Genomic DNA, 96,812 nt, shown 5'->3' with positions numbered 1-96,812 from the left:
GACGTTGATATGGCAAAAGAAATGATGAGCTTCTCAAAGAACAATATTCTTGCACAAGCAGCTCAAGCAATGCTTGCTCAAGCTAATCAACAACCACAAGGTGTTCTTCAATTATTAAGATAATTAAAGAATAAATAGTTAAGAAAAAAGGAGCAGAATTAATTTCTGTTCTTTTTTTTTGTTAAAGTATTTTTTATTTTTTACGATATATATATATATACATAAGTTTTTTGGAGGAGTTATATATGAATAAAAGTAATGGAGAAATATTAAATCATCTGAAGCAAATTACTTTAAAAGATGAAGAAAGATATAATATAGAAACTAGTAAGGACAATAAAAAAATAATAAGGATAAATATAGACGGCAAGTTTATTTATTTAGGAAGTAAATACACCGTGGATAAAGATATTGAGACTTTTAAATCTACACTTAAAAAAATAAATGCGAATAATATTATTATAATATGGGGATTTGGAACAGGAGAACATATTTTAGATTTATTAAAAGAAGCACCTAGTACTAGCAAAATTCTTATTGTTGAGCCAGATGAAAAAGTATTAATAGAAAATATATTATCTAATAACATAGAAAATATATTTAAAGACGACAGAGTATTTATATTAAATTATAAAAAAGAAAATTTGAAAGAGTTTTTAAATGAAAAAATAAAAGATGTAGAAATCAACAATACAAAGATTGTAACATATGCAAACTATGATAAAGTATATAGTGAAGAATATAAGAAGTTTAGTGGGGAATTTATTGAATTCGTAAGTGATTCTATTATAGGAATAAGTACATCATTATATTTTGCAAAGCAGTATTTTAAATGTTTTGCACGTAATATTAAGAAAATAGTAGACAGCACTAGGATAAACCAATTGAAAGATAAATTTAAGGGTAGGCCTGCCATAATAGTTTCGGCAGGACCTTCACTAGAAAAAAACGTCCATTTATTAAAGGATATTCAAGATGAGTTTATTATTATAACTGGTGGTAGAACGCTAAATACTCTTTTAGAAAAAGATATAAATCCAGATTTTGTATGTTCGGTAGATCCAGGGGATGGTTCTTATAAAGTAATTGAAAAAGCATTGCATAGTGAGGTTCCTTTAGTTTTCAGTGAAGTAAGTAACCACAAAATGGTGGAAGAATATAAGGGCAAAAAAATATTTTTCAAAGATATAGATTTTAGAGATACAACTGATAAACTATTAGGAGTAGAAGTAGATTACTTATGGCAAGGAGGTTCTGTAGCGCATATCTGCATAAGTTTAGCAGCATATTTAGGTTGTAATAATGTTATTTTTATAGGACAAGATTTAGCTTATACAAACAATATGTATCATGCAGAAAGTGCAAGCATTAGTAAAAATAACAACATTGAAAAAGATGATACTTATATATATGTAGATGATATATATGGTGGGAAAGTGCCTACTACAATAACATTAGATTTTTACAGGAAAAAAATAGAACAAATGATGCTAGCGTATAAGGATGTTGTTTTTATCAATAGCACAGAGGGTGGAGCAAACATTAAAGGAAGTTTAGTAAAAACCTTACAGCAGTCTATTAATGAATACGCTTATAACGAATGTATAGATAAAAATATAGAAGATATATTAAATAGTAAATCTTTAGTAGATAAGCAAGTAGTCTATAAAAATATAATGAAAATCTTAAAATCTATTAAAACCATAGAAGAAATATGTAAAAGTGCTCTTGTAAATACTTCTAGAATGTACAAGTATTACGAAAAAAATATTTTGTTAGATATAAATTATATTTTAGGAAAGTTAGATAAGTTAGATTGTAAGTTAAATAAAGAAGTTGAAAAAGTACAAAGTATTAAAAAATTATATGCACCACTAGTAGCGAAAATTATGATTTCAGATGAATTTAAAGAAGAACAAGGCGAAAGTGAAAAAGAAAAAGGCAAAAGGATTGCGTTAAAAAGTGAAGCAATATACAAAGGGCTTTTAGAAATAATGAAAGAAGCAAAAATTGAATTTGAAAAAGTTATAGAAGATTTAACATAAAAAGCTATAATATATTGGAGGAATTATATATGAATGAGAAATTTGATACATTAAAAACTGTAAGTGAATATATGGTGAAGTTGATAAATGCAATAGAAAAGGCAGTTGAATACTTTCAGGCAGGAGAAGATAGAAAAGGCTGTGACTTAATTTTTCCTATTACAGAAGGAATACAATGGATGAGTGATGCACTAATGATTACAAAAGATATACATAAACAAGATATGGGATTAAAGAATATGAATGAGAAGTTAACTGAAATAGTTGAGGCTCTAGAAAATGGAGATTTTATTTTAATTGGAGATTTATTTCAATATGAATTAACACCAATACTTGAGGATATTCAAAAGAATATTAATAAGACGATAGCAAGCTAGATAGGGGTGGTTAAATGGCTAAAGAATATTGCATTTCAGAATATGCACATAACAGCATATACACTTATAATAAAGTAAAAGATAATTATAAAGACAGAAAAATTAATATATATTTCTCAGAACCAGATGAGGGCATAAATTCAGATACAGGCATACTATTGTTTATTGCTGGATTTGGTGGAAATGCCGGCTCAAATGTTTATAAGAAAATGAGAAATGAGATTGCAGATAAATATAATTTAGTTACAATACAATGTGATTATTTTGGGTGGCAATTTATGCAACAAGCGGATAAAATTAAGGTGCCAAACTTGGATATAAATAAAATGAACCAAGTTTTCAATAAGGAAGACATGGAAAAGATATATAAGGCTGGCAAACTTGACTTTGATGAGTTTCTTAAACAGGGAATAAAATATGATTTAAATGTTACAGTTAATGCGGATTTATCTGGTGAAACATTAGAGGATTTTAATGATATGGGCATAATGCAAACAATAGATAATATTACTGCTGTATTAAAGGTAATGGCTATATTATATGATAATGGATATGAATTCAATGCTAAAAAGGTTATTGCATACGGTCATTCTCATGGAGCATATCTATCATATCTATGTAATGCTTTTGCGCCTACACTTTTCTCCTTAATTATTGATAATTCTGCTTGGATATACCCTGCGTATTTAAAAGGTAACAGATATTTTATTCATAATGTAGATAAATTTACATTAAATGTTGAGTTTGATTATTTAGCAAAAAAAATAGATATAGATAAGGAACTTTTAAGTCTACCGCATATATACTCTAATTTTAAAAATATGTGTAAGATAATATGTTATCACGGAACTACAGATAATTTAATAAGTGATTCTGAGAAAAGTAAGTTTTGTGAAACAGTAGAAAACTGTGAATATAATGAAATATCTTTAGATAAAGTTGATGGGCATATATTTAAATCAACTAATCATGGTTTAGGTGCAGACTTTTTTAAATTATTTGATTTTACATATAAGAAGGTTGAGAAGAACTTTGAAAAAGGCAAGTTTATAGAATTGCAAAATGATGTAATTATAGAAACTAATAAGGGAGAATATTTAATAAATTATGAGGATATTTTACCTGAGTTTATAGAATTAAAAGGATGATTATTTTATGAATAGAAAAATTGAAATAATAAATACAAGAGAATGTAATATAACTTTACTAGTAGGAAATATTTTTCTTCATAGTAAGTACTATCCAGTAAAAGAGGGCGAAAAATTCATAGAATTAAATGAAAAGTTTTATAGAAATAAAGACGTGGTAATGGTTTATGGGTTAGGCCTTGGATATCATGTTAAAGAATTGTTAAAGAGATGTAATGATGATTGTAAAATATATATATTTGATGCAGATAAAGAAATAATAAAAATAGCCGATGATTTAGGTAGCTTAGAGAATATAAGAAAAGATAAAAGGGTGAAAGTATTTGATAACTATTCACAAAAATTCTTACAGGATTTTGTAAGAATAGCACAGTTAGTAGATGATATATTGATATATAAACCTTCTGTTAAGTTACTTTCAGATGAATATATACCTTTGAAAAATATACTTGAAGATTATAATGTGGCTAAAATAGCTGTAGAAAGATTTAGTGAGGTCATGAGTGGAAATTATGAACATAACCTAAGACTAAAAACTCCTGCAATTAAAGAGTTTTTTAATAGGATAAATGTTAAAGGAGAAACAGTAATAGTAGTAGCAGCGGGACCGTCACTAGATTATAATATAAATACATTAAAAAAACTAAATGGAAAAGTTAAGGTGTTTTCCGTTGGAAGAGCTTTAGGAACACTTATGGAAAATGAAATTAATCCAGACATGATTACTATAATAGATTCACAGGAAGGTGTGTGTAATCAGCTAAAAGGATATGAAAATTCAGATATTCCATTGTGCTTTTTAAGTACGGCATCTAGATGGGCTGTTTCAAATTATAATGGACCTAAGTATATGTTTTATAATGAAGAAAATGAAGATGATATAATAATAAATACAGGAAAAACTGTAGCAGTAGCAACACTCAATATAGCAATAAAGGGTGGAGCTAAGGAAATAATATTTGTGGGACAAGACTTAGGATTTTTAGATAACAAAAGTCATGCAGGAACAATTAATGATGTTTCAGACGATGGTGTTTATAAAAAAGTGTTAAGTGTTAATGGTAGTATGATAAGCACAAATGATGGTTATATGTATTTTAAAAGACAAATAGAAAAAGAAATAGAAGAGAATCCAAATGTGAGATTTATAAATTGTAGCAAAGGGGCTAGGATAAAAGGGACAGTGGAAATGGAACTAGAAGAAGTAAATACTAAGGTAGGTGATATTTAAAATGAAAGTAGTATGTATAGTGCAAGCTAGAATGGGGTCTACAAGATTGCAAGGAAAGGTACTCATGAATATATGTGGAAAATCAGTTCTAGAACATGATATAGATAGATTAAAAAGAGTTGAAAATATAGATCAAATAGTTATTGCAACGACAACATTGGGAAAAGATAATGTAATAGTTGAAGAGGCTAAAAGATTAGGAGTTACATGTTTTAGAGGTTCGGAAGAGGATGTTTTATCTAGATATTATTATGCTGCTAAAGAAAATAATGCTGATGTAATTGTAAGAATTACTAGTGATTGTCCGCTAATAGATAGTAAGGTTACTGAAAAAACAATACAAATGTATTTGAATAATTTAGGACAATATGATTATGTAAATAATACTTTAGAAAAGACTTTTCCTAGGGGACTAGATACAGAGGTGTTTGGTTACAAAAGTTTAGAAAAAGCATTTAATGAAGCTATAATACAAAGGGATAGAGAACATGTTACTGCGTATATATGGGATAACCTACAAATATTTAGAGTGGGATGCTATAAAAACAATAGAGATTATTCTGAATTAAGGTGGACATTGGATACTATTGAGGACTTTAAATTTATTACAGAGGTTTATAATTACCTATATGAAAAAAATAAAAAGTTTTTAATGGATGATATTTTAGATTTAATGGAGAAATTCCCTCACTTAAAAGAAATAAATCAAGATATTAAGCAAAAAAAGGTTTAACATAGAGGGAATATTGATTTTTCTGAGAAATAAAAATTATGGAAATCAGGAGTGATAATGAGTGTTAATAACATTAGTAAAGATTGAAAAAGATGATTTGGCTACTATTGCAAATTGGAGGATGATGCCTGAAGTTACCAAATACATGTATACAGATCCGATTTTAACATTAGATACCCAATTAAAATGGTTTGAAAGCATACAAAATGATGAGACGGTAAAATATTGGATTATAAAAATTGATAATACTAAAATAGGTGTTATAAATTTATGTGATATTGATTGTAAAAACAAGAAATGTTCATGGGGGTACTATATAGCTGAGACTTCATTTAGAGGTAGAGGTATAGCAAGAAGTCTTGAATGTAACATATATGATTATGTTTTTGAAAATTTAAATTTAAACAAATTATGTGGTGAGGTATTTACTTTTAATGAGAAAGTGATAGAAATACATAAAAAATTCGGCTCAGAAATTGAAGGTATATTAAAAGAACATATATTTAAAAATGGCAAAAAATATGATGTTGTTACTATGGGAATTACAAAGGGAAAATGGAAAAGTATTAAAGGTAATTATGAGTATGAAAAAATAACTATAGAATAAATGGTATGAAAAGGAAAGCTTGTGATTGTAGCAATAAGAATTACTACAATATTAAAAATACTAGTGATTAAACTATATGGTTTTGTAGAAGTTATAGCTGAGGAAACATGCAAAACGCTTGATATGAGATTAGGAGAAGTAGATTTGCAAACTATTCGACCTATATTGGAGAAAGAAGGTTTAGTGTAGTAGATGAAAATAGCAATTAGAGCAGATGGTGGAAAGAATATAGGCATGGGACATATAATGAGAACTTTAGTTTTAGCACAGGAGCTTTGTAAAATCCATGATGTTTTTTATATATGTAAGGTAGATAACCCTTTAAGTGAGAAATATAGAATAGGTATTGAAAAGGTAAAATCACAAGGATTTCTTGTGAAAACAATAAGAGACAAATTTGTATTATCTGATCTAAAGCATATAGAAGCAGGGTTGTTAATTACAGATAGTTACGATATTGACGAAGTATATTTTGATGAAACTAAAAAAATATTCAATCAAACTGCATATATAGATGATATGAATTTATATTATTTTAATGTGGATTTTTTAATTAATCAGAATATAAATGGTGTGGATTTTGCATATAAGGTTAATATTGATACAAAGCTACTTGTAGGTTCGGATTATATAATGTTACGAGATGAAATTAGAGGCATTTCTCAAAAGTACATAATAGAAAATGCAAATGATATAATGATAACTGTTGGTGGTGGTGATCCATATCATATTACAGAACAAATTCTAAATTATGTAAATATATTAGATTATAATTTTCATGTTGTTGTGGGTCCATCTTTTGAAAAAGATAATTGGTTGAAAAGTTTTGAAAGTCGAAAAGTTAGGCTTTACTATAATGCTAATATGTATGAAATTATGCAAAAATGTGATATTGCTATATCTGCATGTGGTAGCACTTTATATGAATTAGCCTTTTGCGAAGTTCCAACACTAGGGTTAGTAATTGCACATAATCAACAAGAAATAGCTAAGAAAATGGATGAATTAGGTATGATGAAAAATATGGGTTGGTATGATAATTTGATTAAAGACAAGTTTATTGATGATTTAAATTACTTGTGTAATGATGTTGTAAAAAGAAGGGAAATGTCTTTAAAAGCTAGAAAAGCTGTTGACGGTAACGGAGCAAAAAGAATAGTGGAAGGATTAGGCTTGGAGTGTGGATAGGTATAGACATTAAAGTTGTTTGACAAATTTGATTATTATAGAATTTTTTAAATTAGATGCATAATGTAAAAAAAATGATGTTTAGTATATATAAAATTATAAAGAAAAGGTGAAGCGTATGAATAAATATAATTTAAGCTTAGAGAATTTAATAGAGAAATACTTTGAAAAAAATGAAAAAATTAATACTGTAAGTCCAATAAATTTAATAGGGAAAATAATAAAAGATAAATGTGAAAATAAAAAATTTGCTATATGGGGGGCTGGCGAACACACAACACATCTTCATAAACATCTGTCTGTGGAGATAAAAGAAGCACAATTTATTATAGATAATGATAAGGATTTAACAGGGACTGAAATTTTAGGATTTAAAGTAATTCATCCAAGTGATTTAAAAAATCATGATATAGATGTGATACTAATATCTTCTTATGCTGGCGCGAAAGGGATAAAGAAAGAGATATTAGATTTGAATTTAAGTTGTGAAGCTGTAAATTTTTACGAGATATTAGAAGGTATGGGAGTGAAATTAGAAGGTGCGTTTTTTGCCGATCCAGGTATTTATACAGCTTTATATAATTTAAAGGGCAAATATAATAGCTCTATTGATAAAAATGAAAAAGAAAAATATATTATAAAACTTATATATTTATACTTAAAGGTAAGGGATTTTGATAATGCTAAGATGTTTATAAATGAATACATACGGTATGAATTTAGTAATAAGGAAAAATTCGAATTACTATTACAAGATATATGCAATTTAATAAAAGCACTATCTGACAGTTTAAAAAAGAGAAATGGTAAAGATATAATGCTTATGTTTTTGGATTCGTTGAGAGCTAAAGATATTTATAGTGATGATCCACCAATGAAATTTTTAAATGGTATTTTAAAAGATAGTCTATATTTTGAAAAGGCGTGTTCACCATCTATTTTTACCTATGAAAGTGTACCGTCTATGCTTTCAGGTGATATGCCATTTTTAAATTCTTTATATAAGAAAAAAACTGTAAATGAAGATGAATGTAGTTTTATAAGGTGTGCTATTAATAAGGGGTTTAAAATTAAAATATATGCTTTAAGCCATTGGAATATAATAGAAGGGGAAAATATAGAGTATGGGGAAGAAAGTAATTATGCACCCGAAACTTTATGGAATGCAGTATGCGATTTAGCAGAAAGCAAAAATGAAGATACTTTATACTTATTATATTTTTGTCAAGAAACTCACCCCCCTCATATATGTGGAAATCACACAATATTACCAAAAGGTCATATTACTCCTTTTACTTGTAATGATGTAACAGATCAAACTCAAGAAGATTATAGCAAACAATATAATGAAAGTTTAATTTATATTGACAATCAGATTAGATTTTATTTTGATATTATAACAGATAATACTGTTAAAGTAATTTTTAGTGATCATGGTCAATTGATAGATAGAGCATTAAGCCCATTAAAAGATATAGGAACACTAGCAGGATGGAATAATATAAGGTATAATGTGCCTTTTATAATAAATGGCAAAAATATAATTCCTGAAAAAAACAATAAATTATATAGCATGAAAAATTTTGGTAAAGTTATAGAGGGAATTTTGGATAACAATGTGAATATAGTAAACAGTGATATTATAGAAGTTAATTTTTCGAAAATTAATAATAGTGTTATTATAGAGAAATATAAAAATGAAGGTTATGAAGATTATTTGTATGGATTTAAGGTCTTCGTAAGTGATAAATACAAGTTAGTCATAACAGGTAATGGGAAGAAAAAAATATATGAAACTTCGGATGAATTTAATGAAATAAAGGATAAATCTAAGGTAGAAAACATAATAGAGTATTTTAAACAAAAAGATTGTGATTTTAGTATACCACGGTGGTAAAATATATTTGAAATATTTCATGAGGACTAAATTAGAAGAAAAGTATGAATCCAATTATACCATAAGTGATTTACATGTATATTAAATTATTTAGCATAAATAGCATTTAAAATCAAATAAATTTTAGAGGAAGTAGATTTTTATGAAAAAAATATTTATATTTGGTACTGGAACAGGATATTTAAAAATGAAATGTTTATTGCCAGAAGATTCTTATGAATTAATAGGTTTTATAGATAATAATAAAAAGCAAAGGACAATTTTCGAAGGAAAGGAAATTTTTTCACCATCAGAAGCGATAAAAAAGAAGTTTGACCAGATATTAATCGCTAGTACATTTTTTGATGAGATTGAAAATCAATTATTGAATTTAGGGGTTGAAAAAGGTAAGATAATAAAGTACTATTCAGCAGAAGATACTTTGTTCGATGCAAGATTAATTTCCCTAAAATTAGTATGTATTGAAATAAAAGAAAAAAAAATAAAAGGTAATGTAGCAGAATTAGGAGTTTTTAGAGGAGATTTTTCAAAGAAAATAAATAGAATCTTTAGTGATAGAACATTATATTTATTTGATACTTTTCAGGGATTTGATGAAAAAGATGTTGAATTAGAAATAGATAATGGATACTCTAATGCGGTTAAAGGAACATTTTCAGATACAAGTGAAATGATAGTTTTAAATAAAATGTTATATAAAGACAAATGTATTATTAAGAAGGGGTATTTTCCAGACAGTTTAAATGGATTAGAAGATATGTTTGTGTTTGTTAGTATAGATGTAGATTTATATAAGCCCACATATGAAGGTTTGCAATATTTTTACAATAGACTTGTAAAAGGTGGATATATATTTATTCATGATTATAATAATTTAGGTTATAGTGGAGTAAAGGAAGCTGTTAAAATGTTTTGTAAAGAAAATGATGCAGTTTATTTTCCTTTAAGTGATTGTCATGGAAGTGTTGTTATAACTAAATAATTAATTGCGAGTGTATATGAGCTTATTTAGCTACATAAGAAAAAGAAAAGAAAGAACCTCTAGTTAATTTGTGGGTTAGAGGTTACGAAAGCAATGTGTTAAAAAAACAACTATTTAGGAGTGGCAAAATGGAAAGAAAAAAATATTTATTTTCTGTTGGACCTGTTGAAATGGATGACGAAATAAGAAATATTGGAGCAATGAGGCTTCCGTATTTTAGAACTGAAGAATTTTCACAGCTTATGATTAGAACAAGTGAATTAATGAAAAAGTTTGTAAAGACAAGTAAAAAATCTAAAACAGTTTTTTTAACTTCATCTGGAAGTGGTGCTATGGAAGCAGCAGTAATTAATGCATTTAATTCAAATGACAAATTATTAGTTATTGTAGGTGGAAGTTTTGGAAAAAGATTCGATGAAATATGCAACATACATAAAATACCTAATACTGTAATTTTACTTAAACAAGGTGAAACATTAAAGTGTGAAATGCTTCAGCGGTATAGAGGACAAGGATATACTGGTCTTCTAATAAATGCACATGAAACCTCAACAGGTGTTTATTATGATTTACCTATGGTAGGAGAATTTTGTAAAAAAGAAGAAATGATTTTTGTTGTAGATGCTATTAGTTCATTTTTAGCAGATGAATTTTATATGGATGAATGGAATATAGACATGACAATAGTTAGTTCGCAAAAGGCATTAGCGTTGCCACCAGGAATCTCAATAGTTGTTGTTAATGAAAAAACTTCAAATAGAATATTAAACAATGAGGTACAGTCGTTGTACTTTAATTTTAAGGACTATTTTAGGAACATGGAAAGAGGACAAACCCCTTTTACACCGGCAGTGGGTATATTATTTCAGTTAAGAGAACGGTTAGAGCATATTGAGAGAGTTGGACTTGAAAATGTTATTGAACGTACAGCATGTTTAGCTAAAGATTTTAGAGAAAAAGTTAAAGAGTTACCATTTGAAATACCTTCTGAAAGATTATCTAATGCAGTAACGCCTTTAAAGCCTAGGAATGGTGTAAGTGCTAATGATATATTTTTATATTTAAAGGATAACTATGATATATTTGTTTGTCCGAACGGTGGAAGTCTAAAGGATACATTATTTAGAATAGGTCATATTGGAAATTTAACAGTAGAAGATAATGATATGCTAATAAATGCATTACAGGATATGGAGAGAGAGGGATTGATATGAAAGCGCTTATAATGGCTGCTGGTAGGGGAACAAGAATAAGTAGATATTTATCAGACAGACCGAAGTGCACAGTAGACATTGGGAATATTTCATTAATAGTAAATACAATAAAGGAACTTAAAAAAAGTGGCATAAATGAAATTGCAATGGTTTTAGGGTATAGGGGAGAAGTTGTAGAAGAATTATTAAAGGATTTTGATGTAAAGTTCTACTATAATTACTTTTATGATGTAACAAACAGTATTGCATCAGCATGGGTTGCTAAGGACTTTCTTGATGATGATGTTATAATAATGAATGGTGATGTGTTCTTTGAGACTTCTGTACTTCAAATTATGTTAGAAGAAAAGTTAGACCCTGTTTTATTGTGTGACAGTACAAGAAAAGAAGAAGCAGATTATAAATTTTATTATGAAGATAGTAAATTAATGAAATATGGTAAAGAGTTAGCAGGAGATGATATATCAGGAGAATATGTTGGTATAGCTAAAATTAGTAAAAAGTTTTTGCCTGTTTTTAAAGCTCAGTTAGAAAACTTAATAAAAAATCAACATCATGGTATATGGTGGGAGGATGTTTTATATTCACTAATTAAAAAACATAATATTTATGTAAGAGATATAAGTGATAAATTTTGGGCAGAGGTTGATTATATAGAAGATTATGAAAGAATTTTGAAATTTAGAGATTATAAAATTAATTTTAATATAGAAGTAATTAAAGATGAAGTTGCACATTCTTTAAAATAGAAAGATCAGTTAGGTGAAAGTTATAGATAGGAACTACTAGCAAAATCAGTTTAGTAGTTTTTACTTATAGGACCTAAAATAATACACCTTATAAGGTGGCTAATACCTTTGAAAATAGTCGTTCATGCAAACGGAGAAACTACAATTGGCATGGGACATATAGGAGATGATAATATGAAAAATGAAATCAAAATCGGAAATAGAATTATAGGAGAAAATAACCCTGTTTTTATAATAGCAGAAATGTCAGCAAATCATCTCCAAAATTTTGATAATGCGGTAAAGCTTATTAAGGCTGCAAGAAAGTGTGGAGCAGATGCTATAAAACTTCAAACGTATACTTCAGATACTATAACTATAGATTGTGACAACGAGTATTTTCAAATAAAACAAGGAACAATATGGGATGGAACTACATTATATAAATTGTATGAACAAGCTTATACTCCATGGGATTGGCAGCCTAAACTTAAAAAAATAGCAGAAGAGGAAGGATTAATATGTTTTTCTTCTCCTTTTGATAACACGGCAGTAGATTTTTTAGAGAAGATGGATGTTCCAGCTTATAAAGTAGCTTCCTTTGAAATAACTGACATACCATTTATAGAATATATAGCGTCTAAAGGGAAACCAGTTATAATGTCAACGGGTATAGCTACTTTATGTGATATAGAAGAAGCGGTAAATGCTTGTAGGCGGATGGGGAACAATCAAATAATACTTTTAAAGTGTACAAGCGCTTATCCATCACCAATGGAAGAAGTAAATTTGAAAACTATGCCTAATTTAGCTGAAACCTTTGATGTAATCACTGGACTTTCAGATCATACTTTAGGGAGTGCAGTGTCCATAGCAGCAGTAGCATTCGGCGCTAAAGTTATAGAAAAACATTTTATTTTAAACAGAGATGAAAAGGGACCAGATGCAGCTTTTTCTATGGAACCTGAGGAATTTAAAAAGATGGTTGAAGATATAAGAAGTGTGGAAAAGGCTTTAGGAAAAGTTACTTATGAACTTACTGAAAAGCAAAAAAAGAGTAAAGAACACTCAAGGAGTTTATTTGTAGTTAATGATATAAAAGAGGGAGAGTTATTTACTAGAGAAAATGTAAGAAGTATAAGACCAGGATATGGTATGAAAACTAAGTACATAAAAGATATATTGGGTAAAACAGTGAAAATGGATTTGAAAAAGGGAACACCTATGGATTGGAAGTTCATAAAAGAATAAATATTCATTTATAAGGTTTAAGCATGTGAATGGAATCATTCAGAAGTAATAAATACTAATAACTTTTATGGGGATACTAAGCTTTTAGCAGAAAAATTAGTACAAGTGGCTGATTATAGTAAAGGTAGGACGAAATTAAATTTGTTGCAGTTAGATTGGGAAGTGTAATGGGATAAAGATGTTCTATAATTCCGCTTTTAAAAAAACAGATATAGGATGTTAGCAAGATAACTGTTATAGATTCTAATATGACGAGATTTATGATGACTTTAAGTCAATCAGTAAAACTTATTATGACGGTTGGTAGAAAATCTCTTGGTGGAGAGAGTTAACTAAAAACTATAGTTTAATTAATGGGGGCGGATTTTATGAAAACTATATTAATAGTTGGAAGTAATAAATTAACTATACCAATTTTAGATATTTGCAGACAAAAAAAACTAAAAATTATTATTACTGATAAAAATATTAATGATGTTAATAAAAAATATGCAGATGAATTTTTTCAAGTAAATGGGTTGGATAAAGAAAAAATATTGGAAATTTGTAAAAAAAATAATGTAGATGGTATTTTAACATTAGGAGAAGACAGATTAGAAACAATAGCATATGTATCTGAGAATATGAATATACCAGGCATAACTAGGATGACAGCTATTTATTCTCAAAACAAATTTCTTCTAAGGGAAAAAATGAAACAAAATGGGATACCTGTTCCATTTTATTGTACAGTTAAGAATAAGGAAGAGTTAAATAAATTAAATATACAGGAGATAGAGTTTCCTGTAGTTATGAAACCAATAGATGCAACAGGAAGTAGAGGAGTTATAAAGGTTAATGATAAGTTTAGGTTAGAAAGAGCATTGACGGAATCGTTAGAATCCTCTAAAAATGGTGTCGTTATGATAGAAGAATATTTATCTGGAAAAGAATATAGTGTAGAAACATTAACTCAAAATGGGAAAACATATGTAGTGAGCATTACAGAAAAAACCATATTAGGTGATCCTTATTTTGTAGAAACAAGACACATAGTTCCAGCAAAGTTAAATGATGTTGATAGAAAAAAATAGAAGAAGTAACATTAAGGACATTACAAGCTATAGGGGTAAGTAACAATGGTAGTCATACGGAAGTAAAACTTACAAAGAAAGGAGCAATTGTAGTTGAAACATCGGCAAGGTTAGGTGGGGACTTTATTACAAGTAAACTTGTTCCGTTATCAACTGGTGTTAATATGTATGAAAATATAGTTAATATAGTTAATATAGCTATAGGTGAAGAAATTAAAATAGATAAAACTAATAATTATTTTGCGGGAGTACAGTATATAATACCTAGTAATTATAAATTATTTTGTGAAAACTATACAAGTATAATTAATAATAAAGACTTGGTTAAGTTTGAAAAGTTATTTGATGTTAGTGAAAAACCTTTACTAAGGAGTAATGCAGATAGATTAGGTTATTATATATGTAGAAGTGATTCCAGAGAAGAACTTCTACATATATTAAACTTAGGTGAAGAATAAATGAAAATATGATTTTACACTAGTCATAATAATGATTTATAAATTTGACATAGGAGTTATAATATTAAGGTAAAAAGTATGAACATTGGCAGCCAAAACTTAAGGAAATTGCAGAAAAAGAAGGACTTATTTGTTTTTCATCACCTTTAGGGGAACAATCAAATAATCCTTTTAAAGTGTACAAGTCCCTATCAATCACCAATGGAAGAAGTGAATTTAAAAACTATGCCTAATATAGCTGAGACCTTTGATGTAATTACTGGACTTTCAGATTATACTTTAGGGAGTGCAGTGTCCATAGCAGCAGTAGCATTAGGTGCTATGGTTATAGAAAAACATTTTATTTTAAATAGAGACGAAAAGGGACCGGATGCAGCTTTTTCTATGGAACCTAAAGAATTTAAAAAGATGGTTGAAGATATAAGAAATGTGGAAAAGGCCTTAGGAAAAGTTACTTATGAGCTTACTGAAAAGCAAAAAAAAGAGTAAAGAACATTCAAGGAGTTTATTTGTAGTTAAGGATATAAAAGAGGGTGAGCTGCTTACTGAAGAAAATATAAGAAGTATAAGATCAGGATTTGGTATGAAGACTAAGTACATAAAAGATATATTAGGAAAAACAGTGAAAATGGATTTAAAGAAAGGCACACCTATGGATTGGAAGTTTATAAAAGAAGATAAGCTTATTTAACCACATTTTAGGTGATGAGTTCATTACTAGTGTAAATATTGCATTTATTAAGAAAATAGGAGGTAGCTGTTACTTAAGGATATTGCTTAAAGTGACGGATGCCTCTTTTATTATTGTCACAAACCACAAAACATTTAAGAATACTTTAAAAACTACGATAATATATGTAACAAGTAAATTATAGATTTAATTAATAATAATATGGTAATTTATATAAATTGTTGTTAATAAAAAAAATTACTAAAATCAAAGGAGAAATTATGAATAATAATATAATTCTTATGCCAGAATACATGAAAAATTTTCATTGTACAAGTTTAGATTGTAAGGATGATTGCTGTTATGGATGGAAAGTTACAATAGATAAAGATACATATAAAAAGTGTAAAAAAGTGCAGAAAACCGCTTTAAGAAATGAATTAAGTAGACATATATTAATAGATAAGGATAGAAAAACATTTAATGACTACGCATATATATCTATTGAAAAAGATAAAAGCTGTCCTTTTCAATGTGAGGAAAAGCTGTGTAAGATACATAGAGACTTAGGTGAAGAATATTTATCATTAACTTGTAAGAATTATCCAAGACTTTACGCTAAAGTGGATTCTAATTTTGAAGTTTCACTAGATATGTCATGTCCTGAAGTTGTAAAGCTTGTTTTATTTAACAAGGAGTTACTGGCATTTGAAGAAGTTGAGACAGATAAAGATTTAAATAATAGTATAGGTATTGTAATTGATACTAAATTAACACCTATATATAATTATTTTTGGGATATAAGGGTAGGGGCAATAACTATACTTCAAAACAGAAAATTATCTATTGAACAAAGATTGATATTAGTAGGACTTATGATAAATAAAATAGAAGAATCTAAAAAAAATGGTAGATTAGAAAGTATACCAGATCACATAGATTATTATGTAAATAAGATAGATATTGATGAATTAAAGGAACTTATAGATTCACTACCTAATAATTTAGAAATTCAAATGAAAATTTTAGAACAAATAATAGCTTTTTCTTCTAATGGTACTTTAAGAAAGAATTATGTGGAGCATATAGAAAAATTTAAAAAAGGTCTAGGTATTGAAGGTGAAATTCAAATTGATGAATGTATAAAAGCTTACAAAGAGGCAACAAAAGAGTATTATCAGCCATATATAAAGGATAGGGAATATATTTTTGAAAATTACTTAGTGAATGATGTATTTCAAAGAATGTTTCCATACAGAGATGATAATTTTTTTAATGAATATATGATTTTAGTGTTAAATTATAGTATCATTAGATTATTGTTAACAGGAATGGCTTCTTGTGATAAAGAATTAACGGATACAATGGTTATTGATTTAATTTATTCTTTTTCAAGGGCTGTGCTGCATAATAGTATGTTTATTAAATCCTTTATAGATGCACTCAATGAAAATAAATTTAATACACTTTCATATATGATAGTTTTAATTAAAAATTAAAAAATATAAATTATATTTAAGAGGAGATGATACATATGAATATATTAGTAACTGGAGGCGCTGGATTTATAGGCAGATGGGTGGTTAAAAGACTATTAGAAGATGGTCATAGAATAACTGCGTTAGATAATTTATCAAATGGTGGACTTGAAAATATACAAGAGTTTCAGGGAAATAATAGTTTTAGATTTATAAAAGGAGATATACAAAGAGAGAAGACTTTAGATGAAGTTTTTAAAGAAAAATATGATTTGATATATCATTTAGCAGCGTCTATAAATGTTCAAGACAGTATAGATGATCCAAGAACTACTTTTTTTAATGATACTGTTGGAACTTTTAATATTTTGGAAAAAGCTAAAGTTCAGATGTTTGGTAAAAATGGAAGAATGGATGGCGATGGATGGGTTTTAGATGCGAGGGAGGATACTTACCCATGCAAGGTAGTATTTATGAGTACCTGCATGGTTTATGATGTAGCAGATGATAGTGGAATAGATGAAAGTCATCCTACAAAACCTGTGTCACCTTATGGAGGAAGCAAAATAGCAGCTGAAAACATGGTGCTTTCATATTATAATGCGTATAAACTTCCAACTGTAGTTATAAGACCTTTTAATACCTATGGACCTTTTCAAAAGACTGGTGGGGAAGGCGGAGTTGTTGCTATATTTATAAACAATTCAATTCACGGAAGAGATATAAATATATATGGAAATGGGGAGCAGACAAGAGATTTACTTTATGTTAAGGATTGTGCTAGATTTGTTGTTATGACAGGTTATTCACAAAAGGTAAATGGTGAATTAGTAAATGCAGGCACTGGTAGGGATGTTACTGTTAATGAACTTGCAGAGATTATAACAAATAAAAGAGTTGAAATAAATCATGTAAAACATATTCATCCACAAAGTGAAATTATGAAACTTAAATGTAACTATAATAAGGCGAGAGAGCTTATGGATTGGAAGCCAGAGTTTACTCTAGAGCAGGGAATAGAAGAGACAGAGCAGTGGATAAAAGGTGCAAAGTTATTTAAATAATAATAATAATAATTGTAGTAGGAGAGGTAGTATGGGATATTATACAGGAAAAAAGATTCTTATAATTGGTGGGACAGGCACTATTGGACATGGACTTATAAAAGAACTTATAGTGCAAAAGCCAAAGGTAATAAGAATACTTAGCAGAGATGAATATAAGCAATTTATAATGGAAAATGAACTTAATGGTGGCAAAAATTTTAGATTTCTTATTGGGGATGTACGAGATTATGAAAGGGTAGAAAGGGCTATGAATGATATAGATATAGTATTTAATCTAGCAGCTATGAAACATGTGCCTGCATGTGAGTATAACCCTGGTGAAGCTATTAAAACAAATATTATAGGTATGGAAAATGTTATAAAAGCAGCTATGCATAATAATGTAGAATGCGTAGTATTTACAAGTTCAGATAAAGCTATTAACCCAGCTAATTCTTATGGAGCTACTAAGCTTTTAGCAGAAAAATTAGTACAAGCCGCAAATTTCAATAAAGGTAATTGCAGAACTAAGTTTGTTGCTGTAAGATTTGGAAATGTTATGGGATCTAGGGGGTCAGTAATACCACTATTTAAAAAGCAAATTGAAGAAAATAGAAAAATTACAGTTACTGATGCTGAAATGACTAGGTTTATGATGACTTTAAGTCAAGCAGTAAGTTTAATTATAGATGCAGGTGAAAAATCTATAGGCGGAGAAGCTTTTGTATTAAAGATGCCTGTAATTAAATTACATGATCTTGCAGAGGTAGTAGTTGAGGAAACTTGTAATAAGCTTAATATAAAAAGAGAAGAAGTAGATTTGCAAACTATCGGACTAAGAGCAGGAGAAAGAAAATTTGAAGAACTTATGACAATGGAAGAGTCCGAAGTTGCTTTTGATTTAGGAAACATGTATGCAGTATTACCACTAGCTCACTCAAATTCTTGCGGTGATGGTTACCAGAAGTATAAAAAAGCTGAGGTTGGTAGTTATAATTCAGCAGATGAAAACATTTTAAGCAAAGAGGAAGTTAGAATACTGCTTAAGCGAGAAGGTTTGGTTTAAAAGGTTTAATTATTGACAAGTAATAAAATAAACTTTAATGTAAAGTTTTGCTAATAGAAGTCGATAATAAATCAGCAGAACTTTTAAATGAATAGTTATAGGATGTGAAGTATATGATTATTAATGGGTATGGTGTAATGGATTCTCTTAATAGGGTTGCATCAAAAAATAAAAGAGAAGATAGTACTATGCAGAAACTATCCGCAGGAAAGAGAATTATAAAAGGTGCGGATGATGCTGGCGGACTTTGTATAGCTGAAAGTTTTAAGTCTCAAATAAGAGGCTTATCTCAAGGCGAAAGAAATTCTCAAGATGCAATTTCTATGCTACAGGTAGTTGATGGAGCACTAGATGAAGTAGTGAAATCTTTACATAGAATGAAGGAAATATCAGTTCAAGCTTCTAATGGTACTTTAACTGATGAAGATAGAAAAAGTGTAGATAAGGAATTTCAAGAGATAAAGAATGGAATAAGTGGAATAGCAGAACAAACAGAGTTTAATGGCATAAAGATGATGAATAGTGATAAAACACTCGTAATACAGATTGATTATAATCCATATACTACTTTTAAATTAGAAATGAAGGATATGACAGTGAGTAGCATAGGTATAGATGCTAGTTCAGTTGTAGATTCAGATAAATCCCAAAAATCTATGGGGGTTATTGATGCGGCACTCTCAAAAGTACTTTCATATAGAAGTGGTCTAGGTTCAAGTACTAATAGTTTACAGTCTAATATTACATCAGCATCTAATAATGGTGTAAATTTAACAAAATCTTTATCTGGCATAGAAGATATTGATATGGCAAGCGGAATGATGCAAATTATTAAAACTGACTTACTAGCTAATTGTAATTCTATATTGTATGCATCTTTAAAGCAAAGTGCTGAAAGTGTTCAAAAGATACTTCAATAGGGTGACAGGCACTTGTAAAACAATGTAAATACTCGTAAGCACACAAGGGTGTAAAACAAAATAAATATTGGAGGCATAACTATGGATATAGGAGCATTATCAATTGTAACCAGTCAATCAAGAGTACAAGAATTAGCAGGTATATCAGTGATGAAGATGGCAATGGATACTGGAAAAGAAACTGCGGCGCAGATGACAGAAATGCTGAAGAATGTTGCAGTAGATACTAATGTGGGACAGCACTTGGATGTTATGGCATAATTGTAGATTAAAGATAAGAATTACATGATAAGCTAAACAATATTGGAATGAGCATCGGTGGCTACAGAAATAGCTATTGGTGTTCATTTTGATATAGGCATTATTTGTTAATTTATCTTTAGATATTTTATAACTATAGCAAGCTCTTCGGCAAACTTCCTCCTCACTAGGGTGACAGGTACTTGTAAAATAATGCAAAAAGAAAAGCATTAAAATAGTAAAAGCTGTCAATAATATAGATAAGCAAGCTCGGGGATAAATCCCTCGCTATGTAACCTGCTATTTGGTGATTTATGTCGAAAGAATGTAAGAAAACAGGAGGTAATCATATGTATATAGCAGTACTATCAATGGTAATGAGTCAATCAAGAGTACAAGAATCAGCTGGAATAGCAGTAATGAAAATGGCAATAAATACTGGTAAAGAATCTGCTACACCGATAAGAGAAATGGTGAACAATGTTGTAGTAGACACTAATGTAGGACAGCATTTGGATATAAGGTCATAGTATGTATGAAAGAGAAGATCTAAAGAAAGAGTTGCAGCAGGAATTGAAATGGGTGCAGTACAGACAAAAGATGCTGACATTATTGAGGCAAAGCTATTGCAAATGAAACAGATAGCAGAACAAGCTAAACAGGTAAACATTACTTCAGAAGAACTGGAAGCTCTAAATGCTAAGCTAAACAACCTAGCGACAAAGGTTAAAGGACTAGATAGTGAAAGCAGAAGAATAGAAGATGGAAAAATACTAGAATGAGTATCAGTGCCTGAAACAACAGCTGCTGATGCTCATTTTGTTGTTGTGGATAGGTATACTCATTTTTGTAGGGCAAATAGGGCACAGTTTCTGCCCTGATAGCCATCTAAAGTAGAAGTAGGTGTGGTAGTGAACTGAAAAATGTAGTGCAAACACATATATAAGTCTAAAATCCCGACGCTATTGTCATTGTAAAAAATAGTATGACGGTAATGTCGATAGTGCCGATTTCTAGGGAAGAAAGAATGGTTCACTGCAAAATTATTTTGTAGTGGGTGAGATATGAAGAGCTATTGCAGCACAAGGGATAGCGAAAATATAGCTACAAATATTTCACGGCATAATCTAAATAATGCAGTGAAACATAATAAGCTTAAGATGGAGTAAAATCTGTCTTAGGCTATTTTTGTACCTATAACTACTGAAAAATCAAAGATATATTATTACCTTGAATAAGAGAAATAGAATTCAAGGAGGAATAATAAATAGTGTAGAATAAAATGTAATTATCTGATAAAATAAAGGTAAGGAAGAATATAACCATTAAAGATAGTCAAAGATAATTGGAGGAAGAGATATAATGGCTAAAGTAACAGGAAAAGCAACTAATAAAGGAAAAATTGAAGATGATAATTTCATAATGTCTCCTAAAATAGATTTTGCATTTAAGCTGCTATTTGGAGATCCAAAGAATATAGATTTATTAAAAGCACTACTATGTGCAATATTAAATGTACCAACAGATGAACTCAATGAACTTACAATAATAAATAATGAATTGTAAAGAAAATTCAAACAAGACAAAAAAGGAATCTTAGATGTTAGAGCAAAAACAAAAGAGGGTAAAGAAATAGACATTGAAATTCAAATATTGCCAACAGAATACATGGCGGAAAGAACAATCTTCTATTGGGCAAAAATGTATATAGAACAAATAAAATCAGGAGATCCTTATGATAAGCTTAAAAAATGCATAACTATAAATATACTAGATTTCGAATGTACACCACTAAATAAAATACACTCAAGCTATCATATTACAGATGATGAGACAGGATATAGATTAACAGAAGTCTTAGAGATAAGATATTTAGAACTTCCAAAACTTGAAAAAGAAGGTGTAGAAAAAGATGAAAATGCAGCAATAACTCAATGGATGGAATTCATAGGAGCAAAATCAAAGGAGGTGATGGAGGTGTTAGCATTAAAGAATGAAGAAATAGGAAAAGCTTACGATCAATTGCAGGTTATGAGTAAAAACGAAAAAGCAAGAATGGCATACGAATCAAGGCAAGCGGAAATCCATGACCAAATGACAAGAATGAAAACTGCTAAAGAGGAAGGGTCAAATGAAAGGGCGATAAAGGTAGCTGAAAAAATGTTAAAACGAGGAGATAGTATAGAAGATATTGTTGACATGACTGATCTACCAAAGGAAGCGGTAATGGAACTAAAAAGGAAAATGATGCACAAGTAGCACGGGAATAAATCCCTCACTATGTAACCTGGCATCTGGTGGTTTGTAGTGTTTGTTGTAGAAAAGGAATTATTAAGAAAAAAATTAGAATGAGTATCAGTGGATGAAGTAGTAGCTGCTGATGCTCATTTTGTTGTTGTTACGGATAGGTATACTCATTTTTATAGGGCAAACATGGCACGGGTTCTTACCTGCTAGCCATCTAAAGTAGAAGTAGCAAGTTCAGGCAAGCCTTCACAAACACCCCAGGGGTGTAAATTTTGGAAATTTGGCAATAATCAATAATATGGAAATAGAGTGGAGGTTTTGATTATGCCAACAACAAAAAGATAATGGTATCCTGGTGCAAGTTATCATGTCACTGCAAGAGGTAACCACAGGAATGACATATTTAAGGATAAAGAGAATTTTGTACATTATATAATTTTGATTAAAGAAACGATGGAGTAGTATATCTACGATAAATATGAAATAATATGCTATTGTTTAATGGATAATCATGTGCATATATTAATCAAAACAGAAGATAAACCGTTAGGGCAATTTATAGATAGAATAAGTAGTAAGTATGCGAAATACTATAATAAAAAATATAATTATACTGGACATCTATTTAAAGATAGATATTTTTCAGAGCTTATAGGATCAGATACTCAAATGCTTGAAACAAGTAGATATATACATTTAAAAAAATCTTGACCATTTAAATGATTAAGATTTTTGTGAATTTCATCTGAATTTATTATTTAAATATCAAATTTTTATCCGTTTTTTTTCATGTCGAGCCTCATGTAAAGGTAGCTTGCACCTTCATACCATAACTTAGTGTCTTCTTTCTCCAAAACAGTATAAGTTCTAGAGTTATAAAACTCAAGTAAATCTTCTTTCCAACTAATATTATTATTTTTTGCTAAGAGCTCTGTTATCTTAGCTACTTTTAAAGGAATGAATATATGCACATTTTCCTGTGTCACCTTTGCGAGTGTCATACTATATCACCTAGCATTTAATAAATTCGCTACATCTTTTCCCCTCATACTATGTGCTACCTTGAAATTCTCTATACAGAATGAAATAAATTCTATTAGTTGCTCTTCTTTATTTAATTTAACCATATGAACAGCCCCTTCTATATATATTATTTTACCTGATTTTCAGGTTTATTCTATAAAATAATGGCGCCACAATACCAATTATTAATTGTAATAACTTTATTTTTCATGCATGTTGCTTCAGTTTTATGTTTTCTATAAAATATTATAACATGTAGCAAGTTAGTCGGCAAGACTTCTTGCAAGTTTCGCATCCCTCAAACGCTTGTTAAATAAGAATTTGATGGTATTCAAATAAGCCGCCAGTAGTTTTATAGTCTCTTATTCTCTTTGAATAGATAAGCATATTGTATAAAATGTAGCATATGCTTATATCAGCTATCTGTGCAACAAAGCTTTCAGACTGTCATTTTCATGTTTCTAAATACCATTTACACCCTTTAAAAATAACCTCTATGCCCATCTGAATTATGATTAGTAAAAATTTCATCAATTTCGTTTAAACTTTGTCGCATGATAATACAACCTTTATTTAAACATGAATAAAATCAATGGGTAAGATAAGTTTCCATGTGCTGAAACATAGTGTTTTGGTAGTGCGAAACTTAAATATATTAATATTAATGATTTTTTAAAAATATAATTTATTATTTTAACCTTAGCTCCGATATGATATAATAACAGAAAAAGATTTAGGTGGTGAATTTATGGATAAGGAAATATTGGATATCCTAAAATCAATGCAAGGTGACATGAAATCAATTAAGATAACCCAAGAAGAACATACTCAAATATTGAGAGGTTTAGAGCATAAAACTGATGTTTTATCAGCACAGCAGGAAAATTTGAAGAATGAAGTTAAGGGTATGAGAAAAGAGATGAGTAGTGTGGAAATTATCAAAATGCCCTAATAATCAATTTGAATACCTTACTGCAGGGTATAGCTTATGAATTATTGGGGTGTTTTTAATCAAAACAAAAAGAAAATTTATATAAAGTTATTAACTATTTAAACGAAGTAGCAAGTAAGACAATAAACAATTCAGCATGGATTATTAATAAAACTATCTAATTTTGAAGTAAGTGAAGATGATAGCTTTGTTAATCATCTATTTTTATAAATCATTTAAATTAAGAGCGGCAATATATATTATTGTTATTTCAGTTATAGTATTAACCTATAAAGAAGTTAATGTTGAAAATAGGCATAGAGGAATCCATCGGAATTCCTAAAGAAAAGTTCAATGTATCCGATATGATAAAATAGACAGTAAATAAAAAATTTTAATGGAGTTGATTTTATGAGATTGAGTAAGAATATGGCATCTTTAAACATATATAAAGAATACAGTAAGAATCTTACTAAGCAAAGTGGAGCATTAGGCCGAATATCTTCTGGTGTTAAAATAAATAGTGCAAAAGAAAACCCTAATGCAATTGCTCAAAGTGAGAGACTTAGAATGCAGATAAGAGGCCTTCAAATGGCGGCGAAAAACACTCAAGATGGAGTTAGCATGATTCAAACTACAGAAGGTGGCCTTGAAGGTATTACAAGTAGCTTGCAAAGAGTTAGAGAGCTATTAGTACAAGCTGGAGGAGTTACAACCCCAGCGGATAAAGCTGTTATTCAAAAAGAAATAAATCAAATGTTAGATGGCGCAGATGACATGGCAAATAATACTGAGTTTAATGGAGTTAAGCTTTTAGTTAATAAGGATAATAAGGAGCCAAAGATTATAGAAACTTCTATAGGGGATAACGTAGGAGAAATAATTAAAATACCAAGGTATAATCTAACTGCAGAAGGCCTAGACCTTAAGACTAAAGATGCAACTGGAAAGTTAGTTACTAATGTAGATGTTGACAAAATAAATGAGTCACTGGAACTTGTAGACAAAGCACTTGATACAATCATCAGCGCTAGAAGTAAATATGGAGCCTTAGGTAGCAGATTCGAAAGTAGTTATAATTCCACAATTGCCATAGCAGATAAAATAGAATCTGCTGAAAGTGGTATAAGAGATGCGGATATGGCTGAGGAAATCATGGAATATTCTAAGTACAATATTCTTATACAAGCTGGAAATGCTATGATGGCTCAATCCAACAAGTTACCACAGGATGCATTAAGAGTACTCGAGAATGTTAGAAGTAGATAAAGAACTGAGTTATGATGAGTTCTTTGAGTTTTAGGATACTGTCAAATATGATAGCCGCAAAAGGAGACTTGATGAAAATAAAGTCTCCTTTTGTATAAAATAGATAATTCAATAGAGATACGATGAATTATCTATTTTTATAAATTATTTAAACTAAGAGAGGTGATATACATGAGTAGTAATAATCAAGTTTCAATTAGCGTTGAAACAATGCAGGAAATTATTGAAGAGTTAAAAGGAATTAGTAGCCTTTGCTCTACTCCGCACTTAAAAATGAAAGTTCTAGGACTACAAAAGGTTCTTTCTAGTTTGCTTGAAGCCAGGAGCAAAATATCTCCTCAAGATTTAATATATGAAAAAATGGTTGAAGTTAAACACCTTAATCCAGATCTTCATTTAAAGTTGTATATGCTATATAGAAATTTAACATGTAGTAGGATATCAGAAGTAGATGCTATGGCTTCTTATGAAAATTACTTAAATATGTTTCCACAGGATGAGATGATATATTAGAGGCATTTCAATGATGGAAAATTTTGAGTATAATGTTCTTATATAAGCTGGAAATGCTATGATGGTTCAATATAACAAGTTATCATAGTATGAATTAAGAATACTTGACAATATTAAAATTAGATAAAAAGCACAGTTATCACGAGTTATTTAGGCTTTGGGGTACTATTAAATATAAAATCGACAAAAAGAGATTTGATGAAAATCAAGTCTTTTTTTGTATAATATAGTTAAATTAATAGACAAATTACTACAATAATGTATAATATAAAAGAAGCTTGTAAACAAAGAATAGACTTCATAAAAATCATTAACAAGAAACATAACCTTCGAAACATACATTTTAACAGCAGAATAGGGCAGTTTGAATCTTAAAATTAATCTAATTTATAAAAAATAGAAAAGAAAACATTCACGAATATAAGAAAATAGTATATAATTATATATATATTAGATATGAAAACAAATTTAGCTATTTTTAGTAAAAAATAAGATTTTAAGAATGATTTTCATATTATATGTCTAATGGTAAATGAAGGGAGATGAGAATTATGGGTATAATTGGGAATTCAGTAAGCGAAAATACGTATAACTTGTTGAAAAAGAGTATGGATGCTTCGGCGCTTAGAAGTAAAGTTATTGCAAACAACATTGCAAATATCAATACAAAAGGTTATAAGAAGTTCTATGTTACATTTGAAGACACATTAAATGACAGCATGGGTGAAGATACATTAAAAACTGACAATAATAAACATATGCAAACCGGAAGCACTAGCTCCGATATTTCAGTAAAAAAGGACGAGTCCACCAGTATGAGACAAGACGGAAATAATGTGGATATAGACTCAGAAATGACTAATCAAGCGGCAAATACATTAATGTTTAACGCACTGGTTAAGCAAGTCAATAGTAAGAATTCACTTACAAGTTATATTATAGGAGGAGGGAAATAGTACAAATGAATAATGTTTTTAGGGGAATGAGAATAAGTTCTAGTGGACTCACAGCAGAAAGATTAAGGATGGACACTATAGCGTCTAATGTAACAAATGTAGCTACCACTAGGGGAGAAAATGGACAAACATACATAAGAAAAATAGCTGTGTTTCAAGAAAATCTGCAACAAGAATTAGATAAAACTACAGGCATGTATAAAGATAGTTTTAAAGGGGTAAAGGCTGTTGGTATTGAAAATGACAAGTCACCTTTAAGGCGCGTTTATAAGCCATCCCATCCAGATGCAGATAAAGACGGGTATGTGAAAATGCCAAACGTAAACATTTTAAATGAAATGGCAGATATGATTGCGTCTACAAGAGCATATGAGGCAAATGTAAATTCTATGAATGCTATAAAAAATATGTTTTCTAAAGCTTTAGAAATCGGTAAATAGGAGAGTGATTTATGAATATTAATGCTTATGTTAATAATACGAAAATATTTAATGAAATTCAAAAGAATACTGTAGAGGGTGAAAATAAAAGTACTGATTTTCTGGATACATTAAAAGAAAAATTAAATGAGGTTAACGATAAACAAATAGAATCAGATAACCTTACTCAAAAGTTTTTAAAGGGTGAAGAAGAGGATATACATAAGGTAATGTTATCTACAGAAGAATCGAAACTGTCACTGGAACTAGCAGTACAAATTAGAAATAAACTTGTGGATGCCTATCAGGAATTTAATAGAATGCAGATATAGTAAGGGGGGCAGCATATGAGTAAGCTATTTGAAATGAAGAATAAAATTTCGCAAGGCTTTGGTAAATTAAGTAAAAGCAAAAAAATAGCTTATAGTTTACTTGCAGGCGTGATTATAGTAGCCCTTGGATCTTTTATAGTAGTGGCATCGAAAACTAAGTATGATGTGTTATTTTCAAATATGACACCAGCGGATTCAGGTGCTATTGTAGCTAAGTTAAAAGAAAAAAAAGTTACATATCAGGTAACTGGTAATTCTATACTAGTGCCTAAGGCGGATATTGATAGCCTTAGAATGGAACTTATGTCAGAGGTTAAGATTACAGAGGGAAGTCAAGGATTTGAACTTTTTGATAATGGGAAAATGGCACCTACAGATACAGAAACTAAAATTATGTATCAACGGGCACTCGCTGGAGAGATTGAAAGAGCTATTAAGTCGTTTCCTGAAATTGAAGGAGCTAAGGTTAATTTGGTTTTACCAGAAAACACAGCTTTTGTTCGTGAAACAGAGCCAGCTAGTGCTTCTGTTGTATTAAAACTTAAGCCAGATACTAAACTTGCTAGTGAGCAGGTGAAGGCAATAGTTGCATTGTTAACCGGAGCTGTAGAAAATCTTCCAAAGGAAAATGTAAGTATAGTATCTGATAAATTTCTGCTTTTGACTGAGGGTTTATATGATAAAGAAAAAGATACTTTAACTGGTTCTACAGATAAGCAACAAGTATTAAAAGCGCAAATTGAAAAGGAATTAGAAACGAAAATAATGAAGGTCCTAGAGCCTATATATAAAAGCGGAGTAAGAGTTTCCGTTAATACAGAGCTTGATTTTGATGCAATTCAAAGAAAAAATATTACATATGATGAAAAAAAGGGAGCAGTAGTGAGTTCACATGACATTGAGACATGGAATGGGGGCACTAGCACTGGCTTATCCACTAGTCCTGTAGATGAGGCTTCAAAAAACACTTCACCTACAACTACTAAGGATGGAACCATTGTGAATAAAGAGTCAACAAAAAATTACGAGAACTCAAAAACAGAAGAAGATCTAGTGAAGGCACCTGGGGGAATTAAAAGAATTACTACTTCAGTTGTATTAGACGGTAATTTAGATCAAAATACTAAAACTTCTGTAAATAATTTAGTTGCGCAAGCTATAGGGTACTCTGAAGGAAGAAAGGACTCTATAAGTGTAGAAGGAATGTATTTTAATAGTGATAGTAAAAAGCAGGCTGAAAAGGCACTGCTAGATATAGCAAATGCTGATAAAGCAGCTGCAAAGAAAGTGACATACACTCGTATTGGATATGGAGTTTTAGCTATTTTATTATTTATTATATTGCTTCTTGTAATTCGTAGGTCTAGTAAGAAAAAGGAAATAGCATCTGAAGGCATTGATATGATAATTGGAGATAATATCTCTCCAAAGCAGGAAGAGCTTTTTGCTCCTATTGAATTTGAAGTTAACGATGAAAAATCTAATATGGAAAAACAAGTTAAGAAGTACGCGGCAGATAAACCAGAACAAGTTGCGGAAATAATTAAGTCTTGGCTGACGGAAGATGAGAGGTGATAAATAATGGCTAAAGGTGAAAAACTTACAGGGATTCAGAAGGCGGCTATATTATTTATAACCTTAGGCCCAGACGCTTCATCAGGTATAATAAAGAAATTACCAGAAAAGGATATCCAAAAGATAACCTATGAAATTGCTAATATAGTTTCAGTTAAAGCTGATCAAAGACAGGCAATTTTAGATGAATTTATGGAAATGAATAAGGCAAAGGATTTCCTTTTAGAAGGTGGAGTTGACTATGCAAGGAATTTGCTTTCAAAAGCACTTGGTAACCAAAGGGCAAAAGAGATATTGGACAAGGTTATGGAAGAAACTCAACAATATAGACCTTTTGCTATTGCAAGGAAAGCAGATGCACATCAACTTTTGAATGTTATGGCTAATGAGCATCCGCAGACCATAGCACTTATTATGTGTTACATGCAGCAAGATAAAGCAGCGCAGATAATGTCAGCTTTGCCACTGGATTTGCAAAGTGAAGTATCTTTTAGAATTGCAACTATGAGCAGTATTTCTCCTATGGTTGTTAAAGAAATTGAAAAAGTTTTAGATGCAAAATTATATTCTGTTATTAGAACTGATACTACTGTAGTTGGTGGAATCGAATCCTTAGTAGGTATTTTAAACCAAGTAGATAGAACTACTGAAAAGAATATTACCGAGGGTTTAGAGCGAGAAGATGCAGAACTTGCAGAAAAGATTAAAGAATCTATGTTTGTATTTGAGGATATTATCACCTTGGATGATGTTGCAATACAAAGAATCTTAAGAGAAGTAGATACTAAAGACTTATCTCTTGCATTAAAGGGCTGTTCAGAAGAAGTGGCAAATAGCATATTCAAAAATCAATCTAAGAGAGCCGCAGCATCTTTAAAAGAAGACATGGAGTTCCTAGGACCAGTTAGACTTATGGATGTTGAAAAAGCACAACAAAAAATTGTTGGTATTTTGCGAAGGTTAGATGAAGCTGGTGAAATTGTACTTTCAAGGGGTGGCGAAGATGCGCTCATCCTTTAATGTTATAAAAAATTCAAGAGTTATAAATCAGGGAAATAAGGAAATAAACACTCAGTTAAGTGGGTCTTCTGTTGGAGAAAAGTTGGGTGAAAATCATGAAACCAAAATAGAAAATATTACTAGCTATGAGAATATAGCTAGTAGTATAGTAGGGAATGCACAAATAGAAAGTGGGAAAATTATTTCCAAAGCTTTTGTAGATGCAGCAGAGGCAAAAGCACTAGCATTTAAAGAGGGGATAGAAGAAGGACACAAGGAAGGCTATGAAAATGGTTATAATGAAGCTATTGAAGCGGCAAGTCAGGAGGCTCAGAAAATTAGAGGGGATGCTGATTCTATATTAGTTGCAGCAAAAGCGGAGTATAATGATTATTTAATAGAAAAAGAACAACATATAAAAGCCTTAGTTGTAAGTATAGCTGAAAATATCTTAAAAAGAGAAGTCCTGGAGAAAAATGCCTTAGACGAAATGATTTTTAATTGTATAAAAGATGAAAGAAATATAAAATCTTATATTATAAAAAGTAATAGTTCGCATTTTGCTGCCATAAAGGATCAAATTGAAAGTTGGAAAGGAAGACTTGCTTTTCAAGGGGATATATTTGTAATAGAGGATGATTTTTTAGACGATGGAACTGCTGTTATTGAAAAAGATACAGGTAAAAGTGTTGTAAGTATATCTTACGGTATAGAAAAAATAATAGAAATTTTTCAGCAGGAGCAAATACAAATTTAGAAGGGCGAGAACTATTATGATAGATCTGAATTTTGAGTATTTAATGAATAAAATTCCTGATATTAACTACACTTACTGCGAAGGTGTGGTAGTTAATGTTATAGGACTTACTATTGAAGTTCAAGGAATAACGGCTTTTGTTGGTGAAGTGTGTAAAATTTATAATATATCAAATGAGGAAATAACCTGTGAAGTTGTTGGATTTAGAGATAAAAATGTAATTCTAATGCCACTTGGGGAACTAGTGGGCATATCGCCAGGATGCATAGTAGTGCCAACTGGTAGTCCATTGACCGTTAAATGCTCAGATGAATTGTTTGGAAAGGTCCTAGATGGCTTAGGTAATCCATTAAAAGGCCCTGAAATTAGCAAATACACAACTTATCCACTTAATGCATCCCCTCCAGATCCTCTAAAAAGACGTAGAATAACAGAGATTTTACCTACTGGAATTAGAGCCATTGATGGTTTTTTAACTTGTGGCGAGGGGCAAAGAATTGGTATCTTTGCAGGTAGTGGAGTAGGCAAGAGTACAACTCTTGGAATGATAGCAAGAGAAGCAAAAGCAGAGGTAAATGTTATAGCACTTATTGGAGAAAGAGGACGAGAAGTACTGGATTTTATAGAAAAAGACTTAGGCGAAAAAGGAATGAAAAAATCAATTATTGTATGTGCAACTTCTGATAAGTCAGCCCTAGTAAGGTTAAAGGGGGCATTTACAGCTACAGCTATTGCAGAATACTTTAGAGATCAAGGAAAAAAAGTCATTCTAATGATGGATTCAGTAACAAGATTTGCCATGGCACAACGAGAAATTGGACTAGCTATAGGAGAGCCCCCGGCTACTAAAGGCTATACTCCATCAGTGTTTGCAATGTTACCTAAATTAATGGAGCGTAGTGGAATGTCACTCAAGGGATCTATTACAGCTTTTTATACAGTACTTGTGGATGGTGATGATTTTAATGAACCAATAGCAGATGCTGTTCGAGGTATACTAGATGGACACATAGTTTTATCTCGATCACTAGCTTCAAAAAACCATTATCCAGCTATTGATGTTTTAAGTAGTGTAAGTAGGTTAATGTCTGAAATTGCAACATTAGACCATAAGCAAGCTGCCTCAGCAGCAAGGGAGCTTATGGCAACTTATAAAGATTCTGAAGATTTAATAAATATTGGAGCCTATGTAAAGGGAAGTAGCGAAAAAATTGACAAGGCAATTAAGTATAATGATAGCATAGAGTCTTATTTAAAGCAGGGCATAAATGATACTACAGACTTTAACCTTAGCTTAGAATTGCTGAAAAACATGTTTAATGATATTCCATAAACCTAGGTGATGATTTAATTAAAGATTCATATAGAGGTGCTTAAAAAGGTTCTTAGAGAGGAGTTTTAAATTGGGCGATGTATATAAGTTTAGATTGCAAAAGCTTCTTGATATTAGAAAAGATATTGAAGATAAAAGCAAACTCCAATTTAAAGAAGCACAAAGAGAAAAAGAATTGGTGGAGGACCAGCTAAATACATTGAAGGGAAAATATGAAATCTATAGAAATATAGATTCATATGAATCAGTTGTTGAGCAGAAAATGAAACAAAATTATTTAAATGCTCTAAATTTGGCTATTGACGAAACCGCAGTAGTTTTAGAGGGCAAAGAAGAAATTCTAGGTCAAAAAAGACAAGAATTGAAACAATGTCAAGTTGAAAAGAAGACTGTTGAGATTTTAAAAGAAAATCAACAGAGAGCTTTTTTAAAAGAGCAGAATTTAATAGAACAAAAAACTAATGATGAGTTTGCACTTTATGCTTTTATTAGAAATAATCACAAGGAGGGGAGGTGAAAAAAATGAACGTAAATAATGTCATGACATATGCTACTTCTAAAAAAGTTGATGCTCCAAAACAAACAAATAAAAGTGAAGAATTTAAAAAGGTTTTAGATAATCATGAATTGAATTCTAAGAATTTTTCAAATGAAAATATCCAGAAAAAAAACAATAAAGAGGAAAATTTAGGTAAAACCAATAAGGGAAGCTTGGATAAAGTAAATAACAAAAATCAGAGCAATGATGTTGAAAAAACCACAGTGAAGGCTAGTGCCCCAAAGGATTTAAGCAGCGCTTATGATAATAATGAAGTAAAAGCAAAGATAGTTAATATCATAGAAAAATCTATTGGTTTACTAAAGCAAAACACTGAGAAACTTTCAAAGGAAGCTGTGGGTGAAGAATCTGGGGACCAGATGGCTCAAATGCAGCAGTTACTACAACTTTTCAACAATCTACTTCAAAGTTTAGAGGAAACTCCAGCTAATCTTAAGGGTGGGGATGAACTTAATCCTATTACCTTAGAAAGTTTAGTGGGGGCAGAGCAATCAATTCCTGATGCAAAGAGTATTTTTAAAAACGCTCTTAGTGAAATAGCTGCGTTGCAAGAAAAATCAAAAGGATTAGTGGGCGCGAAGCAATTAATTCCTGATGCAAAGAATATTTTTAAAAGCGGTCTTAGTGAAATAGGCGCGTTGCAAGAAAAATCAAAAGGGAATGAAACTTTAGTAGCTATACCTCAGGAAATTGAACTTAATCCTATTAAACCAAAAGGATCAAATGACATAGAACAATTAATTGGGATAAAGCAATTAACTCCTGATGCAAAGATTATGTTAAAAAGTAATCTTAGTGAAATAGTAGGGCTGCTAGAAAAATCAGACAAGGTGGTGCCTTCTCAAATAATTGAAGTGCTACAAAAACTAACGACTGTAGTAGAAGAGTTAAAAGTTCCTACTGTCCCAACTCTTAGCGAAAATAGTGAGGACAAATCAATAAAAGATAATCTCCTAAAAAAGGTAATGGAACTAAGTAATAAGACTAGTTCTGAAATTCTTCCTAAAAGCCAAATGCAAAGCTCAAATGATTATAAAAATGGAAGCAAATTTTCAGGGAATAGTTCCTCAGAAGAAAGTTTTCTTAGTAATTTGATTAGCGAAGATAAGGATGAAATGAAAATATCAAAAGCAGTTAATTTTATGAATCAATTTGAAGCTATAAAAACTGTAGACACAGTTAAGGTACAAGCTGTTAATTTAGTCATTGATAAAAGTAATTTTACAGTAGATGTAATTAAAAATATAAAATTCATGGAAGTTAATAATATTAAGGATTTAACAGTAAAAATGAATCCTAAGGAACTTGGAGAAATAACTATAAAGCTTACTATGGAAAGTGGGATAATGAAGGCTAGTGTATCAGCTCAAAATAAAGACACTTATAATTTGTTAAATCAAAATATCCAGGATATTAGTGATAAATTAAAAAATATGGATATTAAAATTCAAAGCTTAGATATAAATATTTATGAGGACTCTACATTTTTTAATAACAACTCAAACGAGAAAAATAACAATGGGAATAAAAATAATAACACAAGTACAAATATGGGTTTAGAAGAGGAAGAAGATATTTCTATAAGCAATAACTATTCTATAGAAGAAAATCAAGTAAATAAATTTGTTTAAAAATAAATTAATATTTTGCACAAGAAAAATGTAAGGGAGTGACAAATGTGGCTATAGATGGACCAATAATAGCACCTCAAATTATACCAAGTAGCGCAATTACTACCAGTGGACAAGGGAAAACACAAAAAATAACGGAAAATGGTACTGCAATTGTTCAATCAGGGAAGACGGAAGCAGATAGTGCAGCAAGAGCAACTAACAGAGGGACTAGGATTGTTAAAAAGGGTGAAGAGATGGACAAAAACTCTTTTTTAAAAATTCTTTCAGCAGAACTTTCTAACCAAGATCCAACTAAGGGTAAGGATGGTACAGAATTTGTAGCTCAATTGGCTCAATTTGCCACACTGGAGCAGATGACAAATTTAAATAGCACTGTGGCTTTTTCAACATCTTCTTCACTAGTGGGTAAGATGGTAGCTCTTAGTAGTTATGATGCAAGGGGAGTGCAATATGGAGGCATTGTGAAGGCTGTTTATAAAGAAGCAGGTATAAATAAGCTTTCAGTACAACTTACAGATGGGAGCATGAAAAATTTTCCAGCTGACACTTTGTCAGATATTTTAGATGTACCAGATTATAGATTAGATTATATAAATGGAAACACAAGTTTTTCAAGTGCAGTAAGTTTAATGGACAAACAGGTGGAAGCTTTGGCGCCAAAAAATGCTGATGGAAAAGATGGTAAAAACTATACTGGTATAGTTAAAAGTGTTTTCAGGGGTACAAACGGTGTTAATTTAACTATTGCATGCCAGGAAAATGGACAAGAAATTTCCAAGGATATAAATTATGCTGATATAATAAAAGTACAACAGCAAGTATCTAATGGGAAATAGTAAGGTGATATTATGTCATATAGAGTGATAAATGGTAAGCTGTACGATGCAAAAGATTTTTCTGATTATTCTTATGCAAACCTGCAAGGAAATAAGGTTAAAGATAATAAAGAAATTACAGATTTTAAACAGGTTTTAGAAAAACAGATAAAAAAAGAAGAATGTTTCACCATATCCTCTCATGCAGCACAAAGGCTTAATAGTAGAAATATTGATTTTGATGCTACTGATATGGAGAAGATTAACCAAGGAATAAATATCGCAGAGGACAAAGGTGCGAAGCAATCCTTAATATTATATAAGGATATGGCACTTATAACCAGTATTAAAAATAGGACTGTAATTACTGCTTTAGACAAAAATCAAAGCGAAATAAATATAATAACCAATATAGATAGTGTAGTTATGATATAAGCTGGACCTTTAAGGAAGCTTAACTTTGTGGAAATACAGAAGCAAAGTCATCACTAAAAAATTATAATTACATTATAAATCTATTGGAATTTAGCTAAAAACAAAAAAATGGAGGTAATATTATGTTAAGATCATTATATGCAGGAATAAGTGGAATGAAAGCAAATCAAGTTAAACTAGATGTTATAGGAAATAATATAGCTAACTGTGGAACTACATCTTTTAAAGGTGCAAGAGTTAGATTTCAAGATATGGTAAGCCAAAATATGTCTCAAGCATTAGCTCCAGGAGCAAGTCAAGGAGGAATTAACCCAAAGCAAGTAGGGCTAGGAGTACAAGTTGCAGGAATAGATACGTTGGTAGGCCAAGGAGGGATGCAACCAACATCTAGAAACCTAGATGTTGCTATGGATGGAGAAGGGTACTTAATGGTAGCTAAAGGTCGAACACCTGTTACAAATGATCTGGGTGTGGGTATAAATACAACAGAACATACAGCAAGTCCTCCTAGCGGAACGGATTTGTTCTACACGAGAGACGGTGCTTTAACTTTAGATAAGAGCGGTAATTTATTAAATTCTGATGGGTTAAGAGTACTAGGTTATGCTATTAGTAGTGGTGATGGTACAAATGCAAGTGTAGACTATGACTTGTCTAAATCAACTACTGAGCCACCAACTTCGCCCACTCTAACTTATGTTAATGCAGATAGCACAACTTTAACTCCAAGCGCAACACTAGTTCCTCTTGTTATACCAGAAAAAATTAGTGTTCCTGCTGATGATACTACTACTCCTCCTACTCTTGGGGGTGATTTTAGAGTCAAAACCTTTTCTATAGAAAAAGATGGAGTAATAAAAGCTGTTTTAGAGGGTGGTAAAGTAGCAATATTAGGACAAATTGCTGTAGCTTCATTTAAAAATCCAGCAGGATTATCTAAAGTTGGGGGAAACATATATCAAAATACTTCTAACTCTGGGGCTGCAATAGTGAGAACGGGAAAGAATGTAGTTCCTGCTGATGGTGCTACGGATGCTGGTGTTGTAGACAACGGCGCAGGCTACGGTGATATGCTTCAAGGAATGCTTGAAATGTCAAATGTTGACCTAGCTGAGCAATTTACAGATATGATAATTGCAACCAGAGCCTTCCAAGCAGCAGGTAAGACAATTAGTACAGGAGATGAAATATTACAGGATATAATAGGGTTAAAGAGATAGTATAAAGTAAGAAATTCTAAAGTGAATTTGTAATAAATCTCAAATACTAAAAGTATTTGAGATTTACCAAATTCATTTAATTTTAGTTATTTTTGAATTATAGCTTATAATACTGGATTGTAAATCGTAAATCATAGGAGGTTCCCATGATAAAACTTACAGGCTTAAACAAAGAAGAATTTATATTAAATGCTGAAGTTATAGAAAAAATTGAAACAATGCCAGAAACATTAATAACTTTAGTAAACGGCAAGAGGTATATTGTACTTGAGAGCACAGAGGCAGTAATTGATAAAATAATAAAATATAAGAACAGGATATTTACTGGTAAGGTATAGGGGGCAGTGGCATGAAAAAACATGATTTTTTGACCAGTATTGGAATTGTAATTGGGTTTGGTTTAACTTTATGGGGGATGGCATCTGGTGGAACTAGTTTAAAAATATTTTATGATCCTGCTTCAATAGCAATTACAGTAGGGGGATCCTTTGCTGCACTGCTAATAGCTTATCCTATTGGAGCTATGAATAAAGTGTTTAAGGTCATTATACAATCTTTTAAAGAGAGTACAGCATCTAGCTCTGAGATTATTAATAGCTTTACAACACTATCTAAAAAAGCAAGAAAAGAGGGACTTTTATCCCTTGAAGATGAAATGGTACAATTAACTAATGAGTTTTTAAAAAAAGGGCTCCAAATGGTGGTGGATGGTCTTGAACCTGAAGCAATAAAGGATATTATGGAACTAGAAATAGGAGAGATGGAGCGACGTCATAGCGATGGAGCGAATATGTTAAAAGCTTGGGCAGCTTATGCACCAGCTTTTGGTATGCTTGGTACCCTTATAGGACTTATACAAATGCTTGCAAATCTAAGTGATTCCTCAGCCCTAGCTTCTGGTATGGGAAAAGCATTAATAACTACATTCTATGGAGCACTACTGGCAAACTTAATATTGGTTCCTATGGCACAAAATCTAAATTATAAATCTAGTATTGAAGTAAATAATCGGGAAATGATGCTTGAGGGAATACTTGCAATTCAATCCGGGGTAAATCCAAGGATTGTTGAAGAAAAATTGACATCATACTTATCACCAGTTGACAGAGCTAAATTTACTGCGGAGCAAGCTAAAGCAGCTAGGGTGACAGATAATGTCTAGAAAAAAAAATGGTGGAGATGAGATGCGAACGGATGCTTGGCTAGCTACCTTTGCAGATACAATGACACTTCTTCTTACTTTTTTTGTATTATTATATTCTTTTTCCACAGTTGATGCAGCTAAGTTCAAACAAATTGCATCCTCACTTCAATCAGTACTAACAGGTGAAACTGGAACTAGTATCTTAGAGTTCAATGTAAAAAATGGAGAAGTTCCATTAGTTGGGGAACCAATGCCAACCACAACACCAAGTAAAGATACACAAGACATATATGAAAAGGTTCAAAGCTTTATAAAAAAGCAAAAACTAGAGGGTACGGTAGTGATAAAATCTGATAGCAGGGGAGTTATTATTCAACTTAAGGCAAATATTTTGTTCCAAAGTGGAAAAGCAGAAATTATAGATAATAGTAAGCCAGTGTTAAATTCAATAAATGGTCTAATATCTACTCTTCCTAATGATATTGTAATAGAGGGACATACGGATAGTTTACCAATTAGCAATTTTGAATATAAAAACAACTGGCAATTATCCTCTGCTAGAGCCTTAAATGTGCTTGAATATTTTGTAACAGTTAAGAAGCAACCCTATCCTGCGCGATTTAAATCTATTGCTTGCGCTGAATATCAACCTATTGTACCAAATATTAATGAAACAAACAGAGCATTAAATAGAAGAGTAAATATATTAATTGTTGCAAGTGAAAAGGAGGCTACTAAAAAATGAGCGAAAAAACACAAAAACCAAAAAAAGGAAATAGTTTAAAAATAATTATTATAATTCTATTAGTATTAATTGTAGTAGGCGGTGCAGCCGCAGCTGCGTATATAGTGGGTCAAAAAGGTTCAGGTGCCAAGACCACAGTAGTTAAAGTTGTGGAAAGTAATGAAATAACTTTCCCATTGGAGGAATTTTTAGTGAATTTAATGGATGAGGATGGAAAGCGTTATCTAAAGGTGAAGGTTGTTATTGGGTATGAAGAAAATAAGGAGTTAGAAGCAGAACTAACAGCAAAAACACCCATAATTAGGGATGTAGTCATTGCGGCTCTTAGATCAAAAAAAACTACGGACTTTAGTGCAACAGGCGTTGATGCTATAAAGAATCAGCTAATTAAAAGTATAGATCCTATTTTAACAAAAGGAAAAGCATCCCATATATATTTTAACGATATATTGGTACAGTAGGTGATAGAATCATGGATTTAGAATTTTGGACATTACTTTTAAAAATATTAATATTTTTACCTTTCATATTACTTTTATTATATTTATCTTTAAAATATGGTGGTAATAAACTTCAAAAATTGCAAAATGGTAGATATATGAAAGTAATAGACCGGATTGCTCTATCTAAGGATAATAGCATTATAGTTGTAAAAATCGGAGAAAAAGCCTATGCAGTTTCTTCTAGTTCCAAGGAAATTAATATTTTATTTGAGTTGCCAAAGGAAGAGGTTAGTACAATTGAAAATATTAAAGAGCTACCTCAGTATGATGACATGAAGGAACTATTCAAAAAACATATTATGAAAAAGGGTGCTAAAGATGAAAATAAAAAATAAAAACCTGATTATTTTTGCTTTGATTATGGTAATAGTGGGGATTGTTACAATAAAAGTAGTAAATGCTGCTCCACAAACATTACCAATACCAAAAATTAATCTTTCTATTGATAAAGCCACTACTCCGACGGATTATGTAGATAATATTAAGCTGTTAATGGCTCTTACTGTACTTACCTTACTTCCTTCAATTATTATAATGACTACCAGTTTTGTAAGGATAATTATAGTACTATCCTTATTTAAAAGTGCTATTGGTGTCCAACAGGCAATACCAAAAGAGGTTATAATTGGACTAGCTCTATTTTTAACATTTTTTACTATGGCACCAACCTTTACAAAAGTCAATAAGGAGGCTTTAACTCCCTATTTGAATAATAAAATAACTCAATCTGTTGCCATTGATAAAGGATCTAAACCAATGAGGGATTTTATGTTAAAACAGACCAGAGCTAAGGACTTAAAACTTTTTTTAGAGGTGGGAAAATTAGAAGATACAGTTAAAAATGAAGTTGATGCAAAGGGCAAAGTGGTAATGAGCAAAGGAAAGCCTAAACTTACCTATGATAAAGTACCTCTATATGCAGTGGTACCTTCTTTTATAATAAGTGAACTAAGGCGAGCTTTCGAAATGGGATTTTTATTATTTATCCCTTTTATTATAATTGATATTGTTACGGGTAGTGTTCTTATGGCTATGGGAATGATGATGTTACCACCAGTTATGATTTCTCTCCCATTTAAATTATTGTTATTCATTATGGTAGATGGTTGGAATCTGCTTGTAAAATCGTTAATTATGAGTTTTAGTTGAGGTGAATTAAATGACTGAGAATATTGTGTTATCTATAATGAAAGATGCTATTCAAACTGCAATATTGGTATCGGCTCCTATACTACTTGTAGCAACTTTAGTAGGGTTAATAATAAGTATATTTCAAGCTACTACTCAAATCCAGGAGCAAACATTAACCTTTGTGCCAAAATTACTTGCAGCAGCACTAATTGGCTTATTAATGGGTAGTTGGATGCTTCACATTTTAGTTGATTTTACAACTAGAATTTTTGAACTTATTGCTAATATGGGAGGTTAGGTGGAGATATATTGATTAATACAGCTTATTATTTAGGCTTTATAATGGTGCTACTGCGAGTATCAGCCTTCGTTATGGGTATACCAATTTTCTTTCCTAAGGGTACTCCTGCAATGGTTAAAGTTGGATTTTGTGTTGTTTTTACTTTTCTGATTTTGCCAGGCGTTAATTATGCAAATGTAAGCTTAATTACGAATAACACTGGACTCATAAAATTCTGTATAGATGAGGTTATTACTGGACTCGCATTAGGATACATAACAAAGTTTTGTTTTTTCTCAGCGCAGATGGCAGGTCAGCTTATGGATTTCCAAGTTGGGTTTTCCATGATGAGCATGTTTGATCCTATATCTAATGAGAATGTTACACTGCTTGGAAGGTTACTTTACTGGGTAAGCATGGTAATGTTTTTTGTTGTAGATGGCCATCATATGCTGATAAGGGCTATTATTGATTCTTTTAACGTTGTTAATATTGGAAAGTTTATACTTTCACAAGGAACAGCTATGATGATGGTGAAAATTTTTATAGAATTTTTTACACTTGGATTTAAAATAGCAATACCAATTATTTTGATAATTATTATAACGGATTTAGCTATGGGACTAGTGTCAAGAACTGTACCACAATTAAATGTTATGATTTTAGGTATGCCAATAAAAATACTAGTAGGACTCAGTTGTTTTGCTTTAGTACTACCTATTGTCATAAAATTAATAGTAAATTCTTTTTACACTATTCCAGATATAATTAAAGCTTTCTATAAGGTAATACCCTTGCTAATTTTTGCCTCATCGGATAGCGGTGAAAAAACCGAAGAAGCTACTCCCAAAAAGAAAAGTGATTCAAAGAAAAAGGGTCAAGTAGCAAAGAGTAAGGAATTATCATCTACCGTTACACTACTCACCTCAACACTTTTACTCATAATGCTCGGTGCCTATATATTAGATACATTAAAAGGTGTAATGATTATTTTTTTAGAAAATTATTTAACATTGATTGTTACTGAGGAAACTTTTAGAACGGTGCTTTTTGTTTCTATAATAAAATTTGGGCTTTTGCTTTTACCAATTATGGTGCCTATTATGATAATGGGAGTGGTGGCAAGTTTGATGCAATCTGGTTTTATACTTACTGGTGAACCACTTAAACCTGATTTAAAAAAACTAAGTCCTATAAGTGGATTTAAGAAAATTTTTTCTACAAGATCCCTGGTGGATTTACTGAAAAATTTAGCTATAGTTACCACCATAGGAATAGTAGCTTACAATTTTATCAAAGACAATTATTTACAAATGATGAATTATGGAAGTCTGAAAATAGAGGCCATTTTAGTTGTTTTTGGAAAATTGGTAATAGACATATTTTTTAAAATCGCCATAATTATGCTTATAATATCTGTAATTGATTTTGCATACCAAAAATATAAGCATAATAAAGAACTTAAAATGAGTATGCAGGAAGTTAAAGAAGAATATAAACAACAAGAAGGAGACCCACAAATTAAATCGAAAATTAGGCAAAAGCAAAGAGAAATGGCATCAAGTAGAATGATGCAATCAGTTCCCGATGCTACTGTGGTTATCACAAACCCTACTCATCTAGCTATTGCTATTAAATATGAGCAGGGAGGCGAAGGGGCACCAATAGTTGTGGCTATTGGTGCAGATAATGTGGCTATAAAAATAAAAGAAGTTGCTAAAGAAAATGATATCCCAATTATTGAAAATAAACCACTAGCAAGGTTAATATATAAAGAATTAGATATAGGCTCAGAAATTCCAACGGAAATGTATGGAGCTGTGGCGGAGATATTGGCACTGGTATACAAATTAAAGAAAAGAAAGTAGTGGAGGGTAATTGTGGCTGAAAAAGTAAGAGTTAACATAAAAAATAATGTGGATGTTTTAGTAGCATTTGGCGTAATGGGAATAATTTTAATGATAATAATTCCATTACCACCAAAGCTTCTTGATGTAATAATTGCACTGAATATTACACTAGCAGTTGTAATTTTACTATTAACAATGTTTACAACGGAAGTTTTGCAATTTTCAGTTTTTCCAACATTACTGCTTATTACAACACTTTTAAGATTGGGGCTAAATATTTCATCTACAAGGCTAGTATTAACAGAGGCTTATGCAGGAGATATAATTGAGGCCTTTGGTGAATTTGTTGTTGGAGGTAATTATGTAGTTGGAATAATTATTTTCTTAATAATAATTGTTATACAGTTTATAGTTATTACAGCAGGTGCAGGTAGAGTTTCTGAAGTTTCTGCCAGATTTACACTAGACGCTATGCCAGGTAAACAGATGAGTATTGATGCTGATTTGAATGCAGGTGCTATAACTGAAGAAGAGGCAAGAGCGAGAAGAACAAAATTGCAGGATGAAGCTAGTTTTTATGGAGCAATGGATGGAGCTTCTAAATTTGTAAAGGGAGATGCAATAGCTGGTATAATTATTACCATGATTAATATTTTTGGTGGGATAATTATAGGTGTACTGATGCTTAAAATGCCGATTGCAAAAGCTGCAACTACTTATGTACGCCTTACAGTAGGTGATGGTCTTGTAGGCCAGATTCCGGCGCTTTTAATATCAGTTGCGTCAGGTATTCTAGTTACGCGGTCTGGTAGCACTACAAATTTAGGAACTCAAGTAACGGCGCAACTTACAGCATTTCCAAAGGTTATTGCCCTAGCATCAGTGGTATTATTAGTTTTGGCTGCTATTCCAGGTATGCCTCATCTTGTTTTTATTTTGCTATCCATTGCTACGGCAACCAGTGCATATTTCTTGCATAAGGATGAAAAAGATCAAAAAATTATGAGAATAGAAAATGATGAACAAGAAAATTTTGAAACTGAAAACAGAGAACCAGAAAATGTAATGAGTCTGATTTCTGTGGAACCTATGGAAATAGAAATAGGATATGGATTAATCCCTCTGGCAGATGAAGCTACAGGAGGAGACCTATTACAACGAATAGCTTCAGTAAGAAGACAATGTGCCCTTGAAATGGGGATTGTTGTTCAACCTATTAGAATTAAAGATAATTTGCAACTTAAAACAAATGAATACGTAGTTAAAATTCGTGGAACTGTAATAATTAAAGGTGATTTAATGCCAAGCATGTTACTTTGTATTGACCCTAGTTCTGAAGATATTAATATACAAGGTATTAATACAATTGAACCCACTTTTGGACTGCCGGCAGTGTGGATAAATAATGATCAAAGAGAGGATGCAGAAATAAAGGGACTAACAGTTGTAGATCCAACTACTGTAATGGTCACTCATTTAACAGAAACTATTAAAACTCATGCATTTGAACTCCTAGGCAGGCAGGAAACTAAGCTATTAATTGATTCTGTAAAAGAAAAATATAATACTGTAGTAGAAGAATTAATACCAGATCTTATGACTATTGGTGAGGTTCAAAAGGTTCTTCAAAGTTTACTTAAAGAAAGAGTAGCTATAAAGGATATGGTCACAATACTTGAGTCTTTGGCGGATAATTCTAGAATAACTAAGGATTTAGAAGTATTAACAGAATATGTTCGTTTTTCTCTGGGAAGAAGTATCTGTAATGGACTAGTTGACGATAATGGAAGTATAACAATTATGACGCTTTCACCAGAAGTTGAAAATATTATTTCAAGTAACATTCAAAAGTCCCTACAGGGATCTTTTCCAGCAGTTGATCCGGGTACCACAGGTAAGATATTGAATTCTATTAAAAATAATATTAGCACAATTTATTTTCATAATAATCAACCAGTAATACTAGTATCTCCAAAGATAAGGCCAGCTTTTAGAAAATTAATTGAGATGGTATTTCCTACTATTTGCGTGCTTTCTCTCAATGAGATACCAAATGAAGTTGAGATTAAAACTGAAGGGGTTGTGACTCTACAATGATTATAAAACGATATGTAGTGAATAACATGAACGAAGCCATGACAAGAATAAGATATGAACTAGGCTCGGAAGCTGTAATTATAAGTCAAAGGAAAATTCGAAAACCAGGAATAAAAGGATTATTTTCACACAAGATTATTGAAGTTACTGCAGCTATTGAAAATGAAATAAGTGAGCAAAATCAAGATGTGAAAGAAAGCATCGAAGCAATTAAAAAAGTTGTGGAGCAGCAAAATGAAATTAAAGCCTATCCTAGGGAACCTGAAAAACAAGTTAATAGCCTACATAAAAATTCGGAGTATGCAAAGGAGCGCAATACTGTTAACAAAAAGGCTAACAGTATTGATTCCACAACTGACCTAATGAGCGAAATGAAACAAATGAAAACTATGATAAGTAAGCTTACCAGTGATAATATCCCAGGAAATAATAAAAGTGATATAGAAAAAATGTTAGAAGAGAATGATGTAGATAGTGAAATTATCGTAAATATAATGAGGAAAATTGAAAATTTTAAAACTAAAGATGAGCTGCAAACTAGTGAATATGAAAAATTGAAACTTGTGCTAAAAGAAATGATTCATGTTACTAAGCCGAGTTTACAAGGAAGAATAGTTATGGTAGGACCAACAGGTGTAGGGAAAACTACAACTATTGCAAAACTTGCAGGAAGGCTAGCACTAGTGGAGAAGAAAAAAGTGGGACTAATTACTGTAGATACTTACAGAATTGGTGCAGTTGAGCAGCTTAAAACTTATGCTGATATTATGAACATACCTTTTAAAGTAGTATACAATATGAAGGATATGGATGATGCTATAGAGTCTATGAATGAATGTGAGGTAGTATTAATTGATACTACTGGAAGAAGTAGTAAAAACAAAATGCAAATCTCTGAACTCCGAACTTTTGTTGAAAAAGCAGATACAAAAAACATCAATTTAGTACTAAGTTCTACAACAAAGAACAAAGATATTAAATATATTATTGAAGGATATCAAATTTTGAATTATAATAGTATAATAGTAACTAAATTAGACGAAACTTCCACTTATGGTTCCATACTTAATATATTAGAAACTGCCCAAAAACCCTTAAGTTTTGTGACAACTGGTCAAAATGTACCTGATGATATTAAAGAGTTATCCGATGACAAAATTATTAGTCTTATATTAGGAGAGGATACTATATGCTAGACCAAGCACAAGGACTTAGACAAATGGCATTGAAAAATCTTGATAGTTTGGATAGTAAGCCTAGAATTATAACAGTTACCTCTGGTAAAGGTGGAGTGGGGAAAAGTAATATAGTAGTTAATTTATCTATTGCACTTCAAAAGATGGGTAGGAAAGTTATGATTTTTGATGCAGATATAGGCATGGGAAATGATGATATTATAATGGGATGCTCTTCAAGGTATAACGTATTTGATGTTATAAGCAATGGTAAAGAAATTGAGGATGTTGTAATAAATGGACCATTTGGGGTGAAACTTCTTCCAGGAGGTTCCGCTATTATGAAAGTTGAGGACTTGACAGAAATTCAAAGGAATGTATTTTTAAATAAACTTACTGCTTTAACAGGACTAGATTATATAATAATGGATACTGGTGCTGGTGTAAATAAAAGTGTTTTGGGTTTCATTGCTTGTTGTGAGGATTTAATAATTGTAACAACTCCAGAGCCTACTTCACTAACAGACGCATATAGTCTACTTAAGGCTGTTAAGCATTTTAAAATTAAAGATTCTGCGAAAGTTATAGTGAATAGATCCTTAGATAATAATGAAGCTAATATGACTTTTAATAAGTTTAACAATGCTGTTACTAAATTTCTTGATATGAAATTAGAATATTTAGGTAAAATAAGTGAAGATAAAAAATTAGCTTATGCAGTAAGAGCTCAACAACCTGTAATTCTAAGTTATCCGACTTCAGAGTCCGCTCGGGATATAAATAGTATTGCAAGTAAAATTGAAGGTATGAATGATAAGACAAGTGGTATGGGTATAGAAGGATTATTTAAGAAAATTTTCAGTATTTTTTCGTAAGGGGTTGAGGTAATGACTAAGGTTGATTTTGCCATAAACAAGAAAGTGGAAATATTAGTTGACGAAAGATATTATAATACTAACATACAAGATTTAACAGAGGAATATATAGCAATTAGTGTTCCTCTGAGTGCAGGTCAATATGTTCCATTGTCAAGGGGAGATATTATAGATGTGATTTATTATGAAGATGAAAATCTTTATAAATTTAAATCTTCAGTTATAGGACGTAAAATTGAAAATATACCTATTTTACTTATATCAAAACCTTTGGAAATAGAAAAGATTCAAAGAAGAAAATATGTTAGGATATCATTGATAAACACTGCTAAATATAAAAACCTTAAGAATCAGCCTAAAATAAGTCCAAAGGCCATAGATGAGAGCGAATATCTGAAGGCTTCAATAGTTGATTTAAGTGGTGGTGGCATGAAGGTCAGAGTATCAGAAGAAATTGTGAAGAATGATTTTATTTTGGTAAATTTAACGGTTAATAACGAAGAGATACATATAGTGGGACAAGCAAAGAGAATCCAAAAAGATGATGAAGGTAGGTTTGTTTGTGGACTTAGCTTTGAATTTTTAGATAATTTAACAAGGGAAAGAATAATTAAATACATATTTCAACTTATGAGAGAACAGATGAAAAAAATTTAGGAGGCGTTTATATGTCCATAGCGAGTTTAGCTGATGTGCGAGAGCAAATTGTTAAAACCAATATACCCTTAGTTAAATATATCGCATCTAGAGTAATAATTGGAAAAACCAAATATGTGCAATATGAAGATTTAATTAGTTATGGAATGGTTGGACTTATGGATGCACTAGGAAAATTTGATGCAACTAAAGGCATGAAGTTTTCAAGTTATGCATCAATAAGAATAAAAGGTGCTATGATTGATGAACTTCGTAAGAATAGCCCCATCTCTAAGGGCGCTATGGATAAGCTTAATAGGTATAATGAAGCAATTGAGAGGCTACAGAAGCTTCTTTATAGAGAGCCTTCAAACCATGAAATTGCAAAGGAACTGGGAATTACAATTGATGAGGTAGCTGATATTGAGAATAATATAAATTATATATCTGTAGTTTCACTAGAAGATCTAATATTTTCGGATGAGGATGAAATGCCACTTAGTGGTACAATTAAGGATGATAGAAGTCCAAGCCCAGAAAAAGTATTAGAGGAAAAAGAGCAAATTGAATATTTATCCTTAGGCCTTGATAACCTAAAAGAGAAAGATAAAATGGTTTTAACCTTATATTATTACGAAGGACTTACACTAAAAGAAATAGGGAATATTTTAAATGTATCTGAATCAAGAGTATGTCAACTTCACAGTAGGGCCCTTGTAAATCTAAGAAAAGCTCTAGTAAAACTGAAATATGAAATACTATAGAATTTGGAGTGAATTATATGACGGGTTTATTAATTTTTATTGGATTAATTCTTGTAATTTTAAATGTCTTATCTATAAAAAAGCAGAACAAGTCCTTTAAAGGAGCTCTAGGAAATGCCATAGAAAATACTAATGATTATGACATTAGAATAGGAGAGCTTAGACGAGAATTTTCTGAAAGTATTTTGGAACTTCAAAGTGAATTAGTGCAAATTAAAGAAATTATGAAAAAAAATGAGGTCACAAATAAAAACTTAGATATTTCATATATAGAGCAAGCTAAACATAGAGAAAATATAGAGGAAATTGATGATGAAAACGAAAATGAAATTATTATAGATGAAGTGCATAATAAAAACAGTGAAAAGCTGGAGGAAATAAAGAGACTATTTGCCGAAGGATTATCTGTGGGAGAAATATCGGAAATATTGCATTTAGGTAAGGGGGAAGTACTATTAATAAAGGATTTATATATAAGATAAAAAATTTAATAGGCTTTCTAAGTGATAGTAAAATTCTAATAGGAATAGGAATTGGCCTGATTATTTCTGCAATTTTATTAAGTGGTGCAAAGATAAATTATGAAATGAGTAAAGGTAAGGTGGAAATAAGGGCTAGAGGATATGGAATGCGTTACCCTGATGAAATGCCAATTATTAATAATAAGGATGTGGGAAAATGATTAGAGGTCTTTACACAGCAGTGACAGGACTCATAACTGGAGAAGCTAAACAAAGTATAGTAGCTAATAATTTAGCAAATGCCAATACAAATGGTTTTAAAAGTGAAAATCTTTCTATTAAAAAATTTGATGATGTATTAATACAAAACTATGATAAAATTGTAAATGGCAAAAACACTAAAAATACTATTGGTTCTTTGAGTATGGGAAGTAGAATCGATGATATAAACACAGAATTTACTCAAGGTCTTATTAAAACAACGGATAAATCCACAGATTTTGCAATTGAAGGAAAAGGATTTTTTACAGTGCAAAGGAATGATGGTATTAATAATAAGGATTATTACACTAGAAGCGGTAATTTTCATGTTGATGGACAGGGCTATTTGGTAACAGATAGCGGAGACAAGGTGTTATGTAAAAACAAAGCAACAAATGCAGTACAACCACTATTTGTTGGTGATGCTAAACTTAAAGCTGATAAATACGGAAATATCTCAGTTAATGGCGAAAATTTATATAAATTAAATACAGTGGACTTTGCAGATTATAAAACTCTTAAAAAAGTTGGAGATAATTTGTTTGAAGGAGTAAATCCGTTGCAAAATCAAAATATTACAGTTAGACAAAACGCACTAGAAAAATCTAATGTTAATATTACAAATGAAATGATAAATATGATGACAATTTTGAGAAATTTTGAAAGTAATCAAAAAGTTTTACAAGCAATGGATGAAACACTGGGAAAAGCTGTTAATGATGTTGGTACAGTAAGATAAAATGTGCAAATGAGGGGGAATGTAGCAGATGTTAAGACTTTTATGGAATAGTCAAAGCTCTATGATGGCTCAACAAGAAAAATTAGATTGTATATCAAATAATATTGCAAACGTAAATACTAATGGTTATAAAAAAATTAATGCAAATTTTAAGGACCTTGTTTACGAGTCACTTGACAGAAATGGATACCCAGTATCTTCTGATAAAAATGGTAAGTCCATACTTCAAAACGGTACTGGTGTTAGGCTAGGAGAATGGACAAGAGATAATATGCAAGGCGGTGTTACAAATACAAACCTTCCAACGGATTTGGCTATAGATGGTACAGGCTATTTTGAAGTGGTTCAGCCGGATGGTAGTAAAGCCTATACAAGAACAGGTAATTTTCTCACAGATTCAAGCGGTACCATAGTTGATCAGGGGGGGAATAGATTAAGTATAGTTGATGCACAGGGTAATAATATTAACAGAGTGAATGGACCTTATAAATTCAATAGGAACAATTTTAATGTAGATGACAAGGGTGTTGTAACTATAAAAGGAAGCACTGGAAACGTACCTCTTGGAAAAGTGAAAATTGCAAATGTTGTAGGTGATAATTCAATGATTTCTATAGGAGACAGTTTATTTATGCCAAAGCCTGGTGCACAGGTTGTTCAAAGTAATGATTATTCTGTTATGCAGGGATATTTAGAACTATCTAATGTTGATATGGCAACAGAAATGACGGATATGCTTGTGACTCAAAGGGCCTTTCAACTTAGTTCTTCTACTTTAAAAACTGCTGATGAAATGTGGCAAATGGCTAATAATTTACGCAAATAAATTTATTGTTAAAATAGACATGCTTTTATAGGCATGTCTATTTTGGCTTGATTTAAATAATAAAATAAAAATAGTTTTAATTAAAGACTTACCCTCATATATTAATATTAAAGTGCGTAATAATATGATCTGGGGGGAAAGTAAATGGGAATAGGATATGTATTTGGGTGTTTACTTAGTATATTGCTATGGAGACTAGATAGGCAAGGCTTATTTAATTCTTTTAATATAAAATTAAGGAAAAAAATAAAAAATATATATTTGCTGCAAACTTTATATTTTTCTGCTGTAATTGTTATATATATTGGGCTTGCTTTCATGGAAAATAGTTCTATTATGAAAAGTACTGAGTTATACAATGCCTTGGTGGCTTTTATAGTAATAGATATAAGTAATACAGAGAGAAAGAACTTAGATCACACTGAAAGAAAACGTTTTTATGACACGATGTCAACTATCTCTAGATCACTTATATGTGGATTTATTGCGCCTTTATTTTATATTATTATGATTGGAAACGGAGCTGCTATAATATTCGCTTTAATTTACAATTTGAGTTTTGATGAGAATTTGAATATAATAGGTAGAGTTCTATCTATAGCTTGTATAATTCCAGCATTAATAGGTGAGATGTTTTTATATTCAATTTATGTTTTTAAAAACAAAAGCTTAAGGATAAAGTTTAAAGGTGATTATATTAATAACCTTTGGAAAACACCTCTTCTTAATGTGGATATACTAGCTGCTTATATAGAATCCGTTAATTTCTATTTTCATTATAATGGTAATAATATGCATTATCTAAAAAGCTATGGAGAATATAATAACAAGATCGATGATGCATGCGTTAAGGATTATTTAAGTATAAGTTATTCTATATGTTTTATACTCTTTATTGCTACTTTGCTTGTAAAACTAGTATAGATTAAAATTGAAAATTAAAAAGGAAGCAATAAACTGCGTTTATTGCTTCCTTTTATCTTTAGGCATGATTCAATTCCTATTTTTTCGCAAGAAAAAATTTCTTGCACTCTTAACTCTGAATTTATTTTATTTGATTTATGGCAGCAGAAATAGGTGGTATAACTTGTTTCTTTCTTGATACTATACCAGGAATATATACACCATTATCAGTAAGAGTAACATTAAAGGCTTTTGAAACAATGTCCTTATGTTCCCCTGCAGCTATTAATACGGAACCTCCATTTAATATGTCAGTTAGCATTAGTAAAATAATATCATAGCTACTTTCCTTGGATTTTTTATTCATTAGCGTTATTATATCATCTTTCAATGAGTCAAAGCCATCAATATACATTGTACCAACTTGTGATACTCCTACTTTATAATTATTAAGAGAAAAGGTCTTAAAGTCTTGGTAGAAAATTTCTTGAGCAGTTTTACCCTCAAGAGATGTACCAGCTTTAAACATTTCTTTAGCAAACTCTTCTATATTTAAATTGGCAATTTGAGCTAATCTTTTTAATACAAGCTCATCTACTATAGTAGATGTAGGAGATTTAAGTAGCAGTGTATCAGAAATTATCGCTGCACATAGAAGACCAGCAGCGCTTTTTGAAGGTCTGATTCCATTTTCAAAGAATATGGAGGCTACGATGGTGGAAGTGCTACCTACGGGCTCATTTCTAAAATATATAGGAAAGCCAGTTTGAACATCTGCAATTCTATGATGGTCTATTATTTCTAATACTTCAGCATCTTCTAGGCCTGACACAGATTGACTTCTTTCATTATGATCCATAAGTATTACTTTTTTTCTGTTTTGTGATATTAAATGAAATCTGGATACACTTCCAATAACTTTATTATTTTCATCAATTACTGGGTAACTCCTGTACCTAGTTTCAAGCATAATATCCTTTATGTCTTCAATAAAGTCATCTGTATTAAAGCTTAAAACATTTTTTTTCGTCATAACATAATCTATAGGGATACTTTGAGTTATTAATCTAGAAGCTGTAAAAGTATCATAAGGGGTCAATATAATTGTGCAATTATTAGCCTTTGCAAGTTTTACAACTTCAGCCTTTGGAGGATGATTTCCTGTAATAATTAAAAGGCAAGCTTTAGAATTAATTATTAAAGATTGAGAATCTTCTCTGTCGCCACATATGGCAATGTCACCGGCCTCAATTACAGTTTTGGTGCTTTCAGGATTCATAGCAGCTACAATAATCTTTCCAGTTATTTTAAAAGTATCTTCTGATTTAAACAAGCATTTAGCTGCTAGAGTATCTAAAATATTCTCAAGTGTAGTATTACTTTTAGCTAGAATAGAATTGTCCCAAATATCTAAATAGCTTGCGGCAAGATTTGAAATTGAAGCTACACCAGCTAGCCTATCATTTTCATCTATAACAGGTAGAGTATTAATATTATTTTTCTTCATAATGGACCAGGCCATTTTCAGAGAAATATCAGGTGATATAGGAGCTACAATATCTATATCTAAATCAGAAACCTGTGTTTTAACCGTAGTTATAAGCTCAGGTTCCGCTACTTTAAAGTAATTAAGTATAAATTGTGTTTCCAAATTTGTTGCACCCAGTCTTATAGCAACTGCAGGGATTTTTCCAGTTTTATTTTTAAACTCTGCATATGCAATAGCAGAGCAAATAGAGTCAGTATCTGGATTTTTATGTCCAGTAACATAAATAATGTTTTTCACGTATGTTCCTCCTAGTTTTCGTCTGGGATAGGTAAAAATTATAAATTGTTACATACCCTAGTATTTCATTTGTAAATTTTTATTAATAATCATTGTTATTACTATTTTATATTTAAACTTGTATATTGTAAAGAAAAAACCAAGGCTATGTAAAATAATATACTAGATTCCTTTCATATGTAAGTAAATAAGCACATATATTATTAAAGAATAAAATATATAGTAATATAGCAAAGTAACAAAATTAGTAAATGGCATGTAGGTGGGAGAAGTATAAGGGGGCATGGAAGTGATTAACGAACAATTGTCAAAGGATAGTGCAAAGGATAAAAATAAGGAAGTAGGATCTGTTTATGATAGTATAAGCACATCAAAGGGGCTAAGCACAGAAGAGGTGGAAAATAGATTAAAGAGATATGGATTTAACAAACTAGAAAATAAAAAAAAGATATCTCCTGTTTCAATATTTTTTTCTCAATTCAATGATTTTATTACTTGGATACTAATTGTTGCAACATTGATTTCAGGAATCATGGGTGAAAAAGCGGATGCAATAACTATATTTATTATAGTTATAATGAATGGAATACTAGGTTTTATTCAAGAGTATAGAACTGAGAGGTCTCTTGAGGCTTTAAGTCAGCTAGCGGCACCAACTGCTAAAGTACTTAGAAATGGAGGGATACTAGTAATAAACGCCATATATTTAGTTCCCGGTGATTTAGTGATTTTAGAAAGTGGAGATAGAGTTCCAGCGGATTGTATTTTGACTGAGGATAATAATGCAATGCTAGATGAGTCACTACTTACTGGGGAATCAGCAGGAGTACACAAAAGTGTAAGTTCTAGTGATAATAACATTTATATGGGAACAATAATGCTTACAGGAAAAGCTAAAGCAAAAGTTGTGGCAACAGGCATGAGCACAGAAATGGGAAAAATAGCAAATATGCTTCATAATATTGAGAATGAGAAATCTCCATTGAAAGAAAGGCTGGATCATCTTGGAAAAATATTAGTTGCATTATGTATAATAATTTGCGTCGTTGTAACATTTATGGGTATTTGGCGTGGGCAAGATAAGTACGCAATGTTCCTACTGGGGGTAAGTCTAGCAGTAGCTGCAATACCAGAGGGCCTCACTGCTATTGTTACGGTAGCTTTGGCCCTTGGAGTATCTAGAATGCTTAAAAGGAAAGCACTAGTTAGAAAACTGCCAGCGGTTGAAACACTAGGTTGTACTTCTGTAATATGCACAGATAAAACAGGAACTCTAACTGAAAATAATATGACAGTAAAAGCATTGTATTTTAATGGTCAGATTTACAATGTTGATACAGATAAAATTCCATTAAATATAATTATGAAAAGTGCATATACATACTGTAATGATTGTAATTATGATTTCAATGGAAAAAATCTAGAAAAGTGCCTCTTTGGTGATCCTACTGAGACCGCATTAATTAAAGGTTTTTTTGGAAGTTCCAAGGAGTTACAAGAATTTTTAAAAAAATCCAGACGTGTATATGAAATACCTTTTAACTCAACAAGAAAAATTATGTCTGTCATTGTAAAAGAAGGTGATAGAGAAGTTTGCTACGTAAAGGGTGCTCCAGAAAGAGTTGTAGAAAAATGCAATTATATATTGATAGATGGAAATGTGCAGCCAATGCTTCCAAGCTATAAAAATGCACTACTCAGGGCTATAGATTCTATGTCTTATAAGGCACTAAGATGCATTGCATCTGCCTATAAGGTGGCGGGCATTGTGAAAAATGATAATCTAGAGTCTAATTTAATTTTTATAGGTGTTGTAGGTATAATTGATCCTCCTCGGACTGAAGTAAAGGAGGCAGTTTTAAAATGCAAGGTTGCAGGTATAAAACCTGTAATGATAACAGGAGACCACAAAAATACAGCTTATGCTATTGGTAAAGAGTTAGATATTTGTAGTGAGCCTAGTGAGGTTATAACTGGAGATGAACTTGACCTATTAAACGATAAGCAATTAGAAAAAAATATAAATAATTATAAGATATTCGCAAGAGTAAGCCCAAAACATAAGTTAAGAATTGTAAAAGCATTTAAATTAAGTAACGGAATTGTTGCCATGACCGGAGATGGTGTAAATGATGCCCCAGCCATAAAAGAAGCAGATATTGGCATAGCTATGGGTATATCTGGAACAGATGTAACTAAAGAGGCAGCCTCAATGATTCTTTTAGATGATAATTTTGCAACCATTGTTGCAGCAGTAGAAGAGGGGCGTGTAATATATAATAATATAAGAAAATTTATTAGGTATTTATTGTCCTGTAATTTAGGGGAAGTACTTACTATGTTTTTGGCTTCTCTATTCTATTTAGAAAATCCACTGCTTCCAATACAAATTTTATTTGTAAATTTAGTTACAGATGGACTTCCTGCTATTGCTCTTGGAGTTGATCCTGCTGACGGTGATATTATGTTTGAAAAGCCAAGAGAAAAGAATGAAAGTGTATTTTCAAGAGGACTTACAGAAAAGATTGTAATTCGGGGATGTCTCATTGGTGTATGTACAATATTATCTTTTATTTGTGGTAAATATTATGGTATGAGCCTTGAGGCATGTAGAACACTGGCTCTTGGAACTCTAGTTTTATCGCAACTTATACATGTGTTTGAATGTAGGTCAGAAAAGCTATCTTTATTTGAAATCAATCCATTTACTAATTTGTACCTGATAGGTGCTGTAGGAATATCCGTACTTATGCTACTTAGCATAGTTTACGTACCAGCACTTCAAAGGGTATTTCATACAATACCACTCCAGCTTGGTCAATGGTTAATTATCCTATTTTTCTCTGGTATTATTTCTTTTATAAATAGCTTGTACTTATATTTAATTCACAATCATTAAATGTTTTTACGCATAAAAAAAAGTATATATTACGCATTAGTAGTAATATATACTTTTTTAACTTTATTTAAGACGTTTATCCGGTCTTGCCCTTTGAACTTTTGGAGCAGGGGTATTCCCTTTTGTTGGAACTAAATCCTTCTTAGTGGTCATATTTCTAATATTTACAATTTGAATCTGCTCTCTGTGCTCTTTTCCTTTTTTACCCTTCATTCCTTGAATTATAACAGAATGTCCTTGAAGCACAGAAATAAAGTTGATTTTTTTAAACCAACGTTTTTTCTTAAATACGCACTTAGCAATAGATTTACTTCCGTCTGCCTTTACTAAGATGGTTACAATTAATTTATAAAATATTTTAAAGTAATTTTTTTCCTCTACTTTGACAGATAGAACTCTACCTTGAGCTTGAGTAAGTCTGTCACCATATCTTTTTAAATAAGCCTGTGTATAGCTATTAGTCAATTTGTCTTTAAATCCCATCAGTATTACTCCTTTACAATAGAAATTATAAAAAATATAAAAAGTCAATAACTTATTATATCTTATGTTGTAATTTAACTCAAGTATTAATAAAAGTCTATTTTTAATTTCATGATTCAAATTTCCTTGAAAAAAAATCTATATGCATAATTGTAAAAAATATTATTATCTCTTAATGATAATATTTGTTCCTAAATTAGTAAATTAAGAATATTAATATAATAAAGGATTGAAAGGAGGAGGAATATGAACAGGGAATTAACTCCAAAGGACATTATTTATGAATTTGATATTGAAGATATGAACGCAGGCGAACCCTTAGATTCATTGCCACAGTATTTTGATGTAATAGAAAATATTAAAACTGCTCTGAGTATAGATAAAGAGGGCTTTAATGTTTATTTAATAGACGATTTTTCAAAAGAGGCTCTTAAAGATATTATGAAATATGTAAATAAAATTTTCGAAAATAAGCCAAAACCAAAAGATATTTGTTATGTATTATATGAAGATGAAAAATTTCCTAAAGTGATTTCTGTAAGTAATGGGGGTGCTAATAGGCTAAAAGACACTCTTGAGGATCTACAGAATGAGTATTTAGAGCGCACCTTTAAGTTTTATAACAATTCTACAGATAAAGAAAAGGAAGAAATTCAGGAAAATATTCAAAAGAAAAGAAATGAACTAATTTCTAAACTAATAGATGCAGCTAAAGATAAAGGCTTTGATATAAAATCTGCTAATAATGGATTTACATTCATTCCTTTAAGTAGCGGGAAAGAAATGACTGAAAATGAATATGATATATTAGATAGTGAAAAAAAAGAAGGAATTTTAGAGACCGTGCGCATTTTAAAAGATAAAGCTAGGGAAACATTAGAGGAGTTAAAAGATATTGAAGCAAGGGATATAGATAAATTAAAACAAATAATGGAAGCATATTATAAAAATGAAATGAGTGATTTAAAACAAGAATATGAAAATAGATTCATTGAAGATGAAGTTGTTCAAAATTATTTTCATATGGTAGAAAATAACATTGAAAAAAAACTTATAGATAATTATTCACTAAGCTTTGATGAGGATGAGGAAAAAATAAATGAAATTATATTTAAATATGCTGTAAATGTAATGGTAGATAATAGTAAGAAGGGCGTTCCACCAGTAATATTTGAACAAGATCCTAATTTAACAAACTTACTTGGAAATATAGAATATGAAAATCATAATGGGGCTTATTCTACGAATATAGAACTTATAAAAAGTGGTAGTATGTTAAAAGCAAATGAAGGGTGTTTGGTGATTAGAGCAAACACATTGTTAAGTAATCCTTCAGCTTACTATTATTTAAAAAAGTCATTGCAAGCAGAGAAAGTAGATGTGACGTGCAACAGAAGTTATTATGACATGGTTTCATTAAGTACAATAAAACCAGAGCCCATACCAATTAAAGAAAAGGTAATTCTTATTGGGGATTATGAAACTTACGATTTACTTTATAATTATGATGAAGACTTTAGAAAAATTTTCACTATAAAAGCAGAATGTAGTCCGCTTCAGGATATAGATAATAATTTAAAGAGCTCTTTAGTATTTGAAATAAATAATATTTGTAGTGAAAATAATTTTAAAATTCTTACGGGTGGAGCTGTAAGAGAAGTGGCAAAGGTTTTATCTCGAAAGGCTCAGAGTAGGAAAAAAATATACTATGATAAATATGAAATAAGTAAGTTAATAACATTATCAAACAATAGGGTGTGCGAAGAAAATAGGCAAGAAATTAGTGCAGAAGATATAATCCACATAGCATACAGGCAAGACATTATGGAAAAGGAGATTTTAAATAATTATACTGAAAAGAAAATGCTCATTGACGTTAAAAATAGTAGAGTCGGACAAGTGAATGGATTATCGGTAATTGATACTGGATATTTGAGTTTTGGTAAGCCAATAAAGATTACATGCCGTTGCTATAAAGGAGAAGGAAATATTGTAGACGTTCAAAAGGATAGTAATCTAAGTGGAAATATCCATAGTAAATCCATTAATATTCTAAAGGGATATATAAGTGCTATTAATGGGGGACTCACTAAACTACCAGTGGACTTTCACCTAAGTTTTGAACAAATTTACGGGAAAGTGGATGGAGATAGTGCGTCTGTAGCAGAAATAGTATGTATGCTATCAGCCCTAAGTAAGATACCTGTAAAACAAAATATTGCAGTCACAGGCTCTGTAAATCAATTTGGAGATGTTCAACCTATAGGTGGAGTAAACGATAAAATAGAGGGTTTTTTTGGAGTTTGCAAGGCAATAGATACAATAGTGGGCAAAGGTGTAATGATACCAATGTCTAATGCAGATGATTTGGTTTTAAGTGCAGAAGTTGAGAGAGAAATTAAGAATGGAAACTTTCACATATATACTATGACCTCTATAGAAGATGCTATGGAGGTTCTAATGGGAACTTCTGATACGGACGTCCAAGGCATAATGACAGCTATAAACAAAGAGTTAAAAAAATATAATAGCAAAAGATGATGATTTAATGCTATTAAAAAAACAGGACTGATATATTTTAAATATACAAGTCCTGTTTTTTTATACGTTAAATCTAAAATTAACTACATCGCCATCTTGCATAATATATTCTTTTCCTTCAAGTCTAAATAGTCCTTTTTCCTTAGCTGCGGCTTCAGAGCCACATTCAACTAATTTGTCAAAGGAAACTATTTCTGCTCTTATAAATCCTCTTTCAATATCTGAATGGATTTTTCCGGCTGCCGCAGGGGCTTTAGTTCCATTGTTTATAGTCCATGCTCTTATTTCTTGAGGACCTGCAGTTAGATAGCTCATTAACCCGAGTAACTTATAACTTGCGTGAATAAGCTTATCTAGTCCTGATTCATCAAGACCATATTCATTTAGAAGTTCTATTTTTTCATCATCCTCTAGAGTGGAAAGTTCTTCTTCAAGCCTTGCGCAAACTATAATTACTTCTGAATTCTCATTACTAGCAAATTCTTTAACTTTTTTAACCATATCATTATCTAGATTACCGGACACTAAATCATCCTCACTAATATTTGCTGCATATAATACTGGTTTTGAAGTAATTAGGAAAAGGCTGTTTACAAAAATAGATTCTTCCTCAGTAAATGTAAGTGTTCTTACTGGAAGGTTTGCTTCAAGGTGGTTTTTCACTCTTTCCATAAGATCATATTCTGTTTTTGCTGTTTTGTCACCAGAACGAACTAGTTTTACTGACTTTTCCATTCTTCGTTCCAGTACGTCAAGATCAGAAAAAATAAGTTCTAAATTAATAGTATCTATATCACGTAGCGGGTCAACGCTTCCATCTACGTGAATGATATTGTCATCTTTAAAGCATCTTACCACATGAACTATAGATTCTACTTCTCTGATGTGAGATAAAAACTTATTACCTAGACCTTCTCCTTTGCTGGCTCCTTTTACAAGACCTGCTATATCATAAAATTCAATTGCGGTATGAATTACCTTCTTACTATTATAAAGAGCTTTTAGCACATCTAGTCTTTTGTCACGAACACTAACAACTCCTACATTTGGTTCTATAGTACAAAATGGGTAATTAGCAGATTCTGCTCCTGCTTTTGTTATTGCATTAAATAATGTGCTCTTCCCTACATTTGGTAAACCTACAATTCCTAGCTTCATATATATGTACATTCCTTTCTTACTTTTAAATTATTAACACCTTGTTAATTATACTCTAGATTTGTTTGCATATCAAGAAAGTAAATCCAGGTGTAGGTTTTCAACTAAAACCTATAGGAGATTAATATTGTATTTTTAGTAAATATATCCTATTAAAATAACAAATAACTTTAATTAATATTAAAAATTGATAATAACTCTTTAAAATAAGAAGGAATTTTCGCTTTTCTATAGAATAATAATAAAAAGTGGTTTAGAATGGATTAAAGTGGGTTAAAGTGGATTAAATTTATAAGCTGGGGGAATAAAATGTTTATTGGTGAATATCAACATGCCATTGATGCTAAAAACAGAATAATTATTCCCACTAAATTTAGAGAGGGATTAGGAAATGAATTCATTTTAACCAAGGGTCTAGATGGTTGTTTATACATTTATACATTGCCAGAATGGACGATAATGGAAGAAAAATTAAAGAAACTCCCATTAACTAGCAAGGATGCAAGAGCTTTTGTGAGATTTTTTTTCTCGGGTGCTAATGAAATAACAATAGATAAGCAAGGAAGAGCTTTAATACCACAAAATTTATGTGAATACGCTGGCTTGCAAAAGGAAATAGTAAGCATAGGAGTATCAACTAGAATAGAAATATGGGCTAAAAATAAGTGGGATGAATATAATGACTCAGATATGAATTTTGATGAGATAGCAGAAAAAATGATGGAACTCGGAATATAAATTAAAATAGGTATAAAAAAGGAGATAAATTATGGAATTTAAGCATTTGCCAGTTTTATTAAATGAGTGCCTCGATGCACTAGATATTAAAGAGGATGGAATTTATGTTGATTGTACATTAGGTGGCGGGGGGCATTCCATAGAAATTTTAAAGAGATTATCGCCCCAGGGAAGATTAATTGGAATTGATCAAGATGAGGATGCGTTAAGGGCCGCTGCGGAAAACCTTAAAGAATATAATAATGTTACATATGTGCATAATAATTTTTACAATATTGAAGAAATACTTCAAAAACTGGAAATAGAAAAAGTGGATGGTATTCTCATGGATTTAGGGGTGTCTTCTTTTCAATTAGATAGTGCAGAACGTGGATTTAGCTACATGAAAGATGCGAGGCTTGATATGAGAATGGATAGAAGCAAAGGAATATCTGCCTATGATGTGGTGAATAATTATAGCGAGGAAGAAATAGGAGAGGTTTTAAGAAATTATGGAGAAGAGAAATTTTCAAAAAGAATAGCTAATTTTATAATAGATAGAAGAGTCGAAAAACCTATTGAGACTACTTTGGAACTAGTGAATGTTATAGATGCAGCTATTCCAGCCAAGTATAAGAGAGAAGGTGGACATCCGGCTAAGAGAACATTTCAGGGCATAAGAATTGAAGTTAATGGGGAACTAAAAATATTAAGTAAGGCAGTGCAAGATGGAGTACAGAGGCTAAATCACGGTGGAAGAATGGCAATTATTACATTCCAATCACTTGAAGATAGAATTATTAAAAATGAATTTAAAGACTTACATGACCCTTGTAAGTGCCCAAAAGAGTTACCTATGTGTGTGTGTGGTAAAACACCAATTGTAAAACTTATAAGTAGAAAACCTATAGTTGCAACTGAGGAAGAATTAGAAATTAACAAAAGAAGCAGAAGTGCAAAATTAAGAGTGGCCCAAAAAAATTAGTTCTAATTTAGAGATGGGGTGAATAAAGTGATAGTAGAAAAAAACAAGTTTAGAATGGATGGGAATACTGTATTATCACCAGACCATGAGACTGGAAAACGAAAATATGAGGAGACACGAAAAAAGAAGTATGAGGATTTAGAAAAATCAAGGCAACAGACAAACCAAAGTAAAAGACTAAAGGATATAAAAAATAAAAAAAATATTCTTACAAATATTCTTTTAGGTTTTGTTATCGGAGTTGTTATTATTGCTAGGTATTGTATGATTTATAATTATCAAGATACAACCTCTAAAGCCAAATCTCAAATAGAAACATTAAGTAGAGAAAACGATGCTTATAAGCTACAACTAATTAAGTTTAGGAATATAAGTTATATTGAGAAAACAGCTACAGAGAAACTTCATATGGCGAAACCACGAATTAGCGATGTACAATACTGCAATTTGAGCAAAAACAATTTAGTAGAAGAGAAAAAATCAGAAGTTAAAGTAAGTAACGAAATAGTAAATAAAATAAAAAATTTCATATTTTAGGGCAGCAATTATTATTTTCACAGATATTAGTATTTCGCAGATATTAGTAAGGAGGAACCACATTGCCAAAAGGAGAGTATAGGGACAAGGTATTAGTTAAACGTAGAATGTTGGTTGTCTTTTTCATACTTTTTCTTTTGTTTTTGCTATTAGTTAGTAGGTTAAGCTACGTAATGATAGTTAAGGGAAAGGATTACAAAGAAAGAGCCATATTACAGTGGACAAGTGACGTTCGTATTGCACCACAACGAGGACGAATTTTAGACAGAAATGAAAATGAATTAGCTATAAGTGCAAATGTTTTTAGAGTAGACTTAGATCTTAATTCATTAAGAACTACTACAAAGAAAAACAAATTAACTATGGAGGGTATTGCACCAGAACTAGCTAAAATACTTGGAATGGAATCTAAGGATGTTTTATCTACTTTAACTCGGAAAAATTCAAAGGGGAAATCTGTTGGATCAGCTATTTTGAAGAGAAGGATAGATAAGGATATAGCCGATAAAATTGTTGATTTTTCGGCCAGTAAGAAGCTCCGAGGAATTGTAATTACTGGAGATACAAAAAGATACTATCCCAATAATAATTTCTTAGCAAACGTTCTAGGACATACTAACTCTGATGGTAATGGATTAACAGGTGTTGAACTGTATTACGATAAATATCTATCTGGCATACCTGGGATAAATCTTTCTGAAACTGATCAAAAAAGTGAGAATTTGCCCTATAAAATATCAGATTATACAAAACCAGTAAATGGTAAAGATGTAGTTCTTACTATTGATGAGATGATTCAATATTTTTGTGAAAAAGCAGCGACGCAGGCTATGGTTGATAATAAGGCAAATGCTGTTACTATAATTGCAATGAATCCTAAAAATGGAGAAATATTAGGCATGGTCAATAAACCAGACTATAATCCAAATGACCCTTGGGATCTTACTAAAAGTTTTGATGAAAATCAAAAGGCTTGGAGAAATAGAGCAGTAAGTGATACATTTGAGCCAGGATCTATTTTTAAAGTAGTTACAGCTACAGCGGCCATGGAGGAGAAGGTAGTTAATGATACTGATAGATTTGTATGCAATGGTAGTAATGTAGTTAACGGTAAAGTGGTAAAGTGTTGGAAAACCACAGGACATGGGTCTCAAAGTTTTGTAGATATTTTAAAAAACTCTTGCAATGTTGGGTTTATGGAACTAGGCAAACGACTGGGGCCAGAAAAACTAAATAAGTATATTTACTTGTTTGGATTTGGCAAAAAAACTGCTATTGATTTAAATGGAGAAGCGCTAGGAATAATTAGAAAAACTAAAGATATGACCCCTCTTGACGTAGCAGTAACATCCTTTGGTCAAGGTAATACACTATCTTGTGTCCAGTATTTAACAGCCTTTAATGCTATTGCAAATGGGGGGAAACTTATAACTCCTCATGTTATGAAAGAGATAGCAGCTTATGATGATTTAAAGAATAAAAAAATTATACAAGCATATTCTAATTTTAATGAAAGAAAAATAATAGATGAGGCAGTGGCAAAGCAACTACGCAGTTACCTAGAACAGGTTATAGAAAATGGTGGTGGTAAGAAGGCATATATTGCAGGATACCATATTGCTGGTAAGACAGGAACTGCTCAAAAGATAAATTCCACAGGGGTAGGTTATGCACCAGGGAAATATGTTGCCTCCTTTGCTGGAATGGCACCTGCCAGTGATCCACAAGTAACACTGTTGGTTTCAATTGATGAACCGGATCCATCCAACTATTATGGTGGTCAGATTGCAACAGTAGTTGCGAAACAAGCTTTTAATGATATATTTAATTACTTATCATTAAAATCAGATGCTTCTATTGAGGAAACTTCAAAAAGTTTACTTAGGGATATTATTGTGCCTGAGGTAAGAGGTCTTAAAAAAGCAGAGGCCGAGAAAATATTAAAAGAAAATAGTTTAAAGCTAAAATTAGGAGCAGAGGGAGAAGTTATAACAGATATGACTCCAAAACCTGGATATACAGTTAAAGAAGGAACTGAAATCATTCTACACACGGATACAAAATTACAGTATAGTAATACAGTAATAGTTCCAAATATCAAAGGGAATAGCCCAGAAAAAGCTAGTGAAATGTTAAATAGTCTTGGGCTGAAAGTTGAATTTATTGGAGATGGAATAGTATCAGAACAAAGCATGGAGGGCTCTGAAGTGAAAAAGGGAACTACCATTACAGTACATTTAGATCTTATGGCTGACTAGCTAAGTATGCTGTATAATATATATAAAAAGCAAGAAAATAAATAACAAGTCAGTATGGAGAACTTTGACTTGTTATTTATTTTCGTGTAACATAAAGATGATAAAAAAAGGTGGCACTCAGAATTTCTAAATTGACTGATTGCCATGTTGCGAGTTATAGTAATTTTTTTTATGAAATATACTTTAGATGTATACTATTTTCAAAAAAAGGTTAGTAATAATAACAAAAGTATTTTTTGTAGGCATGCTATATGTGTAACAACATATTTAAGGGAGTGGTGGTAATATGAAACTTGAAAAAATTATGGAGAATATTAATTTGGATTTAATTAGTGGGAATATGGATATAGATATAAACAAAATTCAATATGATTCAAGAAAAATCAAAAGTGGAGATTTATTTTTCTGTATACAAGGGTATAAAGTTGATGGACATGAATATATACAAAATGCAATTAACAATGGAGCGGTTGCTATTGTATGTGAGAAGAATATAGAAAAGCAATCAAATTGCAGTGTAATTAAAGTAGGAGATAGTAGAAAGGCATTAGCCCTAAGTGCATCGAATTACTATGAGAAACCTAGTAGTAAGATGAAAATGATAGGAATCACAGGTACTAATGGAAAAACAACTTCAGCATTTATGATTAAAGCTATTTTAGAGGAGCAAGGGTATAAGGTTGGACTTATTGGAACTATAGCAAATTTTATTGGAGCCGACAAAATTCATACTGAGAGAACTACTCCAGAATCACTAGAGTTACATGAGCTTTTCAAAAAAATGGTGGAGTCACGTGTGGATTATTGTGTTATGGAGGTGTCTTCTCATTCTTTGACTTTAGATAGGGTATATGGAATAGAGTTTTGTGAAAGCATTTTCACAAATTTAACGCAAGATCATTTAGATTTTCATAAAACCTTTGAAAACTATTTCAATGCGAAACTAACATTATTTAAATATAGTAAAAACTCTATAATTAATATTGATGATTCTTATGGAGACAAAGCTTATAATTTAATTAAAAGTAGTAAATTGAGTTATGGATTAAATTCTAGTGCAGATATTAGGGCTAGTAATATAAAAATGAACTCAAGGGGAAGCAGTTTCACTGTGCACTATAAAGACAGCTCTTTTGAAATACAATTAAATATACCTGGGAATTATAATATACATAATGCCCTTGGATGCATTGGAGTTTGTTTAAATGAGGGAATAGATATATCTGCAATTAAACTAGGGCTAAAAAAAGTACAAGTGCTTGGGCGTTGTGAACTTGTTAAAAGTACACACAACTTGGGATTTGAAATAATTTTAGATTATGCACATACACCTGATGCATTAGAAAACATACTAAAAACCGTAAGAGAATTTACAAAAGGTAGACTTATATGTGTTTTTGGTTGCGGTGGAGATAGAGATAAAACCAAAAGAACTATAATGGGAAAAATCGGGACGCAGCTTTGTGATATTTCAATAATAACTTCTGATAATCCAAGAACTGAAGACCCGGTGCAAATAATTAATGATATAGCATCCGGCATTGAAAAAGATAATTTTGAAATTATAGTAGATAGAACTATGGCTATAAAAAGAGCAATTGAAATTGCAATGAAAGATGATGTAATTGTTATTGCAGGAAAGGGCCATGAGGACTATCAGGTTTTGAAAGATAAAACTATACATTTTGATGAGAGAGAAATTGTTTTAGATATAATAAAGGAGAGTTTTTAGATGGAGTATATTACACTAGACGAGATAATTTGCGCAACACGTGGGGAAATATTAGTTAAAGGCGAAAGTACCTTATATAACAATGTTTGCATGGATACAAGAGCCATAAAAGACAAGGATATTTTTATAGCGTTAAAAGGTGAAAATTTTAATGCTAATGATTTTACCTGCGAGGCTAGTAAAAAAGGAGCTTCAATTTGCATAATTGATGAAATGAAATTTGAAAAGGCTGAGATTAATGGTAAAACTACCATAATTAAAGTAGGAGATACAAAAAAAGCATTAAGAGATCTTGCAAAATTTTATTTGAGTAAGTTAAATTTACAAGTAGTAGGAATTACAGGTTCTACAGGCAAAACATCTACAAAGGATTTGGTTGCAGCGGTGCTGTCCCAAAAATTCAAAGTTTTTAAAACCCTGGGCAATTTTAATAACGAAATAGGATTACCTATGATGATATTTAAGTTAGATAAAAGTTATGATATTGCAGTGCTAGAAATGGGCATGAGTGATTTTGGAGAGATTCATAACCTATGTGAGACTTCAAAACCTAATATTGGTATTATTACTAATATTGGAATGTCTCATCTTGAAAATCTTAAAACAAGAGAAAATATTTTAAAGGCTAAAATGGAGATAACAGATTTTTTTACAGAGGATAGTGTTTTAATTGTAAATTCAGATAATGATTTATTAGAAGACGTAGATTCATCAAACTATAAAACTATAAAAACCGGAATTGATTCTAGGGCAGATTTTAAAGCCTGTGATTTGAATATTTTTGAGCACAAAATAACATTTGCAGTAAAAGAGGCTGGGATTTTAGCAAAAGATACAATTGAGGTTAATGTACCTGGAAGACATAACGTGCTAAATTCCTTGCTAGCAGTAGCTTGCGGAAGGGTGCTTTGCATGAGCTATGATGAAATTGCCAGTGGCTTTAAAAATTTAGAAGCTACCTCTATGCGTCTAGATATAACAAAGGGTGAAAAATTCACTATAATTAACGACTGTTATAATGCTAGTCCGGATTCAATGCTAGCTGCAATGGATGTACTTTGTAACGTTAGTGGAAAGTCTAAAATTGCCATACTAGGTACTATGAGAGAACTTGGGGATAATGCCTTTGATGCACATAAACAAGTTGGAGAGTATGCAAAAGTTAAAAATATTGATTTATTAATTACCCTAGGCGAATTTAATGAGGCATATAAACAAGGATTTAATGATATAAATAAATATAGGTGTTTTGAAACTTATGATGAGGTAATTTCTTTTCTAAAAGGAATTATCGCTCCAAATGATGTTGTTTTAGTTAAAGCTTCAAGATATATGAAGTTTGAGAGTATAGCTCGTGAACTCGTGAATCTTAATTCACGTGCGAATATTAATTCGCCTGTGAATATTAATGCGTTAGAGCATATAAATGCCAAAGAGGTGACTGGAAAATGAGTTTAATTATTTATGCAGTTCTAATTGCATTTTTTCTATCAATAGTACAAGGTCCACTATTAATTCCAATGTTACATAAACTTAAGTTTGGTCAAAATATAAGGGAAGAAGGACCTAAAAGTCATCTTAAAAAAGCAGGCACACCTACTATGGGTGGTATTATATTTATGATTTCAACAATAATTACAATGTTAATCATTGTTAGACATACTAGCGATGAAGCTATGATTGCATTATATTGTTTTATAGCTTTTGGATTAATTGGACTTATTGATGATGTTTTAAAAATAAAACATAAAAAAAATGAAGGACTTACATCAAGACAAAAGATGCTACTTTTACTTATAGTGGGAGGCGTGGTTGGATATTACTCTTCAATTAAAATAGGAACAGATATAATGATACCTTTTTCAAATAAAAGTGTAGATTTGGGTTATGGCTATGTGCCGTTTATTATTTTTTATTTTGCAGCAACTACAAATGCAGTTAATTTAACAGATGGATTAGATGGCCTTTCTACTTCAGTTACAATAGTAGTTATGACATTTTTTGCATTAGTTAGTAATATGATGTTTCATTCTACTCTTGCAATATTTTGCGCTGCCCTTGCAGGTGCATTATTAGGATTTTTAAAATTCAATTCTTATAAAGCACAAATTTTTATGGGAGATATGGGATCTCTGGCACTTGGTGGTGCAGTAGCTGCAGTGGGCATGATACTAAAATTGCCACTACTCGTTGCTATTGTAGGTGGCGTATATGTTCTAGAAGCTCTCTCAGTTATTATTCAAGTTTTAGTATTTAAATCTACAGGTAAGAGAGTGTTTAAGATGTCTCCAATTCATCATCACTTTGAATTAAGTGGATGGCAGGAAACTAAAATTGTTGCAGTATTCTCCATTGTAACAGTAATTTTATGTATAGTTGGATTTCTATCCTTTACCTATTAGAGTTTAACGACATTTCAGAAGGAAAGTCTCCCACTTCTATAAGTGGGGTCGCATACTACAACAAAAATAAAACTTCAGTGGGAGTATAAATATCCTTCTGAAGTCGTTAATTTCAGCTCCTAGGAGATGATTTAAGGAGGATATATTATGAAAAAATCCAAGGTTAAAATGGGACAAATAGATTTTGTGTTATTTGCTACCATAATGCTTCTTGTGGCTATAGGAGTAGTAATGGTGTATAGTGCCAGCTCATATTCAGCGGCTTTCAAATTAAATGATCCAGAATATTATCTGAAAAAGCAATTAATGTGGGCGATTATTGGCTTTGTTTTTATGGTTACAGCAGTTAAAACTGATTATCATATTATAAAAAAATATACTGGGATCATTATGATAATTACATTAGTACTATTGATTGTTGTACTTGCATGTCCACCCGTTAACGGTGCTAGGAGATGGATTCCATTAGGATTTGCAGGTCTTCAACCATCGGAAATTGCAAAATATGCTATAGTATTATATATGGCTAAAAGCTTAGACATGAAAGGCGAAAAAGTTAAAGAGTTCACTAAAGGTATAGTTCCATACCTATTAGTTTCGGGATTTTATGCAGCTATAATTTTGCTAGAGCCTAATTTAAGTATTGCATCTGTTATAATGATTGTTACTGTAATTATTTTATTTGCGGTAGGGGCAAGATTTGTACACATTTTTGCTATAGGTTCCTCCTTAGTAGCTGCAGTTGGTGTTTTAGCAATTACTGCAGATTATAGATTGAAAAGACTTATGAATTTTAGAGATCCTTTTGCTGATAGTCAAGGTGAGGGATACCAACTAGTTCAATCACTGCTCGCACTTGGATCAGGTGGAGTAACCGGTGCGGGGATTGGACAATCAAGACAAAAGTGCTTGTATATACCGGAACCCTGGACGGATTTTATTTTTCCAATAATTGGTGAAGAATTAGGTCTAATCGGATGCGCTTTTATAATTTTATTATTTGTAATACTTGTATGGCGTGGTATTAAAATAGCAGTTACGGCTAAAGATATGTACGGTACCATTTTAGCTATTGGAATTACATCTGTTATAGCTATTCAAGCAATTATTAATATAGCAGTGGTTACTGGGTCAATGCCGGTTACGGGTGTGCCACTGCCTTTTATAAGTTATGGTGGTTCATCCCTTCTTTTCAATATGATTGCCATGGGAATACTTTTAAATGTGTCAAGGCAAAGTACAAGCAAAAATTAAAAGGTAAGGCATGCACAAATGCATGCCTTTTATACTGCTTCCTAATATAAAATATTAATTTTTTAAAAATACTATAAAATACATTCAAATTGAGATGAAAATAATTAAATTAAGTGGTATTATATATAGATGAGTGAGTTATAAAGTTGATTAATATAAATTAAACACAGATGTAATCTACTGTCTATAAGTTTACACTTTAAAAGTGCAAATCTATAAAAAAATATGTATTATTGAATGTGAGGAAGTGAATGAACAAGAAAAGTGATAATCTTAAAAATGGGAATTATATTATAAAAAATAAAGAAAAATTATTATTTAAAAGAAAGCATAAAAAAAGAGTAAAACGTTTAGTGTGGTTATCAATAATTATGGTATGTATATTAATTACATTATGTTTTAAATTACCTTATTTTAATATTAAAACTATTGAAATCCTAGGAAATTCAAATGCTTCTAAAGTTGAAATTACCGAGGCTGCTCAAATTAAGCCCGGAAGTAATATTTTTTATGCAAGTTTTAAAGAGAGTAAAAAAAGAATTACTAAAAATCCTTATATATTAGGCGTAACCTTTAAAAAAGTTCTTCCAAACAAGATTACAATAAAAGTAGAGGAAAGAATAGCTGTATTTTATGGAAAAGTAAACAACGCTTATTACATTTTAGATAACAAAGGCATTCTGCTTGAAAAAAGATCCGATATTAAAGATAAGAACTTAGTTAATTTAGTTGGATTTAATTACGAAAAATGCGAAATCGGAGATTTAATTGTATCGGAAGATGATAGAAAAATCAATATTGCAAATCAAATAACAAATATCATTACTACCTATAGGAAAACCAATAGTGCCATTAAAATAACTATGGTAGATGTAAGCAATGTTTTAGATGTAAAGGCTTTTTCTGGAGAGATGTGCATTAAATTTGGAACATCAGATGATTTGAAAAACAAATTTAATAAGGCGATAAACATTATTTCAGAGCCTGAATATAAGAGTGCCAAGGGATATGTGGATGTTAGTTTTGCCGGTAATCCAGTTATTTTTAGGAGCAAGTAGTAGAAAATAATAATTATCTCCCCAGAGAGTAGCAAGGAGGAAGTCAATGAAGAAGTTTAAATCCCAAATGTCTATTGGCGTAATATGTATATTACTAGGGTTTATGATAACTTACCAATTTAAAATGATAAGCAAACAAAATTTAACAGCAGATACTAATAAGAACACACCAGAAATTATAACTGAAAATGAGCAATTAAAAAAGAGTAAAGAAGCCATGCAGAAAAAAATTGATGAATTAGATACCAAAACAAAGGAATATGAAAATGCTGCTAAGGGAAGAGATGAGCAAAGTGGACTATTGTACAAAGAGCTGGAAGAGACAAGGATACTTACTGGAGGAACCGAAGTAGAAGGAGAGGGCATGCTAATATATATAACTCCTAAAAGTGATGTTTTTGGTAGTAACCCTGAAGCTCAGCTTATAAATGATGCGGATTTAGTTCATATAGTAAATGAATTAAATGCTGCAGGTGCTGAAGCGATTTCCATTAATGATATTAGACTTACTTCTCGTAGTGGGATAAGAAATGCAGGGAATGCAATTATTATAAATGATGAAAGAATTTCTTATAATAATAGAATTATTATTAAAGCAATTGGGAAAAAGGACATTTTAGAAGGTGTTATAAGTTTTGCAGGAGCAATTCCACTAAGTCTTAGTCAGACCTGCGATATAACAATGGAAAAATCAAGCAAGGTTGTGATTCTCAAATATAATAAAGCATATAAATTTGATTTTGCTAAACCAATAGAAAAGAAGTAGAGGTGATGAAATGGTTGCTTTTGTAGGTTTGTTAATAGGTATTATATTAGGAATTGTGTGGAATGTCGATATTCCAATTAAATTTTCTCCATACATTTCTGTAGCAATTTTTGCATGTTTAGATTCTGTTTTTGGGGCGCTAAGAGGGTCGATTTCACATAATTTCAGAGCCGATATTTTTGTGTCAGGATTTTTCGGGAATTCAGCATTAGCTGTAGCTATGGTTTATCTAGGTGATAAATTGGGAATTCCAATTTACCTGGCTGCAGTTATTGTATTTGGAGGAAGGATATTTGATAACTTTGCAATTATTAGACGACTTTTAATAGACAAAACCAAATCTCACTCGTGAGGTGATTAAATGAAAAATAATGAAGCTACTATATTTGTTTTTATTGCGTCAATAATAATAGGACTTCTTATAGCTATGAATCTTGGATTTGAAGGGAACCGTAATTTTTTAGATGTAAAGCAATATGATTTAGCCTATAATGAGAGAAGTAAATTATATTCTGAACTAAATAATTTAAAGCAGCAATACTTTGATTCCACATCAAAGCTTAAAAAATATGATAGTGGTGATGTGAAAAAAAATAAAGTTTTAGAAGAAATTCAAAATGAAGTTAGTGAAAACAATATTATCTTAGGAAAGAGTGATGTTAAGGGCACTGGGATTAAAATCACATTAGAGGATGGTATCAGTGATATTAATGAGTATAGTACTGAACAGTTAATTCATGACCGTGATATTATGCAAGTGATAAATGACCTCAGAAGTGCAGGAGCAGAAGCAATTTCTGTTAATGGTCAAAGAATTGTCTATGATAATTATGCATTATGTAATGGTGCGCCTATTGATTTGAATGGAGTTAAGATAGTAGTCCCATTCTATATTGATGCCATAGGAAATAAAGATGTTTTGTATAATTATTTAACATTAGAGTCCACCTATATAAAAAAGTTAAAGTTTAGACAAGTTAAAATTAACATTATTAAGTCAGATGATATAAAAATATTAGCATATACAGGTAAATATAAGTATTTATACATGGATGCTATAAATAAAGAAAAATAATATAATTTAAGTTGATATAAAAATAATGAAGGGATTTTTCTCTTCAATGAAGAAATAAACTAGAAATGGGAGATAACAATTAATAATTCTGTTATACCATTAGAACCGCAGGGAGGCAAGGCGAGTTGGGAATTAGTGAAGCGTATAAGGACTTGAAGAATGAAATCCCAAAAGATGTAAAATTGATATGCGTATCTAAGACTAGACAAATCAATGAAATAAAAGAAGCATATGCAGCTGGAGCTAGAGATTTTGGGGAGAATAAAGCACAAGAATTAATGGAAAAGCATGATAGCCTAGAACAAGACATTAAATGGCATTTCATAGGACATTTACAGAGGAATAAGGTGAAATATATTGTTGGAAAAGTTCATCTTATTCATTCTTTAGATAGCATACGCTTATTGCAGGAAATTGAAAAGCAATACGGGGCTAAAGATGAAATTGCCAGCGTTTTAATTCAAGTTAATATAGGAAAAGAAGATGCTAAGACTGGCATAGCTGCTTCGGAAATTGATTCTCTAATACAAGCCTGCGAGAAGTGTAACAACATAAAAGTTAAAGGCTTAATGGCTACAATCCCAATTGGCAATGTAGAAGATTGCCGGATGTACTTTAACGAGATGAAAAGAATGTTTGATAATCTAAAAACTTTTAAATATAAAAATGTTTCCATGGAATTTTTATCTTTAGGTATGAGTGGAGATTTTGAAATTGCACTACAAGCAGGATCCAACATGATAAGGCTTGGTGAGAAAATATTTGGGAGAAGAGATTATAAAAAACTGGAGGGATAACAATGGCAAGTAAAGTAATAAACAAGGTTATGGGTTTTTTAGGTATGGCAGAGGATGCAACGGATGAAATTGAAGAAATGGAGACTGAAGATGATGATAATATGGAGATTGAATCCTTGATGACTGCAAACAAAAAGCAAAGTAAAGTAGTCAATATTCATACTACAGCATCTACAAAAGTGGTTATTATTAAACCAGAAGATTTTGATGAAGCAACTACAATTAGTGATAACTTGAAGTCTAGAAAAATTGTTGTAGTTAATACTACAGGACTAGAAGCTAAAACTGGTCAAAGATTACTAGATTTTATTGGAGGGTCTTGTTTCTCTTTAGGTGGAGATCTTCAGCAAGTAGAAAAAGGAGTATATATATTATCCCCTTCTAATGTAGAGGTTGACAACGAATTAAAAAATGAGTTAAGTTCAAAAGGAATTTTTAATTGGAACAAATAATTAGAGAAATACTGGAGGTTATAAAATTTGTTTTATAGATTTTTTGAATTAATTTTTGATGTACTGCAGGGTGCAATATTTATCGAAGTGATTTTATCTTGGGTTTATAGGGGTACAAATCAATATATAGAATTATTGCATAAGATTACAGGTCCTCTACTTGAGCCTGGTAGAAAAATTCAAGATAAATATTTTGGCAATACAATGGTAGATTTTTCACCAATAATCGCACTTTTTATTTTGATGATGTTAAAATCAATAGTGCTTGGTTTATTGAATTATTAAATTAAGGAATGAGTTAAATGGATAAGAACTATTTTTTAAATAGTATAAATCATGAAGATAAAAATTTGATTTCTAACATATTTAATAAAATGCAAATAGCGCAAAAAACAAATAAGATCATATTTACTAATGATTTTTTATCACCAATTGTATGGAATCAAATTTTAGTCCTATGTGAAAATTATAAAATAAAATCGTTTGCAAATGGAATATTTGAAGAATCCGACAGAAGAATGTTAGCATTTTCATCCGAAGGCGTTCCTTTAACATATCCCATAAATTTATTGAAAATAAGTAATAACTCGAAGTTTAGAACCCTTCAGCATAAGGATTATTTAGGTGCAATAATGTCACTAGGAATTAAAAGAGAAAAATTAGGGGACTTAATAATTAGAGATAAAATATGCTATGTGCCAGTCTGTAGTGACATAAGTAGTTATATAATTAGTAATTTGAATGATATAGGCAATTGTCCATGTGAAGTTAATGAATACCCTTATACATCACAGGACCTTCCTCAGGGTCAATTCCAAGAGAAAATTATTATAGCTACCTCACTTCGCCTTGATGGCATGGTATCAGCTATATGCAATGTTTCAAGAAATAATTCAGTGGGGCTTATATCCACGGGTAAAATATTAGTGAATTATTTTCAATGTTTAAAAAAAGATAAGATTATAAAGTGTAATGATACCATAACTATTAGAGGATACGGCAAGGTAGTGGTTGCAGAGATTATAGGGAGCACTCAAAAGGACCGTTTAAAAGTTGCAATAAAGCAGTATACATAATTAAGGGGGGGAAAAAATGAGATTGACATCCATGGACATTAATAATAAAGAGTTTAAAAAGGGTTTAAGAGGATACAATGCGGATGAAGTTGACGAGTTTTTAGATAAAGTATCTGAAGAATATGAAATTATGTACAAAGAAAATTCAAACCTAAGAGAAAAAAACAGCTTTTTAGAAGAAAAATTAGATCATCATGTTAAAATAGAATCTACAATTCAAAACACTTTGGTGCTGGCTCAAAATGCTGCGGAACAAGCAAAGTCTTCTGCTCAAAAGGAGTCGGAATTGATTATCAGAAGTGCAAATGATTCTTCTCAAAGAATGTTAGAGAAAGCTCATGATGATGTACTTAAGATAAATGATGAATATGATAGAACTAAGCAAGAATTTGCAAAGTTTAGAACGCAATTTAGGAATTTTATGAATTGTCAAGTTGAGATGTTTGATGGTTTAGAAAGTGATTATTTTAAGAGTTACAATGTGGGTAATGAAATTGAGGATAAAAAAATGGGCGAAAAAAATACTGAAACCTCAGAATATTCAAAATTAACATTAAAAAACATTGATGAAAAAGATTTTCATAACAATGAGATGAAAGAAATAAAAAGTTTTTTTGCAAAAGATTAAAAACATAGGAATCTCACTCAATGGGTGAGATTTTTTATGTCGCAAATGTGATATAATACATTAGGTACTTTCAAATAAGTATTTGTTATCTGCATCATAGAGGATCAAGGAGGAATAAAAAATGAATATAGGTATTATTGGAGCAATGAGTGAAGAGGTTGAATTTTTACTTAGAGATATGGAGCTTGAAACAAGTGAGGTTAAGGCTAATATGAAATTTAGTGTTGGCACTATACATAATAAAAATGTAGTAATAGTTACTAGTGGTATTGGAAAAGTTAATGCTGCAGTTTGTGCTCAAATATTAATAGATGATTTTAAGGTGGATTATGTTATAAATGTTGGTATTGCAGGAGGAACCGTCGATAATATATACCCTGGAGATGTTGTAATAGCGAATAATTTAGTACAACATGATATTGATACTTCTGCATTTGGTGATAGGATAGGACAAATTCCGAGGCTGGATACTTTTGATTTCAAATGTGATAAAAAACTAATAGATCACGCAATAGAAGCTTGCAAAGATATAAGTGGTCATAATTATTTTGTGGGAAGAATTGTGTCAGGGGATCAATTTATTGCAAACATTGATAAAATAAAATGGCTTAATTCTGAGTTTGAATGTTTGGCTTGTGAAATGGAAGGGGCAAGTATAGCTCAAGTATGCTATTTAAATGAAATCCCATTTGTTGTTATTAGATCAATATCAGACAATGCAAGTAATGGAGCTCATATGGAGTATGAAAAATTCAAGGATATTGCTGTGGAGAATTCCACGAAAATTTTAAATAATATGTTAAAACTAATTTAGGAGTCTTATATATGGAAAAGTTATTAGTTCATAAAAATAGTGGGTTAGATATATTGGTAAAGGTTAAAAACATAGTTATTGGTGGAGAAGAAAAAGTAATAATATCAGGGCCTTGCTCAGTTGAAGGTTATGACACTATGCATGATATAGCAAGTGGTTTAAAAAAAATAGGTGTGCATATATTAAGGGGCGGAGCTTTTAAACCAAGAACTTCACCCTATGATTTTCAAGGGTTCATGGAAGAAGGACTGAAAACACTTAAAATTGTTGGCGATGAATTTAATATGCCAATAGTGACAGAGGTTATGGATTCAAAGGACATAGATTTAGTTCTAAGGTATGCTGATATGTTACAAATAGGGTCTAGAAATATGTACAATTACAGTTTACTCAAAGAGGTTGGAAAATTAAAAACACCTATTTTATTAAAAAGAGGTATGAGTGCAACTTTACCCGAGTGGCTCTATGCGGCAGAGTATATTATGGCAAATGGTAATGAAAATGTTGTTCTCTGCGAGCGAGGTATTAGGACCTTTGATACCTACACAAGAAATACACTAGATTTAAGTAGTGTTGCTGCAATTAAACAAAAATATCGCATTCCAATAGTTGTTGATCCAAGCCATGGGACTGGTAGGCGTGAATTAGTAGCAAGGATGTCACTTTCTTCAATAGCTGCAGGTGCGGATGGATTAATGATTGAAAGTCATATTACTCCGGACAAGGCTATATCTGACGCAAGGCAAACAGTGTCAATAGATACCGTAGGTCAAATAGTGAAAAATGTAAGGAAATTTGATGGGATGTTTAGGGACTAAGATATATAATTATTAAAATAATTTTAAATATGTGTAATAAAATTCACTCCATGAGAAAACATAAACCTATAGGAATTTTATCAGTTTGATATTACTACTATATTAATAACTAGAGGAGTTGTTATCATGGAAGATGAAAAAATTCAATATTTTAAAAAAAGATTAATAAGTGAGAAGTCACGAGTTCAAAGTCTCATTAATCAACTTAAACAAAATGGAGTTGCAAATTCTAACAGTGAAATAGCCTCTGAAATATCATTTTATGACAATCATCCCTCAGATACTGCCACTGAAATTTTTGATATAGAAAAAGGGTTAGCACTTAAGGCTAATGAAATGTCAATTATTAAAAAGATTCAAAATGCATTAAAGAGCATAGAAAACAATACCTATGGGAAATGTAAGAGTTGTGGTAATGATATAATTGAGGAAAGATTAGAATTTATACCTTACGCAGAGAACTGTGTATCATGCGAAAAATCCATTGGTGATAAAAAACCAGCGCAGCAAAACGATAGACCAGTTGAGGAAGATGTAATGGGCATGCCTTTTAGATACAGTAGTAGTGCTGGTGAAGTAGGTATAGATTCTGAAGATACTTATATGGTAGTAGACCGTTTTAATGAATTAGATGACATTATTGAGTATTACGATGATGACGATGAAGGTGGTTATGTTGAACCTATAGAGAAAATAAGTAATGCTCAATATAAAAATCAGTTGCCAGATTAAAAAAGTTAAATTCAAACAATATTTTAAATTAGGCAGAATAAAAAAGCATATATTGCATTGAATGAGTTTAGGGATATTTAGGTAAAAAACATATTCCTGCAATATATGCCTATCTGTAGGGGGAAGGGTATGGAACTATTAATTATTTTTTTAGGTTTGCTATTGGACAGATTAGCTAAAGTTTGGGCCCTTGGTTCTTTAAAAGATAATAATGGAATTATATTAATTAAAGATTTTTTCGGATTAGAATATTTAGAAAATAGAGGAGCAGCCTTTGGAATTTTGCAAAACAAAACCATATTGCTAGCGTTAGTTACTCTACTTGTTATATCAGGAATGATATATTATATTGTTAAATATAAACCAAAATCAAAATTCCTGAGAATAAGCTTTGCACTAATTATAAGTGGAGCACTTGGAAATTTATATGATAGATTATTTTATAAATATGTAGTAGACTTCATTTTACTTCATTACAAAGATATATATTATTTCCCGACATTTAACATAGCAGATATGTTAGTAGTTGTGGGTACTTTGATTTTGGCAATTTCTATAGTAAAGGATGAGGTATAAATGGACAGTTTTGAGTATAAAGTTAATGAGGATTCAGTTGGTACAAGATTAGATGTATTTATTTCTAATGAATTAGAAAATAAATCCAGGTCATACGTTCAAGGAATAATTGAAGGTGGAGCGGCCTTTGTAAATGGTAAAATGAGAAAAAGTAATTACAAATTAAAAGTGGATGAAACAATCACTTTATCCATTCCAGAGGCTACAGAGTTAGACGTTGTGGCAGAAGATATACCCTTGGACATCATATATGAAGATAGTGATGTAATTGTAATTAATAAACCACAGGATATGGTGGTTCACCCAGCGCCAGGAAATTATAGTGGCACCTTAGTTAATGCACTGCTATACCATTGCAAGGACCTATCAGGCATCAATGGTGTTCTAAGGCCAGGAATAGTTCATAGAATCGATAAAGATACATCTGGAGCCCTTGTAGTAGCTAAAAATGATAATGCACATAACTCTTTAGCGGAGCAGCTTAAAGATCATTCAATGACAAGAAGTTATGTAGCTCTTGTAGAAGGTATAATTAAGCAAGAGGTCGGCTTAGTAGATGAACCTATTGGAAGGCACCCTAAAGATAGGATAAAAATGGCAGTAGTAGAAAGTGGCAAGAAGGCTATTACCCACTATAAAGTAATAGAAAGGTTTGAAAGTCATACATTAGTAGAATGTAACTTAGAAACAGGAAGAACTCATCAAATAAGAGTACATATGGCAAAGATAGGACATCCTTTAGTAGGAGATTTGATATATGGATTTAAAAAGCAGCATTTTAATTTAAAAGGGCAGGTCCTTCATGCGAAAATGCTTGGATTTATACATCCAAGTACTAAGAAGTACATGGAATTTGTTTCACCTCTTCCAAATTATTTTGAAAAAATTATAATCAAGTTAAGAAATGAGTTGAAATAGAACATAATATGTGATAATATGTTGTTAAATTAAATAGTTATGCCTTTAAATGTTCCAGAGAGAACATAAGGATAATGATAGCAATACTATTATGTGTATAGTATGCCTTTACCTTTATGGTAGAGGCTTTTTTATATTTTAAAAATGAAAATAAATAATTATTATTTAATAGGGGGCAAAGTATATGGAATTTAAATCAGTGCTATTAGATGAAAAAGCTATACAAAGAACATTGACAAGAGTAGCACATGAAATTATTGAAAAAAATAAGGGTATAGAGGATATTATCCTTGTGGGGATAAAAAGAAGAGGAGTACCAATTGCAAAAAGAATCGCTCTTTTAATAGAGCAGATTGAAGGAACTAAAATTGCCGTAAGTAGTGTTGATATTACTTTATATAGAGATGACCTTAGCTCTATAAATGAGCAACCGGTTTTAAACAATGCAGAACTAGGTATAGATGTAAGAGGTAAAAAAATAATTTTGGTAGATGATGTACTGTATACCGGAAGAACTGCCAGAGCTGCAATTGATGCCATAATAGCTAGCGGTAGGCCTCAAATGATACAACTCGCCGTTTTAGTAGATAGGGGACACAGAGAGTTACCTATTAGAGCAGATTATGTAGGGAAAAATATACCTACTTCAGGAAAAGAAATGATTTCTGTGGAGCTTTTAGAAATTGATGAAATTGACTCAGTAAGTATATATGAGATATAACAACATTTCAGCTTCGAAGATGATGCATAGCTTCGAAGAAGATAAATAGCTTCGAAGAAGATAAATAGCTTCGAAGAAGATAAATAATCTTTTAAAATAGTCCAGCGAGACTAAAAGGAGGAACAAATGAATAATATTGTAGATGTTAATGAAAGATTACCAATCATGAAGACTCTCCCATTAAGCTTCCAACACTTATTTGCTATGGTAGGAGCGACTATACTAGTACCAATGCTTACAGGTCTTAGTCCTTCAATTGCACTGTTTTGTAGTGGGGTGGGAACGTTACTATATATTTTATGTACAAAGGCTAGGCTTCCTGCATATGTAGGGTCATCCTTTGCGTTCATTGGACCTATGGGTGTGGCCACAAAAGCATATGGCCAAAGTTCTATGTTATCAGGAATTATTGCAGCAGGGTTTGTATATGTAATTGTAGCTTTAATTATTAAATTTGCAGGAACCAAATGGTTAGATAGAATGTTATCTCCAGTGGTGGTCGGTTCTGTTGTAATTGTAATAGGACTTAGTCTCGCTTCAGTTGCAATAAATTGGGCAGGGCTAAATTCATCCTTTACAACACCAGCACTTGAGGGTGTATCTAGAGGCGTATGGATATTTGTATCGATGACAACACTTGCAATTGCTATAATAGGTACTATGTATTTCAAAGGATTTTTCGGGGTAGTACCAATACTCATTGCAATGGTAATTGGATATGCACTTTCTATGTTACTTGGTGTAATTCCAAAGGAAGTTCTACAGGAAATAGGTAAAGCTAGATTTTTTACATTACCAAGTTTTGTTTTGCCAACCTTTAACATAAATGCTATTATGCTTATGGCACCAGTGGCTTTCGTAACACTTGCCGAACATATTGGTCATGTATATGTTACAAGTAATGTTTGTGGCCGTGACTTCACAAAAGATCCAGGTCTACATAGATCAATCCTAGGAGATGGAATTGCTACAATGTTTGCAGGGTTTGTAGGAGGGCCGCCTAATACCACTTATGGTGAGAATATAGGAGTTATGGCAATCACAAAGGTCTACAGCGTTTGGGTAATTGGAGGAGCTGCAATAATAGCAATTATATTATCCTTTATAGGACCAGTTTCAGCAGTAATAGGAAACATTCCACTTCCAGTAATTGGGGGAGTTAGTGTTATGTTATTTGGAATAATTGCATCCTCTGGTTTTAGAATTTTTGTGGAAGACAAAGTTGATTTTAGTAAAAAGAGAAATCTTATAATTGCTTCAGTGATAATAGTTTTAGGTGTTGGTGGAGGAGGTATTAAGTTCCCATTTGCAGGTGGAGAATTTGAGATTGCAGGGGTAGCGCTTGCAACCTTGGTGGGCATAATACTGAACTTAGTTTTACCTGAAAAGAGTAAGTCAGGAGATAATTAATATAATTTTTTAAAATAAGTGTCAGATTTAATTCTGGCACTTTTATTTTTATTTAGATTGAAATTTAAAATTTCTAGACAATAATAAGAAATAGAGATATTATAATATGAGTGATACTAACAATAAAGTATCTTAAATGAGTAACTAGCATACTGACTAGTTATTTTTTTAAGATGACTAAAGAAAAGAAGAAATAGGAGCGATAATATATGATGTATACTTTAATTGCCACTACTACTTTTGGAATAGAAGCAGTAACAGCAAAAGAACTAAAAGCACTAGGATACGAAGATTTAAAGGTTGAAAATGGAAGAGTAACTTTTGAAGGCGATGAAATGGACATTGCTATATGCAATACTTGGCTTAGAACAGCAGAAAGACTTTTTATAAAGATGGCTGAATTTAAGGCCTTGTCTTTTGAAGAGCTATTTCAAGGTACCTTAGCCGTAGATTGGGGCAATTTAATACCAGAAGACGGTAATATGCATATCGTAGGTAAATCTGTAAAATCACAGCTTCACAGTGTGCCAGATTGCCAAGGCATAGTAAAAAAGGCAGTAGTTGAGTCTATGAAGAAAAAATATGATAGTGAGTGGTTTTCAGAAGAGGGACCAGAGTATAAGATAGAGGTTGCAATTCTAAGGGATATAGTAACGCTATCCGTAGATACTTCAGGTGTAGGACTACATAAAAGAGGATACAGGGAATATGCTGGCGAGGCACCACTTAAAGAGACTTTAGCTGCAGCCCTTGTGCTAATAAGTAAATGGGATAGTTCAAGAGTTTTAGCTGACCCACTTTGTGGTTCTGGAACTATAGCCATAGAAGCAGCCCTTATAGCGAAAAACATTGCTCCAGGGATAAATAGAAAATTTGTTAGTGAAACTTGGCCAAATATTGAGACTGATATATGGGAGCAAGTACGTGAAGGTGCAAGAAAAACTGTAAATAACAATGAAATTGAAATATTGGCTTCAGATATTGATGGAAGTTTACTTAGAACAGCCATAGCTAATGCGGAAAAAGCAGGAGTTAAGGACTTTATAAAATTTCAAAAAATACCAATGCAAAGTTTTACCTCTAGGCAGAAATATGGAGTTATAATAACAAATCCACCTTATGGAGAGAGAATAGGAGAGGCAGCAGAAGTAAAAAAACTTCATATTGATTTTGGAGAGATGTATGAGAGTCTAAATGAATGGTCCTGCTTTGTCATAACCGCTAACGGTGAATTTCAGAAGGAATTTGGAAAGAAAGCAGATAAAAATAGGAAATTATATAATGGAAGACTTTTATGTTATTATTACCAATATATAAAAGAAATACCTAGAAAGAAAAAGGAAGAGTAAGAGTGTATCCCTATGAGTTTTCTCCTATGTGCCTTGCAATAAGAGCTTAAAACGTGAAATTTTACTGCGCTTCTTATTGCAAGTCACTTTGGAGAAAGCTCATACTATTATGCATGTTACTGCGGAAGGGTTATGAGAATTTCTAAATGAAGATAAGAGAATGGATATATTATACATATATTCATTCTCTTATTTTTGTCTTATATTTTGATGAATGAAGGTTATTTCATGGTATTAAATGGTACAATATGTCTGTAAGTTGTTTCATAGTCGTAAAAACTTACGACATGAATAAAAGGAACACTAAATATTAACAACTAAAATTACTTGTGAAGGAGAGAGGTTGAATGAGTATTTTTAATATTATTATTCCATTATCTTTTATTGCGATTATTTTAAAACAGTTAAGATACATGAAAGAATTAATAATGCCAACAAGAAAAACGTATTTAGAAATTATTACTGTATTGTTTTGTGTGATTATTTTCATAGGTATTATATATTTTTATGCGAATGCCTGGGTTCATTATGTAATAGGAGTGTTAGCTATTGTTATGTTTGTAAGCATATGGATTAAACAAGGAATTAACTCAAAAGGTTTCATATCAATGTATAGATATAAAGAGATTATATTATGGAATGAAATTGAAAAAGTTATTGTAATTAGTTCAAAGGATATAAAGGTTAAGTTAGCAGGTGGGTTTATGGAGCAAACATTTCATTTTAAAAAGAGTGATTACGATAAAGTTATTACTATTCTAAAAGAAAATTTACCTGAGCAAGCACAGATACAAAAGATAAGTTAAAGGCAATATCTAAAAATATAAGCAGAAGGCTGTGTTTAAACCCTCTGCTTTTTCTATTGCTAAAATGTTAAGTGTTAATTGTTATATATACACCTCGAAAATGCACCCATTGATTCTATAAGTGAGGGTATAAGATAATATCATATTTTTTATTCAACCCTTTTTAAAGTGCTTTCGCTAGGCGTTATATACATAGTTTTATTTGTAGAGTAAATAACCATTCCAGGTTTTGCACCTGAGGGCTTCTTTACATTTTTCACCTCTGTATAATCAACAGGTACACTAGAAGAATCCTTAGATTTACTATAAAATGCTGATAAGTTGCAAGCTTCCAGTAGTGTGTTTTCAGGTATATCACCAAAGTTTTTAATAATAACGTGGGAACCTGGGATATCCTTTGTGTGAAGCCACATATCATTTTTATTAGCAAGTTTTAATGTTAAAAAGTCATTTTGAATATTATTCCTACCCACATAGATATCTATTCCATCACTTGAAACAAAATGCATAGGCTTTGTTGGCTTTGCCTTTTTATTTTTACCTTTATTATGTTTTTTAAATGTAATATAGTCAGTTTCTATTAATTCATTTTTAATATCTTCAATTCCATTATAGTTTTCTACATTTATTATGTTAGTAAGTACAGAATGAAGATATTTTAATTCATTTTCAGTAAGATTCATTTGAATTAGGGCCATTTCTTCTGCTATCTTAAATTTGTTATATTTTTTGAAGTAGTACTGAATATTTTGTGAGGGAGTTTTATTTTCATCAAGTTTTATTTTAACAAAGGCTCCATCTTCACTATAATAATTAACTACACTAGCAAACTTGTCACCCTTTTTAAGGGAGTATATATTTGCAGTTAAAAGTTCGCCATTTAACTTATAGGCGCCTTTAGTATCACATTCTTTTAAGGTTTCTTTAAGTATTTTTATTTTTTTATCACAACGATTAATGTTATTATGAACTATTTTTTGAAGACCTGCACTTTTAGAATTTAATCTATCGTGGTTATCCTTTTGAAAATAAAAATTCTCTATTAATTTAGATGGTGAATCATACTCTGCGTATTCACAATCTTTTAAAGAGGTTAGCTTAACGCAATGAAAATCTTCCAGTTTACCTTTCACAGTATAGGAAGCTAAAAAAGTATCTTTAGATAGTGACTTAAACATATTTACTGTAAAATCATAAATGTGTTTAGCATGTTCTAAATCAAAACTTTTATGCTCAAAAGAGTATCTATACAAGAGTTCAGAGGAGAGTTTAGAACTTATTCCTGTGAAAGTACCTGTAAAGAATTTTTCAGCGTAGTGAATTTCTTTAGTGGTTATATACTCATAGAACTCCTCATAAGTAAAATTAAAAGGATTTAGTTTTGTAGAAATAGGAGGGTATGCATATTCTACACCAGTAAATAAAACTCTAAAAGTGTTTACATCTGCTGTAACGTGTTTTATGCTATCCATAACCAAATTATCACGGGTACGAACTAAGCTAATATTACTATGCCTACCCATTATTTCAATTATCAAAGAGTAGACGCTATCAAAGCCTAATTCATCACTACTTTTAAAGTCGATAATTAACAATCTATCGGAGTTTAATTGTCTTACATCTAAAACTGTGGCAGTATTTAAATATTTTCTTAAAACCATACAGAATATAGGTGCTTGAGCTGGGTTTTCTTTATTAAATTCTGTAAAATGAATTCTAGGATAATTTGAACTTGAACTTATTAATAACTTATATATTTTTCTATTCTTTTTAAAACTTAATATGATCTCATCTTTTTCTGGTTGGGTTACTTTATCAACTCTGCAATCTATAATAACATCTTTTATTTCCTCAATGAGGCTAGATAAATAAATCCCATCTAATGCCATACATATCACCCTTTCCTTCTGAAACATCTTTAAAACTTTATAAAATTATGCACTTATGCTTTGTAAATAATACATTATATAATATAATATTAATAAGTTAAGTTATATTTATATTATACCATTAAAGAAAATTATTGAAAAGTCATACTAGTTGTATTGCAAAAAGGAGGAGCTATTTGGAAATTATAAATTTTACAAAAATGCAGGGAACGGGAAATGATTTTATTGTTATTGAAGATTTTCAGGGCAAATATGCTAATTTGGAAGGCCTGGCTATAAAACTTTGTGATAGGCATTTTGGAATAGGTGCAGATGGGATTTTAATAGTTACAAAAAGTAATATAGCAGATATTCAGATGATAATTATTAATGCGGATGGTTCTTATGCATCCATGTGCGGAAATGGCATAAGATGCTTTGCTAAATATGTTTTTGAAAAGAAATATGTGCAAAAGGAAAATATGAAAATAGAAACTGGTGATGGTGTAAAGCTAGCCAATATATGCATTAAAGATGGATTCGCTGAAAGTGTAAATATAAATATGGGAAAATATAATTTTAATCCCAGTAGTATTCCTGCTTTATCTAAGTCAGAAATAATTAATAAAAAGATAGAGGTTAGTAATAAAGAGTATTATATTACTTCAATGTTTATGGGGGTGCCACATACTATTGTTTTTGGCAAGCAGGAAGAGTATCAGGTTGAGGAAGGAAAATTTATTGAACATCTCGACCTATTTCCTGAAAAAACAAATGTAAATTTTTGTGAAATAGTAGGAAGAAATGTGATAAGGGTGAAAACTTGGGAAAGGGGTGCAGGACCAACATTAGCTTGTGGTACTGGTAGTTGTGCATCTGTAGTAGCAGCAAATAGACTAGGATATATTGATAAAAAGGTAGAAGTACAGGTTCCCGGTGGAGTAATTACTGTAGAGATTGCTAAAAATGAGGTTCTAATGGAAGGACCAGCAGAAATAACCTTTGAAGGTGAATTTTTTCTAAATTAATTTTAAAACAGCTGTCTATTTAACAATAGTACAGTTGTTTTTTATTTTGTCGAAAATTTCTGACCTAAAAGGTGAATAAAATTGTGAAAGTGGACAAAAATTAAAAAAGGATATCCTATGAAAATCAAATATTAGAAAAGGTAAAATAATATGAAAAAAAATTTACTCCAATTATTATTAGACAAAAACCTAATTACAGAGGAAGAACATATACAGATAAAAGAGGACTCATTTAAAAGAGGTTGTAGTGAAGAGCAAATAATTTTAAGAGACTTAAAAATAGATCTAAATCAGCTTATTTTAATATTAGAAAATGATTTTAACATATATTATACGGAGCTTGAATCTAATAGTAAAAAAAATCAAGCCTTTAAACTAATATCTAGGGAGGTAGCGGAAAGATACGGGTTAATACCTTTTTATGATAATAGTAATGAAGTACATGTTGCTTTTTCAAATCCATTTGAAATAAAAGTTATTGATGAACTTAAATTTATAACAAACAAAAAAATAAAAATATTTTTTGCACTGTCTAACAATATAAACCAGGCGATTGAAAACTGTTATGGAAAACAAATTGTGGATGTGGCAGTGGAGGAAATGAGAAAAGAATATATGCTAGAGGAAAGTGAAAAAAATGAAGAGGCACATTCAGAATTTTCTACTGAAAATGCACCAGTTATAAGAATAACAAATTCCCTTTTAAAGCAAGCCGTAAATGCAGAAGCTAGTGACATTCATCTAGAGCCTTTTAAGGATTTTGCCATACTTCGTATGAGAGTAGATGGTATTCTAAATGAGATAAATCAAATTCCAAGTAACGTATATAAATCACTATGTACAAGAATAAAAATAATGGCAAACATGGATATAGCCACTAAATTAATTCCACAAGATGGAAAAATAACTGAAAATATTGATGGAATAGACTATGATTTTAGGGTATCTTCGCTGCCAACAATGTATGGAGAAAAGCTAGTTATAAGAGTTTTATACAAGTTAGAGAGATTTATAAATTTAGACTCATTGGGCTTTAGCTGCGATAAAGTTATGATTTTAAAGGATATATTAAAGCTTTCCCATGGAATGATTGTCGTTGCAGGACCAACAGGAAGCGGAAAATCAACAACACTATATGCACTGCTAAATGAAATTAATAGTAAAAGTAAAAATATCGTTACCATAGAAGATCCAATAGAATATAATATGCCTAGAATTAATCAAGTAAACGTAAACAATAAAGCAGGTCTTACTTTTTCAACTGGGCTCCGAAGTATTTTAAGGCAAGATCCAGATATAATAATGCTTGGAGAAATAAGAGATGAAGAAACGGCACAAATTGCTGTGAGGGCATCAATAACGGGACATTTAGTATTAACAAGTCTTCATACAAATGATGCAACTACGTCAATATCCAGGCTGATAGACATGGGTATTCCATCATATCTAGTTGCAGATTCATTAGTTGTAGTACTTGCTCAGAGATTAATAAGAAAATTGTGCTCCACTTGTAAAATGGAATATGAGACTATGAATGACGAATTTCAGCATTTAGGATTTAATAATGGAGAGAAAATATATAAAGGAGTGGGGTGTAATAAATGTAATGGAACTGGATATAAAGGTAGAACAGTGGTATATGAATTACTAAAATTAGATAATGTTCATAAATCTATTATAGCAAGAAGTGGCATAAGTGATGAGCTTTGGAAATATTGCAATGAAAAGAAATCAGATTCTTTTATGGAGACTTGCAGGGCTTCAGTGCGCAATGGTGTAACATCCATAGAAGAATTTATAAATGCTACTTATAGCTACAATTTTGAAAAAGATAATTAGTGATAGGTGAAATATAATATGAAATTTAAATATATGGCCAAAACATTCGATGGAATAACAATAAAAGGTACTACCTGCAGTGATAGTATAGAAGATTTAGCACTTGAATTACGCGAAAAAAAATTATTTTTAATAAAGTGTAGGAATATAAAAAAAATAACTGAAATTTCTACTAAACCTAATTTGAAAACTATATCTATGTTTTGCAGACAATTTTCAATATGTATTAAATCAGGGATTCCTATATGTGACATTCTTAATTTGCTTTATGAACAAATGGTACATAAGTCAATAAAAAAGAGTCTCCTAAGCATTAGGGAAAATGTGCAAAAGGGCAATTCATTGCATATAAGTATGAAAAAAACCATAAATGTATACCCAGAGTTTATGATAAATATGATTTATTTAGGTGAAGAGAGTGGGAAGCTAGATATAATTCTAGAAGAATTGGCAGGGTATTATGAAAAAGAGCATAAGCTGTTAAAAAAAATTACGAATTCAATGATTTATCCTTGCACAGTATTTGTTACATTAAAAATTATATCATTTTTTTTGTTTATAAAAGTAATTCCCGTATTTATTACAAATTTAAATTCTTTCCATGCAAAAACTCCATTAATCACCAGAGTGGTTTTAGGGATGAGTAATTTTTTAGGAGCAAATTTTTTATGGATTTTAATGATAAATTTAACTTTGATTTTTATTTCTATAGAATACTTTAAAACAGAAAAGGGCAAGATGGCTTTTGACAAATTTAAATTTATTTGCCCAATATTAGGCCCAGTATATAAACGTCTCATTTATACAAGATTTACTAGAGGGCTTAATATATTGCTAACTAGTGGGGTGGGTCTTTTAAAAGCTTTTGAAATAATCAATGATATTATTGGAAATAGATATTTTAAGCTAAAATTTAAAACAGTTTCAAGTGACATTAAAAAAGGGGGAGATTTATCAAGCTGTTTAAACGAAATGAACCTATTTCCACAATTTTTTGTGGCTATGGTGAAAATAGGAGAAGAAACCGGTAATTTAGATGGCATGTTTTTAATAGCTGCAGACATCTTCTATGAAGATGCAGAGGAAAATGTAGAAAAAGCTACTGCACTACTAGAGCCAATTTTAATAATATTTTTAGGAGTTATGATAGGTACAATAATATTAGCGGTTATGCTACCAATGCTAAGCGTTATGGACTCCGCAGGCAAATTTTAAAGACATCTCAGCACCTCTGGTACATTTCATCAGCGATGTTGCTGTTCATCACCACAGGTGATGATTTAATAAGGAAGGTGAAATTATGCGTAAGGGATTTACATTAATTGAGATGGTATTAGTTATAGCCATTATGAGTATGATTGCAGGCTTTAGCGTTATTTCTCTAAGATTTCATAAATCAGTAAAAAATAAAGTGGATTTAGATTATTATTGCAATGCAACAGTAGGTTTTATTAATAATTCAAAGATGTATTGTAGAGAAAATTCTTGTAGTGCAAAAATAACTTTTGATATAGGAAAAAATGAAATGAATTTAGAAAATGACCGTAATACAGTAAAAACACTAGCATTCACAAAGGGGATAACCTTATATAAAGTTCAAGGTAGACGAATAAATGGGAAAATTGAAATTGATAAAGATGGTTTTAGTAATGATGCATGCACAATAATATTAAAGGATGATAATTCAATAGAACAGGAAATTACAATGAGAGTAGGTACGTCATATGTCAAAATCAATAAGTAAAAAAGGATTTACATTGCTGGAGGTACTATGTAGCCTAGGAATATTCTCTACCATTTTCATTTGCATGATGTCCTTTGACCTAATTTCTCATAATATAAAAAAAGATATTAAAACTGTAAATAATAATGTAACCATAATGGAGGGCCTTAAAAACAATATTATATATTCTATGACCTTTGAGGGGTTAGAAGGGTTACAGAAAAATAACAGAGTTTTTGTAAATAAGGAAAATATGACTTTGAATAAAATTCAAAGCGGAGTATTGGACGTGTTTTCAGAGAAAGCAATACGTGCGGAGCCCTATATAGAATTGAGCTTTTTAAAATGTGAATTTAAGGTATACACTTTAAGGTTATCATTACATTCTGGGAGTCCAAAGAATATTATAGAATTACAGTGTAATTTCTATAAAGGTGATCATAAATGAAAAAAAGTGGAGTTACACTTATAGAAATAGTAATTGTTATGGGCTTGGTATTTTTAATGGTGGGGGCTTTAGATAGTATGCTTATCTCTTATTTGAAAAATTATAAAAATAATGTATTAGAAAATGAAGGGTTTAATTATTTAAACGAAGCCATAGCAATAATAGAAAAAGAAGTTAATGAGGATGCAAGTACAATAACAACTGAGGATAATATTATTAAAATAAATTATTCTGATGGAATCACTATAAATTACATAAAATGTATCAATGGAAATCTTTATATATTATATGGTACAAAGAATATTACACCTGTAGAAAATTCCCATAAAAATGTAATTATAGATGATGTAAAAGGCTTTGTGGCCAGAAGAACCAGAAAAACTCTTTATATTAAAGTTACCTGGCGTAATGGTCAAAGCATTGAGAGGTGTTTAGCAATAGAAAATGCAAACTAAAAAGGGATTTATAATGGTTTATATTACTTTAGTAGGAATTATTTGTTTAACTATAATGATGTATATATTTGACATTCAACTGTCAGAAGTAAAGTATTCCAAAAGTACTAAAGTATATCTACTTAAAGAGGATGAATATCAAAGGTATAGTGAATACCTAATGACTTTATTTTTTACTTATATTAATGAAAATAAAGAAGAAATAAAAAAAGGAATAAATGAGTTTTTTTACAATTCTAAAAGCTACATAGTAAAGTATGAAAAAGCGGAGGTGAACTATTCTAATAAAAGCAATGAGTTCATTTTTACAACACCTTACAAGTATGGTGCAAATAGAAATGATTACTTTGAATTGCAAGCTATTGGTGAAAGTTTTCATATGGTATTTATAAAAACAGAGTATAAAGTGCAACCCCCTGGGCAAGTGGCTGGATCTTTAAATAATTGATTATAACAATAAATGGTGGTGGAAAAAATGAAATTTAGAAGGAATATGCTTTTAGAAGTTTCCGCAGAAAGAATTTCAGGCATAGGATTTTCTAAAAACAGAATATTAAATAGAGTTAATACTATAGCCTACGGAAATACATATTATAAGGATACTCTCAATATAAAAGATTTTGAAATGGATATAAAGAACAAAAATCTATATGTTCTTGTTGAGGGGGAGACAGTATATATTAAAATGATAACCCTACCGCTGGTGAGAAAACATCTAATTAATGATTTGATTAAAAATGAACTAAGATATTATTATAAAGACATAGAGCATATTTCATTTACCTATAAGCTTATTAAAAAAGATAAGTTTAATATGGAAATATTAGTTTTTTGCCTTAGTGGAAATAAGCTAAACCTATTAGAAAGCTCCATTGATAATAATATCAGTTTAAAAAAAGTAAACTTAATTCAGTTTTGTTTTAAAAATTACTATTGTAACAAAATACATGAGAAAAACTATATATTGGTTTTTTATTACAATGATATTTTATACTTCATAATATGTAATAATGATGAAATTGTGGCTAATACTATTGTTAGGGTTGTGGATTTGCTATTGTTTAAATTTTCATATGCAATGAATGAGTTTTTAGATAAGTACAACGACTATGCTAAACTATGTAAAAAAATATATTATGTAAATGTGGAAGGGTTAAATATAGAAGAGTTCAAATATCTTACATTGCCTAAGGAAATATTAGAAAATTTAAAAAGGGAACAATTGCTAAAATATATGATAATAAAAGGGTAGATGTTATGGTGAAAAAAACATTCATTCCAAATTGGTACGAAGATAGAAAAAGTGAAATATGGAACAAAAAAGTTAAATTATGTATTAAAATAGTTTTAATAGTAAACATTATTTTGATAAGCCTCATATTTAATATTTCTAATGGAATAAAAGATGTGGCTGGCGAGAAAGCTAGTGAAAATAAAGTTGTTAATATTATAGAAACTGCTAGAAAAGATAAAATTATTATTGAAAAGCATAAAGAAATAAGCAAGCTTTTTGACAATAATAATTTCACCTACAAGAATATTAATATAACAAAAGATAATTTGGAAATAGATATAGAAGTTAATAACTATGAGGAATATATTCGTGTAGTAAGACTTATAGAAGATAAATATTCAATTAAAAAATTAACTCCAAACATTAAAAATGAAGGGAAGTTTAACTTTAAAGTTATATTATAGGTATAATGATGTATAAAAACAGACAATTTAAATGGATTCTATTTATTTTACTAATTATAATGGGGATTTTGTCTTTTAAACTTATCTTTGTAGCGCATAAATTTAACGATATTAAAAACCAAGCCCTAGTTAATATTAAAGTGGATAAAAACCCTGTGGCGGTAGAAAAATATGGATACAGTGACATTTTGGAACTTATAGGAAAAAATAGTGATTTTGGAGTGAAAACTATAAATATGATAGGACAGGAGAAATGTAATGTCCAAGTAGATTACAGGGGAGATATAAAATTATTGAATACTTCATTATATTCTTTAAATGAAAGCAAGAGTCTTTTAAGCATAAACAGTATTAATATTAATAAGGAATCTAAAACTACAACTATAAGTATTGATTTTAAGAAAAACAAGTAAATTATGGGTGAGAACCTTAATATTTCAGCCTCAAGAAGATGATTAAGTGGTATAATTATGAAAAAGATAAAGAATATTTAAATATTATATAATTATATTTGCAAATATCATTAAGTTTTGATAAAATAACATTGTTCCACTGTAATGTTTACATTTACTGAGATTATAAGAAAAATTTTAAAGCGATTTTTACATAGGGAAATTTGAATTATAAACGGGTCAAATTTAAATTTACTGGGATAAAAAGATTTCTACAATATAATTGTAGAAATTGGTATTAATATATCTAATAAGGTTATAATATAATGGGTTAATTGAATTAACAATGAATTTTGGAGGGATACTTAATGATTTCAGCAGGAGATATAAGAAAAGGAACTACATTTGATGAAGGTGGACAAGTTTACACAGTAATAGAATTTTTACATGTAAAACCTGGTAAAGGGGCTGCCTTTGTTAGAACTAAGTTAAGAAATGTTATTAACCAAGGGGTTACAGAAAAAACCTTTAATCCAACTACAAAATTACAAGAAGCGGTTATAGAAAGAAAAGAAATGCAGTACTTATATGCAGCAGATGGATTATACTACTTTATGGATCAAGAAACATATGAACAAATACCACTTAACTACGAAAAAGTTGAAGATGCCATAAAATACTTAAAAGAAAACATGTTTGCTGTAATAAAATTTTACAAGAATGAGGCTTTCTCAGTGGAAGCTCCAAATTTTGTAGAACTAGTTGTAACAGCTACTGAACCAGGTGTTCGCGGTAATACGTCTTCAAGTGTAACAAAACCAGCTACTGTTGAAACAGGAGCAATAATTCAAGTTCCAATGTTCGTTAATGAAGGTGAAACTATAAGAATAGATACCAGAAATGGTGACTACATGCTAAGAGTATAAGCTATAGATTATATATTAAAAAAGAGCCAATTTGGTTCTTTTTTTTTATTCTTTTTTGGAGACCTATTACATATATTATGTAAAATGAATGGTTCAAGCTAATAATTTTTAGATTTATATGGAATATTTTACAGTAACCTATAATAGAAATTATATATGAGAGGGTGATAAAAATTTTAGTTACAAAAGATTTATTTGAAATATTACCTATGACTATTAGGAGTAAATTAGAACAGGTTAATAAAATACAGGAACTTGAAGAGCTTAGGATAAAAGTAAACAAGCCTATATTTACACATATTGGGAATATTGAAGAAATTTGGGACTATATTGCAACGACTGAAGATATTAAATATATAATGCAGAGAATAAGCAATTACTCAATATATGCTTTTGAAGACGAAATCAGGCAAGGATATATAACTATAAAAGGTGGACATAGAGTTGGACTATGTGGAATTTGTGTTATTGAGAATAATAGCATAAAAACTATTAAAGATATATCATCTATAAACATAAGAGCGTGTAAAGAAATTATTGGTTGTGCAGGCAGCGTAATGCCTTATATTACGCACAATAATTCAGTACACAATACAATTATTATATCTCCTCCTAAATGTGGAAAAACAACTTTACTTAGAGATATTACGAGGCATATATCCCAGGGGGATAAAAATAAAAATTTTAATGGTAAAAATGTTTCTATAATTGATGAGAGGTCTGAAATAGCAGGTTCTTTTAAAGGCATACCACAAATGGATGTGGGCATTCGAACGGATGTACTAGATAATTGTCCCAAGAGCCAAGGGATTATGATGGCAATTAGAAGTATGTCACCTGATGTCATTGTATGTGATGAAATTGGTACTCAAAATGATATGGAAAGTATTTTAATGGCATTAAATTCTGGTATTAGTTTAATTACAACTATTCATGGCTTTGGAATTGAAGACCTGTATAAAAGATTGGTTTTTAAAGATATCATGGAAAATTACGTATTTTCAAGAGGCATAGTGCTTTCTAACAAAAAAGGTATTGGGACAATAGAACGCATTTATGATTTTACTAAAGGTGCAGATATATGGAGGTCATAATATGATTAAAATAATTGCATGTGCTGTGATTGTAACTGCTTCAACTATAGCTGGTTTTATATATAGTGAAAGGTTAAAGTATAGGGTTTTTCAACTAAATGAAGTTCAAAGAGCGATATATCAACTACAAAATGAAATAACTTATGTACATGCTCTTTTGCCGGATGCATTTAAAAGTGTAGCACAAAAAAGCAAAGAGCCGATAGGGGAGCTTTTTAATAAAACCAGTGAATTATTATCAGGCAATAACTATGAAAATGTTTATGAAGCAATGAACAGTGCCATGAATCTAATAAAAAGTAGAATATATCTAAACTCTGATGATATAAATGTTATTTTGGATTTATCTAAAACTTTGGGAGAGTCTGATATTGAAGGCCAAATCAATATATTTTCATTGACCCTTGCAAATTTAAAAAAACAAATTAAAATATCAGAAGACTTTATGAATAAAAATATAAGAATGTACAGATATTTAGGCTTTTCTTTTGGGGCGATGATTGTAATAGTATTAGAGTAGTCACGGAAAGTAACATGTAAAACTTGATTTTGTATAGAGTCATTATAAGGCTATAAATTTTATGTTCAGAGAGCAGTTAGGAATAAAAATAGGCATAGCAAACAAGCCTACACGATGCAGGAATTTTTAGAAAAAAGCATTCAATTGTCAAACAGCTACTTTAATAAATTTAAAATACTAAAACCTGAAACTTTAAGCCTTGCATCTAGATGAATATTAATTCCAGCAATCATAGTCATAAATGAATAACGTTTTTTACCATGTATTCGTAAAGAATGAATTCTATAATCATTAAGAATACGATTATTTATACG

103 protein-coding genes and 3 pseudogenes are annotated in these 96,812 nt (G+C 30.8%); 100 read left to right on the top strand and 6 right to left on the bottom strand.

Annotated elements, in window-relative coordinates:
- The 27 genes and pseudogenes from Ctaglu_RS03235 to Ctaglu_RS25835 form a co-directional block, all read left to right on the top strand.
- A partial coding sequence (locus tag Ctaglu_RS03235) for a flagellin (RefSeq protein WP_267901258.1) occupies positions 1-123 on the top strand: 123 nt, incomplete at its 5' end.
- 122 nt (positions 124-245) lie between these two features.
- On the top strand, positions 246-2,045 hold the full coding sequence (locus tag Ctaglu_RS03230; RefSeq protein ID WP_124998028.1) for a motility associated factor glycosyltransferase family protein: 1,800 nt from the start codon (positions 246-248) through the stop codon (positions 2,043-2,045).
- Positions 2,046-2,074: 29 nt separating this feature from the next.
- Positions 2,075-2,422 carry a DUF8042 domain-containing protein gene (locus Ctaglu_RS03225; RefSeq protein WP_124998026.1) on the top strand — a complete coding sequence of 116 codons (348 nt, stop codon included), beginning with the start codon at positions 2,075-2,077 and terminating at the stop codon, positions 2,420-2,422.
- A 14-nt stretch (positions 2,423-2,436) separates the two neighbouring features.
- On the top strand, positions 2,437-3,570 hold the full coding sequence (locus tag Ctaglu_RS03220; RefSeq protein ID WP_124998024.1) for a DUF2920 family protein: 1,134 nt from the start codon (positions 2,437-2,439) through the stop codon (positions 3,568-3,570).
- A gap of 7 nt (positions 3,571-3,577) precedes the next feature.
- Positions 3,578-4,801, top strand: a complete 1,224-nt coding sequence (locus Ctaglu_RS03215) for a motility associated factor glycosyltransferase family protein (RefSeq protein ID WP_124998022.1) — start codon at positions 3,578-3,580, stop codon at positions 4,799-4,801.
- A gap of 1 nt (position 4,802) precedes the next feature.
- Entirely contained in the window at positions 4,803-5,534 is a 732-nt protein-coding gene (locus Ctaglu_RS03210) for a cytidylyltransferase domain-containing protein (RefSeq protein ID WP_124998021.1), read from the top strand.
- 61 nt (positions 5,535-5,595) lie between these two features.
- Positions 5,596-6,141: a UDP-4-amino-4,6-dideoxy-N-acetyl-beta-L-altrosamine N-acetyltransferase gene (gene pseH / locus Ctaglu_RS03205; protein WP_124998019.1), complete on the top strand. Its 546-nt coding sequence runs from the start codon at positions 5,596-5,598 to the stop codon at positions 6,139-6,141.
- A 21-nt stretch (positions 6,142-6,162) separates the two neighbouring features.
- On the top strand, positions 6,163-6,330 hold the full coding sequence (locus tag Ctaglu_RS24995) for a hypothetical protein (RefSeq protein ID WP_185732581.1): 168 nt from the start codon (positions 6,163-6,165) through the stop codon (positions 6,328-6,330).
- 3 nt (positions 6,331-6,333) lie between these two features.
- Positions 6,334-7,329, top strand: a complete 996-nt coding sequence (gene pseG / locus Ctaglu_RS03200; protein WP_124998017.1) for a UDP-2,4-diacetamido-2,4,6-trideoxy-beta-L-altropyranose hydrolase — start codon at positions 6,334-6,336, stop codon at positions 7,327-7,329.
- Positions 7,330-7,447: 118 nt separating this feature from the next.
- Positions 7,448-9,226: a sulfatase-like hydrolase/transferase gene (locus tag Ctaglu_RS03195; protein WP_124998015.1), complete on the top strand. Its 1,779-nt coding sequence runs from the start codon at positions 7,448-7,450 to the stop codon at positions 9,224-9,226.
- Between the two features lie 142 nt (positions 9,227-9,368).
- Complete coding sequence (locus Ctaglu_RS03190) at positions 9,369-10,208, top strand: TylF/MycF/NovP-related O-methyltransferase (RefSeq protein WP_124998012.1); 840 nt, start codon at positions 9,369-9,371, stop codon at positions 10,206-10,208.
- A gap of 128 nt (positions 10,209-10,336) precedes the next feature.
- Complete coding sequence (locus tag Ctaglu_RS03185; RefSeq protein WP_124998010.1) at positions 10,337-11,422, top strand: pyridoxal-phosphate-dependent aminotransferase family protein; 1,086 nt, start codon at positions 10,337-10,339, stop codon at positions 11,420-11,422.
- Positions 11,419-12,171: a phosphocholine cytidylyltransferase family protein gene (locus tag Ctaglu_RS03180; RefSeq protein WP_124998008.1), complete on the top strand. Its 753-nt coding sequence runs from the start codon at positions 11,419-11,421 to the stop codon at positions 12,169-12,171. Before Ctaglu_RS03185 ends, Ctaglu_RS03180 begins: the two co-directional genes overlap by 4 nt.
- A 174-nt stretch (positions 12,172-12,345) precedes the next feature.
- Positions 12,346-13,401 (top strand): pseudaminic acid synthase, encoded by a 1,056-nt coding sequence (pseI, locus tag Ctaglu_RS03175; RefSeq protein WP_124998339.1) that lies wholly within the window; start codon positions 12,346-12,348, stop codon positions 13,399-13,401.
- Positions 13,402-13,443: 42 nt separating this feature from the next.
- Positions 13,444-13,727, top strand: a pseudogene (locus Ctaglu_RS03170) (polysaccharide biosynthesis protein); the annotation flags it as partial.
- 42 nt (positions 13,728-13,769) lie between these two features.
- Positions 13,770-14,474 carry an ATP-grasp domain-containing protein gene (locus Ctaglu_RS03165; RefSeq protein ID WP_185732580.1) on the top strand — a complete coding sequence of 235 codons (705 nt, stop codon included), beginning with the start codon at positions 13,770-13,772 and terminating at the stop codon, positions 14,472-14,474.
- Between the two features lie 164 nt (positions 14,475-14,638).
- Positions 14,639-14,932, top strand: a complete 294-nt coding sequence (locus Ctaglu_RS03160; RefSeq protein WP_124998003.1) for a hypothetical protein — start codon at positions 14,639-14,641, stop codon at positions 14,930-14,932.
- Between the two features lie 86 nt (positions 14,933-15,018).
- Positions 15,019-15,623 (top strand): annotated as a pseudogene (locus tag Ctaglu_RS03155) (N-acetylneuraminate synthase family protein); the annotation flags it as partial.
- A gap of 260 nt (positions 15,624-15,883) precedes the next feature.
- The gene (gene fliB / locus Ctaglu_RS03150) at positions 15,884-17,101 is read left to right on the top strand and encodes a flagellin lysine-N-methylase (protein ID WP_124998001.1); all 1,218 of its coding nucleotides are present in this window, start codon (positions 15,884-15,886) and stop codon (positions 17,099-17,101) included.
- A gap of 35 nt (positions 17,102-17,136) precedes the next feature.
- On the top strand, positions 17,137-18,144 hold the full coding sequence (locus Ctaglu_RS03145) for a dTDP-glucose 4,6-dehydratase (protein ID WP_124997999.1): 1,008 nt from the start codon (positions 17,137-17,139) through the stop codon (positions 18,142-18,144).
- A 31-nt stretch (positions 18,145-18,175) separates the two neighbouring features.
- A complete protein-coding gene (locus Ctaglu_RS03140) occupies positions 18,176-19,192 on the top strand; it encodes an SDR family NAD(P)-dependent oxidoreductase (RefSeq protein WP_124997997.1) in 1,017 nt (338 codons plus the stop codon).
- A 113-nt stretch (positions 19,193-19,305) separates the two neighbouring features.
- Positions 19,306-20,112 carry a flagellin gene (locus tag Ctaglu_RS03135; protein ID WP_124997995.1) on the top strand — a complete coding sequence of 269 codons (807 nt, stop codon included), beginning with the start codon at positions 19,306-19,308 and terminating at the stop codon, positions 20,110-20,112.
- Positions 20,113-20,193: 81 nt separating this feature from the next.
- The gene (locus Ctaglu_RS03130; protein ID WP_124997993.1) at positions 20,194-20,373 is read left to right on the top strand and encodes a YjfB family protein; all 180 of its coding nucleotides are present in this window, start codon (positions 20,194-20,196) and stop codon (positions 20,371-20,373) included.
- A gap of 329 nt (positions 20,374-20,702) precedes the next feature.
- Positions 20,703-20,882: a YjfB family protein gene (locus tag Ctaglu_RS03125; RefSeq protein WP_124997991.1), complete on the top strand. Its 180-nt coding sequence runs from the start codon at positions 20,703-20,705 to the stop codon at positions 20,880-20,882.
- A 48-nt stretch (positions 20,883-20,930) separates the two neighbouring features.
- On the top strand, positions 20,931-21,134 hold the full coding sequence (locus Ctaglu_RS03120) for a hypothetical protein (protein WP_233439672.1): 204 nt from the start codon (positions 20,931-20,933) through the stop codon (positions 21,132-21,134).
- A 580-nt stretch (positions 21,135-21,714) separates the two neighbouring features.
- A pseudogene (locus Ctaglu_RS03115) lies at positions 21,715-22,611 on the top strand (Rpn family recombination-promoting nuclease/putative transposase).
- 453 nt (positions 22,612-23,064) lie between these two features.
- Positions 23,065-23,310 carry a transposase gene (locus Ctaglu_RS25835; RefSeq protein WP_307720464.1) on the top strand — a complete coding sequence of 82 codons (246 nt, stop codon included), beginning with the start codon at positions 23,065-23,067 and terminating at the stop codon, positions 23,308-23,310.
- A 62-nt stretch (positions 23,311-23,372) separates the two neighbouring features.
- Here the strand turns inward: Ctaglu_RS25835 and Ctaglu_RS03105 are convergent, their stop codons facing one another.
- Both Ctaglu_RS03105 and Ctaglu_RS03100 read right to left on the bottom strand, forming a co-directional pair.
- Positions 23,373-23,600 carry a hypothetical protein gene (locus tag Ctaglu_RS03105; protein WP_124997989.1) on the bottom strand — a complete coding sequence of 76 codons (228 nt, stop codon included), beginning with the start codon at positions 23,598-23,600 and terminating at the stop codon, positions 23,373-23,375.
- Between the two features lie 6 nt (positions 23,601-23,606).
- A complete protein-coding gene (locus tag Ctaglu_RS03100; RefSeq protein WP_124997987.1) occupies positions 23,607-23,726 on the bottom strand; it encodes a DUF3791 domain-containing protein in 120 nt (39 codons plus the stop codon).
- A 644-nt stretch (positions 23,727-24,370) separates the two neighbouring features.
- On the opposite strand from Ctaglu_RS03100, the gene Ctaglu_RS03095 reads away from it, so the two are divergent.
- The 32 genes from Ctaglu_RS03095 to Ctaglu_RS02940 all read left to right on the top strand — a co-directional run bounded on the left by Ctaglu_RS03095 (position 24,371) and on the right by Ctaglu_RS02940 (position 51,780).
- Positions 24,371-24,574, top strand: a complete 204-nt coding sequence (locus Ctaglu_RS03095) for a hypothetical protein (RefSeq protein ID WP_124997985.1) — start codon at positions 24,371-24,373, stop codon at positions 24,572-24,574.
- Between the two features lie 390 nt (positions 24,575-24,964).
- Positions 24,965-25,822, top strand: coding sequence for a flagellin N-terminal helical domain-containing protein (locus tag Ctaglu_RS03090; RefSeq protein WP_124997983.1), 858 nt, complete (start codon positions 24,965-24,967; stop codon positions 25,820-25,822).
- A 171-nt stretch (positions 25,823-25,993) separates the two neighbouring features.
- Entirely contained in the window at positions 25,994-26,335 is a 342-nt protein-coding gene (locus Ctaglu_RS03085) for a hypothetical protein (RefSeq protein ID WP_124997981.1), read from the top strand.
- 551 nt (positions 26,336-26,886) lie between these two features.
- Positions 26,887-27,291: a flagellar basal body rod protein FlgB gene (gene flgB, locus Ctaglu_RS03080; RefSeq protein WP_124997979.1), complete on the top strand. Its 405-nt coding sequence runs from the start codon at positions 26,887-26,889 to the stop codon at positions 27,289-27,291.
- 5 nt (positions 27,292-27,296) lie between these two features.
- The gene (gene flgC / locus Ctaglu_RS03075; protein ID WP_124997977.1) at positions 27,297-27,731 is read left to right on the top strand and encodes a flagellar basal body rod protein FlgC; all 435 of its coding nucleotides are present in this window, start codon (positions 27,297-27,299) and stop codon (positions 27,729-27,731) included.
- 11 nt (positions 27,732-27,742) lie between these two features.
- Positions 27,743-28,042, top strand: coding sequence for a flagellar hook-basal body complex protein FliE (gene fliE, locus Ctaglu_RS03070; RefSeq protein WP_124997975.1), 300 nt, complete (start codon positions 27,743-27,745; stop codon positions 28,040-28,042).
- 15 nt (positions 28,043-28,057) lie between these two features.
- Positions 28,058-29,617: a flagellar basal-body MS-ring/collar protein FliF gene (fliF, locus tag Ctaglu_RS03065; protein WP_124997973.1), complete on the top strand. Its 1,560-nt coding sequence runs from the start codon at positions 28,058-28,060 to the stop codon at positions 29,615-29,617.
- A gap of 6 nt (positions 29,618-29,623) precedes the next feature.
- Complete coding sequence (gene fliG / locus Ctaglu_RS03060; protein WP_124997971.1) at positions 29,624-30,637, top strand: flagellar motor switch protein FliG; 1,014 nt, start codon at positions 29,624-29,626, stop codon at positions 30,635-30,637.
- Entirely contained in the window at positions 30,621-31,373 is a 753-nt protein-coding gene (locus Ctaglu_RS03055) for a FliH/SctL family protein (RefSeq protein WP_124997969.1), read from the top strand. The genes fliG and Ctaglu_RS03055 overlap by 17 nt, the downstream gene beginning before the upstream one ends.
- Before the next feature lie 16 nt (positions 31,374-31,389).
- Positions 31,390-32,706 carry a flagellar protein export ATPase FliI gene (gene fliI / locus Ctaglu_RS03050; protein WP_124997967.1) on the top strand — a complete coding sequence of 439 codons (1,317 nt, stop codon included), beginning with the start codon at positions 31,390-31,392 and terminating at the stop codon, positions 32,704-32,706.
- Between the two features lie 70 nt (positions 32,707-32,776).
- Positions 32,777-33,223 (top strand): flagellar export protein FliJ, encoded by a 447-nt coding sequence (fliJ, locus tag Ctaglu_RS03045; RefSeq protein ID WP_124997965.1) that lies wholly within the window; start codon positions 32,777-32,779, stop codon positions 33,221-33,223.
- Between the two features lie 5 nt (positions 33,224-33,228).
- Positions 33,229-34,896, top strand: a complete 1,668-nt coding sequence (locus Ctaglu_RS03040) for a flagellar hook-length control protein FliK (protein WP_124997963.1) — start codon at positions 33,229-33,231, stop codon at positions 34,894-34,896.
- A gap of 47 nt (positions 34,897-34,943) precedes the next feature.
- Positions 34,944-35,735, top strand: coding sequence for a flagellar hook capping FlgD N-terminal domain-containing protein (locus Ctaglu_RS03035; RefSeq protein WP_185732579.1), 792 nt, complete (start codon positions 34,944-34,946; stop codon positions 35,733-35,735).
- Positions 35,736-35,747: 12 nt separating this feature from the next.
- Positions 35,748-36,149 (top strand): TIGR02530 family flagellar biosynthesis protein, encoded by a 402-nt coding sequence (locus Ctaglu_RS03030; protein WP_124997959.1) that lies wholly within the window; start codon positions 35,748-35,750, stop codon positions 36,147-36,149.
- Positions 36,150-36,271: 122 nt separating this feature from the next.
- Complete coding sequence (locus tag Ctaglu_RS03025) at positions 36,272-37,369, top strand: flagellar hook-basal body complex protein (protein ID WP_124997958.1); 1,098 nt, start codon at positions 36,272-36,274, stop codon at positions 37,367-37,369.
- A 146-nt stretch (positions 37,370-37,515) separates the two neighbouring features.
- On the top strand, positions 37,516-37,707 hold the full coding sequence (locus Ctaglu_RS03020; RefSeq protein ID WP_124997956.1) for a flagellar FlbD family protein: 192 nt from the start codon (positions 37,516-37,518) through the stop codon (positions 37,705-37,707).
- Between the two features lie 11 nt (positions 37,708-37,718).
- Positions 37,719-38,531, top strand: a complete 813-nt coding sequence (locus Ctaglu_RS03015) for a motility protein A (RefSeq protein ID WP_124997954.1) — start codon at positions 37,719-37,721, stop codon at positions 38,529-38,531.
- Complete coding sequence (locus tag Ctaglu_RS03010) at positions 38,524-39,258, top strand: flagellar motor protein MotB (RefSeq protein ID WP_124997952.1); 735 nt, start codon at positions 38,524-38,526, stop codon at positions 39,256-39,258. The genes Ctaglu_RS03015 and Ctaglu_RS03010 overlap by 8 nt, the downstream gene beginning before the upstream one ends.
- The gene (locus Ctaglu_RS03005) at positions 39,255-39,719 is read left to right on the top strand and encodes a flagellar basal body-associated FliL family protein (RefSeq protein ID WP_124997950.1); all 465 of its coding nucleotides are present in this window, start codon (positions 39,255-39,257) and stop codon (positions 39,717-39,719) included. Before Ctaglu_RS03010 ends, Ctaglu_RS03005 begins: the two co-directional genes overlap by 4 nt.
- An 11-nt stretch (positions 39,720-39,730) precedes the next feature.
- Positions 39,731-40,096 carry a flagellar biosynthetic protein FliO gene (gene fliO, locus Ctaglu_RS03000; protein ID WP_124997948.1) on the top strand — a complete coding sequence of 122 codons (366 nt, stop codon included), beginning with the start codon at positions 39,731-39,733 and terminating at the stop codon, positions 40,094-40,096.
- Entirely contained in the window at positions 40,080-40,910 is an 831-nt protein-coding gene (fliP, locus tag Ctaglu_RS02995) for a flagellar type III secretion system pore protein FliP (RefSeq protein ID WP_124997946.1), read from the top strand. The genes fliO and fliP overlap by 17 nt, the downstream gene beginning before the upstream one ends.
- Before the next feature lie 10 nt (positions 40,911-40,920).
- A complete protein-coding gene (fliQ, locus tag Ctaglu_RS02990) occupies positions 40,921-41,190 on the top strand; it encodes a flagellar biosynthesis protein FliQ (RefSeq protein ID WP_124997944.1) in 270 nt (89 codons plus the stop codon).
- Between the two features lie 11 nt (positions 41,191-41,201).
- Complete coding sequence (locus Ctaglu_RS02985; protein WP_124997942.1) at positions 41,202-43,040, top strand: fused FliR family export protein/FlhB family type III secretion system protein; 1,839 nt, start codon at positions 41,202-41,204, stop codon at positions 43,038-43,040.
- A gap of 9 nt (positions 43,041-43,049) precedes the next feature.
- Entirely contained in the window at positions 43,050-45,119 is a 2,070-nt protein-coding gene (flhA, locus tag Ctaglu_RS02980) for a flagellar biosynthesis protein FlhA (protein WP_124997940.1), read from the top strand.
- Complete coding sequence (flhF, locus tag Ctaglu_RS02975; protein ID WP_124997938.1) at positions 45,116-46,315, top strand: flagellar biosynthesis GTPase FlhF; 1,200 nt, start codon at positions 45,116-45,118, stop codon at positions 46,313-46,315. Before flhA ends, flhF begins: the two co-directional genes overlap by 4 nt.
- Positions 46,309-47,169, top strand: coding sequence for a MinD/ParA family protein (locus tag Ctaglu_RS02970; protein ID WP_124997936.1), 861 nt, complete (start codon positions 46,309-46,311; stop codon positions 47,167-47,169). The genes flhF and Ctaglu_RS02970 overlap by 7 nt, the downstream gene beginning before the upstream one ends.
- A 12-nt stretch (positions 47,170-47,181) precedes the next feature.
- Positions 47,182-47,826, top strand: coding sequence for a flagellar brake protein (locus tag Ctaglu_RS02965; protein WP_124997934.1), 645 nt, complete (start codon positions 47,182-47,184; stop codon positions 47,824-47,826).
- An 11-nt stretch (positions 47,827-47,837) separates the two neighbouring features.
- Positions 47,838-48,569 (top strand): FliA/WhiG family RNA polymerase sigma factor, encoded by a 732-nt coding sequence (locus Ctaglu_RS02960; RefSeq protein WP_124997932.1) that lies wholly within the window; start codon positions 47,838-47,840, stop codon positions 48,567-48,569.
- A 17-nt stretch (positions 48,570-48,586) separates the two neighbouring features.
- A complete protein-coding gene (locus tag Ctaglu_RS02955) occupies positions 48,587-49,051 on the top strand; it encodes a DUF6115 domain-containing protein (RefSeq protein ID WP_124997930.1) in 465 nt (154 codons plus the stop codon).
- 196 nt (positions 49,052-49,247) lie between these two features.
- On the top strand, positions 49,248-50,030 hold the full coding sequence (locus tag Ctaglu_RS02950) for a flagellar hook-basal body complex protein (RefSeq protein ID WP_124997928.1): 783 nt from the start codon (positions 49,248-49,250) through the stop codon (positions 50,028-50,030).
- A 28-nt stretch (positions 50,031-50,058) separates the two neighbouring features.
- The gene (locus Ctaglu_RS02945) at positions 50,059-50,856 is read left to right on the top strand and encodes a flagellar hook-basal body complex protein (protein ID WP_124997927.1); all 798 of its coding nucleotides are present in this window, start codon (positions 50,059-50,061) and stop codon (positions 50,854-50,856) included.
- Positions 50,857-51,000: 144 nt separating this feature from the next.
- On the top strand, positions 51,001-51,780 hold the full coding sequence (locus Ctaglu_RS02940) for a hypothetical protein (protein WP_124997925.1): 780 nt from the start codon (positions 51,001-51,003) through the stop codon (positions 51,778-51,780).
- A 121-nt stretch (positions 51,781-51,901) separates the two neighbouring features.
- Here the strand turns inward: Ctaglu_RS02940 and Ctaglu_RS02935 are convergent, their stop codons facing one another.
- A complete protein-coding gene (locus Ctaglu_RS02935; protein ID WP_124997923.1) occupies positions 51,902-53,545 on the bottom strand; it encodes a putative manganese-dependent inorganic diphosphatase in 1,644 nt (547 codons plus the stop codon).
- A gap of 361 nt (positions 53,546-53,906) precedes the next feature.
- Here Ctaglu_RS02935 and Ctaglu_RS02930 point away from each other — a divergent pair, with 361 nt between their 5' ends.
- Positions 53,907-56,444, top strand: coding sequence for a cation-translocating P-type ATPase (locus tag Ctaglu_RS02930; protein WP_233439679.1), 2,538 nt, complete (start codon positions 53,907-53,909; stop codon positions 56,442-56,444).
- 63 nt (positions 56,445-56,507) lie between these two features.
- Here the strand turns inward: Ctaglu_RS02930 and Ctaglu_RS02925 are convergent, their stop codons facing one another.
- Positions 56,508-56,927 carry a hypothetical protein gene (locus Ctaglu_RS02925; RefSeq protein WP_124997919.1) on the bottom strand — a complete coding sequence of 140 codons (420 nt, stop codon included), beginning with the start codon at positions 56,925-56,927 and terminating at the stop codon, positions 56,508-56,510.
- A gap of 246 nt (positions 56,928-57,173) precedes the next feature.
- Here Ctaglu_RS02925 and Ctaglu_RS02920 point away from each other — a divergent pair, with 246 nt between their 5' ends.
- Complete coding sequence (locus Ctaglu_RS02920) at positions 57,174-59,468, top strand: AAA family ATPase (protein WP_124997917.1); 2,295 nt, start codon at positions 57,174-57,176, stop codon at positions 59,466-59,468.
- Between the two features lie 60 nt (positions 59,469-59,528).
- On the opposite strand, the gene ychF is transcribed toward Ctaglu_RS02920, so the two are convergent.
- Positions 59,529-60,626 carry a redox-regulated ATPase YchF gene (gene ychF, locus Ctaglu_RS02915; RefSeq protein ID WP_124997914.1) on the bottom strand — a complete coding sequence of 366 codons (1,098 nt, stop codon included), beginning with the start codon at positions 60,624-60,626 and terminating at the stop codon, positions 59,529-59,531.
- Positions 60,627-60,935: 309 nt separating this feature from the next.
- Between ychF and mraZ the strand changes: the two genes are divergently transcribed.
- The 26 genes from mraZ (at position 60,936) to Ctaglu_RS02785 (ending at position 84,507) form a co-directional block, all read left to right on the top strand.
- Positions 60,936-61,364, top strand: a complete 429-nt coding sequence (gene mraZ / locus Ctaglu_RS02910) for a division/cell wall cluster transcriptional repressor MraZ (RefSeq protein ID WP_124997912.1) — start codon at positions 60,936-60,938, stop codon at positions 61,362-61,364.
- A gap of 31 nt (positions 61,365-61,395) precedes the next feature.
- Complete coding sequence (gene rsmH / locus Ctaglu_RS02905) at positions 61,396-62,328, top strand: 16S rRNA (cytosine(1402)-N(4))-methyltransferase RsmH (RefSeq protein WP_124997910.1); 933 nt, start codon at positions 61,396-61,398, stop codon at positions 62,326-62,328.
- Positions 62,329-62,355: 27 nt separating this feature from the next.
- Positions 62,356-62,865 (top strand): cell division protein FtsL, encoded by a 510-nt coding sequence (locus Ctaglu_RS02900; protein WP_124997908.1) that lies wholly within the window; start codon positions 62,356-62,358, stop codon positions 62,863-62,865.
- A gap of 62 nt (positions 62,866-62,927) precedes the next feature.
- Positions 62,928-65,123 (top strand): stage V sporulation protein D, encoded by a 2,196-nt coding sequence (locus Ctaglu_RS02895; RefSeq protein WP_124997906.1) that lies wholly within the window; start codon positions 62,928-62,930, stop codon positions 65,121-65,123.
- A gap of 286 nt (positions 65,124-65,409) precedes the next feature.
- Positions 65,410-66,855 carry a UDP-N-acetylmuramoyl-L-alanyl-D-glutamate--2,6-diaminopimelate ligase gene (locus Ctaglu_RS02890; RefSeq protein ID WP_124997903.1) on the top strand — a complete coding sequence of 482 codons (1,446 nt, stop codon included), beginning with the start codon at positions 65,410-65,412 and terminating at the stop codon, positions 66,853-66,855.
- Positions 66,856-68,307, top strand: a complete 1,452-nt coding sequence (locus Ctaglu_RS02885) for a UDP-N-acetylmuramoyl-tripeptide--D-alanyl-D-alanine ligase (protein WP_124997901.1) — start codon at positions 66,856-66,858, stop codon at positions 68,305-68,307.
- Positions 68,304-69,257, top strand: a complete 954-nt coding sequence (gene mraY / locus Ctaglu_RS02880) for a phospho-N-acetylmuramoyl-pentapeptide-transferase (RefSeq protein WP_124997899.1) — start codon at positions 68,304-68,306, stop codon at positions 69,255-69,257. The genes Ctaglu_RS02885 and mraY overlap by 4 nt, the downstream gene beginning before the upstream one ends.
- A gap of 147 nt (positions 69,258-69,404) precedes the next feature.
- Entirely contained in the window at positions 69,405-70,511 is a 1,107-nt protein-coding gene (gene spoVE, locus Ctaglu_RS02875; RefSeq protein WP_124997897.1) for a stage V sporulation protein E, read from the top strand.
- Between the two features lie 251 nt (positions 70,512-70,762).
- A complete protein-coding gene (locus tag Ctaglu_RS02870; RefSeq protein ID WP_124997895.1) occupies positions 70,763-71,569 on the top strand; it encodes a cell division protein FtsQ/DivIB in 807 nt (268 codons plus the stop codon).
- 46 nt (positions 71,570-71,615) lie between these two features.
- Entirely contained in the window at positions 71,616-72,335 is a 720-nt protein-coding gene (locus Ctaglu_RS02865; protein WP_124997893.1) for a DUF881 domain-containing protein, read from the top strand.
- A gap of 10 nt (positions 72,336-72,345) precedes the next feature.
- On the top strand, positions 72,346-72,687 hold the full coding sequence (locus Ctaglu_RS02860) for a small basic family protein (protein ID WP_124997891.1): 342 nt from the start codon (positions 72,346-72,348) through the stop codon (positions 72,685-72,687).
- Between the two features lie 9 nt (positions 72,688-72,696).
- On the top strand, positions 72,697-73,410 hold the full coding sequence (locus Ctaglu_RS02855) for a DUF881 domain-containing protein (RefSeq protein ID WP_124997889.1): 714 nt from the start codon (positions 72,697-72,699) through the stop codon (positions 73,408-73,410).
- Positions 73,411-73,535: 125 nt separating this feature from the next.
- On the top strand, positions 73,536-74,207 hold the full coding sequence (locus Ctaglu_RS02850) for a YggS family pyridoxal phosphate-dependent enzyme (protein WP_124997887.1): 672 nt from the start codon (positions 73,536-73,538) through the stop codon (positions 74,205-74,207).
- Between the two features lie 2 nt (positions 74,208-74,209).
- Positions 74,210-74,659, top strand: a complete 450-nt coding sequence (locus Ctaglu_RS02845) for a cell division protein SepF (protein ID WP_124997885.1) — start codon at positions 74,210-74,212, stop codon at positions 74,657-74,659.
- Between the two features lie 27 nt (positions 74,660-74,686).
- Positions 74,687-74,944, top strand: coding sequence for a YggT family protein (locus Ctaglu_RS02840; RefSeq protein WP_124997883.1), 258 nt, complete (start codon positions 74,687-74,689; stop codon positions 74,942-74,944).
- Between the two features lie 17 nt (positions 74,945-74,961).
- Positions 74,962-75,735, top strand: a complete 774-nt coding sequence (locus tag Ctaglu_RS02835) for a YlmH family RNA-binding protein (protein ID WP_124997881.1) — start codon at positions 74,962-74,964, stop codon at positions 75,733-75,735.
- Positions 75,736-75,751: 16 nt separating this feature from the next.
- On the top strand, positions 75,752-76,363 hold the full coding sequence (locus Ctaglu_RS02830; RefSeq protein WP_124997879.1) for a DivIVA domain-containing protein: 612 nt from the start codon (positions 75,752-75,754) through the stop codon (positions 76,361-76,363).
- 121 nt (positions 76,364-76,484) lie between these two features.
- Entirely contained in the window at positions 76,485-77,177 is a 693-nt protein-coding gene (locus Ctaglu_RS02825; protein ID WP_124997877.1) for a 5'-methylthioadenosine/adenosylhomocysteine nucleosidase, read from the top strand.
- Positions 77,178-77,188: 11 nt separating this feature from the next.
- Entirely contained in the window at positions 77,189-77,995 is an 807-nt protein-coding gene (gene aroF / locus Ctaglu_RS02820) for a 3-deoxy-7-phosphoheptulonate synthase (protein WP_124997875.1), read from the top strand.
- A gap of 126 nt (positions 77,996-78,121) precedes the next feature.
- On the top strand, positions 78,122-78,727 hold the full coding sequence (locus Ctaglu_RS02815) for a TraR/DksA C4-type zinc finger protein (protein ID WP_124997873.1): 606 nt from the start codon (positions 78,122-78,124) through the stop codon (positions 78,725-78,727).
- Positions 78,728-78,856: 129 nt separating this feature from the next.
- On the top strand, positions 78,857-79,303 hold the full coding sequence (gene lspA, locus Ctaglu_RS02810; RefSeq protein WP_124997871.1) for a signal peptidase II: 447 nt from the start codon (positions 78,857-78,859) through the stop codon (positions 79,301-79,303).
- The gene (locus Ctaglu_RS02805; RefSeq protein WP_124997869.1) at positions 79,304-80,221 is read left to right on the top strand and encodes an RluA family pseudouridine synthase; all 918 of its coding nucleotides are present in this window, start codon (positions 79,304-79,306) and stop codon (positions 80,219-80,221) included.
- Positions 80,222-80,405: 184 nt separating this feature from the next.
- Positions 80,406-80,942, top strand: a complete 537-nt coding sequence (gene pyrR, locus Ctaglu_RS02800; RefSeq protein WP_124997867.1) for a bifunctional pyr operon transcriptional regulator/uracil phosphoribosyltransferase PyrR — start codon at positions 80,406-80,408, stop codon at positions 80,940-80,942.
- 126 nt (positions 80,943-81,068) lie between these two features.
- The gene (uraA, locus tag Ctaglu_RS02795; protein WP_124997865.1) at positions 81,069-82,352 is read left to right on the top strand and encodes a uracil permease; all 1,284 of its coding nucleotides are present in this window, start codon (positions 81,069-81,071) and stop codon (positions 82,350-82,352) included.
- 209 nt (positions 82,353-82,561) lie between these two features.
- On the top strand, positions 82,562-83,701 hold the full coding sequence (locus Ctaglu_RS02790; RefSeq protein ID WP_124997863.1) for a THUMP domain-containing class I SAM-dependent RNA methyltransferase: 1,140 nt from the start codon (positions 82,562-82,564) through the stop codon (positions 83,699-83,701).
- A 347-nt stretch (positions 83,702-84,048) separates the two neighbouring features.
- The gene (locus Ctaglu_RS02785; protein WP_124997861.1) at positions 84,049-84,507 is read left to right on the top strand and encodes a PH domain-containing protein; all 459 of its coding nucleotides are present in this window, start codon (positions 84,049-84,051) and stop codon (positions 84,505-84,507) included.
- Positions 84,508-84,656: 149 nt separating this feature from the next.
- Here the strand turns inward: Ctaglu_RS02785 and Ctaglu_RS02780 are convergent, their stop codons facing one another.
- A complete protein-coding gene (locus tag Ctaglu_RS02780) occupies positions 84,657-86,396 on the bottom strand; it encodes an Rqc2 family fibronectin-binding protein (protein ID WP_124997859.1) in 1,740 nt (579 codons plus the stop codon).
- A 185-nt stretch (positions 86,397-86,581) separates the two neighbouring features.
- Between Ctaglu_RS02780 and dapF the strand changes: the two genes are divergently transcribed.
- From dapF to spoIIIAB, 13 genes are all read left to right on the top strand, one after another.
- Complete coding sequence (gene dapF, locus Ctaglu_RS02775; RefSeq protein ID WP_124998337.1) at positions 86,582-87,403, top strand: diaminopimelate epimerase; 822 nt, start codon at positions 86,582-86,584, stop codon at positions 87,401-87,403.
- Positions 87,404-87,553: 150 nt separating this feature from the next.
- Entirely contained in the window at positions 87,554-89,242 is a 1,689-nt protein-coding gene (locus Ctaglu_RS02770) for a GspE/PulE family protein (protein WP_124997858.1), read from the top strand.
- Between the two features lie 18 nt (positions 89,243-89,260).
- A complete protein-coding gene (locus tag Ctaglu_RS02765) occupies positions 89,261-90,457 on the top strand; it encodes a type II secretion system F family protein (RefSeq protein ID WP_124997856.1) in 1,197 nt (398 codons plus the stop codon).
- 85 nt (positions 90,458-90,542) lie between these two features.
- Complete coding sequence (locus Ctaglu_RS02760) at positions 90,543-90,986, top strand: type II secretion system protein (protein WP_124997854.1); 444 nt, start codon at positions 90,543-90,545, stop codon at positions 90,984-90,986.
- Positions 90,967-91,413 (top strand): prepilin-type N-terminal cleavage/methylation domain-containing protein, encoded by a 447-nt coding sequence (locus Ctaglu_RS02755; RefSeq protein ID WP_124997852.1) that lies wholly within the window; start codon positions 90,967-90,969, stop codon positions 91,411-91,413. Before Ctaglu_RS02760 ends, Ctaglu_RS02755 begins: the two co-directional genes overlap by 20 nt.
- Positions 91,410-91,868, top strand: coding sequence for a hypothetical protein (locus Ctaglu_RS02750; protein ID WP_124997850.1), 459 nt, complete (start codon positions 91,410-91,412; stop codon positions 91,866-91,868). The genes Ctaglu_RS02755 and Ctaglu_RS02750 overlap by 4 nt, the downstream gene beginning before the upstream one ends.
- Complete coding sequence (locus Ctaglu_RS02745; protein WP_124997848.1) at positions 91,858-92,316, top strand: hypothetical protein; 459 nt, start codon at positions 91,858-91,860, stop codon at positions 92,314-92,316. The genes Ctaglu_RS02750 and Ctaglu_RS02745 overlap by 11 nt, the downstream gene beginning before the upstream one ends.
- Before the next feature lie 27 nt (positions 92,317-92,343).
- On the top strand, positions 92,344-93,120 hold the full coding sequence (locus tag Ctaglu_RS02740; RefSeq protein ID WP_124997846.1) for a hypothetical protein: 777 nt from the start codon (positions 92,344-92,346) through the stop codon (positions 93,118-93,120).
- Positions 93,121-93,125: 5 nt separating this feature from the next.
- Positions 93,126-93,566: a hypothetical protein gene (locus Ctaglu_RS02735; RefSeq protein ID WP_124997844.1), complete on the top strand. Its 441-nt coding sequence runs from the start codon at positions 93,126-93,128 to the stop codon at positions 93,564-93,566.
- Positions 93,567-93,634: 68 nt separating this feature from the next.
- Positions 93,635-93,979 (top strand): hypothetical protein, encoded by a 345-nt coding sequence (locus Ctaglu_RS02730; protein ID WP_207669443.1) that lies wholly within the window; start codon positions 93,635-93,637, stop codon positions 93,977-93,979.
- A 347-nt stretch (positions 93,980-94,326) separates the two neighbouring features.
- The gene (gene efp, locus Ctaglu_RS02725; RefSeq protein WP_124997840.1) at positions 94,327-94,884 is read left to right on the top strand and encodes an elongation factor P; all 558 of its coding nucleotides are present in this window, start codon (positions 94,327-94,329) and stop codon (positions 94,882-94,884) included.
- Between the two features lie 173 nt (positions 94,885-95,057).
- Positions 95,058-95,978 (top strand): stage III sporulation protein AA, encoded by a 921-nt coding sequence (gene spoIIIAA / locus Ctaglu_RS02720; protein ID WP_267901256.1) that lies wholly within the window; start codon positions 95,058-95,060, stop codon positions 95,976-95,978.
- A 1-nt stretch (position 95,979) separates the two neighbouring features.
- Positions 95,980-96,498 (top strand): stage III sporulation protein SpoIIIAB, encoded by a 519-nt coding sequence (gene spoIIIAB / locus Ctaglu_RS02715; protein ID WP_124997838.1) that lies wholly within the window; start codon positions 95,980-95,982, stop codon positions 96,496-96,498.
- The last annotated feature ends 314 nt before the right edge of the window (positions 96,499-96,812 follow it).

This window comes from Clostridium tagluense (genome assembly GCF_003865095.1).
Classification (GTDB): Bacteria; Bacillota; Clostridia; order Clostridiales; family Clostridiaceae; genus Clostridium_AD; species Clostridium_AD tagluense.
Note: the sequence above shows the minus strand (reverse complement) of the source record. Positions and strands in the feature narration are given on the sequence as shown.

Bases quoted from the DNA above. Each gene is read 5' to 3' on its own strand.
- Ctaglu_RS03230 (WP_124998028.1), top strand. From the start codon at position 246: ATGAATAAAAGTAATGGAGAAATATTAAATCATCTGAAGCAAATTACT.
- Ctaglu_RS03225 (WP_124998026.1), top strand. From the start codon at position 2,075: ATGAATGAGAAATTTGATACATTAAAAACTGTAAGTGAATATATGGTG.
- Ctaglu_RS03220 (WP_124998024.1), top strand. From the start codon at position 2,437: ATGGCTAAAGAATATTGCATTTCAGAATATGCACATAACAGCATATAC.
- Ctaglu_RS03215 (WP_124998022.1), top strand. From the start codon at position 3,578: ATGAATAGAAAAATTGAAATAATAAATACAAGAGAATGTAATATAACT.
- Ctaglu_RS03210 (WP_124998021.1), top strand. From the start codon at position 4,803: ATGAAAGTAGTATGTATAGTGCAAGCTAGAATGGGGTCTACAAGATTG.
- pseG (WP_124998017.1), top strand. From the start codon at position 6,334: ATGAAAATAGCAATTAGAGCAGATGGTGGAAAGAATATAGGCATGGGA.
- Ctaglu_RS03195 (WP_124998015.1), top strand. From the start codon at position 7,448: ATGAATAAATATAATTTAAGCTTAGAGAATTTAATAGAGAAATACTTT.
- Ctaglu_RS03190 (WP_124998012.1), top strand. From the start codon at position 9,369: ATGAAAAAAATATTTATATTTGGTACTGGAACAGGATATTTAAAAATG.
- Ctaglu_RS03185 (WP_124998010.1), top strand. From the start codon at position 10,337: ATGGAAAGAAAAAAATATTTATTTTCTGTTGGACCTGTTGAAATGGAT.
- Ctaglu_RS03180 (WP_124998008.1), top strand. From the start codon at position 11,419: ATGAAAGCGCTTATAATGGCTGCTGGTAGGGGAACAAGAATAAGTAGA.
- pseI (WP_124998339.1), top strand. From the start codon at position 12,346: ATGAAAAATGAAATCAAAATCGGAAATAGAATTATAGGAGAAAATAAC.
- Ctaglu_RS03165 (WP_185732580.1), top strand. From the start codon at position 13,770: ATGAAAACTATATTAATAGTTGGAAGTAATAAATTAACTATACCAATT.
- Ctaglu_RS03160 (WP_124998003.1), top strand. From the start codon at position 14,639: ATGTATGAAAATATAGTTAATATAGTTAATATAGCTATAGGTGAAGAA.
- fliB (WP_124998001.1), top strand. From the start codon at position 15,884: ATGAATAATAATATAATTCTTATGCCAGAATACATGAAAAATTTTCAT.
- Ctaglu_RS03145 (WP_124997999.1), top strand. From the start codon at position 17,137: ATGAATATATTAGTAACTGGAGGCGCTGGATTTATAGGCAGATGGGTG.
- Ctaglu_RS03140 (WP_124997997.1), top strand. From the start codon at position 18,176: ATGGGATATTATACAGGAAAAAAGATTCTTATAATTGGTGGGACAGGC.
- Ctaglu_RS03135 (WP_124997995.1), top strand. From the start codon at position 19,306: ATGATTATTAATGGGTATGGTGTAATGGATTCTCTTAATAGGGTTGCA.
- Ctaglu_RS03130 (WP_124997993.1), top strand. From the start codon at position 20,194: ATGGATATAGGAGCATTATCAATTGTAACCAGTCAATCAAGAGTACAA.
- Ctaglu_RS03125 (WP_124997991.1), top strand. From the start codon at position 20,703: ATGTATATAGCAGTACTATCAATGGTAATGAGTCAATCAAGAGTACAA.
- Ctaglu_RS03120 (WP_233439672.1), top strand. From the start codon at position 20,931: ATGGGTGCAGTACAGACAAAAGATGCTGACATTATTGAGGCAAAGCTA.
- Ctaglu_RS03105 (WP_124997989.1), bottom strand. From the start codon at position 23,600: ATGACACTCGCAAAGGTGACACAGGAAAATGTGCATATATTCATTCCT.
- Ctaglu_RS03100 (WP_124997987.1), bottom strand. From the start codon at position 23,726: ATGGTTAAATTAAATAAAGAAGAGCAACTAATAGAATTTATTTCATTC.
- Ctaglu_RS03095 (WP_124997985.1), top strand. From the start codon at position 24,371: ATGGATAAGGAAATATTGGATATCCTAAAATCAATGCAAGGTGACATG.
- Ctaglu_RS03090 (WP_124997983.1), top strand. From the start codon at position 24,965: ATGAGATTGAGTAAGAATATGGCATCTTTAAACATATATAAAGAATAC.
- Ctaglu_RS03085 (WP_124997981.1), top strand. From the start codon at position 25,994: ATGAGTAGTAATAATCAAGTTTCAATTAGCGTTGAAACAATGCAGGAA.
- flgB (WP_124997979.1), top strand. From the start codon at position 26,887: ATGGGTATAATTGGGAATTCAGTAAGCGAAAATACGTATAACTTGTTG.
- flgC (WP_124997977.1), top strand. From the start codon at position 27,297: ATGAATAATGTTTTTAGGGGAATGAGAATAAGTTCTAGTGGACTCACA.
- fliE (WP_124997975.1), top strand. From the start codon at position 27,743: ATGAATATTAATGCTTATGTTAATAATACGAAAATATTTAATGAAATT.
- fliF (WP_124997973.1), top strand. From the start codon at position 28,058: ATGAGTAAGCTATTTGAAATGAAGAATAAAATTTCGCAAGGCTTTGGT.
- fliG (WP_124997971.1), top strand. From the start codon at position 29,624: ATGGCTAAAGGTGAAAAACTTACAGGGATTCAGAAGGCGGCTATATTA.
- Ctaglu_RS03055 (WP_124997969.1), top strand. From the start codon at position 30,621: ATGCGCTCATCCTTTAATGTTATAAAAAATTCAAGAGTTATAAATCAG.
- fliI (WP_124997967.1), top strand. From the start codon at position 31,390: ATGATAGATCTGAATTTTGAGTATTTAATGAATAAAATTCCTGATATT.
- Ctaglu_RS03040 (WP_124997963.1), top strand. From the start codon at position 33,229: ATGAACGTAAATAATGTCATGACATATGCTACTTCTAAAAAAGTTGAT.
- Ctaglu_RS03030 (WP_124997959.1), top strand. From the start codon at position 35,748: ATGTCATATAGAGTGATAAATGGTAAGCTGTACGATGCAAAAGATTTT.
- Ctaglu_RS03025 (WP_124997958.1), top strand. From the start codon at position 36,272: ATGTTAAGATCATTATATGCAGGAATAAGTGGAATGAAAGCAAATCAA.
- Ctaglu_RS03020 (WP_124997956.1), top strand. From the start codon at position 37,516: ATGATAAAACTTACAGGCTTAAACAAAGAAGAATTTATATTAAATGCT.
- Ctaglu_RS03015 (WP_124997954.1), top strand. From the start codon at position 37,719: ATGAAAAAACATGATTTTTTGACCAGTATTGGAATTGTAATTGGGTTT.
- Ctaglu_RS03010 (WP_124997952.1), top strand. From the start codon at position 38,524: ATGTCTAGAAAAAAAAATGGTGGAGATGAGATGCGAACGGATGCTTGG.
- Ctaglu_RS03005 (WP_124997950.1), top strand. From the start codon at position 39,255: ATGAGCGAAAAAACACAAAAACCAAAAAAAGGAAATAGTTTAAAAATA.
- fliO (WP_124997948.1), top strand. From the start codon at position 39,731: ATGGATTTAGAATTTTGGACATTACTTTTAAAAATATTAATATTTTTA.
- fliP (WP_124997946.1), top strand. From the start codon at position 40,080: ATGAAAATAAAAAATAAAAACCTGATTATTTTTGCTTTGATTATGGTA.
- fliQ (WP_124997944.1), top strand. From the start codon at position 40,921: ATGACTGAGAATATTGTGTTATCTATAATGAAAGATGCTATTCAAACT.
- flhF (WP_124997938.1), top strand. From the start codon at position 45,116: ATGATTATAAAACGATATGTAGTGAATAACATGAACGAAGCCATGACA.
- Ctaglu_RS02970 (WP_124997936.1), top strand. From the start codon at position 46,309: ATGCTAGACCAAGCACAAGGACTTAGACAAATGGCATTGAAAAATCTT.
- Ctaglu_RS02965 (WP_124997934.1), top strand. From the start codon at position 47,182: ATGACTAAGGTTGATTTTGCCATAAACAAGAAAGTGGAAATATTAGTT.
- Ctaglu_RS02960 (WP_124997932.1), top strand. From the start codon at position 47,838: ATGTCCATAGCGAGTTTAGCTGATGTGCGAGAGCAAATTGTTAAAACC.
- Ctaglu_RS02955 (WP_124997930.1), top strand. From the start codon at position 48,587: ATGACGGGTTTATTAATTTTTATTGGATTAATTCTTGTAATTTTAAAT.
- Ctaglu_RS02950 (WP_124997928.1), top strand. From the start codon at position 49,248: ATGATTAGAGGTCTTTACACAGCAGTGACAGGACTCATAACTGGAGAA.
- Ctaglu_RS02945 (WP_124997927.1), top strand. From the start codon at position 50,059: ATGTTAAGACTTTTATGGAATAGTCAAAGCTCTATGATGGCTCAACAA.
- Ctaglu_RS02940 (WP_124997925.1), top strand. From the start codon at position 51,001: ATGGGAATAGGATATGTATTTGGGTGTTTACTTAGTATATTGCTATGG.
- Ctaglu_RS02925 (WP_124997919.1), bottom strand. From the start codon at position 56,927: ATGGGATTTAAAGACAAATTGACTAATAGCTATACACAGGCTTATTTA.
- Ctaglu_RS02920 (WP_124997917.1), top strand. From the start codon at position 57,174: ATGAACAGGGAATTAACTCCAAAGGACATTATTTATGAATTTGATATT.
- ychF (WP_124997914.1), bottom strand. From the start codon at position 60,626: ATGAAGCTAGGAATTGTAGGTTTACCAAATGTAGGGAAGAGCACATTA.
- mraZ (WP_124997912.1), top strand. From the start codon at position 60,936: ATGTTTATTGGTGAATATCAACATGCCATTGATGCTAAAAACAGAATA.
- rsmH (WP_124997910.1), top strand. From the start codon at position 61,396: ATGGAATTTAAGCATTTGCCAGTTTTATTAAATGAGTGCCTCGATGCA.
- Ctaglu_RS02890 (WP_124997903.1), top strand. From the start codon at position 65,410: ATGAAACTTGAAAAAATTATGGAGAATATTAATTTGGATTTAATTAGT.
- Ctaglu_RS02885 (WP_124997901.1), top strand. From the start codon at position 66,856: ATGGAGTATATTACACTAGACGAGATAATTTGCGCAACACGTGGGGAA.
- mraY (WP_124997899.1), top strand. From the start codon at position 68,304: ATGAGTTTAATTATTTATGCAGTTCTAATTGCATTTTTTCTATCAATA.
- spoVE (WP_124997897.1), top strand. From the start codon at position 69,405: ATGAAAAAATCCAAGGTTAAAATGGGACAAATAGATTTTGTGTTATTT.
- Ctaglu_RS02870 (WP_124997895.1), top strand. From the start codon at position 70,763: ATGAACAAGAAAAGTGATAATCTTAAAAATGGGAATTATATTATAAAA.
- Ctaglu_RS02865 (WP_124997893.1), top strand. From the start codon at position 71,616: ATGAAGAAGTTTAAATCCCAAATGTCTATTGGCGTAATATGTATATTA.
- Ctaglu_RS02860 (WP_124997891.1), top strand. From the start codon at position 72,346: ATGGTTGCTTTTGTAGGTTTGTTAATAGGTATTATATTAGGAATTGTG.
- Ctaglu_RS02855 (WP_124997889.1), top strand. From the start codon at position 72,697: ATGAAAAATAATGAAGCTACTATATTTGTTTTTATTGCGTCAATAATA.
- Ctaglu_RS02845 (WP_124997885.1), top strand. From the start codon at position 74,210: ATGGCAAGTAAAGTAATAAACAAGGTTATGGGTTTTTTAGGTATGGCA.
- Ctaglu_RS02835 (WP_124997881.1), top strand. From the start codon at position 74,962: ATGGATAAGAACTATTTTTTAAATAGTATAAATCATGAAGATAAAAAT.
- Ctaglu_RS02830 (WP_124997879.1), top strand. From the start codon at position 75,752: ATGAGATTGACATCCATGGACATTAATAATAAAGAGTTTAAAAAGGGT.
- Ctaglu_RS02825 (WP_124997877.1), top strand. From the start codon at position 76,485: ATGAATATAGGTATTATTGGAGCAATGAGTGAAGAGGTTGAATTTTTA.
- aroF (WP_124997875.1), top strand. From the start codon at position 77,189: ATGGAAAAGTTATTAGTTCATAAAAATAGTGGGTTAGATATATTGGTA.
- Ctaglu_RS02815 (WP_124997873.1), top strand. From the start codon at position 78,122: ATGGAAGATGAAAAAATTCAATATTTTAAAAAAAGATTAATAAGTGAG.
- lspA (WP_124997871.1), top strand. From the start codon at position 78,857: ATGGAACTATTAATTATTTTTTTAGGTTTGCTATTGGACAGATTAGCT.
- Ctaglu_RS02805 (WP_124997869.1), top strand. From the start codon at position 79,304: ATGGACAGTTTTGAGTATAAAGTTAATGAGGATTCAGTTGGTACAAGA.
- pyrR (WP_124997867.1), top strand. From the start codon at position 80,406: ATGGAATTTAAATCAGTGCTATTAGATGAAAAAGCTATACAAAGAACA.
- uraA (WP_124997865.1), top strand. From the start codon at position 81,069: ATGAATAATATTGTAGATGTTAATGAAAGATTACCAATCATGAAGACT.
- Ctaglu_RS02790 (WP_124997863.1), top strand. From the start codon at position 82,562: ATGATGTATACTTTAATTGCCACTACTACTTTTGGAATAGAAGCAGTA.
- Ctaglu_RS02785 (WP_124997861.1), top strand. From the start codon at position 84,049: ATGAGTATTTTTAATATTATTATTCCATTATCTTTTATTGCGATTATT.
- Ctaglu_RS02780 (WP_124997859.1), bottom strand. From the start codon at position 86,396: ATGGCATTAGATGGGATTTATTTATCTAGCCTCATTGAGGAAATAAAA.
- Ctaglu_RS02770 (WP_124997858.1), top strand. From the start codon at position 87,554: ATGAAAAAAAATTTACTCCAATTATTATTAGACAAAAACCTAATTACA.
- Ctaglu_RS02765 (WP_124997856.1), top strand. From the start codon at position 89,261: ATGAAATTTAAATATATGGCCAAAACATTCGATGGAATAACAATAAAA.
- Ctaglu_RS02760 (WP_124997854.1), top strand. From the start codon at position 90,543: ATGCGTAAGGGATTTACATTAATTGAGATGGTATTAGTTATAGCCATT.
- Ctaglu_RS02755 (WP_124997852.1), top strand. From the start codon at position 90,967: ATGTCAAAATCAATAAGTAAAAAAGGATTTACATTGCTGGAGGTACTA.
- Ctaglu_RS02750 (WP_124997850.1), top strand. From the start codon at position 91,410: ATGAAAAAAAGTGGAGTTACACTTATAGAAATAGTAATTGTTATGGGC.
- Ctaglu_RS02745 (WP_124997848.1), top strand. From the start codon at position 91,858: ATGCAAACTAAAAAGGGATTTATAATGGTTTATATTACTTTAGTAGGA.
- Ctaglu_RS02740 (WP_124997846.1), top strand. From the start codon at position 92,344: ATGAAATTTAGAAGGAATATGCTTTTAGAAGTTTCCGCAGAAAGAATT.
- Ctaglu_RS02735 (WP_124997844.1), top strand. From the start codon at position 93,126: ATGGTGAAAAAAACATTCATTCCAAATTGGTACGAAGATAGAAAAAGT.
- efp (WP_124997840.1), top strand. From the start codon at position 94,327: ATGATTTCAGCAGGAGATATAAGAAAAGGAACTACATTTGATGAAGGT.
- spoIIIAB (WP_124997838.1), top strand. From the start codon at position 95,980: ATGATTAAAATAATTGCATGTGCTGTGATTGTAACTGCTTCAACTATA.